The organism is Pseudomonas sp. EL_65y_Pfl2_R96, assembly GCF_963970905.1.
Taxonomy (GTDB): domain Bacteria; phylum Pseudomonadota; class Gammaproteobacteria; order Pseudomonadales; family Pseudomonadaceae; genus Aquipseudomonas.
The window spans coordinates 1-115,343 of record NZ_CAXAQH010000007.1; the positions used below are offsets into that span (position 1 = coordinate 1).

Here is a 115,343-nt window from a genome sequence, read left to right on the forward strand (position 1 = left end):
CCGCGACGATTGGGAGCAGACACTGGAGACCCTCGGGGCGCTCTATCGTCAAGGATGGGTACCAGACTGGAAAGCGTTTTATGCCGGTTGCGGTGGCCTGCAGGTCGAGCTGCCAGCGTATGCCTGGAGCAAAAAATACTTTAACTATCACCGTTCGGCACAGGTAGATGCCATAAGCGCAGTTCAAAAGAACCAAGGTACCGAACCATTTATCACTCAACCTGAGATCAGCGATCTGACGTATCAGGTTGATTGGATAGCCCAGGACAAAGCAGCGGCTGATTCATCAACCCGCCCTCGCAGCGCTCAGTCACATTGGGCAGTATTCTTGGATGACAACCCGCTGAGTGAAGCCGTGCTTGGCAAAATCAAAGAACTTGACCCTGCCCCTCTTCTGCTGAGCCGTGACAATCAGCGGCACAACGATGACTCCCACACGCTGTACGTCGATACCAGTGATCTGGTGCAGACTCGTGCCATGCTGAAAGATCGAATCTCCAAGGATGGCAGAGCCATCAGTGGCGTCATTTACTTATGGAATGAGGACCGCCCCCGTCAAGACTCCGAGCATGAGGTCATCGAGCAAACCAGCAAACTGACACAAGACGCATTGTTTGCCATGCAGCTAGTACTCCATCTGCAGCCTGTGTTAACAGATGGCTTCAATATGATCACACGGGGCGCCTTCTCGATAACTTCATCCATTGACACTGAGCCCAATACCACAGAACTGACGCAAGCTCCCCTCTCGGGCCTGATGAAAACGCTGAGTCATGAAGCCCCAGGACTGCATCCAAGGCTACTCGATCTGCCTTGGCATCAGGACGAGAGCACAGCAGACGTCCGCGCAGACGCCCGTAACTTACTAGACGAAATCATCTCTGATAGTTCAGGTGAGTTCCAGATCGCATTCAGAGAAAACAAACGTTATGTGCCGCGCTTGAACCACAAGGCGCTTGCCACAGGCACAACAATACAGATCGTGCCTGACGCCGCTTACCTGGTAACGGGCGGGCTTGGCGATATTGGCCTGAGGCTCTGCGAATGGTTGATTGCACAAGGGGCCAGGCATTTGGTCTTGGTGAATAGGTCCGGCGTCACGACAGCACACCAGCACTCGACCGTTTCACACTTGAGAAGCCTCGGCGCAACGCTGACACTTCACCGTGCCGATATCAGCTCTGATGAGGAAGTTGCCTGCATTATGGAAAATACCTTGCAGGGCGGGCTCCCACTAAAAGGGATCTTCCATTGCGCGGGCACATCAGGCGCCATGACAAAAATCAGTGATCTGCACTGGGCAGATCTCAAGCGTACGATGGAGCCCAAGGTCGATGCCACTTGGTCGCTCTACAAAGCATCGAAAGCGTTGCCTTTGGATTTCTTCGTCTCTTTCTCCTCCATCTCAGCCGTATGGGGCGCCGCGGGACTCGGCGCGTATGCTTCTGCAAATATGTTCCTTGAGGCGTTTTCCATCTTCACCCGCAACAGAGTGATACCGGCTACTGCGGTGAACTGGGGACCGTGGAGCCGGACAGGAATGGCCAACGCTCCGGGCCTGAGCGCATCCCTTGAAACCTCTGGGATCAAGCCTCTCGCCCCCGATACGTGCCTGAGCATGCTGAGCTCACTCTTGGCGTCAAAGCACCGGCCGATCACCGTGACCGACACATCCTGGTCACAGTTCAGGAAAGTCATCGATGTATTCGGCATTGGTCGGATGTTTGAGCACCTTCAACCTGATCTGGCGCCAACGGCAGTCTCAGTGGACGCCTCCAGCCCCCCCCGTATCCACCCTGCGGCGACCATAGCACCAGCGGATATTGAGCAATACCTCAAAGATGAGGTCGGAGAGCTGCTTGACCTGCCCAATCGCAACACAATAAATCGGCGTACAGGCTTTTTCGATCTAGGCATGGACTCCGTCCTCGCCGCAGAATTGCTGACGAGAATCAAGCGCGCTTTCAACATTGACTTGCCATCGACGGCCATTTTTGAAAACCCAACTATTCAAGCATTAACCGACCACATCGTTTCCTGCTTGCCAACACCCGCAAAACAGCCAGCTACCACGCTCACCGAGCCATGCGCCGTCAATACCAACCAAAGGGTGCAGCACTCGAGAACGGACATCGAGCAAATGTCAGAACAGGAGGCATTGGGCTTACTACAAGCAAGCCTGCGCAATTTGCGATAAATTTTTCAATCAATGCCCTCCCGGAGTGCTGTCATAAAAGCAGCACTCCAGGAGACGCTTAAGTTATTGACTATCCATAATGCGCATATATGGAACACGTACTGTTCAGCTGGGTGCTTCACGCCAGTCAGAAAACAAGGTGATGTATGGAACTCATGTTCAGGATTGGGCGCACTTTCCTTCTGCTATGGATAAGCCGGCTATTGACCATATTTGCTTCGGTCATGACTGAATTTACATTTGCAGTTTGGATTTCTCAAGAAACAGGATCCGTGTGGCAATACTCCACACTCATTGCATTGGCAATACTACCGGGGGTCATTATCACCCCTTGGGCAGGAAAGCTGATTGATCGATACAACCGTAGAGCACTGACACTCATTGCTGACCTGATATCGCTGCTGGCAATGTGCACCCTATTTATACTGCTCAATACAAGGAATTTACAGGTAGAAACCCTTTACGCTGTGAATGCTGTACTTTCTATTTGCCAGGTATTCCAACTCGTTCCCACGCACGCCTCAATCAGCACTATGGTACCCAGAGCGGCATGGGGAAGAGCAAACGGCTTGATGCAAATGGCCTTCGGTTTTTCACGCTTGGTCGCCCCCTGGCTTGCAGGTTTTTTACTAAGCCAAAATGGGATACATACTATATTGCTACTCGTTCTGAGCGCCGCGTCTGTTGGAGTCTGCTTGATGCTGACAATTAACATACCGCCTCTGGACAACCCCCCCTCCCACAAAGAAGAAACAAATCCCAACAAAGAGTTCACACATAAAAAAAAGCTTTTCTTTATAAGCGCAAATCCTGCGCTCCGCGCACTAATGACCTACTCATTGATCGAGAGTTTCGTGCTCGGCCTTGCAATAATGCTAGTAACACCGCTAACCCTTACACGTTACCCTGTAGACACCCTTGGCAGCGTGCTCTTTTTTTGTGCACTAGGGATGATTTCAGCGGCGACAATAATGATTGCCCTACCTCTTCCAAAGAAATTGCTACCCATGATAATACTGTCTGACCTCTTGATTACTACCGCCCTCGTAGTAGCAGGTCTATTTACGGAGATAACTACATTATATGCATGCGGCTTCTCGTTCATGTTCTTCTCGATAATAAGCGCCAATTGCAACCTGACCATATGGCAACGCAAAACTGAAGCTCAAATCCAGGGCTCAGTCTTCGCCACTCGCCAGGCACTCTTGGTGAGTTCAGCTGCTGTGGCTACATTTATAGGAGGATATGTAGCAGACACATTATTTGAACCGGCAATGCAGCCCGGCGGTTACCTGGCAAACTCCATAGGCACCTTGACAGGCGTCGGCAAAGGTCATGGATTGGGACTCATGCTCATTGTCGCCGGTCTGCTGTTTGCCATTTTCATCCTGGCATCTTATAGCAGAGCTGATTTCAGACGAATTGAAAACAACATTCCGGACACCCATTAGGCAGTTCTATCAGTAGATAGCATTTTTATTTTATGGCGATCCATCATCTGCACAAGAGCATTTAGTCGATCTTAAACAGCAAAACATCCAAGACATTAATAGACGTGGACATTCCGAAAATCATGACAACGACACGTTCAACAAGCGACAATTGGATCAAATACTCCAATAATGCCGAGGGAGATGTCGTACTCTTCTGTTTCCCATACTCAGGCGCCGGGGCACTAGCTTACAAAAGCTGGCGAGATAGCCTGCCTGACAATATAGGACTTGCCGCCATTCAACTACCTGGTAGAGAGACCCGCTTTTCAGAGCCTGCATACGAAGACCTTCAGGGGCTCATAAGTGACTTGGGGCATGCTATCACATCGCATTTGACTAAACCCTTTGCCTTTTTTGGCCACAGCTTTGGCTCCTTGATTGCCTTTGAGCTGGCGCTCTGGCTTAAGCGTAACAATCAGCCAACGCCGAACCAACTATTCCTCTCATCCTTTCGGGCTCCGCAACTGCCCGCCAATAAACCACACTCTCACGACCTTCCACGCCATGAGCTTATCGAAAAGCTCAAGTCTTATAATGGAACTGATGACTCAATATTAAAAAACAAAGAAATCATTGATCTTTTCCTTCCTGCCTTAAGAGCCGACCTGAAAATTTGCGAGCGCTATCAGTCGCCCTTGTCGCCCGCTGTCGAAGTCCCCATTACAATCTACTTTGGAGAAAAGGACGAGCTAGTCCGGTCAGAATCACTCAGCGACTGGAGGCTTTGCACCACGCACTCGATCGAGTTCAAAAATTTCGAGGGGGATCACTTCTACCTGAACACTGAGGAGCGCGCAAAACTGATCGATCACCTTACATCAAAGATCATAGGAAAATCTGACACAACCATGGACAAGATGTCTAGCAAGATTTAAACAAAACCAGTCAGTACCAGAACACCAATAAAATGTTAGCCTGGTAGCTGACTGGCAGTTGACTCTTGAACAATCAACAGGCGATCGGCAACCTAAAACATAAAACTTGAAACACATGCATTTCAAAGTACCGATTTAGACTGATCTCGTCCAGACCAACTTATCTCACCCGAGTTTTTGCAAACACATCCAACAACAATAAAATGGCTCCCCCTGTAATCGCAATATCTGCAAGATTGAAAACTCCAGTATGGACTGGCCCCAGATTCAGAATCAGATAATCGACCACATGCCCTTCTCGGAAAACCCTGTCAATTAGATTTGACGCCCCCCCTAGCGCAATAGCGTATATGGGGATTGCACTTTTTATCGAGGAAGTCCAACGTAAAAGCGCCCAACATATTGCCCAAGTCACAAAGACAAGAACACCGATAATAAAAACTGCCTGTTTTATCTGAGTGGGTAGTCTAGCCCCCAAACTCAGAAACGCGCCAGGATTCAAACTGAGTTCAAATGCCAACCCTAGCGATTCACCTCCAACTTTAAAATAACTGGCGTGTAGAGCAATAAGTGCCAGCACCTTCACCCATTGATCCAGTGCAATGAAAGCAAGACCTGCCACAACAGCAAATGCTCGCCCCCTTAAAATCCCTTGCTTCATGCCCTTAACTCCCTGCCTCAAAAATGGCTTGGCCCAAGAACGGAGACCGAGCCTCATCCCTATTTACAAAAAAATCGCACCAAAGTGCCTGATTACTCCACAAAATACCTTATCACAATCTCTCCATTTCTGGCCATCAAGACAAGCAACAATGACTCTCCGAGCAAGTTAGCACGCCCCCCCTAGAAGCTGCGCTGAAATAATCCTTTCCTGCCCCCTTTAGCAAGTAGTCAGATGAGCCTCTCCGATTTCGAACACACCGGTAAGCACAAGCAAACCCGCCATACTGTTAAATTTCAAGAGGGGGCATACCAAAAAAACCATCCCGCTCGCTCGCAACGTCCCTCACTTCCTACTAGATGATGCTGAGATCGGGAGCGTGAAATAGATGATACTTTTCGGCATTAGAACATGAAGGAAATTATTGTTGTCACGGGTTCACTGACACTTATGATTCCAGGCGAAATACTACCAACCTATCATGGGGCTTATGCTTAAAAACTACCTGACTGGCGATTCAGACCACTGTAAATATTTATCAATCCCACAGCATCTATATGCTTTTCCGGAGCAAGTCAGACTTTTTCTTATGGACCAGGATATTAAGGCAATGGAAAATATTCTGGTGCTCACTGAGCCCCCCAACAGTTATTGACGGGCAGTGTCTTTGATGGGGCGATCGCCGAAGTTAGGCAAGGCGACTTTTTGAATACTCGAAAAACTTGCGAGAGGGTACTTTGGCGCCCTTCATTCAAGCTGTAAAGGGACATTCGCTTCTATTGACCGGCCCGGTAGAGTGGAACAGCCACCGCTTTCCAACGGCAGCACTCAGCATGAGTGACAGGCTGTCAAAGTCACCAAGCGCGTATTTTTATCAGTGATGCGGGCACGCCGAATAGTCATTTCCGAGAGTTGCATGGTGAGGCCGCGAAACGCTCGTTGCCACGACGCTCAAAATCATCGACCGTTTTTCGCCCAGGAAAAGCGAAAGTGCCAGCACTTGACACCTTTCGTATTCACGAAAAGAGCGAGGCCTTTGTAGTCAGTGAGGGTGAAGTCCTTGGCACGAGGTTTGGCGTGTCGTACCGCGGTATCGGTGAGGACCATCGCACAATCTCCGTCTCATTTGGATGGAGGAGATTTGTACGGCTTCCAGAGAGGCAAGTCCCACGAAAAATTGATCTATCAAGCGCCTGATTAATGTACTAAAAAATGTACTAAAAAGTCGTGGCTGGTAGGGGGTTCAAGTGGAACTTACCGGAAACAAAAAAAGAGACCGAAGTCTCTTTTTTCAATTTCTACAGACTTCAATGGAAGCCAATAGAACAATAATTGGAGCGGGAAACGAGACTCGAACTCGCGACCCCGACCTTGGCAAGGTCGTGCTCTACCAACTGAGCTATTCCCGCGTCTTGGTGATGCGCATTCTATAGAATCCACATCCCCCGTCAACCCCTTGATTCAAAAAAGTTTATTTCTTTTCCACATCCGTCTTCAGATGTGGCCAGGCAGCCCGCAAGTATTGGACCATGGACCACAACGTCAGGCCAGCAGACACCATCAGCAAGGCGTACCCCATCAGGACCCAGAAGCTGAAGTCCGACGGATTAGCCAACAGGATAACCAGCGCCAGCATTTGCGCGGCGGTTTTCCATTTGCCCAGGTTCGATACCGCTACATGGGCGCGGGCGCCGAGTTCGGCCATCCACTCGCGCAGTGCCGAGACGACAATTTCGCGACCGATGATGACGGCGGCCGGCAGCGTGAGCCACAGGTTGCCATGCTCTTGCACCAGCAGAACCAGTGCAACGGCAACCATCAGCTTGTCCGCAACAGGGTCGAGGAAGGCCCCGAACGGTGTGCTTTGTTCCAGACGTCGGGCCAGATACCCATCCAGCCAGTCGGTCGCGGCGGCAAAGGCAAAGACCGAAGCCGACGCCAGATAGCTCCAGTGGTAAGGCAAGTAAAACAGCAAAATGAAGATCGGAATGAGCAGGACGCGTAGAACGGTAATCAGATTAGGGATATTCATCGGCACAACTGGCTACGAGGTGAGTTGGGCATTCTACTCGCTGTGCAGATTTGCATAAATCAACTCTGCGAGCTTTTTACTGATCCCGGGTGCTTTGGCGATCTCTTCGATGCTGGCACGAGACAGCTCCTGCAATCCACCAAAATGTTTCAACAAATCGCGTCGACGTGTCGGCCCGACGCCGGCAACGCCCTCAAGCGTCGAGGTGCGACGAGTTTTTCCGCGCCGTGCACGGTGCCCGGTGATGGCAAAACGGTGAGCTTCGTCGCGAATCTGCTGAATCAAATGCAGCGCGGGGGAATCACCGCGCAAGGTGAATTCGTGGGCAGCGTCGTTGAGGTACAGGGTTTCGAAACCGGCCTTGCGCGTAGCGCCTTTGGCAACGCCGAGCAGAATCAGGTCGGGCACGGCCAACTCGTTGAGCACGTCACGGGCCATGGACAGCTGACCTTTACCACCGTCGACCAGCAGGATATCCGGCAACTTGCCCTCGCCGTCCTTCAATTTGCTGAAGCGTCGGGTCAGGGCCTGGTGCATCGCCGCATAGTCATCGCCTGGCGTAACGCCCTCGATGTTGTAGCGGCGGTAGTCGGACTTGATCGGGCCTTCCGGACCGAACACCACGCAGGATGCGACCGTGGCTTCGCCACTGGAATGACTGATGTCGTAGCACTCCAGACGTTGCGGCGGCTCGTCCAGGCTCAGCACTTCGGCCAGGGCATCGAAACGTGCCGCGACGTGTTGCCGGTTAGCCAGACGTGCGCCCAGCGCTTGCTCGGCATTGGTGACCGCCAATTGCTGCCATCGCGCTCGCGTGCCACGCACGCGATGGCTGATGGTCAGTTCGCGACCGCGCAGCTCTTCGATGGCTGCGATCAGGGTCGGAAAGTCTTCGTGAACCACGTTGACGATCAGTTCGCTCGGCAAGTCGCGTTCGGGACTGCTGATGAAGTACTGGCCAAGAAACGCTGCCATGACTTCGGAAACGTCTTCTTCAATACCCACCTGCGGGAAGAAGTTCTTGCTCCCCAACACCCGGCCGCCGCGCACGCTGATCAAGTGCACGCAGGCGCCACCCGGGTTGACGAATGCCGCGATCACATCGACATCGCCCGTCCCGCCTTCCATGCTCTGCTGGTCCTGGACCCGGCGCAGCAACGAGATCTGGTCACGCAACTCGGCGGCGCGCTCGAACTCGAGGTTGACCGCCGCCTCCTCCATGGCTGCGGACAACTCGTCCGCCAGTGCATTGCTGCGACCTTCAAGAAACATCACCGAGTGGCGTACATCTTCGGCGTACACCTCAGGCTCCACCAGGCCGACACATGGCGCCTTGCAGCGTTTGATCTGGTATTGCAGGCAAGGCCGCGTGCGGTTCTTGTAATAGCTGTCTTCACACTGCCGAACAAAAAAAGCCTTCTGCAGCAGGCTCAGACTCTCGCGGATCGCACCTGCGCTGGGGTAAGGACCGAAATACTTGCCCTTGGCCTTTTTAGCCCCCCGATGGATGCTCAAGCGTGGGAACTGGCCATCCGAAAGAAAGACATAAGGGTAGGATTTGTCGTCACGCAACAGGATGTTGTACGGCGGGCGCCACTCCTTGATCAGCGTCTGCTCGAGCAACAAGGCTTCGGTTTCGTTGGCCGTGATGGTGGTTTCGACCTGGGCGATACGGCCTACCAGCGCAGCGGTCTTGGGGGCAAGACCGGTTTTGCGGAAGTAGCTCGCCAAACGCTTCTTGAGATTTTTGGCTTTGCCGACATAAAGCAGGCGGGCATCGCTGTCGAACATGCGATAGACACCCGGCCGTCCACTGACCGTCGACAGAAAAGCGCTTGGATCGAAGGTTTCAGTCATTTTCAGAGGCTGGCATCAACCATGCCGTGACGAACCGCCAACAGCGTCAACTCGACATCGCTGCTGATCGAAAGCTTTTCGAAAATACGGTAACGGTAGGTATTCACTGTTTTTGGCGACAGACACAACTTGTCGGAGATGATCTGCACCTTCTGACAGCCGACAATCATCAACGCAATCTGGATTTCCCGCTCCGACAAGGCGTCGAAAGGCGAATCGTTGGTTGGCTGGAACGACTTGATCGCCAGTTGCTGGGCAATCTGCGGGCTGATGTAGCGTTGCCCGGCAAACACCAGGCGAATGGCCTGGACCATTTCCGGCAATCCGGCGCCCTTGGTCAGATAACCTGCGGCACCTGCCTGGAGCAGCCGGGTAGGAAACGGATCTTCTTCGCACACGGTGACCGCGACGACTTTGATGTCCGGATGACTGCGCAATAATTTGCGCGTGGCTTCAAGACCGCCGATCCCGGGCATCTTGACGTCCATCAGCACCACATCGGGTTTCAACTCACGCGCTTTTAGCAGGGATTCCTCCCCTGACTCAGCCTGGCCGACTACTTGCAGGCCATCGATGTCAGCCAGCATTCGTGTAATGCCTGTACGAACGAGATCATGGTCATCGACTACTAGCACCCTAATCAAGCAGACACCTCGCGATTTGGTCTTATTGGGTTGCCGGACACCTTAGCAAAAAGCGACTGGCAGACCTAGCGGAAAGCAGCATATAAAAAGTGTCAATTCTTCTTGCGAGGCTTGCCACCTATGTGTTTCAGCGATGCAGTTCATTGATATCACGCTGCATTCTCAGGAAACACTCGTCTTTGCCGACCACCTTCAGGCCTTTTCTCTCGTAAAGCATTTTTGCCGGATTATTTTCAAAGACGGTCAGACGCAATGCCGGGCGTCGTTCCTTGCATGCCATGATGTATACATGATCGATCACCCAGGAACCGGCGCCCTGCCCCTGGTACGCTTCAAGTAAATGCAATTCGCGGATGTACAAGGCTCTGGCGTCGCGACTCAGGCTGACATAACCGATCAGCGTGTCATCACGCACAATCAGCCAGTTTTCGCGTCCCTCCCAGGCGACATCGAAAGCTTCGTCCAGCCACAACAGTTCATGTTGAATGTAGTAGCGAAGCATATTTCGACAAGTCAGGTTACGAGCGAAGTCCAGGTCCCGAGACGTTGCCGGACGCAATTCGAACCCCATTCAAGCCTCCGCGACAGCCACGACTTGCCCCTTCCAGCCATCAACATTGCGGCGAGCAACGACCATCAGGTTCCCCGTACCCGGCGCTGCCGCAATCAGCGCCCCGTCCGCAGCCCAGATTGCACTGCGCCCTGCCGACTCCCAGCCACCCGTTGCGCCGCCATGGTTGGCTATCAGTACCATCATCGAGTGGGTGCGGGCATAGCCTTGCAATAGTGCGGTATCAGGAGCGTAGCCGTTTTCTGTGATCAACACGCCCGCGGCATAAAGATCAGCGCCCTGCCGTGCCGCCGCTGCCGCGTGACTGGCGTGAGAAAAGTCGGCGCATACCGCCAGCGCGACGGTATCGGTGCCGATCGTCAATGTCGAACCGCCCGTTCCCGGGGCAAACGCCGCTTCCTCGCCCGGGTGCAAATGCTGCTTGCTGTAAATTCCGAGCGAACCATCGGCACCCAATACCAGAGCACCGATCAATACCGGCGAATCTTCCGACAGACGAATCGGCATTCCGACGACACTGGTCACACCGACTTCCCGTGCGAAATCGCGCAGCGGTTGCAGCACCCTGGCGTCTGGCGCGATGGCAAGCTCCTGCGCCAAACCACGCTCATAGCCGGTCAGCGACAGTTCCGGAAACACCAGCAATTGCACGCCCTGCTCCGCGGCAACCTGCATGAAGCGCTGATGCCAGACCATATTGGCGGCAAGATCACCGGCGATGGAGATCGACTGAGCGGCGGCAATGGTCAGTGTCGTCATGGTTTCGTCCTTGTGACGTTGTTGTGGTTGGGCGCAGCGCAAAGTGTGTCACAACGCCCGACGCACTCAAGCGATAGAAAAGCCCATGATCATCGATAGCATTTTCTGATTGAATCCGCGTACCGGCCTCTAGTAAGCTCGGTTCACTCATCGGAGACAGACCATGTTCAACGCCCTCTCACAGCTTCGTACCGCCAGCGCCCCGCGCTCGGTTGCGGCTGCCCGGGCGAATGACGTTTGTGCTTCGGTCAGCTCTTATTTTGGGTATTGGTTTAGCCACTGGCGCGCCTGATACCCACACGGCGCCCACTTTAAACGGGTCGCCACCAGAGAATTCTCAACCCCCGGTCGGCCTCCCGACCGGGGGTTTTGTTTTTTCAGCCCTGAACATTTTTAGCGTCACACCAGACATCCAGGAGTTTTGAACATGAATTACGCCACTTATTACCGTTACGACAGTTTTACCGCCTGGCGATTTACCAGCCTCCGCTCGGGACAGCCTGCCGCCTCCGATCGGTCACCCACAGGTGGCAAGCACACACACGCAGCCAATCCGGCCAATTGTCGAACACCCCAGTAGGGCCGAGCGTGCGGGACGAACCCGCCGCCAGCCCAGGAAGCCCGAATATGAACTCGTCCGTCTCTGCTCTGCCGCTGTCCACCTTGAGCCCTGCCAATGAAGCGCTGACCTTGCGTCTGCCCAGCTCATTGCAACTCAAACAGCAACTGCCACTCAGCAACGCCCTGACCCAACAAGTCGCCGCCCACCGTCAGGCAGTCCGCGCGATCCTCAACGGTGAGGATTCCCGTCTGCTGGTGATCGTTGGTCCCTGCTCGATTCACGATCCCCGCTCAGCCCTCGAATACGCCGCTAACCTGGCCCACCTGTCTGCACAAGTCAGCGATGAGATGCTGCTGGTGATGCGCGCCTACGTCGAAAAACCCCGCACCACGGTCGGCTGGAAAGGCCTGGCCTACGACCCGCATCTGGATGGCAGCGATGACATGGCGGGCGGTTTGACGCTGTCCCGCGAATTGATGCGCGAAATGCTCCAATTGGGTTTACCCGTTGCCACCGAGCTGCTGCAACCGATGGCCGCCGGCTACTTTGACGATCTGCTGAGCTGGGTCGCGATTGGCGCCCGTACCACCGAATCACAAATCCACCGGGAAATGGCCAGCGGCCTGTGCATGCCGGTAGGGTTCAAGAACGGCACCGATGGCGGTGTGGCTATCGCCAGCGATGCCATGCGCTCGGCCGCCCATCCGCATCGCCATTTCGGTGTCGATAGCCAGGGGCATCCTGCAATTATTCAGACGCCGGGCAACCCCGACACCCACCTGGTATTGCGTGGCGGCCATCACGGCCCGAACTACGACCGCGACAGCGTCGCCAAGGTGCACAGCGATTTGACCAGACTCAAGATCCCGGCGCGGATCATGGTCGACTGCAGCCACGCCAACAGCGGTAAAGATCCGCTGCGTCAGCCAGCCGTGTTCAACGACGTACTCGAACAACGCCTGCAAGGCGATCGCTCGCTGGTCGGCATGATGATTGAGAGCCATCTGTTCGAAGGCTGCCAGCCGTTGAACCTGTCGTTGCGTTACGGGGTGTCGGTAACGGACGGCTGCCTTGGCTGGAGCGGGACGGAACAGTTGTTGCTGCAGGCAGCCGAACAACTCCGTGTGCAGCGCCGCACTCAACAGCCGAAATGACCAATGACAGCCTTCCAGTTCTCAATAGAAAACTGGAAGGCTGTTGACGTTAAATCAGTTTACGACTGCACTCGCACTAACGTGACTTCGGACTGCTGGCTCACATCGTCGAGACGTTCGACTGAATAGGCTATTCGGACCGTCAAGTCCCGATGCTCGCGCCAGAACCTGTAGGGAACGACAAACACCAACGGTTGGCCGGCCATTTCCCTGAAAACCTCACGTTCATCGCGGTGACTGAAATGCTCGCCGTCACACTTCAGGTAGACCAGTTCGCCCTCTTCGGCCTGGACATTGTCGATCACGACGGTGACACCATCGATCGCATCTTGCAGCTCCAGCCAACCCTCATCGGCTTCCAGCACGGAGGGTGGCAAAAGCGGTCCTCGTTCCAGAGGGCCGATCAACAGCTTCGCAGGTTCAGAGAAACGTGATGTTTGCCCCTTCTGCTCGACGCAATAGCTGACCGTAACAACTGCCCCGAGATTGGGTGCAATACAGTCGGGAGGTATCCAGAACGACAGTTCGCCTTCTATTGCAAAGGATTCGACTGTCAATGCGTCATTGAAGCTCGCTTGTGGCGTACCCCCTGCCCAAGACAGCAAGACCCGATCTCCAGCCGCCATCCGGGCATACCGTCTGATCGTTATGCTCGCGCCCTCGGCGACCCTGCCCGGGTCGAGCGTGCCGCCCACTGCATCGTCCACAATCGCAGGCAGCAAATCTGGCCGTGCATCACCGACATACAGGTGTAAACGCTCGGACTCCACTGGCTCACAAAGGAGCGCACTGTAGAGCCTGTAGTAAACCTCGAGCGATCCTCCATCCAGTGCGGCAATGTGTTCACCCGATACGCGAAAGACCACCGCCCTGCCCACCTGAGTTTCGCTGACGAAACGCGACACGTCGTGCCAATACGCAACCCCCTCTGCATCAATACCTGACCAGAACATTTCCAGTTTGTCTCCGCAGGCCATATACGGGTAAGGCGCAACGGTGACGATGGCTTTACTTTCCGACGGATCGAGCACCGAGTTATCCGCCTGCTCCAGCTGTGGTGCCGCCATGCATTGCTCTACAACATTGAGGCTATCCGCTTCATAAAAAGTCATTCACACGCTCCAGTCCCTGGAATAAATGCCGCCTTGAAGGTCGGCATCGAACAAAGCCCATTGAAACCCACGGCGTTAATCCGCGATGCCGGACAATCGCGTCGGTTTGTACGGAAAAAAGACGTTTCATAAGTAGGTCATTACGAAGAAGCGTCCAGTCATCGCTAAAAAGATGTCCAGATATTCCGACCAAGACCTCATGTTCATCCGAACTTTCGCACCATTTCTATTCCGTTTTCATCAGGTTACAGCGGCTTTTTCATACATCACCGGGCGGCTGGTGTGCTTTAGAGTGCGCCCTTAAGCACACACCTGACCTACTGCGAAAAAGGAATGCACATGCTACGGAATGCAAACACTCACTATCCGATCCTGCTGGTCCACGGGCTCTTCGGCTTCGATCGCATTGGTAATCTGGAACTGTTCCATGACGTCAAACTGGCCCTGAGAAACGCTGGTGCAAGGGTTTTCATCCCGCACCTGTCGGCTACCCACAGCAATGAAACCCGCGGCGAACAACTGTTGGCGCAGATCGAGCGGGTACTGCAAGGAACCGGTGCAGAAAAAGTCAATCTGATCGGTCACAGCCAGGGCGCACTGGCTGCACGTTATGCGGGGGCGCTGGCGCCAGAGGCGGTCGCTTCAGTGACATCGGTCAGCGGGCCGAATCATGGCTCGGAACTGGCCGACTTCCTGCGCAAGGCACTGACCCCCGGACGCCTGCCAGAACATGTCGCCGGAGCGGTGGCTACTTTGTTCGCCGACTTCCTGTCGTTGCTCAGTGGCAACCGGCACCTGCCGCAGAACGCCATCGCCGCGCTCAATACAATGACTACCGAAGGCGTCGGCGCATTCAACGACAAATACCCTCAAGGGTTGCCGAAAACCTGGGGGGGCAAGGGTCGCGAACTGGTTAACGGCGTGCGCTACTATTCCTGGAGCGGCACCCTGCCGGGAAACATCCTCGACGAGGGGCTCAATGCACTCCATCCGCTGCACGGGTTCCTCCGGGCCTTTTCCCACTATTTCACCACCGAAGCCGAGCAGAATGACGGCATGGTCGGCCGGTTCAGCTCCCATCTGGGTAAAGTGATCCGTTCGGACTATCCACTCGACCATCTGGAGAGCCTCTGCCAGACAACCGGTCAGGTGCGCAAAGGTATCGACCCGATCGCCCTGTATGTGCAGCATGCCGAACGCTTGAGGAATGCCGGCCTTTAAGCCATGCCATAAAAGCCGGACGAAACTTTGAGAGAGAAATAGCCCACTGAATCCGGTAGGCTCCGCACTTTACTGAACATTGAATGGAGTATTTTCCCATGGCCAAAGCCACTGCCCGTCACATCCTGGTTGCCACCGAAGCCAAGTGCAACGAACTCAAGGCCCAAATCGAAGCCGGCGCCGATTTCGCCGAAATCGCCAAAGCCAACTCCACCTGCCCGTCCAGCCGCCAGGGCGGTGACCTGGGTTCGTTCGGCCCAGGCCAGATGGTCAAGGAATTCGACACCGTGGTCTTCAGCGCACCGATCAACGTGGTGCAAGGCCCGGTCAAGACCCAGTTCGGTTACCACCTGCTGGAAGTGACCAGCCGTCAGGACTGATCGACCCTTGAGTTTTCTACACAACGGCCCGCCTTTTGGTGGGCCGTTGTGTTTTCGTTACGTGATACGGCTGGCGAGGGACGCGCCGCTAGCGTACAAATTGTGCTTATCGATCATCCGGCTATAAGGCTGACAATGCGACTGGCTTTCCCCACTTGGTTGTTCACTGCCGCGGCCCTGTTGTTGGGCGCCGCCGGTGTGAATGCTGCACCGCAACAGGCGTTGACCGTATACGGTGAACCGGCGAAGTATCCCGCCGGCTTCAGCCATTTCGCCTACACCAACCCGCAAGCGCCGAAGGGTGGCACGATGCGTCGCTCAGCGCTGGAAATCGGTCATTTCGACCATGTCCTGCCGTACATCGACAAAGGCATTGGTGTCACGCAGATCGACGGCTGGATCTACTCGCCCCTGGCCCTGCGTTCGCTGGACGAACCCTACACCGTGTACGGCCTGGTGGCGCAACAGATGGAGCGTTCCGACGACGGTTTGTCTCTGCGTTTCTACCTGAACCCGAACGCCCGTTTCGCCGACGGCAAGCCCATCACGGCCGAAGACGTGCGCTACACCTTCAACTTGCTGATGACCCAGGGCAGCCTGCGTTATCGTACGCAATTCGCCGACGTCAAAGGCGTCGAAGTGGAGTCGCCGCGAACCATTCGCTTCGACTTCAAAAGCAATGAAAACCGCACCCTGCCCCTCGATATCGCCACCTTGCCGGTATTTCCCGAACACTGGTGGAAGACCCGCGACTTCGCCAATGGTGGCGGTTACGAACCGCCACTGGGCAGCGGGCCATACAGGGTGAGCAAGGTCGACTCCGGGCGCAGCATCACCTTCGAGCGTAACGCCGACTGGTGGGCCAGGGATTTACCGGTCAGCCGTGGCCTCTACAACTTCGATCATTTCAGCATCGAGTACTTCGGCGACACCGACGTCGCCCGTCAGGTACTACGTGGTGGTGCCTATGACTACAACCGCGAATTCTCCGCCACCGCCTACTCCATTGGTTACGAGAGCCCGGCCCTGAGCGACGGTCGCCTGCAAAAGGCCCACCTGGCCAAAGAGGCACCGCAATCGTCTCAGGGCTTTGTGTTCAACCTGCAAAACCCGATGTTTCAGGACCGCCGCGTGCGCCAGGCCCTGGCCATGCTCTGGGATTTCGAGTGGAGCAACCGGCAGATGATGCGCGACCTGTACATCCGCCAGCAGAGCTTCTTTTCCAACACCGACCTCGCCGCCCGACAACTGCCCGACGCGGGTGAACGGGCGATTCTCGAACCGCTGCGCGGGCAGATCCCCGACGAAGTCTTCACGCAGGTCTTCGAAGCACCGAAAACCGATGGCAGCGGCGTGATTCGCGATAAACAGTTGCAAGCCCTGGACCTGCTCGAACAGGCGGGCTGGAAACCCGATGGCGATCAACTGGTCAATGCCGAAGGTCAACCGCTGAGCTTCACCTTCCTGATCAGCCAGAACGGCATGGACCGATTGTTGCTGCCTTACAAACGCACCCTGAAACAAATCGGTATCGACCTGAACATTCGCCGCATCGACGCCTCCCAGTACGTCAACCGCCTGATGTCCCGGGACTACGACATGATCGTCACCGGCTACCCGGTCACCAACTCGCCGGGTAACGAGCTGTACAACTACTTTGGCTCGGCGGCGGCCAACGATCCGGGTTCCAACAACTACATGGCGCTGAAGAATCCGGCGGTCGATACGTTGATCAACGGCCTGGTTCGGGCCAACACCCAGGCCGACATGCTGCGCTACGCACATGCCCTGGACCGTGTTCTGCAATGGAACTTCTATTGGATTCCCAACTATTACCCGCCAGGCAGTTCGACCCTGTGGTGGAACCGCTTCGGCATTCCCGCTGTGCAAGCGAGCAATGACGAAGCCATCGAGAGTTGGTGGGAAGTCAGTTCCACACCCCTGACCAACGAACAGATGACCGCCGAACTCATCAAGCGCGGCAAACCCGGAGGGCCGCACTGATGTGGGCTTACATACTGCGGCGTTTGCTGCTGATCATTCCGACGCTGGTGATCATTCTTCTGGTCAATTTCGTCATTGTCCAGGCGGCGCCCGGTGGCCCGGTGGAACAGGCTATCGCGAAGCTGCAAGGCATCGGCGGCGCGGGGGTCGGCGGCGGTTCCAGCGAGACAATGCACGGCAGCTCACGGGCCAGCCGCGGGCTTGATCCGCAGCTGATCAAGGAGATCGAAAAGCAATACGGCTTCGACAAGCCGGCGCCGGAACGCCTGTGGCTGATGCTCAAGAGCTACGCCCATCTCGATTTCGGCAAGAGCTTTTTCCGCGGCGCCACGGTCACCGACCTGATCCTGGAAAAAATGCCGGTGACCATTTCCCTCGGGCTCTGGGCGACGTTGATCACTTATTTGGTGTCGATTCCGCTGGGCATCCGCAAGGCCGTGCACCACGGCAGTCATTTCGACATCTGGAGCAGCACCGCGATCATCATCGGTTACGCCATGCCGGCGTTCCTGTTCGCGATGTTCCTGATCGTGGTCTTCGCCGGCGGCACCTCGTTGAACTGGTTCCCGGTGCGCGGCCTGGTCTCGGACAACTTCGAGTCGCTGTCGACGGTGGGCAAAATCGCCGATTACTTCTGGCACCTGGTGTTGCCGGTGACGGCGCTGGTGATCGGCGGTTTCGCCACCCTGACCATCCTCACCAAAAACTCCTTCCTCAATGAAATCACTCGCCAGTACGTGGTCACTGCCCGCGCCAAGGGTTTGAGTGAACGCCGAGTGCTTTACGGCCATGTGTTTCGCAACGCGATGCTGCTGGTGGTGTCGGGAATTCCGCAGGCCTTCATCAGCGTGTTTTTCGCCGGCTCACTGCTGATCGAAGTGATTTTTTCCCTCGATGGCCTGGGCCGCATGAGTTACGAAGCCGCTGTATCACGGGACTATCCGGTGGTATTCGGCTCGCTGTTCATCTTCACCTTGTTCGGCCTGCTGATAAAAATCATCGGTGACCTCTGCTACACCCTGGTCGATCCGCGTATCGACTTCGCCGCGAGGAATGCCTGATGTTCAAGCTCTCGCCACTGGGCCGTCGCCGCTTCGAACGCTTCAAGAAAAACCGCCGGGGCTGGTGGTCGCTGTGGTTGTTTGTCGGCCTGTTCCTGCTGACCCTGGGCGGCGAGCTGATCGCCAACGACAAACCGCTGATGGTCAGCTACCAGGGCTCGTTGTACTTCCCGGCGCTCAAACGCCACACCGAGCAGGAGTTTGGCGGGCAACTGCCCTTTCAGGCCGACTACCGCAGCGATTACGTGCAGAAGCTGATCCACAAGGACGGCGGCTGGATGCTGTTTGCGCCGATCCCGTTCAGCGACGACACGCCCAACTACGACCTCAATCAACCGGCGCCGAGCCCGCCGTCGAAGGTCAACTGGCTGGGTACCGACGATCAGGCCCGGGACGTGCTGGCCCGGGTGATTTTCGGGGCGCGGGTGTCGATCCTGTTCGCGCTGGCTCTGACCTTTATCAGCGCGTTGATCGGCATCGCCGCCGGTGCCCTGCAAGGCTATTACGGCGGCTGGGTCGACCTGCTCGGTCAGCGCTTGCTGGAGGTCTGGTCCGGGTTGCCGGTGCTGTACCTGCTAATCATTCTGTCGGGCTTCGTCGAGCCGAATTTCTGGTGGCTGCTGGGGATCATGGCGCTGTTTTCCTGGCTGGCCCTGGTGGACGTGGTGCGTGCCGAGTTCCTGCGCGGGCGAAACCTCGAATACGTCAAGGCCGCCCGCGCGCTGGGCCTGACCGACCGCAAGGTGATCGTGCGGCACATTCTGCCCAATGCGATGAACGCCACCCTGAGTTATCTGCCGTTCATCCTGACCGGGGCGATTTCCACCCTCACCGCATTGGACTTCCTCGGCTTCGGCATGCCAGCCGGCAGCGCGTCCCTGGGCGAATTGATCGGTCAAGGCAAGCAGAACCTGCAAGCACCATGGCTGGGGCTGACGGCGTTTTTCACCCTGGCGTTGATTCTTTCTCTATTAGTGTTCATTGGCGAGGCGTTGCGTGATGCCTTTGACCCTCGTTCCTGAAGCGGACTGTTGATATGAGTGACAACCTGATCGAAATCCGCGACCTCAACGTAGCCTTCAGTGGCCAGACCGTGGTGCGCAACCTGTGCCTGGACATCCGCCCCGGCGAATGCCTGGCGTTGGTCGGTGAGTCGGGCTCCGGTAAATCAGTGACCGCCCACTCGATCCTGCAACTGCTGCCCGAAAATGGCACGCAAACCACCGGCAGCATTCGCTATCGCGGCCAGGAATTGATTGGCGCCGACACCAAGGCCTTGCGCGAGCTGCGCGGCAACCGGATCGCAATGATCTTCCAGGAGCCGATGACCTCCCTCAACCCGCTGCACAGTATCGAAAAGCAGATCGGCGAAACCCTGCTGTTGCACAGAGGGCTGGGGGGCAAAGCGGCGCAAGCGCGGATTCTCGAGTTGCTGCAACTGGTGGGCATCCAGAAGCCCGAAGAGCGGCTCAAGGCCTATCCCCATCAACTGTCCGGCGGCCAACGGCAACGGGTAATGATCGCCATGGCCCTGGCCTGCGAGCCGGAGCTGCTGATCGCCGACGAGCCGACCACCGCGCTGGATGTGACGGTGCAGCGCAAGATCCTGCTGCTGCTCAAATCCCTGCAACAGCGGCTCGGCATGTCACTGCTGCTGATCAGCCACGACCTCAATCTGGTGCGCAGCATCGCCCAGCGGGTGTGCGTGATGCACGCCGGGGAAATCGTCGAGCAGGCGCCCTGCGAGACACTGTTCACCGAGCCGAAACATCCTTACAGCTGTGTGCTGTTGAATGCCGAGCCAGAAGGTGAAGCCCTGCCCCGGGACGAGCGTGAGAAAGTGCTGGAAGTGGATAATCTGCGGGTGCAGTTCGCCATCGGTGGCGGACTGTTTCAGCGTAAAACTTACCTGCGCGCAGTAGATGGCATCAGCCTGAACGTTCAACGCGGCAAGACCCTGGGCATTGTCGGTGAATCCGGTTCGGGCAAATCCACCCTCGGCCAGGCGATCCTGCGTCTGCTCGACTCAGAGGGCAGCATTCGCTTTCAGGGTGAGGCCCTCGATGGCCTGACGCAAAAGCAACTTCGGCCATGGCGCAAGAAGATGCAGGTGGTGTTCCAGGACCCTTACGGCAGCCTCAGCCCGCGGATGTCCGTGGCGCAGATCATCAGTGAAGGCCTTGAGGTTCACAGCCAGTCCACCCCCGACGAATGCGAGGCCCAGGTGATCCGGGTGCTGGAAGAAGTCGGCCTCGACCCGCAAAGCCGTCATCGCTACCCGCACGAATTCTCCGGCGGCCAGCGCCAGCGCATCGCCATTGCCCGCGCGCTGGTGCTGAAACCGGCGCTGATCCTGCTCGACGAACCGACCTCGGCCCTCGACCGCACGGTGCAAAAACAAGTGGTCGCCCTGCTCCGCCAGCTTCAGGAGAAACATGGCCTGACCTACCTGTTCATCAGCCACGACCTGGCGGTGGTGCGCGCCCTGGCCCACGACATGATCGTGATCAAGGACGGCAAAGTGGTGGAAAGCGGCGCCAGCCACGACGTGTTCGACTCGCCGCAGCATCCGTATACCAAAGAGCTGTTGGCGGCGGCGCATCCGGGGTGGGCTTACTGAACGCCCTGCTCTTGAGGGTCAAAAACAAATACCTGACCGGGTGCCGCGTTCAATGTCACTCGCATGATCGGTATGTATCGTCCGGACACCTGAAAATAGTCCTTTTGGTCATATTGCGCGCCAGCCAATCCATTTCCACCGCCAAGCGCTTGAGTGGTGTAGATGAACGCTTCGATGGGCAGTTGTGATGGATTGTCCTGAGGCCAGGCAGCGACCATAAACTCGTTCCAGCCGTAATAATCACTGCGATTCAAACGCACGTCGATGCTGAGCTGGAATTGCTGTGGATCAAGGTCGAATGCACATGAGGAGTTCGGACGGGCAGCATACCGCGCAGTCCATGCCTGGACACTGGTAACCCCCAATTCACCGCACATTCCGCCGCGGACTCTACAAGCGTCCGCTGAACCACCGGTACCGCCATCAAATGGATAAGCACATCGCAAGCTCATGGGGTTGCCTACCGGTGCAGCCTGTTCACGGATGACGAATCCCTGGACCTTGTAAAGCCTGATGACACCGGCGTCGGCTCGCAGATAACTGAAAGAGGCACCGTTGCCGCGCACCGATCCAGGACTGGGATTCCACGAATGAAACGCCGTCGATTGGTCAGTCGTGCGGATCAGTACCCCATTGCAATAAAACGCTGCCCGACCATCCCGGCAGGTCGGTGACGTATCGGCATACCGTGCATTCAATCGGGCGGCTACTTGATAACCCACATACAATTGATCAGCCTGATTGAAACCAAAGAGGCTCTGTTGTGCATCATCGCGCTGCACCCGCAGGATCGGCAGCCACTCACCGGTTACCCGAAAATACGCCAGTTGATCCCTCTGTGCTCCACGCAGCGCACCTGCGGTGCCCAAGTCATAGAACAGCGCCTGCAATGGAGCTCGGGCCGGGGCCCCATCATCCCAATTCTTGACCGAGGCCTCGGAATTCGACGCTGCCGGCAATACATCAAGTTGCTTGCCCAGGCCGATCGCTGTGAACACATCGGTAAACACGAAACCGTTAGGTCGATTTGCAAGTACCGGGGCACGATCAACCCGCCAATAGTCAAACCGTTCAACGCCGGAGGAAACCGCTTCCGCGCTGAGTTTCCAGAATCCCACTGTCGGCGCATTCTGCGAGCGACGTGCCAACACGCCACTGCAATAATGAATCGCAGTGGCACCGACACATTCACTGACGGACAGCCGATAACGGGCATTGAGCAACTGCGCAACTTCAGGTCCTGTGACCGCCCAGACACCGTGGGTAAAGAACAGACTCAGAAAAAGCCCGGCAAACCACCTCATATATCCTTTCCCTCGTTCCATAAAGAACCCTCCTCCTGAAAGTACATTCCGATTGCGACGGCTGCTCACTACGTGCTCTGGTCCGATGGCTCGTAGAAAAATACATTCGCGCCGGGTGCGTTGAGCGCGACCCGGACGATCGGCACCGTCCGGATGGCGGCAGCCGATTCCTTGAAGATCAACCTCTGGTTGCCGGCGATCTGTAGCATTCCCACAGTGGCTCTTGCCCAAGAGAACGAAACACCATTACGCCCCACCGAGTTGGGGCTGGGGTTCCATGCATGAAACTGGGTCGAAGCGGCAGTGCCACGTATCAATACACCGTTGCAATGGAAGGCCGCACTGCCGTCGCGACAGGTGATGGCGGTATCGCGAAACCGTGCATTGAGGCGGGACGCCACCTGGTATCCGAAATACAACTGATCTTGTTGATTGAAACCAAATATCCGTTGCCCGGTATCACCCAGATCAAGACGCAGAGCGGGCTGCCACGTCCCCGTCGCCCGAAAGTAATCATGTTGCGGGCCAGTGACAGCCTGGGCAATTCCACCAAATTGCAGGTAAAGCAATAGCGTGCTGTGAATCAGCAAACGATAGACGTTCATGTAATCTCCCCCTGGCGCTACGCCATGAGCTTTTCTCAGCGAATGGAAATACCCAATACCTGATGCAACTCACTCAGGTCGGCCGAGGTGAAGTGGGGATCCAGCGGATCGTTTTCGCGTTTATCCAGATCGACGATCCAGGCGGTGTTGGCACCGTTGAGTTCACCGGTCCAGAACGGATAAGGCAACAGTTCGAAGTAATCGGTCAGCGAGCCTGCATTGGCACTGTAGATACTCATCAGTTGTCGCAGCTGGGCCAGTGTGGCCGGTTCCAACCCGGCTGCCGTGCAGGCGTTGCGCATGCCGGACCAATTGGCGGTAGCCGTCAGGAAGTGCAGTTGACCTATTCCGGTAACAGTCAGGTTGTAGCTCTTGGCTTGGCCGACACTATCGGTCGCGCGGAGGGTGCAGATGCCGTTACCCGTGGCAGTCACCTCCCCTTGTCGTTCAACGCTGGCAACCGTGGTATCGCTGCTGGTGTATTCATATGGTGCGACACCCCATGTGGCCTCTCGGGTGAAACGGGAGAACGCAGGCGAGGTGAGTGGCGGTTTACCGGTCACTACCACATAGTTGTAAGTCTGTAGATCCAGCGTGTGCTCACCTTCGAAACCGGTCTTGATCTCAAGCTGCAACTCCCGGGATGTGTGCAGTCGCTGGTTGCCAAACCAGACTTCATAACTCACCCGAATCACGCTCCCCAAGTGCTTGGCGAATTCATCAGAGAGAACACTGAACCACGGAGGTGTCTCACCCTGGTTCGCTCTGATTCTGATCTTGTCGATCAGCACCCTAGAGGCGCCGTCCGGGGTGAAGTAAAGATGCACCTCATCATTGAATTTCATCCCGATGTACGAGGCCAGACGGACAGCCGTTCTCTCTGGCAGCGACTGCGGATCCAGCGTTCCCTCGGGACTGGAACCGTCAACAGTCGGGGCAATCAGGGTTGTCATGACACCATTGATTTCTTCAAGCATTTTCGGATACCTCAAAGTCGGTCAGGCACTCGGCGCCCTCACGAGGCGACGAGTGACAAAGGAGTTGATTGGGGGGTTCTATTGAGACTCGGTGATCCCATCGGCCTGGGTACTGGCCATTTCCATACCCGTGGCTGTGCTGTCGATGTAGGAAACAAAGCCATTGAGACCGGTGGCGCCCCCGATGGCCGTTGCATGTCCCCAGGTGACTACACGGTTGTCGGAAGTCAGCGCAATGAACCCGTGCGAGTTGGTGTAAATGGCCACAACGTTCACCAATTGCGCGGCCACCGGTGCGGTATTGCCGCCCAATGTTGCGTTGCCCCACGCAAAGACACGACCATCGGCACACAGCACTGCAAAGGCATGGGCCGCCCCTACAACCTGAATCGCATTGGTCAGGCTGGCAATTTGGGCGGGGACGACCCCGGCCGGGGCGGCTCCCCACGCGGCGACGCGATTGTTTTCTGTGATACCGGCAAATGCCTGCCAGGTAGAAGCGACATCCACGAATCGCAACGCTGCGATACCCGGATAGCTGGTGAGATTGCCGCCATAAGCGTTATCTCCCCAGGCGACGACATTTTTTCCGCTGGTTAGCGCAACAAAAGCACGGGCGTTAGCGCAGCACAGTCGCTGGATGTCCGTACGATTGGCGATTGCCGCCGGAATACTGCCGCCATAAGCTGCGCCACCGAAGGCAAACAGACGCTTTGTCTGGGTAATGCCGGCAAACGCCTGGTAGGAACAGATGAGCTTCTCCACGTTATTGATGCCAGGGACCGGGTTAGCCACACCGCCCGCAGCAGCAGCGCCCCAGGCAGTGATACTGCCGTCCATCCGTTCTGCCGCGAACGCCAGGCCACCATTGAAAATACGCTTGATATTGCTCAGCCCCCCCGCTGGCAGCGTCCCACCGTTTGCGGCTCTGCCCCAGCATCGTACGTCACCGGTAGTGGTCAGCCCGGCAAAGGCGTAACTGTTGCTGGCGATCGTTTTGAACCCGTCAGGATTGATGGCACCCATATTGCCGCCACTGCCTGCTTCCCCCCACGGCAACGCGGCGCCTTCCCGGGTCAATGCCACGAAAGCACCACCGGAGCAAAAAACTGCGCGCAGATTCTCCTGAATCAAATACACCGGTGGAATGTTGCCGCCATATGAGGCGTTACCGAATCCGACAAGATCACGACCACCAACGGCCCCACTACCCGACCTCCGGGAATCGCGCAGCACGGCGACCGCTGCAGCGCCGCTGATGTTGGCGTCCACACCATTGCCACAGATGTTGACGGGATTGAGCGTCACCTGATCAGTCGAAGAACGCACCTGCAACGCCCGTTCGGAGTCCGTATCGATGAATCGAGTGCCCGCTATCCACGCGGTATCGCCGACATAGCGCCACTCTGCCAACATCGGCTGAAGCGTCTGTGCATTGAACGCCCACATCAGGCAAGGCAAACTTGAAGATCGATAGGTGTTGGAGTTATGGCGGGCTCCCATGACTTTCAAAGTTCCCGATCCGATCACCCGACGCACATCGAAGTTTTTGAACTCCGATGCTTCAATGGGGCCGCCGACTTTACGTTTGATGGTGTATCCCAACGTAAAACTGCCGCCGTTATTCTGCTCGATGAACGTCCGGGAAATCTTTCGGGTCAGTTCCTGACCTTCGTCACTCTTGAGTACGGTGTAAACAATCGGAGAACCACCACTGGGTGTGAGCGTGACCACATCCCCTTCTTTAAGCTGTGCGGTCACGCCAATTAACGCGCTTGCGCCATCAGCAAGAACATCATCAGGATTGATCTGATCCTGATTGGGCCCTTTCGCCTCGCTGATTGCCGGCAGAGGTAGAGCCGCCTCCTGTATGTTCAGGAGCAGCACTTCTGATTCCTGTACGCCCCCTGCTTCGCGCTCGACCTCATACCAAACCTGCACACCAACATTTTGATTTGCCTGCACATGCTTGTAGGGCACCTGATGCACGAAAGGTTTCCCGTCATCATTGAATGAAATGGGCTGTTCGTAGTAATAGTCCGTGTTCGCATCGTTGCCGGCAGCACCATCCCACCAAAGCTTTATAAAGTCGCCAAACTTCAAGTCTGCATCATTGATCCGGATAGAGGCTCCATTGACAATGGTATCGCTCGGTTTGACCACACCGTTCGCATCGGCCTCCAATACCTTCGGTTTGGGTAGAAGCGGCAGCTCGGCGTTGCCGATGCTCACGGTGGTAGTGGCACCAAAACGTTCCGTGCCCGAGCCGTCTGTGGGTTCAGCCGAGTAACCAATCGCCAACCTGTAGCCTTTGTGTTCGTTGAGGAAATCCTGAGCCAGGTAAAACGATACCGGGATGTCAATATCGCGGTCGTCGATATCAACCGAGTCTTCATAGCGTTGCGAGTCCACCGGGTTATCCGACTGATACCACAGATAGACGGTATGGCCCTTCATATCCCTGAACGGCAGGACCTGAACCTCAGCATCCGCGAAGGGAGGCAGCTGTTCGGGATCCAGCACCCCATCCACAGCATCCACCACGAAAACGGCCTCCAGATCGGGCTTGGGTTCGCCCACCCGCACGCTGTGACGCAATGATTCGACGGCCAGTGGATCGTCCTGACTGGAACCCACCTTGTAATACACGTCCAGCGGCCCGCCATCGATCTTGCCAATAAAACTCGCCTGCATTGGAAAGGTCATGTCGCGTGTGGCCTGAGAACTGCTGATGCGCCGCCCGCTGTCATACAGATGCACAACTCCGCCAGGGGCCGTACCAATGGCATAGAAGTGCAACCAGACCTGAGGTGCAATCGCCGCATGAGGGGAGACAATCCCGGTGGCCGCTTTAGTGGGGTCCACCACGACACCATTGATCGGCAGGATCTTTGGCGCTGGCAGATTCACTGCCGTCCCTTTGATCCATACAGTGGTTCGACTGGAGCGTCGAGTCTTGCCGCTGCTTCTCTTGGTCAGTTCATAGCGAAAGTAAATGTGTTCCCGAGCCAGTTGCTGAACCGTGGCACTGGGCAGGAAAAATCTCACCGTACTATCAATTTGCGTAACGGTTTTGGTCTCGGTGAACACCACAGACTCAACGCCGTCCTTGATCTGCGAGACCGACAGCTTGACGGTGTCCTGCAGTTCGAAGGTCACCGGCCGGGTGACAACGTCGACCTGGATGTCCTTGTTACCCAACGCTGCAAGATCATAAAACAACTCACCGGTGTCCGGGTCGACCTGCACCGCTTCCAGGATGACCGGACGCAATAGATCACCAATCACCTCGACATACACGGTAGTGCGCAGCGACCAGTCGCTGGCACGGTTATGCACCTCGTCAAGCGGACGCCAGATGAAAATCTGGTCACCGTTGCCGGCCTTCTGAATGACGTCCAACGGTACCTTTTCCTGGATTTCCTGACCGACCTGATCAAGCCCCACCGTGATGTGAAACTCGTACCCGCCCCAACTGCAGGTAATGACGTCGAATTGCCGCATGTTCGGATAAGGTCGAATAGCGAACCTCACCCCTTCTGCGGACTCCGCCAGTTCCTTGGTCACTCCGCCAGCCGGAACATTGAGTAACACAGGCGCCAGAAGCCGGTAGTGACCGGGGCGATCCGGCTGTGGATCCGTACCGCCGGGTAGCAGCGTTCTGATGAATACCTCCAGCGGTGGAGATGTTCCGTAGTTTTGGCTATTGCGAGTAATGACGTACCAGAAGGTCTGAAAACCCGCTACGAGCAAATGCCCTGGCAAGAACACGTGGGAGATTTCATTTTCCCGACCGGCCATCAGGTAGAACGACAACAAGGGCGTTGGATCGAGGCTGGAGAATATCTGGATGTTGTCACCCGATTTGGAGTCGGTGTAAGGGTCCACGTTCACCAACAAGCCATTGGCGTTGGAGGTGATCATGCTGCGGTTGACGCCAAACCGGTTTGGGTTGGGTGTACCGTCGGCATCGTGGATTTCCGGAATCTGGCCCGGAATGTAAATCGGCGCCAGCGCCAGAACTCCCGAGCTTTGTTCTGAAAGTAATTCCGGCAACAACTCTTCAGTGGTCATCTGCAGTCTCCTGTCTTTAAATGAGGCGCACAAGCGAGGAACAAACATCGCCGTTGGATGAACTCATTCGACACCTGGATCAGTGCGGGCACAACTGTCAGAAATAACAGGTCAGCGATTGCTTACGACGAACGGTCACACCCTATTGCGGCCTTCGCGAGCAGGCTCGCGATGAGGCCCGCACAGACACCACACTTTCTGGATAGGACACCCATGAACACCACCGAAAGCCTCAAGGACTACCAGCGCGTTCGCACCCTGGCGATCCGTTCGCTGTTCGAAATCATCGAGCAATCGAGCGAAGGCACGGTGATTGTCGACCGCGACGCGAACATCGTCTGGATGAACGAGCGTTATGCCCGGCGTTTCGGTCTCGAATCGGCCGCAGGGGCGATCGGCAGGGCCTGTGAAAGCGTGATCCCCGGCAGCCTGTTGCGTGAGGTGGTGCGCACCGGTCGGCCGATCCTGCTGGACATGCAGGACACCCCCAAGGAACCGCTGGTGGTGATGCGCCTGCCGATTCACGACGACGCCGGCGCGGTGATCGGCGCCATCGGTTTTGCCCTGTTCGACGAATTGCGCAGCCTTTCGCCAATGCTTAAGCGCTACCTGAGCATGCAGGAAGAACTGGCATCGACCCGTTCGTTGCTGCGTGCACGACAAACCAAGTACAACTTCGCCCATTTCATTGGCACCAGCGCCGCCAGCCTGGAAGTCAAACGCCGCGCCCGGCGCAGTGCCAGTGCCGAGTCACCGGTGTTGTTGCTCGGCGAAACCGGTACCGGCAAGGAGCTGCTGGCCCAGGCGATCCACGGTGCATCGCCTCGAGCCCACAAAGCCTTCGTCAGCATCAACAGCGCGGCGATTCCCGAATCGCTGCTGGAAGCCGAGTTCTTCGGCACAGCACCCGGCGCGTTCACCGGGGCCGATCGCAAGGGCCGCGCCGGCAAGTTGCAAATCGCCCAGGGCGGCACGCTGTTTCTCGACGAAATCGGCGACATGCCGCTGCCACTGCAAAGCAAGCTGCTGCGTGTGCTGCAGGAAAAGGAATTCGAGCCGGTGGGCTCCAACGAAGTGATTCAGAGCGATGTACGGGTGATCGCAGCCACCTCCACCGATCTGGAAGCAGCGATCAAACGTGGCGAGTTTCGCCCCGATTTGTATTACCGCCTCAACGTGCTGCCGATCCAGGTCCCGCCCCTGCGTGATCGCCTCGACGACCTGCCGGCACTCAGTGAAGCGATCCTCGAGGAGTTGCGCAGTCAGCATGAACTGAACCGCGAATCCCTGGATTTGTTGGGGCAACACGCCTGGCCGGGGAACATTCGGGAACTGCGCAACGTGCTGGAACGCGCGGCGTTGCTCAGTGATGATTTGATGCTGAACGCGACGGATATCCGTGCGGCGATTGGTAGCTTTACGCCGGTAGAGCGTGCAGCGCCTCTGCCCCTTGAGCCGATTGCCCATGAAACCTTCAGTGAAGCTCGCGAACGGTTTGATCGGCAGTTGATTGAATCCACCCTCGCGCAATGCGGCGGGAAGGTGATCGAAGCGGCGGCGCGGTTGGGGTTGGGGCGATCGACCTTGTACAAGAAAATGGTGGCGTTGGGGATTGCCGAGTCTCAATGAAGAGACATTGATCTCCTTTGGTAGATGGATTTTCAGGATCAAAAGATCAGCCTTCGGCAGCTCCTACGTTGGGTTTCCGCATTTCCCTGCAGGAGCTGCCGAAGGCTGCGATCTTTTAAGGCCCTCCGCCCGTCTCAAAACGGAGACAAACATTTTCCATAACGCTGATAGAAAACATAATCTCTATATATTTCAATAACTTATATAGATGGCACGAAACTCGCTAAAGCCCTCTCCCACAAAGCTTCACCCTACAAAAATAACAATCGAAGGAGACACACCATGAATGTGATCATTGCCTTGGCAGCCCTCACGCTGCTGATGGTGGCTGCTTACCGTGGCTACAGCGTTATCCTCTTTGCCCCGATCGCCGCCCTCGGCGCCGTCCTGCTCACCGACCCTTCCGCCGTTGCCCCAGTCTTCACCGGGGTGTTCATGGAAAAAATGGTCGGCTTCGTCAAACTGTATTTCCCGGTATTCCTGCTCGGTGCCGTGTTCGGCAAACTGATCGAGCTGTCGGGTTTCTCCCGCTCCATCGTCGCGGCGGCGATTCGCTTGCTCGGCACTCGCCAGGCGATGCTGGTGATCGTGCTGGTCTGCGCCCTGCTCACGTATGGTGGCGTGTCGCTGTTTGTGGTGGTGTTTGCGGTCTACCCGTTTGCCGCCGAGATGTTCCGCCAGAGCAATATCCCCAAGCGCCTGATCCCGGCGACCATCGCCCTCGGCGCATTCTCGTTCACCATGGATGCCCTGCCCGGCACGCCGCAGATCCAGAACATCATCCCCAGCACCTTCTTCAACACCACCGCCTGGGCGGCGCCGTGGCTGGGGGTGATCGGCACGATTTTCGTGTTTTGCGCCGGTATGCTGTTTTTGCAGAGCCAGCGCAACAAGGCCCAGCGCAAGGGTGAAGGTTATGGTTCGGCGCTGCGCAACGAGCCGGAAACCGCGCCGGACATCAAGCTGCCCAACCCATGGATCGCGCTGTCGCCGCTATTGATGGTGGGCCTGATGAACCTGCTATTCACCCGTTGGATTCCAGAGTGGTATGGCAAGACTCACAGCCTTTCGCTGCCGGGCATGGCAGCGCCGGTGACCACCGACATCGCCAAGCTGACAGCGATCTGGGCGGTCCAGGCGGCCTTGCTGGTGGGCATCGTCATGGTGCTGGTGTTCGCCTTCCAGACGATTCGCGGCAAGTTGGCCGAAGGCAGTAAAAGTGCGGTCAGCGGCGCATTACTGGCAGCGATGAACACAGCATCGGAATACGGTTTCGGTGCAGTGATCGCTTCGCTACCGGGTTTTCTGGTGCTGTCCGGCTGGCTCAAAAGCATTCCCAATCCGCTGGTCAACGAAGCGATTACCGTCACCCTGCTGGCCGGCATCACCGGTTCGGCGTCGGGCGGCATGAGCATCGCCCTGGCAGCGATGTCCGAGACGTTCATCAGCGCCGCCCACGCCGCCAATATTCCATTGGAAGTGCTGCACCGGGTCGCCGCGATGGCCAGTGGCGGCATGGACACCCTGCCGCACAACGGCGCGGTGATTACTTTGCTGGCGGTTACCGGTTTGACCCACCGCGAGGCCTACAAAGACATTTTCTGTATTACGCTGATCAAGACACTCGCTGTTTTTGTGGTGATCGGTACTTTCTACGCCACTGGCATTGTGTGAGGTATTCATGACGACTCTTTCGGGCAAGACCGCACTGGTCACCGGTTCCACCAGCGGCATTGGCCTGGGGATCGCCCTGAGCCTGGCCAAGGCCGGCGCCAACTTGATTCTCAACGGTTTCGGCGATGCCTCCAGGGTGATTGCCGAAGTGGAGCAATTCGGCGGCAAGGTCGGCCATCATCCAGCCGACGTCAGCGACGCGGCGCAGATCGCCGACATGATCGAGTACGCCGAGCGTGAGTTCGGCGGCGTGGATATCCTGGTCAACAACGCGGGCATCCAGCACGTGGCGTCGGTGGAAGATTTTCCGGTGGAGCGCTGGGACTCGATCATTGCGATCAACCTGTCGTCGGTGTTTCACAGCACCCGTTTGAGCTTGCCGGGCATGCGCACCAAGGGCTGGGGACGGATCATCAACATCGCTTCGGTGCATGGCCAGGTCGGTTCGGTGGGTAAGGCGGCGTACGTCGCGGCCAAGCATGGTGTGATCGGCCTGACCAAGGTGGTCGGTCTGGAAACCGCTACGACGAACGTCACTTGCAACGCCATCTGCCCGGGTTGGGTGCTGACGCCGCTGGTGCAGAAGCAGATCGATGATCGCGCCGCGACCGGGATCGAGCCGCAGCAGGCGCAACATGATTTGCTGGCCGAGAAGCAGCCGTCGCTGGAGTTCGTGACCCCGCCGCAGCTGGGTGAGTTGGTGCTGTTTTTATGCAGCGAAGCCGGTAGCCAAGTGCGGGGCGCTGCGTGGAATATTGATGGTGGGTGGTTGGCGCAGTAACCAGTCGCCAGCCTGCATGATCATTCCCACGCTCTGCGTGGGAATGCAGCCCGGGACGCTCCGCGTCCCAAAGCGGACGCGGAGCGTCCATTGAGGCATTCCCACGCAGAGCGTGGGAACGAGAGAGGCCAAGCCATGTCCGACATTCTCTGGCAACCCGGCACCGAGCGCATCGGCAAGACCCGCATGGAGGCCTTCCGGCGCTTCGTCAATCAGCGCCATACCCTTGAGATCGCCGGCTACCCTGCCTTGCACCAATGGAGCATCGATCAGAGGGCAGCTTTCTGGCAGGCGATCGTCGATTTCTTCGACATCCGTTTTCACGATCAGCCAGACGCGGTGCTGATAGAGGGCGCACAAATGCCCGGCGCCCAGTGGTTCCCCGGCGCCACGCTGAATTTCGCCGAGCACTTGCTGCGCCGTCGCGACGATGCCGTGGCAGTGGTGGCCATCGGCGAAAACGGCCAACGGGAACAACTGACCTGGGCCGAACTCGCGAGCCATGTCGCCGGTTTTCAAAACGGCCTGAAAGCCGCCGGTGTCGGCCTTGGCGACCGCGTGGCCGCGTGCATGCCGAACACCTGGCAAACCCTGGTGGCGATGCTTGGCACCACCAGTCTGGGCGCGATCTGGTCCTGTTCTTCACCCGACTTCGGTACCCACGGGGTGATCGACCGCTTCGGCCAGATCGAGCCGAAAGTGCTGATCACCTGCGCCGGGTACCGCTACACCGGCAAAGAGATCGACCAGACCACCAAGGTCAATGAAATCCTGGGACAACTGCCGTCCTTGCAGCAGTTGATCGTCGTGCCTTACGCACGACCCGAGGCGCGCATCGAGGACTTCCATAGCCAGGCCAACGTCACGCTGTGGGACGATTTTTACGACCCGGGCGGCGAGCCGCAATTCGTGTCCGTGCCCTTCGCTCATCCGCTGTACATCCTCTATTCCAGCGGCACCACCGGCGTGCCGAAGTGCATTGTTCACAGTACCGGTGGCGTACTGCTGCAACACGTCAAGGAACATGGCCTGCACACCGATCTCGGCGCCGGCGACCGTTTGTTCTACTACACCACCTGCGGCTGGATGATGTGGAACTGGCTGGTTTCGGCCCTCGCTGTCGGCAGCGCTGTGGTGCTGTACGACGGCTCGCCATTTCATCCTGGTCCGGAGCGCTTGATTGACCTGATCGACGACGAACGCATCAACGTCTTCGGCACCAGCCCCAAGTTCCTCACCGCGCTGGAAAGCAATGGCGTGAAGCCGTGCGAAAGTCATGACCTGAGCAGCCTGAAAACCGTGCTGTCCACCGGTTCCGCGCTGTCCCCGCAAAGCTTCGATTACGTCTACCGTGCGTTCAAGTCCGACCTGTGCCTGTCTTCGATGTCCGGCGGCACCGACATCGTTTCGTGCTTTGTGATCGGCAATCCGGTGCTGCCGGTACGCCGTGGCGAAATGCAGTGCAAAAGCCTGGGCATGGCGGTCGAAGTGTGGAACGACGCCGGGCAGCCAGTGATTGGGGAAAAAGGCGAACTGGTGTGCACCCGACATTTTCCGGCGATGCCCATCGGCTTATGGCATGACGCTGACGGGGAGAAGCTACGAAAATCCTATTTCAGCCTGTTCCCCGGCATCTGGGCCCAAGGCGACTACGCCGAGCAACTGCCTCACGGCGGCATGCTTATCCACGGCCGCTCCGACGCGGTGCTCAACCCCGGCGGCGTACGCATCGGCACGGCGGAAATCTACCGTCAGGTGGAGAAAGTCCCGCAGGTGCTGGACAGCGTGGCCATCGGTCAGCAATGGCAGGATGACGTGCGAGTGGTGCTGTTCGTGAAGTTGCGTGACGGTGTCGAGCTGGACGAAGCCCTGCAACAACAGATTCGTCAGGTTATCCGCGCCAACACCACACCACGGCATGTACCGGCGAAGATTGTCGCGGTGACGGACATTCCGCGGACCATCAGCGGCAAGGTGGTCGAGCTGGCGGTGAGGAATGTGGTGCATGGCCAGAAGGTGAAGAACACCGATGCACTGGCCAATCCCGAAGCGCTGGAGCAGTTTCGCGACCGCCCCGAATTGAACGATTGAAACGTAGACCCCCTGTGGGAGCGGGCTTGCTCGCGAAGACGATTTCACATTCAACATTGATGTTGGCTGATAGACCGCTTTCGCGAGCAAGCCCGCTCCCACATTTGATCGTCGTTGCCGGCATTAGTCCACCAAACCCCATTCACCCGGCGGTGTATGGGGCCCGGGCGTGGCCTCGGCGTGCATTTTCAGGCGCAGGCGCAAGTTGTTCACCGAGTCCGCATGTTTCAGCGCCTCTGCCTCATCGATCGCGCCCTCGGCAAACAGCGCGAACAGTGCCCCGTCAAACGTCTGCATCCCCGCCTCCGAAGACTTCTCCATGATCCCCTTGAGCTCGCCAAACTCGTTGCGCCGGATCAGGTCGCCGATAGTCGGCGTGCCCACCATCACTTCCACCGCTGCCCGGCGTTGCCCATCGCGGGTGCGCACCAAACGCTGGGAAACAAACGCCTTGAGGTTGTTACCCAGGTCGTTGAGCAACTGCCCACGGCGCTCTTCGGGAAAGAAATTGATCACCCGATCCAACGCCTGATTGGCGTTATGCGCATGCAAGGTGGAAATCACCAGATGACCGGTATCGGCAAACGCCAGCGCGTGCTCCATGGTTTCGCGGTCTCGGATCTCGCCGATCAGCACCACGTCCGGTGCCTGGCGCAGGGTATTTTTCAATGCAGCATGAAAACTGCGGGTATCGACGCCAACCTCACGCTGATTGACGATAGACTTCTTGTGCCGATGGATGAACTCGACCGGGTCTTCGATGGTGATGATATGGCCGCTGCTGTGGCGATTGCGGTAATCGATCAGCGCCGCCAGCGAGGTCGACTTACCCGAACCGGTCGAACCGACGAACAGTATCAGCCCCTGTTTGAGCATCACGGTTTCGAGCAGCACTGGCGGCAGCTTGAGGTCTTCAAAACGTGGAATGTCGAGTTTGATGTTGCGCGCCACAATCGACACATCATTGCGCTGCTTGAAGATACTGAGCCGGAAACGCCCGACCCCGGGCAGGGAAAGCGCCAGGTTCATTTCCAGGTCCCGATCGAACTCCAGGCGCTGTTCGGCGTCCATGATGGACGCGGCGATGGCCGCCACTTCTCCCGGCTTGAACGGTTGATCAGTCAGGGGTTTGAGCACACCGTCAAATTTCGCGCTGGGTGGCGCGCCCGTGGACAGGTAAAGATCGGAGCCATTGCGGCTGGCCAGAATTTGCAACAGCGCATCGATTTCCATGGCAAAAAACACCCGCGAAGCATTCAATTGAAAAAATGACCCAAAACGGGTCATCCAGCGTCTACCGCCCTGCAAGGATAGTAGACGCCGCCACACTGACTCACGCGCAGGACATGTTGATGAACGCACCACCAACCGCCAGCGATGCCCAGGCCCTGATTGCCCGACTGGACTGGACAAGCAACCCGCTGGGCGCCGCCGATCACTGGCCGCAGAGCCTGCGCACCGCCGTGGATATCGTTATTCATTCACCGATGCCGATGCTGTTGCTGTGGGGCCCGCAGCTCACCCAGATCTACAACGACGGCTTCGCCTTCCTCGCCGGCAGCAAACACCCTCACGCTTTCGGACAGCCGACACACCTGATCTGGCCTGAACTCAAAGACTTTACCGACCCGATTTACAGCGCCGTCCTACAGGGCCAGGTGCGAACCTACAGCGAACAGCGCTTTACCTTGCAGCGCGACGGGCGAGATTCCGACTTCTGGCTGGATTTGACCTACAGCCCCATTCGCAATGAAAACGCTGAGGTCGCCGGGATTCTGGTCACGGCCATCGAAACCAACGAACGCCGCCGCATCGCTCTGGAACTTGAGCAACGCTCCGCCGCCAGCCTCAAGGCCCAGCAGGAAACCGAGCAGCGCCTACAACTGGCGCTGGCCGCCACCGATGCCGTCGGTACCTGGGACTGGGACATCGGCGAAGACCGTTTCATCGCCGACGCCCATTTCGCCCAATTGCATGGCGTCGACGCAGGCCTGGCCAGCCAGTTGCCCATCAGCGATTACCTCCACGGCGTACACCCGCAAGACCGCGCGATGATTGCCCGCAGCATCAAGCACTGCATCACCCATGGCAGCGAATACGCCGAGGAATATCGCTTGCTGCAAGCCGACGGCCAGTTGCGCTGGGTGTTTGCCCGAGGCCGTTGCTACAAGGACCACCATGGCCGGCCGATCCGTTTCCTCGGCGCGGCGCTGGACCTGACCGAACGCAAACACATCGAACAGGCCTTGCGCCAGAGCCAGACCGAGCTGCAACTGATCATCAACGCCATGCCGATCCTGATCAGTTATGTGGACAGCGAGGAGCGCTTTCGCCTCAATAATGCCGCCTACCTGGAATGGTACGGCCTGACGCCCCAGGAGCTTTACGGCCGCACCGTCCGTGAAGTGCTGGGCGACGAAGCCTATGCCCTGCGCGCCGAATACATTGCCGAGGCGTTGAAAGGCAAGGCCTGCAGTTTCAGCATCAGCGCCGCGCACCGCGATGGCAGCACCCGCCAGGCCTTGATGAACTACCTGCCACGCCATGGCGCGGACGGCGCGGTGAATGGTTTCTACATCTTCGTGATCGACGAGACCGAGCGCAAACAGACTGAAGAAGCCCTGCGCAACCTCAACGAAACCCTTGAAGAACGTGTGAGCGCCCGCACCCGGCAACTGGCCGAAGCCAACCAGCGGCTGCAGAACGAGATGTTCGAGCGCGAGCGCGCCGAAGACGCCTTGCGGCATGCGCAGAAAATGGAAGCGGTCGGACAGCTCACCGGCGGCATCGCCCATGACTTCAACAACATGCTCACCGGGATCATCGGCAGTCTCGATTTGATGCAACGCTACATCGCCGACGGGCGTGCCGCCGAGGTCGGTCGCTTCACCGAGGCCGCGGTGTCCTCGGCCCACCGCGCCGCCGCCTTGACCCATCGCCTGCTGGCGTTCTCCCGGCGTCAGTCGCTGGATCGCAAGCCGCTGAATGCCAATCATCTGGTGCATTCTCTGGAAGACTTGCTCAGCCGGACCAAGGGCGATCACATCGAACTCAGACTGAAGCTGGCCGATGAGGTCTGGCCGGTCAGCACTGACGTCAGTCAACTGGAAAACGCCTTGCTCAACCTCGTCATCAATGCCCGGGATGCGATGCCCGACGGCGGCGAGTTGTTGATCGAAACCGCCAACGTTCACCTCGACGGCAGCGACATCACTCCCCTGGAACCAGTCAGGGCCGGGGATTACCTGATGATTGCCGTCAGCGACAATGGCGCCGGCATGACCCCGTCGGTATTGGCCAAGGCCTTCGACCCGTTCTTCACCACCAAACCTATCGGCCAGGGCACCGGCCTTGGACTGTCGATGATCTATGGTTTCGCCCAGCAGTCGGGCGGGCACGTCAGCCTGCACAGCCTGCCGGGCCAGGGCACCTGCGTTCGCCTGTATTTGCCACGGTTGCACGTCGCGGTGCCGGAACCCACGTTGGTGCCGGTCACCGGCGAAACACCGGCAGCGGTTGCCGGTGAAACCGTGGTGTTGGTGGAAGACGATCCGGCGGTGCGCATGCTGGTGCTCGACCTGCTCAATGAACTGGGTTATCACGCCCATGAAGCCGAAGACGCGAAGAGCGCCCTGCCCTTGCTGGAATCCGACCTGCGGGTCGATCTGCTGGTGACCGATGTCGGGCTGCCGGGCATGAACGGTCGGCAACTGGCGGAAATCGCTCGTCAGCACCGCCCGGACCTCAAGGTGCTGTTCATGACCGCTTATGCGGAGAAGGCCACCGAACGCCAGGGTTTTCTGGAGGAAGGCATGGACATGGTGGCCAAGCCCTTTTCCATTGACCTGTTGGCCAACAAGATTCGCACGATGATCGGCCAAGCCAGCTGAGTTAAGGCATAATCGCGCGCCCACGCTGGCACCAACATAGCCACCACCGTTGCAAGGTACTGCCAATGAAAGCCCAAGCCCGCCATATTCTGGTGAAAACCTCGGAAGAAGCCGAGCAGCTCAAACAACGCATCGCCAAGGGCGAAGCCTTCGATGTGCTGGCCAAGAAATACTCCACGTGCCCGTCCGGCAAACGCGGCGGGGATCTTGGCGAAGTGCGGCCCGGGCAGATGGTCGGGGCGATCGATGCGGTGATCTTCAAAAAACCGCTGCGGGTGGTGCATGGGCCGATCAAGAGCAAGTTCGGGTATCACCTGGTGCAGGTGTTTTACCGAGATTGAGGGGTTGGCTTCAGGGCCTCATCGCGGGCAAGCCCGCTCCCACAGGGTGCGGTGATGTGACTGCAATCGTGGGTAACTCACAAATCCCTGTGGGAGCGGGCTTGCCCGCGATCCGGTTGCGCAGCAAGCGGCCATCCACCGCTTATCTCGGGATCAACGCCCCCGGCACTTGAATCACCCGACTCGCCAACCGATGCCCGGCCTCGGCAGCCTCGACCGGGCTGCAGCCCTTGAGCCGACACGCCAGATACGCCGCGCTGAACGAATCCCCCGCCGCCGTGGTGTCCACCACCCGTTCGACCACCTGCGCCGGCACTTCGAACGACTCACCGTCACAGCGAATCAGACACGCCTCGGCACCGCGCTTGAGCACCACTTCGGGCGTGCCCATCTGTTCGTAAGCGGCAAACACTGCCGCGCAATCGGAAAAGTGGAACAGCGCTTGCTCGTCATCAACCGTCAGCAACGCCAGGTCGACATAAGGCAGAACGCTGCGATAAGCCGCCTGAGCCTCTTCAATCGACGCCCACAGGCGTGGTCGATAATTGTTGTCGAACACGATCCGCGCATCCCGCTGCCGGGCTTCGATCAGGGTTTCCAGAAGTTTTTCCCGCCCCTGCTCCCCGAGCACCGCCAGGGTAATGCCACTGAAATACAACACGTCGTAATCCGGTAGCGCTGCCAGGATCGGCGCGGCCGCCGGGGTGGTGAAGCAATCGCGCACAGCCGCTTCGTTGCGCCAGTAGAGAAAACGCCGCTCGCCGGCCGCGTCGGTCTGGATGCAATACAGGCCGGGCAAGCGACCGGGCAAACGCTGGACCATGCCCAGGCCAATGTTTTCGCTGGCCCAACTCTGGCACATCGCATCGCTGAAACTGTCATCGCCCAGGGCGGTGACGTAATCCACCGTGCCGCCATCGCCCAGCTCACGGGCCAGATAGACCGCGGTGTTCAGGGTATCGCCGCCGAAGCTTTGTTGCAGCGTGCCATCGGCGCGCTGCTGCAATTCGATCATGCACTCGCCAATCAGGGCGATGCGCGGGGAGTTGGGGCCGAGGGGGCTGATATTGTTCATGGTTGTGGGGGCTCTGGTATTGCGATGTTGTTTGGTAGGCCGTCATCGCGGGCAAGCCCGCTCCCACAGGGATTTGTGAATTGCCACAAATTGCAACCACACCAAAAAACCTGTGAGAGCGGGCTTGCCCGCGATGGCCGCACCTCGGTCTGGAAACCTTAAAAACAGGTTTCCATGGTTTCGATGACATTCAGTTGCTCATCCACCAGACACCCAATACGCCACTTGTCGAACGTCAGGCACGGGTGCGAAGTACCGAACGAAATGATATCGCCCACCCGTAACTCAATCCCCGGCGCCACGGTCATGAACGCGTGCTGGTCCATCACCGCCGTCACCTTGCAGGCACTCACATCATCGCCGGTTGCCGGCACCACACCAGCCTTGTAACGCAGCAACGGCACCGGCAAACCGGCGTCATAGGCGACATCGCGTTTGCCCAAGGCGATCACCGCAAAACCCGGTTCCGGCAACGACTGCACATGCGCCCAGACTTCCAGCGCCGGGCGCAACCCTTCGTGCAGGTCGCTGCGACGGTCGAGCACACAACATTGCGCTTCTTTGTAAATGCCATGGTCGTGGGCCACGTAACTGCCGGGGCGCAACACGCTGAGAAAACGCCCGCCGGCATTCTGCGCTTCGAACGACTCGGCGATCAGGTCGTACCAGGCCGAACCCGACGCCGTGATGATCGGCTTGGCAATGGCGAACGCGCCGCTGTCCTGCAACTGCACCGCCAGACGCACCAGGGAGGCGGCGAATTCGCGGATGCCACTCACCGCGTGATCGCCATGAATCACCCCTTCGTACCCCTCAATGCCGGTCAATGCCAGTGCCGGTTGAGCCGCGATCGCCTTGGCCAGCGCCAGCACTTCGGCTTCGGTGCGGCAACCGCAACGACCGCCGACCACGCCGTACTCGATCATCACGTTCAGGCGCACGCCGCGCGAAGCGAAATACGCGCCGAGGTCCGCGACGTTATCCGGGTGATCGACCATGCAATAGAAATCGAAGGTCGGATCGGCCAGCAGATCGGCGATCAGCGCCATGTTCGGCGTGCCGACCAACTGGTTTGCCATCAATACCCGGCGCACGCCATGGGCGTAAGCCGCGCGGGTTTGCGTGGCACTGGCCAGGGTGATGCCCCAGGCACCGGCGTCCAGTTGGCGACGAAACAGCGCCGGGGTCATGCTGGTTTTGCCGTGGGGCGCCAGTTCCGCGCCGCTGTTGCTGACGAAGTCCTGCATCCAGCGAATGTTGTGTTCCAGCGCGTCGCGGTGCAGCACCAGCGCCGGCAGGCTGACGTCCCGCACCAGATTGGCGCCGGTTTGGGCGTCGCCCTTCTCCACGGCGGCGGTATTGATGGCAGTAGACATGGTCGATCTCCTCACACACGCGGCCGCAGGCAGCCGCCGTTATTCGTTGATACGCCGGGCGAGACTGTTGGCGCTGTCGATCAACACCCGACGATAGTCGTTGTAATTGTTCTTCGCATCGGCCCGTGGGGCGACGATGCACAGGGTCGCGATGGCCACGCCGTTCGGGTCTTTGACCGGGGCGGCGAAGCAATGGGTAAAGGTGTCGGCGACGCTGTCGAAGGAAAAGAATCCGTCGATGGCGGCCTGGCGGATTTCCTCGAGAAACCGCTCCAGCGGCAGGCGTTCGCCGTCGGGCAGGATGAAGTCGTCGGGGTCGATCAAATCGACGACTTGCTGATCGCTCAGGTGCGCCAGCAGCAAGCGTCCGGAAGCGGTCCAGGGAATCGGCGCGTTTTCACCGATGTCCGAGGAAATACGGAAATGCCGCTCGCCCTCCTTCATCAATGCCACGGTGTATTTGCGCCCGTTGAGCAGGCACATCTGCGCGGTTTCGCGGGTCTGGCTGACGATTTCCTGCAAGGCATGATCCGCCTCGCGGGCCAGGTCGAAATGACGCAAGTGCGCCTGCCCGAGGAAGTACAGCTGACGACCGAGGTAAACGTGACCGTCCTTGCCCACGGGCTCGAGGATGCGCCGCTCCAATAAGGACGCGACCAGTTCATAGACCGTGGATTTCGGGCTGCCGATGCCGCTGGCGATTTCATTCGGGCGCAGGGGCTGGCCGATTTCCTTGAGGAAATCGAGGATGTCGAACGCCCGATCCAGACCGCGAGCCCGGCGCTTGATGGTGTCTTCGGTCATGTCTTCAGGTTCCCATTCAAAGTGCCGGGAGTTTACCCAGAGTGCGGTGGCGACCGTTAGGCCGCCTTCGCGGGCAAGCCCGCTCCAACAGGGTTCTATGTGCTGCCACAGATTGCAGGCACATCATCAATCCCTGTGGGAGCGTGGCTTGCCCGCGATGGGCGCGCCGCGGTTCAGGCCTTCTTCTTGTAGGCAATGCAATCAATCTCGACCTTGCAATCGACCATCATGTTCGCCTGTACACAGGCCCGGGCCGGGGCGTGTTCACTTTTGAAGTACTCGGAGAACACCTTGTTGAAACTCCAGAAATCCCGCGGATCTTCCAGCCACACGCCGGTACGGACAACATCTTCGAGCCCATAACCGGCTTCTTCCAGAATCGCAATCAGGTTTTTCATGGTCTGGTGAGTCTGCTCGACAATCCCGCCCACGATGATTTCGCCATCCACCGCCGGAACCTGGCCAGACACGTGCAACCAGCCATCAGCTTCGACGGCACGGGCGAAAGGACGGGGCTGGCCGCCACCGGCGGTGCTACCGGTGCCGTAACGAGTAATGCTCATGGGTGTTTCTCCTGATTAAAAAAGTGAATGCTTAAAAGCGGGTACTCTTGAGAAATTCTGCCAGTCGCGGCGACTGCGGGCGTTCGAACAATGCCTTGGGTGGCCCCTGCTCTTCGATCCGCCCCTGATTCATGAACACGATCTTGTCCGACACCTCGAAGGCAAAGCGCATTTCGTGGGTCACCAGCAACATGGTCATGCCGTCTTCGGCCAGGCCCTTGATCACGCTCAGCACTTCGCCCACCAGCTCCGGATCGAGGGCCGAGGTGACTTCATCGAACAGCATCAGGCTCGGGTTCATCGCAATCGCCCGGGCAATCGCCACGCGCTGTTGCTGGCCACCAGACAACTGACCGGGGTAATGATCGCGACGTTCCAGCAGCCCTACCCGCTCCAGCCATTTTTCCGCCAGCGCCACCGCCTCATCCTTGTGCAGCTTTTTGACCTTGAGCAACCCGAGGGTGACGTTCTGCAACGCAGTGAGGTGCGGGAACAGATTGAATTGCTGGAAGGCCATGCCGGTCATGGCCCGATGGCGGGCGATGACTTTTTCCGGGTGGCGCACGCGCTTGCCGTTGACCTCGTGATAACCGATGGATTCGCCGTCGAGCAGAATCTGCCCGCCCTGGAACTCTTCGAGCATGTTCACGCAACGCAGCAGCGTGGTCTTGCCCGAGCCGCTGGAGCCGATCAGCGTGACCACGTTGCCGCGCTGCATGGTCAGGTCGACGCCCTTGAGCACTTCGAGCTGGCCGTATTGTTTGTGCAGGCCGCGGATGTCCAGCAGCGCTTGATCCTGTGTCGAAACTTGAGCTTGTGTCATGGCAAGGCCACCCGCTTTTCAATGTGCCGGCCGAGTAATTCGATGGCGTAGTTGATGACGAAAAACAGCAATCCGGCGAACAGGTAAAACTCCAGGGTCATGAACGTCCGGGCGATGATCTGCTGGGTGCTGAGCAGCAGCTCGGCGACGCCGATCACCGACAACAAGGTCGACGCCTTGACGATCTCGGTGGACGAGTTGACCCAGGTCGGCAGAATCTGCCGCAGCGCCTGGGGCAACAACACGTAGCCCAGCGCCTGGTAAAACGTCAGGCCGATGGCCTTGCTCGCTTCCATCTGGCCTCTGGACAGCGCCTGCAATGCGCCGCGCACAATCTCCGCAACGTGGGAGCCGCAGAACAGTGTCAGCCCCAGGGTGCCGGCCCCGAATGCGCTGATTTGCCAGCCCAATGTCGGCGCCATGTAGAAGCAGGCCAACACCAATACAAACACTGGCGTGCCGCGAATGATGTCGACGTAAAACCGGAACGGCGCGCGCATCCAGAACGTGCCGTAGGTGAGCACTAAACCTGCAACGATGCCGACCAGCGTGCCCAACAAAATCGCCAGCGCCGAGCACTGCACACTGGTCAGAAAGCCCTGCCACAGGACTTCCCGCGCCACCCATAATTCATGTAGCCAACTGGGGGATTCGTACATGGGGGCCTCCTATCGGCGAATCGCCAGACGCTGCTCGAGGTAACGCAGCATCATGGCAATGAGGTAACAGGCCGCAACATAGAGCGCTGTGGTCACCAGCCAGGTTTCAATCACCCGGTAGCTCTCGACATTGATCTTGCGCGCGTAATAGGTCAGCTCCGGCACGGCAATCGCCGCCGCCAGCGAGGTGTCCTTGAACAGCGAAATGAAGTTGTTCGACAGGGCCGGCAGCACATTGCGCAGCATCACCGGCACGGTGATGTACGCCTTGACCTGCCACTCACCGAGCCCGATGGCCAGGCCGGCTTCACGTAGCCCCTTGGGAATGCTCAACAGACCACCGCGAAACACTTCGGTCAGGTACGCCCCGGCATACAGCGACAGGGTGATGATGAACGACGGAATCTTGTCCAGACGAATCCCCAGGCTCGGCAACGCGAAGTAGATCAACAGGATCAACACCAGAATCGGCGTATTACGGATCACCGTCACATACACCGACGCCAGCACCCGCAATGCGCGGTGCTTCGACAGCAAAGCAAACGCCATCAGCAGGCCGATCACGCAGCCGATGGCGATCGACACCAGCGCCAGTTCAAGCCCCAGACCGAGCCCCGCCAGCAAGGTGTCGAAATCGCGCCAGACGGCGGCAAAATTCAACTGATAGTTCATGGTCAGCAGTACCTTGAGCGGGGCGCGTTATCGGCGCCCCGCTCTCACGGGATCATTTGTATTCGACGGGGAAACCGATGGCTGGGGTCGGCAAATCGACACCGAACCACTGCTTGAACGACGCCGCATAAGTCGGGAACTCAACGCCCGTCATGCCTTCATGCAGGACGGTGTTGACGAAGTTCAGCCAGTCCTGATCGCCGCGTTTGACGGCGCACGCATAGGTTTGTGGGCTCCAGGCATAGGCCGGGCTGCGATAGCGACCAGGGTTCTGCACCATCAGGTATTTCACCGATGACTGATCGGTGGCCGCCGCGTCGGCACGGCCGGAGTTCACCGCCTGGTACATCAAGTCCACGCTGTCGTATTGATCGACCTTGGCCTTGGGCAGCGCCTGATGCACCAGTTCTTCGGCGTACACGTTCTGCAGCACCGCCACGATCACACCGTCACCGGCAGCTTTCAGGTCGTCGATTTCCTTGTATTTGCTGTTGGCCGGCAACAGCAGACCCACGCCTTCGCGGTAGTACGGCAGGGTGAACGCCACTTGCTGTGCGCGGCTGGCGGTCACAGTGATGAACTGGCAACTCATGTCGACCTTGTCGGTCAGCAGATTCGGAATCCGCGCATCGGACGACTGCACCACGAACTCGACCTTGCTCGGGTCGTTGAACAACCCTTTGGCTACCATCCGCGCGATATCAATATCAAACCCCTGCAACTTGCCATCCGCTCCCTGGAAGTGCCACGGCGCATTGGTACTGCCCGTGCCCACGATCAACTTCCCACGGGCCAGCACGCTGTCGAGCTTGCTGTCTGCCGCTTGGGCGACACCCACGGCAGCGGCCGAAGCCGCGAGAAAGAAAACACACGCTTTGAACAAGGAAGGTCGGCGATGCATGGCAAGCACTCCAGGGTCATGTTTATTCCGCTATACCGGAACAAGGTATGTAACAACGGAATAGACAGCAGAAAGTGTGCCACAGGTTGTGGGCGGAATGCCGGGGGGATTGGAATGTGTTTTGAATCAAATGGATGCGCATGAGCGCGAAAAAGGCGTTACGAAATGCACAGCTGAATGAACGCTACCGTTGGCTACAACGTACGGGTACTTGCACCACAGTTGAAGGCGTAGCGATTCAAAATAAGGCAAGAAGACCGGAACCCACCTGTATTTTCTGCCAGTAGACCCACTTGCTCGCCTCCTTTAACGTCAACAGGCCTTCGATTGTCTTTGAAAAGGAGATTTCAATGAGTTCGATGACCACCCACCCGACCATGGCCCCGGTCTACCGCAAGGTGCTCAAAACCTGGCGCCCGGTGATCCTGTATTTCGGCGATAAAAACTGTTACGCCTGCGAAATGGCCGAGCCGGTTTTCCGCACGATCGCCGAGCAATATAGGGATCATGCGCAAATCTATATGCTGAGTACGAGCGAGTCCCCTCGGCATCCGGATGTCACTGGAACACCCACTGTGCTGTTTTACAAGGAAGGGAAACTGCTGAAAAAGCTCAAGGGGATTGGAACCCGAGAAACCCTGGAAGAAGATTTCAAAAAGCACATCGGCAAGCTCAGGCCCAAACAGATTGCCCGCAAACCCCGTCATGACTTGCCGTGGCTGCAGAAAACCTTCAGCACTTTATGCACCGCGCCTCGGGCACAGGGGCTGTTGAATGCACGTTTCATGAGTAATGTTTGAGTCGTCAGGGCGATCGCCTTCGCGAGCAAGCCCGCTCCCACAGGTTGCGCATTAGCCCGCCAGACTGTTTATCGTCCGGAAAAACGCAGCCGCGACAACATCCGCAGATCGCCCTCTTGGTAGTAGTCATCGGTCCAGCTGTCATCCGGAGCCAACGGCCGGACCTGCTTGAGTTGCAGTTTCTTTGCAAAGTAGCGGAACCGGTAATGCTCGTAGAAGCGCAGCAGTTCCAGGCCGTAACGATCGGCCAGGTCGGTGTTGCCACGGATGATCAGGTAGTTCTCGTCATTGCCGTTGCTGGCCGCGGTGCTGAGGTTGTGGCTGCCGCTGATGATGGTCGGTGAGTCGCTGGTGAAGTCGACGACGATGGCTTTGGTGTGCACCAGCAGGTTGCCCTTCTGGCCTTTCATGTTTTCCTTGAGCCAGCCTTCCAGGCCGGTGTTGAGCAGCGCGGTGGCGGCGAATTCGGCGGTGCGGTCGGCATGGAAACCGGTGATGCTGCTGACCCTGTTTTGCAGGCCGTAACGCAAGATATCGTCGTGGGGCTGGCCGAGCAAAGCGTTGAGTATTTCGTCCGGCAGGGTGAATGCGGTGACAAACATCAGGTCTTTTTTGGCGCCGTTGATGATTTCGACGAACTCATGCAAATCGCCCTGGCCCGAGCGCGGGGAGAAGCCGGCGAACAGCGGCTGGTCCGGCTGCATCGGATTGCGTTCCGTGAGCCAGTCCCGTGTGGCGCCGACGTCTGTCGGCGTGGCCCAGACCTGCTCGAAGGTTTGCAGATAACTGGCGCCGATCCGGGCGTCGTCCAGCACATGCACGACGTTAGCCTGACGATAAACGCCGTTGGCGGTGAAATTGGTGCTGCCACACAGCACCGCTTCGGGCTGATGCTGCCCGGCTGCGTCGAGCCGGCTCAGGACCATGAACTTGTTGTGAAAGATGTTGTGAGTGACCCGCCCCCGCTTGTTCGCCGCCGGGATTTTTTCCAGGCTGGCTTCGTTCAGCACCGTGGTGTCTTCGCCGGGTTGGGCGTGGTACAGGACCCGCACCTTTACGCCGCGCTCGAAGGCGGCGTTCACTGCATCGACGATCACCTGCAACTGGTATTCATAAATCGCGATGTCCAACGCCCACTGGCCATCCTCGGCCCGTTCGATGAACCCTAGCAAGCGTGCGAGCAGGCCGTTCTCCAGCCATTGTCGCGGCGCGTCGGGCCAGGCTTCGATGGGCAGTTTCTTGTTGGCGCTGAGCTGCGCATCGAGGTCGGCGAACTTGCGCTGGAACGCCTGGCTGGCAGCCACCGCCCGGTTGAAAATCACGCTCTGATCGTTGGGCAGACCATTGTCCGTGGTGAGCGTCACTTCGAGAAATTCACCCAGCTGCGGCGCATCGGCGGTGCCGTAGGCCAGATGAACCCGATAATGGATCGTCACGCCCGGATTGACCGCGTAATCGGCCCAGCGAAATTTCTGCAACGGCGCGGTATCGCTGGGGGTGGCGTGAAATTGGGGGAACGTATGGTTCTTGCCGGGAAAGGTCAGGCTGTTGAACAGAAACAGCCAGGGTTTGCTGCCTTGCTGTTTTTCGATGGCGAACCCCAGCAGACCTTTGCGGCGGGGTTCGGCCAGGTCGATGGCCAACAGCACGCCGTTGGTGCCAGCATAGGCTTTGACGCGGAAATCGTCCTGATCATTGCGGGCTAGTACGCGCATGGGTCACTCCTGTGATGGGTTTGCTTACAGAGCATAGGGCAGCGATGCGGGGTCACCGTAATTATCCGATACCCGAGTGATGCCATCGCGAGCAGGCTCGCTCCCACATGGGATTTGTGAACACCGCAGATCAAATGTGGGAGCGAGCCTGCTCGCGATGGGGCCTGCACTGTCAGCATAAAACTCAACCTGAAATCAGCTCATCGATATGTCGATAATCAACCTGCAGCTGCGCTGCCAACACCTTTGCCCGGCCAAGATGAATCGGCCCCCGCTCGATGTCGATCAGCAACCCCGGGCAATCCAGCGCCGGTAACGCCGACCACTCCTTCAGCCGCCCATCCGTCACCAGCAACAACCGTTGCTGCTCTGCCGGGAAGCGCTTTTGCCGTGCCGCCAACCAGTGCCCCGCTTCTCCCAGTGCCGCCAGCATCGGCGTACCGCCGCCAGCCCCAAGCCCTTCGAGCCAGTGGCGTAAACCCGCAGAGGCTTTCAACCCTTGCACCTGCCACTTCGGCACATGACCGCTGGCGGTCAGCAAAGCCAGTCGCGCACGCTGTCGATAAGCGTCGTCGAACAGTTGCGCCAACAGGCCCTTGGCATCGCTCAACGCCTGATGACGCCGGGTCGAGGCCGAGGCATCGACGATCACCAGCCACAGTTCGTGGGGGGAGCGAGTACGCAGGTGAAACAGCACATCGTCGCGTTGACGCGGTCGACCATCGAGCAAGGTGCCGGGCCAATTGATCGCCCCACTACGGGCCGCGTGACGCTTGCCCTGCTTACCGTGATCCAGCCGTCCTGCGCGGGGTCTGGCATTCGCCCCCGCGTCCGATCGAGGGCGAATGCCTAGGGCTTTTTTGGCCAGCTCGGCACGTCACGTCGAGCGCCGACCGGCAGCGCCTGGGCGGGCATTTCACCCCACTGGCCCTGGCCTTCGTTCGGGCTCAAGGTTTGCGAAGAGGTCTGCTGCGGCGCTTGGGAATGTTGGGGCGCAGAGGTCGTATGCGCTCGACGGCGATGGCGCAAGGCGAATTCGGCGACCGCGTCGATATCTTCTTCGGCGATGGCGTTCGCGCCGCGCCATGCCGCATGAGCCCGAGCTGCACGCAGCCAGACCAGATCGGCCCGCAGACCATCAACGCCGGCAGCAAAGCAGCGCTCGGTGATCTGCGCCAGCGCGGCATCGTCGAGGGGAATGCTCGCCAGTACGGCACGCGCCTTCCGGCAACGCTCGCGCAGCGCCTGCTGCTGGCTTTCCCATTCGGCGCAGAACCCTTGCGGGTCGCTGTCGAAATCCAGTCGACGACGGATGATCTGGCCCCGCTCGGCGGGTGCAGTATGGCCGCTGAGGGCGACATTCAGACCAAAACGGTCGAGCAGTTGCGGACGCAGTTCGCCCTCTTCCGGGTTCATGGTGCCGATCAGTACAAACTTCGCCGAATGCCGATGGGAAATCCCGTCACGCTCGATCAGGTTGGTGCCGCTGGCGGCCACGTCGAGCAGCAAGTCCACGAGGTGATCGGGCAGCAGATTGACTTCATCGACATACAACACTCCGCCGTCGGCCTTGGCCAGTACGCCGGGGGAAAACTGTGCGCGTCCTTCGCTCAGGGCCGCGTCGAGGTCGAGAGTGCCCACCAGCCGTTCTTCGGTGGCGCCCAGGGGCAAAGTGACGAATTGACCGCTGGCCAACAGGTCCGCCAGGCCTCGGGCCAGGGTGGATTTGGCCATGCCGCGCGGGCCCTCGATCAACACGCCACCGATTTTCGGGTCGATGGCGGTCAGGTACAGCGCGAGTTTCAAGTCATCGGCGCCGACCACGGCGGAGAGCGGGAAATGGGGGGTGTCGGTCATGTTCAAAATCTCAGTCATGGTCGGTGATGATGATCGTTCCCACGCTCTGCGTGGGAATGCAGCCCGGGACGCTCTGCGTCCCAACAGCCGAACGCGGAGCGTCCGTAGAGGCATTCCCACGCAGAGCGTGGGAACGATCCCGCTAACTGTCTTCTTCTATATCCAGCAACAAATTCTCCAGCGCCTCGCGGTACTCACCCGGCTCCTGCCACATCCCCCGTTGCTGCGCTTCGAGCAGGCGCTCGGTCATGTCGCGCAAGGCGTGGGGATTGTGTTCGCGAACAAAGTCCCGGGTTGCCGGATCGAGCAAATAGGCATCCGCCAGCAACGCATACTGGTGATCGTCGATCAACTGCGTGGTGGCGTCGAACGCAAACAGGTTATCGACCGTCGCCGCCAGTTCGAACGCGCCTTTATAGCCATGACGCTTGACCCCGTCGATCCACTTCGGATTAGCCGCCCGGGAACGGATCACCCGGTTCAGCTCTTCCTTCAACGTGCGAATCTTCGGCAAGTCCGGCTGACTGTGGTCGCCGTGATAACTGGCCGCCGCTGCACCGCTGAGGCTTTCGACGGCCGCCAGCATGCCACCCTGGAACTGGTAATAATCGTTGGAATCGAGCAAGTCGTGCTCGCGGTTGTCCTGATTCTGCAACACTGCCTGCACCTGGCTCAGACGCTGGGAAAACTGTTCGCGGGCGGCGGTACCTTCATCGGAACCGCCGTAAGCGTAGCCGCCCCAGTTCAGGTAAACCTCGGCCAGGTCTTCACGGCGTTGCCACAGGCGACCGTCGACGGCGCCCTGCACACCCGCCCCGTAAGCGCCCGGTTTGGCTCCGAAGATGCGCCAGCCGGCCTGCCGCCGAGCCGCTTCCTCATCCAGACCGGACTCCAGCAGTGCTTCACGCTCGGCACGCACCTTGGCCGCCAACGGGTTGAGATCGTCCGGTTCATCCAGCGCGGCGACCGCTTGCACGGCGGCGTCGAACAGCCGGATCAAGTTGGCAAAGGCATCCCGGAAGAATCCAGAGACACGCAAGGTCACGTCCACGCGAGGCCGGTCCAGCAAACTCAACGGCAGAATTTCGAAGTCATCGACCCGCTGGCTACCGGTCGCCCACACTGGCCGCACGCCCATCAGCGCCATGGCCTGGGCAATGTCGTCGCCGCCGGTACGCATGGTTGCGGTACCCCAGACCGACAGGCCGAGCTGACGCAGGTGGTCGCCGTGGTCCTGCAAGTGTCGCTCAAGAATCAGGTTTGCGGATTGGAAGCCGATGCGCCACGCGGTAGTGGTCGGCAGGTTGCGCACGTCCACCGAATAGAAATTGCGCCCGGTGGGCAGCACGTCCAGCCGTCCGCGACTCGGCGCCCCGCTAGGCCCGGCCGGGACGAATCGACCGCTGAGGGCGTCGAGCAAACCGCGCATTTCGGCTGGGCCGCAGGCGTCAAGGCGCGGGGCGACGACTTCGAGCAGGTTGTCGATGATGGCGTTCACATCGGACCACCCCCCCTCCTGCGGGAGCGAGCCACTGTGGCGAGGGAGCTTGCTCCCGCTGGACTGCGCAGCAGTCCCATTTTTTGGGGCCGCTTCGCGACCCAACGGGAGCAAGCTCCCTCGCCACAGTGGCTCGTTCCCACAAGGTCCGGGCATGGCTTGAGGAGGGTTCAGTAGTTCGACCTCGGCATTTAAAGCCTGCTCGATCAACTGCACGGCGAACAGCTCCAGACGTTCGCGGGTATCCCCCGCCGTACGCCACAGCTCATCACTGACCGACAGCAATGCGTCCGGTCGAGGACCGTTCCAGGGCTCGGCCAAAACGCAGTCCAGCGGATCGAAACCTAGCGCAAACGCCTTGGCCAGCGCCCGCAGCAAGCTCGATTGCGCCCCACGGCCGTCGCCGCGAGGAATACGCAGCAAGGCCACCAAGGTATCAATGCGCAATCGCCCGGTCGGCGATTCGCCAAACACATGGAGGCCATCGCGAATCTGCGACTCCTTCAAATCACACAGGTACGTGTCCAGGCGCGGCAGCCAGATCGCCGCATCCGCATCGCTGTCGAGTTTCTCGTCCAGTTGCAGTTCGCGGTCGATGTGCGTGTCGCGCACCAGTTGCAGAATGTCGCGCTGCAACTCCCGGGCGCGGCGCGGATCGAGCAATTGCGCTTCGTAATATTCGTCGGCCAGCAATTCGAGATTGCGCAACGGGCCGTAGGTTTCGGCGCGGGTCAGCGGCGGCATCAGGTGATCGATGATCACAGCCTGCGTCCGCCGTTTGGCCTGCGCGCCCTCGCCCGGGTCGTTGACGATGAACGGATAGATGTTCGGCAGCGGCCCAAGCAATGCGTCCGGCCAGCAGTTTTCCGACAACCCGACACCCTTGCCCGGCAGCCATTCGAGGTTGCCGTGCTTGCCGACATGGATCACGCAGTGGGCGCCGTAGGTGTTGCGCAACCAGAAGTAGAACGCAAGATAACCGTGGGGCGGCACCAGGTCCGGGTCGTGATAGACGGCACTTGGATCGACCTGATAACCCCGGGCCGGTTGAATGCCGACGAAGGTCAGGCCGAAGCGCAGGCCGGCAATCATCATTCGCCCGCCACGGAACATCGGATCGCTTTCGGGCGAGCCCCAACGTTCCAGCACGGCCTGACGATTGGTTTCGGGCAGCGCGTTGAACATCAGAAAGTAATCATCCAGCGCCAGGCTTTGCTGACATGGACGTTGATCGATAGTGTCCAGGTCATTGCTGACGCCACCGAGCAATTGCTGGATCAGCGCGGTGCCGCTGTCCGGTAACTCGGCCGGTAGCGGATAACCTTCGGCGTGCAGGGCACGCAGGATATTCAGCGCGGCGGCCGGGGTGTCGAGCCCCACACCATTGCCGATACGCCCATCACGAGTCGGGTAATTGGCGAGGATCAGGGCGATGCGTTTTTCGCCGTTGGGCACTCGCGCCAGATCGATCCAGCGCCGCGCCAGTTCGGCGACAAAATCCATGCGCTCGGGTTGCGGCCGGTAACAGACCACATCCGACTGACTGCGCTCGCTGCGCCAAGCCAGGTCCTTGAAACTGATAGGTCGGCTGATGATCCGCCCGTCCAGCTCCGGCAGCGCAATGTGCATCGCCAGGTCACGGGGGCCGAGCCCCTGCTCGCTGGCGCGCCAACCCGGTTCGTTGTCCTGGGCGCAGATCGCCTGGATCACCGGAATGTTGCGGCGAAACGGCCGCAAGTGCGGCGCTTCAGGGCTGGACTGGGCGAAACCGGTGGTGTTGAGAATCACCCCCGCCTCGACCTCATCCAGCCAGTCCTCGACCACCGTCAGGCAGCCGGGTTCTTTCAAACTGGCCAGCGCAATCGGCAACGGGTTCAACCCCGCCGCCTGCAAACGCTGGCAGAAAATATCGATGAAGCCGGTATTCGCCGCCTGCAAGTGCGAGCGGTAGAACAGCACCGCCGCCACCGGCTGATCAGCCTGCCAGTCGGCTTGCCAATCCTTCAGTTCAGCAGGGCTTTTTTGCCGGTGGTAGATCGCGGTGCGCGGCAGGGTTTGTGGCTCGGCCCAAGCGTAATCGCGACCCAGCCAGCGATTGGCCAGACAGCGGAAAAAATCCAGGGCATTGCTCATGCCGCCCTGGCGCAAAAACTGCCAGAGCCGGTCGCGGTCTTCGGAGATCACGGTGCTCAGGTCGCTGAGTTCCGGGTCCGGGCGATCGTCCCCCGGCACCAGAATCAGCTGCACGCCGCGCTGGGACAGCGCCACCAAGCGCTCCACGCCATAACGCCAATAGGCGATGCCACCGTGCAGCGAAATCAGAATGACCTTGGCGTGACGCAACACTTCATCGACGTAGAGATCGACCGAAGCGTGATTCTGCACCTGCATCGGGTTGGCCAGGCGCAGGCTCGGGTAATCGTCGGGCAACTGCTGCGCCGCTTCGGCGAGCAACGCCAGGCTGGAATCGCCGCTGCACAGGATCACCAGCTCGGCGGGAGTTTGTCCAAGGTCGGCAATGTTGTCATCCGACACGAAGCCGCCGGGCTGGGTCCTGAGCAGGTGCATGGGTTAAACGCTAAGCGCGGCGCGCAATTGCGCTTCGAGCGCAGCGGCATCCAGCGCCTGACCGATCAACACCAGACGGGTCGCGCGCGCTTCCTCGGCGCCCCACTGACGATCGAAGTGCTTGTCGAAACGCGTGCCCACGCCCTGAATCAGCAGGCGCATCGGTTTGTTCGGCACCGCCGCGAAACCTTTGACCCGCAGGATGCCGTGCTGGACCACCAGTTGGGTCAGCGCATCCATCAGCAAGCTTTCGTCGGCTTGTGGCAGCTCGATCGAGATGGAGTCGAACGCGTCATGGTCGTGATCGTCTTCGCCTTCATGGTGATGATCGTGATGGCTGTGGCGGCTGTCGATGTGCTCTTCGGAACCGGCACCGAGGCCGATCAGCACGTCCAGTGGCAGACGACCGCTGCTGGCTTCGATGACTTTTACCGCTGGCGGCAGCTCTTCGGCGACTTCCAGGCGCACGCGGGCCAGGTCTTCAGGGCTGATCAGGTCGGCCTTGTTGAGGATCACCAGGTCGGCGCTGGCCAGTTGGTCGGCGAACAGCTCGTGCAACGGCGATTCGTGGTCCAGGTTCGGGTCGAGTTTGCGCATGGCATCCACTTGATCCGGGAATGCAGCGAAGGTGCCAGCGGCGACGGCCGGGCTGTCGACCACGGTGATCACCGCGTCAACCGTGCAAGCGCTGCGGATTTCCGGCCACTGGAAGGCTTGAACCAGAGGCTTTGGCAGTGCCAGGCCGGAGGTCTCGATCAGGATGTGGTCGAGGTCGCCGCGACGAGCGACCAGTTCGCGCATCACCGGGAAGAATTCTTCCTGAACGGTGCAGCACAGGCAGCCGTTGGCCAGTTCGTAGACTCGACCGTTGGCTTCTTCTTCGGTGCAGCCGATCGAGCACTGCTTGAGGATTTCACCGTCGATGCCCAGCTCGCCGAACTCGTTGACGATCACCGCGATACGGCGGCCCTGAGCGTTGTCGAGCATGTGGCGCAGCAAGGTGGTTTTGCCCGAACCGAGGAAGCCGGTAACGATGGTGACAGGGAGTTTGGCCAGTGTTTTCATCGGATGCCCTTTGGCAAGGTGGCGGGCATACGGGACGACGACCGGCAACGCGGGGGCGCGTGCCTGAAGAGTTCGCCACCGGATCACCCCGCCCGGTTGAAAGTGAGAATCTGTGTCGAGGCAGGTCTCCTGGCTGACGGTGTGCCGGTCTTTCGACTGGCGATTCCTGCGCCTTCCCGCGCGACCAGTGGAAGGTGCGTGCAGTGGCCTGGCAGAAACACAACCGTTCACAGTTGCGGGGGCAGCCGCGGCATCGACCGCGTTCCCTTCTTAGCTTCGGCAGACGCCGAAGAACCTCGAAAGCGCAAGGCTACGCATCGTGTGGGGGCGGGTCAATGTCCGCGCAGAGATCTGTGGCGGCTGTGATGACGCCTTCGCGAGCAAGCCCCCTGCCAATTGACGCCCAACCCCCGCCCATGCTCTCCTACACGCCTTGTTACGGGTGCCCTTCACAGGGTGAAACGGGAAACCGGTGAATCATGTGCTTTACTCTAAAGCCATGTCAGTCCGGTGCTGCCCCCGCAACGGTAAGCGAGTGAAGCGTCAGATCCACTGTGCCTGTCATAGGGCATGGGAAGGTGATGCTTGCAGGTTCAGGCGAAAGCCAGCGCCCCTCGCGAGCCCGGAGACCGGCCCGCAACATAAAGTGACTCTTACGTTCACTGAATAACAAACCCGCGGTGGGCGGGCGCTGTTCGAAATCTCTGCGTGCCCCCGGCGTGCGGAGGTTTTCATGCGCTCTATTCACCCGCTGACAGACCAGAGGGAAGCGCCATGTCGATCATCAGCAGCACCGGCCACACAACCGCAAGCACCACCACAACCCTGAGCCAACGCCTGACCGCCGCCTTTTGTGCGTCGATCCTTGGCGCTAGCCTTGTGTATTTCGCCGGTTTCTCGCACATCGAAGCGGTGCACAACGCCGCGCACGATACCCGTCACAGCTCTGCCTTTCCGTGCCATTGAGACCTGCTGAGATGATCAAGCGTATTGCGCAAACCGCAGGGTTCACCGGGTTGCTGGCCGCCCTGCTATTGACCCTGCTGCAAAGCTTCTGGGTCGCACCGCTGATTTTGCAGGCCGAGACCTACGAAAAATCCGAGCCGGCCGCTGTTGAAGTCCACGAGCACGCCGCCGGTGCTGTCGCCGCTCACACCCACGATGCCGAAGCCTGGGAGCCTGAAGACGGCTGGCAGCGCGTGCTGTCCACGACGGGCGGTAACCTGGTGGTTGCAGTCGGGTTCGCCCTGATGCTCGCCGGTCTCTACACCTTGCGCGCACCAACCAAGACCTCTCAGGGCCTGCTCTGGGGTCTGGCCGGTTACGCGACCTTCGTGCTGGCGCCAACACTCGGCCTGCCACCTGAGCTGCCGGGCACTGCCGCGGCGGATCTGGCGCAACGGCAGATCTGGTGGATCGGCACTGCCGCGTCCACGGCGGTCGGCATCGCGCTGATCGTGTTCAGCCGCCACTGGTTGATGAAAGTCCTCGGCGTGGCGATTCTGGCCGTGCCTCATGTGATCGGTGCGCCGCAACCGGAAGTCCATTCGATGCTGGCGCCGGAAGCCCTGGAAGCGCAATTCAAGATCGCTTCGCAGCTGACCAACGTGGCGTTCTGGCTGGCCCTGGGCCTGATCAGCGCCTGGTTGTTCCGCCGTAAAAGCGATGGCCATTACTGCGCATGACTGACGTCAGCACAGCGCCGACCCTGGTGGTCGGCCTGGGCTGCCAGCGCGGCTGCCCCGTCAGCACGCTGCGGGCGCTGCTTGATCAGGCGTTACAGGCCCATCAAATCGAACTCCGTGAGATCAAGGCCCTGGCCAGCATCGACCTGAAGCGCGAAGAACCTGGCCTGATCGCACTGGCCGAACAGCTGGCATTGCCGTTGATGTATTTCAGCAGCGAACAATTGGCCGGTTATGAACCGCAACTCAGCCACCACTCGGACATCGCGTTCGAACGCACCGGCTGTTACGGCGTAGCGGAAAGTGCCGCGCTGGCATTGGCCGAACAATTGGCTCAGGCGCCTGCAAAGTTACTGATTCCACGACAAAAATACGCCCAGGCCACCCTGGCATTGGCCAGCGCCGCGTAAAATCCCCGATAATCCCCGCCTTCGATCATGAGCAATCTTCATCTGAAGCCTGCCCAAGCCCTTTTTCTGACAGGAAACGACGATGACCGTCTACTTCATTGGCGCAGGCCCCGGCGACCCGGAACTGATCACCGTCAAAGGCCAGCGGCTGATTCGTAGCTGCCCGGTCATCATCTATGCAGGCTCCCTGGTGCCCGCCGCCGTGCTGGAGGGCCATCGGGCCGAACAGGTGGTCAACAGCGCCGAATTGCACCTGGAACAGATCATCGAGCTGATCAAGACCGCCCATGCCAACGGCCAGGACGTGGCCCGGGTGCATTCCGGCGACCCGAGCCTGTACGGCGCGATTGGCGAGCAGATCCGCTACCTGCGGGAACTCGACATCCCTTTCGAAATCATTCCCGGCGTCACCGCCACCGCGGCTTGCGCGGCCCTTTTAGGCGCCGAACTGACCTTGCCGGACGTATCACAGAGCGTGATTCTGACCCGCTACGCCGACAAAACCGCGATGCCTGCCGGTGAAGAACTCGGTAGCCTGGCGCAGCACGGGGCGACCATGGCGATCCACTTGGGGGTCAATCATCTGGAGAAGATCCTTGCCGAACTGCTGCCACACTACGGCGCTGATTGCCCGATCGCCGTGATCCACCGGGCGACCTGGCCGGATCAGGATTGGGTGGTGGGGACGCTTGAGGATATTGCCGAGAAGGTTCAAGCCAAGGGATTTCGCCGAACAGCGCTGATTCTGGTGGGTCGGGTGTTGGGCAGCGATCACTTCAGTGAGTCGTCGCTGTATCGCGCGGGGCATGCGCATTTGTACAGGCCCTGAAGCACTTGTGGCGAGGGAGCTTGCTCCCGCTGGACCGCGCAGCGGTCCCAAAATCAGCCAACGCATTCATCACGGGAAAATGCATCGGCTGGATTGCGACTGCTTCGCAGTCGAGCGGGACGGTGCGGCGATCCGACAAGCTCCCTCGCCACAGGATATCGATCATCCATAAAAAAACGGTGCTCACGGGCACCGTTTTTTATGTTGCAGCGAACACCTTAGTAATAGGCGTTTTCTTTCTGCGTGTGGTCAGTCACGTCACGAACACCCTTGAGCTCGGGAATGCGTTCGAGCAAGGTGCGCTCGATGCCTTCACGCAGGGTGACGTCTGCCTGGCCGCAGCCCTGGCAACCGCCGCCGAACTTCAGCACGGCAATGCCGTCTTCGACCACATCGATCAGGCTGACCTGACCGCCGTGGCTGGCCAGCCCCGGGTTGATCTCGGTTTGCAGGTAGTAGTTGATGCGCTCGTTGACCGGGCTGTCGGCGTTGACCATCGGTACTTTGGCGTTTGGCGCCTTGATGGTCAGCTGGCCGCCCATGCGGTCGGTGGCGTAGTCGACTACCGCATCGTCCAGAAACGCTTCGCTGAACGAGTCGATGTAAGCGGTGAAGCTTTTGAGCCCCAGCGCCGTATCTTCAGGTTTTTCTTCGCCCGGCTTGCAATAGGCAATGCAGGTTTCGGCGTACTGGGTGCCAGGCTGGGTGATAAAAACGCGGATGCCGATACCCGGGGTGTTCTGCTTGGAGAGCAGATCGGCCAGGTAATCATGGGCGGCGTCGGTAATGGTAATAGCGGTCATGGAAACTCCTCGCAGGCTTGGACGCAGTTTACGCCAATCATCGCGCCGCACAAAGTCCTAGTATTTTTGTCGGGAAAGCACAACTGATCCAATGTGGGAGCAGGCATTTCAGAGATTCTCGTAGCGGTTCATGTCCAGCACACCCTCTTCCACTGGGTCGGTGTCGCGGATGTAGCGGCTCAGATCATGGAAATACTGCCAGAACTGCGGATGGCTGCGGCGAATGCCCCAGCGTTCGACGATTTTTTCGAAGCTGGCGGCGTCTTTGGCGTTTTCCATCTCGTCGACAAATGCGGGCACTTGCCCTGCCGGGATGTTGAACATGAAGTTCGGGTAACTGCTGAGTACACCCGGATAAATGGTCAACGTGTCGAGCCCCGGCTGATAGCGCAGCGATTCACCAAGCAGGAACGCCACGTTGCTGTGGGCCCGGTTGCGCAACAGGCTGTAGGCCTCGCGCTTGCCGCTTGGGGTCTCGATGCGCAACATCGTGGCTTCCGGCAACTGATCGATGACTTTCAGCCCCGCCGCCGGACGCGAAGTCAGGCGGCTCAGGGCCTGTTCGGCGTTCTGCAACGCCAGATCGATGTTCGGCCGCGAGCAATAAGCGCCGTCGCAGCGGTTGATCGGGTCGGGTTTGGCGTTGAGGTCGCCGTAACGGGACAGCAACTGCAAGGCGAAGTCGCGTTTCGGGTCCGCCTCGTCCAGCGTCAGCGCCGTTGGTTTGTCATTATCGATGTACTCATAATCCAGCCACATCTTGAACTTGCCGCCGTTCTGATACCAATCGTCGAGGTAGCCGTCCCGTGAGTCGGCCGGCATCAGACGCAGGAAATTTTGCTCGGCACCGTTGCGGATCAGGTCGAAATACAACCGGGTCTGGGCCTGATGGGACACGTTGCCGAACACATCGAAGTTGACCGCCAACTGGTAATACGTGCGTTCCAGCAACGGGTAATCGAACAGCCAAATGGTTTGCGGGACGTCACCGATCAGGCCTTTGTTCACCGAGGCGCTGTCAAAATGCCGGAAGATGCTCAGCAGCGCGTTGTCATTGCCGGCCCACAGGGTCGACCAGCTCGGTGCCGGCAGGTCGGCGTAGCTGTCGCGGCGCAAGGCTTCGTACTCGTTGCGTTTATTGCGGTAGTCGTGCCACAGGCTCAGGACACTGCCGACGTCATCGTTCTGCCCCGGCATCGCCAGCAACGGTGTGGCTTGGCCACGATATTTCGGGTCGGTGATGTAAAGGTCATGCTCCGGGGCCTGGAACAGCGCCCAGAAGTTGTCGCGAATCACGTCGGTGGCGATCTGGCCGCGGCAGACAGGGCCACGAATAAAGGTGCGCACGAAGTATTCGGCGTTATCGAGCATGAACTGGTAACGCGCCTGAGCCGGGATGCCCTCAAAGGTCGTGAACGGATTGGCCCGTCGCTCCGGCCCATAACCCGGCAGTGCGTTGACCTGCCAATTGCCGCTGTAAAACAGGCTTTTGATCCGCGCCATCTTCGCCGCGCTCAGCGGATAGGTGATGTGGGTCTTGTGCACGATCACGCCTTGCACCGGCCACAAACGGTAGTAGACCTGAGTGCCCGGATCGTCATTCGGGCGGCGAGTGTTAATCAGATCGATCGGCTGCCCCGTCGGCGTGCGCGAACGTACCCACTGAAAGAAGTGCCCCGGCTCGCCGTCCTTGAAATAGATGTGCGCCAGGAACCAGTGCTCGAACAACCAGCGCCCGACCAGGCTCTCCCGGGCGCCCGGCGCATTGAGCAGGTTTTCCCACTGCACCACCTGCAAGGCCTCCTTGGCGCTGGGCACCAGGCCCTGCTCATCGATTGGTGCACCGGAGGCCAGCCAGCGTTGCAGCGTCTGGTATTGCTGATCGGTCAGGCCGGTGACCGCCAGCGGCATGCCCTCTTTCGGATGGGAGCCGGCGTAGCCGCCGAACTCCACCGGCATGGCGCACATGTTTTCCCGGTTCAGGCCCAGGACGATGTCTTCGGGCAATTTGGCGTTGGGTTGCAACGGGGTTTTGTGGCCCAGTTCGAGCATGCGCGCCATCAGCGCCGCCTGGCTGCCCTGGGCGTCGAGCACCGAATAGAAGCCCTTTTGCTGCCAGGCACGTTTGCCGAAGGCGTCATAAAACAGCCGGGTCGGCGCGGCGGCCTGGCTGCGTTCGCCATCATAGACGAGTGCCTTCGTTGCACCTCGGGCCGCCCCTTCACCACTGCCCAGATTGAGCTGACAGGCGGAGTCGTAGCAGGCATGGCAGGCCACGCACTTTTCGGTGAAGATCGGTTGAATGTCGCGGACGTAGGAAATATCCGGACCTTGCGCAGCGGCGCCCCCGCTTAAAAGCAGCATCAATAGGCTGATGACGACGCGATACGACATATCCCTGGTCCTGATCGTGAGAAAACGCCGCGATTCTACCGGTCTGGCCTGCGCACCAACATGAACGATATTCATGCAAAATCGGCACATGCTCTAAAAGCGCACAGGTTTGTTATTATCCCGGCCCTTCGTCATGGCCTTACCGAGTAGTCCAAATGTCCGATCGCAGCGTTCGCCTTCAAGCTCTCAAGCACGCCCTCAAAGAGCGCATCCTGATTCTCGATGGCGGCATGGGGACGATGATCCAGAGCTACAAGCTCGAGGAGCAGGATTACCGTGGCAAACGCTTCGCCGACTGGCCGAGCGATGTCAAAGGCAACAACGACCTGCTGGTGCTGACGCGTCCGGACGTGATCGGTGCCATTGAAAAAGCCTACCTGGATGCCGGCGCCGACATTCTGGAAACCAACACCTTCAACGCCACCCAAGTGTCCCAGGCCGACTACGGCATGCAGGGCCTGGCGTACGAACTCAACGTAGAAGGCGCACGCCTGGCGCGCAAGGTGGCGGACGCCAAGACTCTGGAAACCCCGGACCGACCACGCTTCGTCGCCGGCGTGCTCGGTCCTACAAGTCGCACCTGCTCGCTGTCGCCTGACGTGAACAACCCCGGCTACCGCAACGTGACCTTCGATGAACTGGTGGAAAACTACACCGAGGCCACCAAAGGCCTGATCGAAGGCGGTGCCGACCTGATCCTGATCGAAACCATTTTCGACACCCTCAACGCCAAAGCGGCGATCTTCGCCGTACAAGGGGTTTACGAAGAGCTGGGCGTCGAATTGCCGATCATGATTTCCGGCACCATCACCGACGCCTCGGGTCGCACCCTCTCCGGCCAGACCACTGAAGCGTTCTGGAACTCCGTAGCCCACGCCAAACCGATCTCGGTCGGCCTGAACTGCGCCCTTGGCGCCAGCGAACTGCGTCCGTACCTGGAAGAGCTGTCGAACAAGGCCAGCACCCACGTGTCGGCGCACCCGAACGCCGGCCTGCCGAACGAATTCGGCGAGTACGACGAACTGCCATCGGAAACCGCCAAGGTCATCGAAGAATTCGCCCAAAGCGGCTTCCTGAACATCGTCGGCGGCTGCTGCGGCACCACACCGGGCCACATCGAAGCCATCGCCAAAGCAGTTGCCGGTTATGCGCCGCGCGAGATTCCCGACATTCCCAAGGCCTGCCGCCTGTCGGGCCTGGAACCGTTCACCATCGATCGCAGCTCGCTGTTCGTCAACGTCGGCGAACGGACCAACATCACCGGTTCCGCCAAATTCGCCCGGCTGATCCGTGAAGACAACTACACCGAAGCCCTGGAAGTCGCCCTGCAACAGGTCGAAGCCGGCGCCCAGGTGATTGATATCAACATGGACGAAGGGATGCTCGATTCGAAGAAGGCCATGGTGACCTTCCTCAATCTGATTGCCGGCGAACCGGACATCTCCCGCGTGCCGATCATGATCGACTCCTCCAAGTGGGAAGTGATCGAAGCCGGCCTCAAGTGCATCCAGGGCAAAGGCATCGTCAACTCGATCAGCATGAAAGAAGGCGTCGAGCAGTTCATTCATCACGCCAAACTGTGCAAACGCTACGGCGCCGCCGTGGTGGTGATGGCCTTTGACGAAGCCGGCCAGGCCGACACCGAAGCGCGCAAGAAAGAAATCTGCAAGCGCTCCTACGACATTCTGGTCAACGACGTCGGCTTCCCGCCGGAAGACATCATCTTCGACCCGAACATCTTCGCCGTGGCCACCGGCATCGAAGAACACAACAACTATGCTGTGGACTTCATCAACGCCTGCGCCTACATCCGCGACGAACTGCCGTACGCCCTGACCTCCGGCGGCGTGTCCAACGTGTCGTTCTCGTTCCGTGGCAACAACCCGGTGCGCGAAGCGATTCACTCGGTGTTCCTGCTGTATGCGATCCGCAACGGCCTGACCATGGGCATCGTCAACGCCGGCCAACTGGAGATCTACGACCAGATCCCGGTGGAACTGCGCGACGCCGTCGAAGACGTGATCCTCAACCGCACCCCGGACGGCACCGACGCCCTCCTCGCCATCGCCGACAAGTACAAGGGCGACGGCAGCGTCAAGGAAGCCGAGACCGAAGAGTGGCGCAACTGGGACGTCAACAAACGTCTGGAACATGCGCTGGTCAAGGGCATCACCACCCACATCGTGGAAGACACCGAAGAATCGCGCCTGTCGTTCTCGCGGCCGATCGAAGTCATCGAAGGCCCGTTGATGGCCGGGATGAACATCGTCGGCGACCTGTTCGGCGCCGGCAAAATGTTCCTGCCGCAAGTGGTGAAGTCCGCCCGTGTGATGAAGCAGGCCGTGGCCCACTTGATTCCGTTCATCGAACTGGAAAAAGGCGACAAGCCGGAAGCCAAGGGCAAAATCCTCATGGCCACGGTCAAGGGTGACGTGCACGACATCGGCAAGAACATCGTCGGCGTGGTGCTGGGCTGTAACGGCTATGACATCGTCGATCTCGGTGTGATGGTGCCGGCGGAGAAAATCCTGCAAGTCGCCAAAGAACAGAAATGCGACATCATCGGCTTGTCCGGTTTGATCACGCCTTCGCTGGACGAGATGGTTCACGTGGCCCGCGAAATGCAGCGTCAGGACTTCTATCTGCCGCTGATGATCGGTGGCGCGACCACCTCCAAGGCGCACACGGCGGTGAAGATCGAGCCCAAGTACAGCAACGACGCGGTGATCTACGTCACCGACGCCTCCCGCGCCGTGGGCGTGGCGACCCAGTTGCTGTCCAAGGAACTGAAGGCCGGTTTTGTCGAGAAGACCCGCCTGGAATACATTGACGTCCGTGAGCGTACCGCCAACCGCAGCGCCCGTACCGAACGCCTGAGCTACCCGGTGGCCATCGCCAAGAAGCCGCAGTTCGACTGGGGCAGCTACGAGCCGGTCAAACCGACGTTCACTGGCGCCAAGGTGCTGGACAACATTGATCTGAAAGTGCTGGCCGAATACATCGACTGGACGCCGTTCTTCATTTCCTGGGATCTGGCCGGCAAATTCCCGCGCATCCTGCAGGATGAAGTGGTCGGTGAAGCCGCCACCGCGCTCTACGCCGACGCCCAGGAAATGCTCGCCAAGCTGATCGACGAAAAACTCATCAGTGCCCGTGCGGTGTTCGGTTTCTGGCCGGCTAATCAGGTGCGCGACGATGACATCGAAGTCTACGGCGATGACGGCAAGCCATTGGCCAAGCTGCATCACTTGCGCCAGCAGATCATCAAGACCGACGGCAAACCGAACTTCTCCCTGGCCGACTTCGTCGCGCCGAAGGACAGCGGCGTGACCGACTACGTGGGTGGCTTCATCACCACCGCCGGGATCGGTGCCGAAGAAGTGGCCAAGGCCTATCAGGACGCGGGCGACGACTACAACTCGATCATGGTCAAGGCCCTGGCCGACCGTCTGGCCGAGGCGTGTGCGGAGTGGCTGCACCAACAGGTGCGTAAAGACTACTGGGGCTATGCCAAGGATGAGACGCTCGACAACGAGGCGCTGATCAAAGAGCAATACACCGGCATCCGCCCTGCCCCAGGCTACCCGGCCTGCCCGGATCACACCGAGAAAGCCACGCTGTTCAAGCTGCTGGACCCGGAAGCGGAAGAACTCAAGGCCGGCCGCAGCGGTGTGTTCCTCACCGAGCATTACGCCATGTTCCCGGCGGCGGCGGTCAGCGGCTGGTATTTCGCGCACCCGCAGGCGCAGTATTTTGCCGTGGGCAAGATCGACAAGGATCAGGTGCAGAGTTACACCTCACGCAAAGGTCAGGAGTTGAGCGTGACCGAGCATTGGCTGGCGCCTAACCTGGGCTATGACAACTGATACGGCGAGTTTGAAAGCCTGAACGAAGAACGGCCCCTGGAGTGATCCAGGGGCCGTTTTCTTTGATCAATCCGCTTACAGGCCGATGTCGGCGCGTTCGCGTTCGGTCAGTTGAATCGCCAAACCCAGCGACTCGACGTTATTGGTTTTACTCAACGCCGCTATTTCCGTCAGATAGTCCTCACTGAAGTCCGGATATCGCGTTTCGAGCGCCTCGGCAGCCTCTGCCTGGCGCTTGTCCAGTGCAGCATATTCATCCGGGTACTTGCGCTTCAGGTAATCGGTCCAGTATTCGCGCTGCACGATATCATCCATGAATTCACGGGTGTTTTCGGCATTGATGACGGCCGTGTAAGCAGCATCGATGTCATGGGCCGTCACACCTGATTCCCCCCGATACAGCATCGAGTCCGGTTGCGCCGGCAGTTCCAGCCGCTCGGTCAGCCCGATACGGTAGGCCAGGCGCACTTCGGCCGGATCCTTCTTTGGCGGGCGTTCGGCATGGGCCTTGGCAATTTCCTCGACTTTTCCAAGGCGGAACAGATTTCTGGAGAGTTTGAAAAGCTCCCTTCCCTCCTGATCAGCTACAACAGATTGCAAGGCATTGAATACGAACACCTTGACCTCCAGATCGCTGAACCGAAGAATTCGGCCATCCCCGCAGGTGTAGCCGCGCTCTGAACGGAGGAACAGGTCCTTGCGCAAATCGGTGTTGCTTCGAGCCGCATCGAGTACTTGCCAGACTCGACGGGTGAGATCAGCACGGTCACTCATGAAATCCCTGGTGTGCCTGAGTTGCGAGAGCAGATGAAAGAAATCTTGCCCGCCCTCTTCATCCTTCAGGCTATCCCACGTGGCTTCCTTGTCGGCGGTCGATTCCCCGGCGCCTTCCATCCAGCGCTCTTTCTGCTCATCCTCGGGTTCGTCCTCGCCCTCTTCACCGGAAGAATGATCGTTGCCATCCCACTCATCCTGCTCATAGTCCTCGATCATCTGGTCGATCTCGTTCAGGTTATAACCCAGACTATTGCCGGACCGGCGTGCATACTCCTGCAAATACCGGAGTTCATCCGCCGACAGTACGTTATCGGTGAGATTGGTACCTCTCATCAGTTCGTCATGACCGGTTGTGGCCTCTGCCGGTAGCTCCCTCAACTGGTTGTAGCTCAAATTCAGTGTTCTCAGTGCGGGCAGTTCCAGCACACCTTCCGGCCACGCACTCAAGTCGTTGTCATTCAAGTCCAGGGTATCGAGCCGCGTGAGCCCACTGACATCGATCGTCTGCAGGCGGTTTTCGCTCAAGTCCAGCCAGCGCAGGCCGGTCATACGGGTGATCTGGCGTTGCAGTGGCTCGCTGCTGGTGAAGTTGTTATGGGCCGCTTCCAGGCGCTCCAGTCGCGCAAGTCCGGTAATGGCGCTCGGCATGCTATCCAGGCCATTGCGATTGAGCATCAGGGTGTGCACCTGACCAAAAGCGCTGAAAAAAGGGTCGAGCCCTTGTCCCCCTGAACTGACCCCCGTCAGGTTCAGCGTTCCGACGTGGCTGAAATCGCCGGACAAAGCGGGCAGCCCCCCCAGGGGAATATCACTCAAGTCGAGCAGGCTGCCGCGGTTTTCCTCCGAGACCGCCAGTGCGCCTCGCAACCGCTGACGCCACACAGCCAAAATCCGGTCGGCGGCGCGACGGCGATAGGTCGACGACACCCGATAATTTCCTTCGCGATAGGTGCGGATGTTGATCCAGTCATTGAGCTGCTGCCTCAAGGTTTCGAGCTGCAGACGCCATTGCGTGATTTGGCTGTCGATCTCCAGAAACGGCAAGCCCTTTGTCCGCAAAAGCTCGATGACCTGTTCGGCGGTTTGTTCGGTCAGGGCCGGGTCCAGCCGTTGCAGGCGGGCCACCAGGGAAAACGCCGGATCGTTTCGGTTCAGGTCCGTCGCCAAAGGCCCAAGAAGATCGCGATTGATCGAATCCTGGGTTTCCTCACCGGAAAAATACTCCGGCTCACCACCCGTGCCCCCCTCCAGCAGCACATCCGGCGGAATACCAAGCGTGTTACCACTGCGCCGGGCAAAAGCCTGCACCTGGGTAAACGCTTCGGTGGTCAATTTGCAACCGCGAAGGTTGGTGTTGAACAGCAGACTGTCGTGCCCGCTCCACGCCTCGCTCGGCACGGCACTGATTGCGCTGTAACCCAGTTCCAGGCGCTTGAGCCCTGGCAGGTTCAATATCCCAACCGGCCAGTCACGAACGGCGGTGTGGCCCAGGTCCAGGGTTTCCAGACTGCTCAGCCCCGAGACATCCAGCGTGCGTACCGGGTTGTATTGCAGGTTCAAGTGTTGGAGTTTTTCCAGCGCGTTCAAGCATTGCTGAACAGGTGGCGTCACAAGGATCTGGTTACGCGAAGCATTCAACGTGGTGAGGTCCGACAAACCTTCCAGAGCTGACGGAAACCCGGCCAGGGCGTTATTGCTGAGATCCAGCTCGCGCAGACCGGAAAAACGCCTCAGAAAATCATCGAGCTCATCGAGTGGCGCCCTGACGCCCCCCATGCGCAAGGTCGATACATGAGCGAAGGCATTTTCCGGAAGTACGGGCAAGCCACCCAGGGCGACACCCGACAGGTCAAGAGTCGAGGCCGACTCGCTGGAGTTCAACCTCCAGGAAGGCCCGGGCACCGATGCCTGGGGCTCGTACTGCGCTCGCAAGCCGTTACGCCAGTTGGATTTGAGCTTTTGCGCCGTCGAAAATAGAGCCTGCGAGTCAACCTGACGCTGATCGACACTGAGTGTGCGGGATTGCCAGGTAACGAGTACCTGGTCCAGCTCACGCTCTTGCCGACGCAACTGCCCGACACGATTGAGCATCGCATCATTGGAGTCTCCAATCCGGCGGAACTGCTCGGCGGCGTTGGTAACCGGATGCGACAGTACACGGCTTACAGCTCCACGGCAGTAGCTGTCGACCATCCTGTCGACGTCAACCAGATGCCCGGGGTTATCCTTGAGCCAGGCGTAGGTCGCCATGAAGGATTCGTGGGTGAGCGTCGACCAATCCATCGTCAAGCCTCGCCACAGACGCTCATGCCCCTGAAGCAATTCGGTGGGCAGTGAATGAAGATAACTGCCTTGCAGGTTCAGTTGCTCCAGATGCTCAAGACCCAGTACGCCGACAGGCCACTCGATCAATTGCGCCCCGGACAGGTTCAGCCCACGCAGCCTGGTCAGCCGGGAAACATCGATGCTGTTGAGATAACCCGAACCCAATAGATTCAACCGTTCAAGCTGCGGCATTGCGTTCAAGCGCGCCTGAAATTCGACCGGGTATCGCAGGCGGTAGCCTTGTACCGTCAGCTCGGTGAGTGATTGCAAATCCGCTAGCGCGTCGGGTAAACCATCGAGTTCGCTTAGTCGTACCGTGAGCTTCTTCACCTCGGAGAAGCGCTGCAGTAGCGTCGCAGCCTGGTGGCCGGTGAAGTCCTGCCCGCCGATCAGCAACTCGCTGACTTGCGAAAACCCGTCCGGCAACGGCGGCAGTTCTGCCAGGTTTTGCAGATCCAGCCGTTGGTACGCATCTCCTGTTCCAAGGAGTGACCGCTGCCAGCAATCGACGATTCGGTCTGCGACCTGTCGCCGCCCGACCGGCCTCAAGGGCGTCGCATCCGCAGGTTGAGTGTCTTGTGCAACCCATCCATCCAGGGAACTGCGCAGAGCTTCAAGTTCCCGAGCCTTGGTGTTCAGCAGATGAAGCGTCTGTTGCTCGGTCTTGCCCTCCATCAGGCATCGATAAACAAAGAGCTCGGCCTCCAGCTCCTGCGCTCCGGGAAAAATATCCTGCACCCGCGCGATGAGCGAAGAGGCCACCTTGCTCCCTGCTCCACGCCCGCTCAGGAGATAGCCCATTCGGCCGTCCGCTAACCGCATCGGTGGTTTGAACCAGGGTTTGATCGGACGCTGCCCAAGGGCGAGCGCCATGTCGCTACGATGATCGAAGGCGTATTGCCGCAACATGTTTTCCAGATCGGCACTCTGTCCGACATGGGGCAATTTCAGGGATTGGCGTGCACTGTCCGGCAAGGCATGCATGATCGAGGCATAAAAATTGCGACCATGACGGGGAACACTGTTGAGGGTCTCCCCTCGCTCGTTGAAGGCCTGGTAACCGCTAGACTGTTTGACCAGAGATTTACGAAAGGGAGCGTCTTCACTGCCGATGCTGTCGAACAACTGACCGCTCAGCCCGCCATCGCGTACCTCCAGCCTCACATCAGTCGGCCAGCCCGGCAACTTCTCCAGTGCGTGCAGCGCCAGCCTGTCGCTATCGGCTGCCGCCATGCTGTCCAGGTGCAGGCCGGCCAGGGCGCGGTTCAGCCGGCTTTGCTGTACGTACCAGCGGGCTTCTTCGGCCAGCCGCAAGGGCACCCGTTGACTGTCGCGCATTCTGGCGCGCTCCAGATCGCTGGCATTGGCCAGCAATTCGGTGGCGGCCTCTGTCGACAGCCCCGAATGGTGTCGTTTGAACAGTTGCACCAAAGGCTCGTCCGACGTCTCGCTCCCATAGAGATTGTCGAACAGCGCCGTTTTTTTGCTCAGTGCCAGCTCCCCGAGCCGTTCCCTGAGCACAGCCCCCCGCAACGAGGGAACCCGAGCGCCCTGTTCGCCGAGCAGGCCGGTGATCTCCTGCTCATTGAGCCCCGCCAGTATCCGCTCGGGAAACCCCGCCCCCGTCACTTCGCCGCGGCTGAGTTCGATCGTATCCGCCGCTGGACCGTCCTGGACACCGTACCGGGTCGAAGGCCCCAGCTCTGGTGTCCCGTCGAAAACCTCCAGAGCGCGACCGGGCGGCCAGCCCGGCAACTCGCTGACAAAAGGCAGAAGATGGGTGTAATCATCGTTAATGGGCTGATCACTGCGCACTTGCCGGATCAGATCGTTCACCTGCCGATCGACCTTGAACTGACGCAAGGCATCACGAAGCAACGGCGGGGTTGGCAGATTGTCGACGTGCATCTTGCGTAATACATCGTCGTCGATACCGCTGACATCGGCGATGCGTTCAAGCTCCTGATCGGTGAAGCTTTCGGTTTCCTGGCCCATGCGCCGTAACAGGGTCCTGCGATCCCATTCCAGGGGACGTTCCAGGCTGTGGCGCCAGGCACCGCGACCATTGTGTTGCATCAGCGGCTGATAAGCGTCCGGGTTGGACGGATGCTTGATACGCCATTGCTGCGCCTCACTGTCGAAGGTCTTTTCATAGACGTGACCTTCCAGCTTGATGCAGATCTTGCCGCCGATCTCATATTGTCCCAACGCATTGGAGCTGGCCTGGGGATCGAGGGTCAGCGTGCTTCGGTAAGGTGTAAGGTCCGGCTTCCACAACCGCGCTTCACCATTGGGCAATTTGACCGGCACCAACCCGTCGACCCAGCGAGAAACCTGAATGGTCGGTGCCTTGTTCGCCACCGCTCCCGCTACACCCAGCGCAGCCATGAAGGCAACATTCATGGCCACAGATTCGAGATGCGACCAAGCCTCATCACTATCACCGTCCTCCCAGGCCTCAATGCCCTCAAAGACCTCGACGGACAATTGCACAGCGGCGACGGCCATCATCACTTCCCCAAGCCCGGGTACGAAAAAAGCCGCGACGTTGAGAAAGTCCAGGCCCAACTCGGCGTAATGCTTGAGTCGCGCCCAGAATGCTTCGTTGTCCACATCCTCGGTGGGCACTGCCAGCAGGCGTGCATTGGCTTTCAATCGCTGCAGATGCCGGGCGTGGAGTTCGCCGAACAGCTCGCTACCGAAGAAAGTTTCCTTGAGCCGCAGATTGGCCTCGTCATCATAGATCTGCTCATAACGGCCTCGGCGACCGGCGTCGGCGTTCCATTTGTAGGTAAACAGCCCCTCCTTGACCCTGCCGATAAAACGAGCCGACTCATCGTGCTTCACCCATCCCGTGAGAAGACGCTGGTATTGCGCCGAGCGCACGTTGAGCCGCAAGTCCTGCTCGAACGCCTTGAACGAGGCGTACTCCTTGATGGGGTACAACGGTGCACCCGGGATGTAGACGATGATCCGCTCTTCATTTGCACTCAGCTTTTTTTTCAGCAGCGGTATCGGATTGAGCGGTAACAAGGAGGTCCAGGGCTCGCCTCTTTCAAGCAGTTGCCGGGTCCCTCGAGCGGCTGTGCCGATGATGACAATCTCGCTCAACGACGAGCCGAGCATTTCCAGTTGACTGTAGACGATCGGCCGCCCATTGAACGTCGGCCTGGGCTGGTCATTCAGTATTGCCAGCAAGGTTTCATAGCCCGCCTGGGTGATTTCGTCCTTGATGCGTGCGATATGCACACGCATTTCCATTGCAGCCTTCTGTGCCGCGATCATTTGCTCGCGCACCCGGGCCTTGCTGGCTGCAGAATCGAATGTCGCGTCGAGGTGATCCTGATACTGCTTGCCCAGATCAAGGTCGCGACACAGGGTCGAGAACGCGGCGGGCGTTATGGCGAGTTTCTCGGTGTACCGGTGACGCGCCGCTCGCGAGCCGTCCCTCTTGGTCTCCCCGTAGTACTCGGTGCGCAAAGCCCCGAGTGGCGCGATCGCACTTGTTTCGCCGAGGGCCACCTCGTCGAATGCCATGCCTGCTTCGAAGTTGCCCAGCGCTGCCTGCAACAACGATTGCTTGATGGGCGGTTGGCGATAGCGCAAGTGATACAGCTGGGTGTTTTTCAGATCCAGCTCGGCCGCGAACGTCTTTCGCAGCGCATCTTTGAGCAATGGTTCGCAAAAATCGGTGATCCCTTTCAGGTCCTTGAGGGTCCTGGCCAGGGCGTCATTGGCGGCGCGGCTGCGCGCCTGGCTATCGCGCAAGCGCTGGCGCAGCTCGGGCGTCGCGCGTGCAAACCAGCCAGGGTTGGCGTGAGCGGGTAACTGGCCGGGTACCCTGCTACGACCGAGCGCCTTGAGGTTGGCGGCGGTCGCATGGTTGATCCAGGCGGGCAGCCGGTCTTTGATCAGTTCGGTGTGCAAGCCGCTGTCTGCGGATGAGTCCATTCCAGACACGATGATTCTCCTGATGTCAGTGTTGAAACATCAGGAGATCACGACCGCGCACTCGCTCTGCGGTACATAATTATTTGATAAACATTGCCCGGACGACGAATTCACTCCCTGCAAGCGTGGCATTGACTATCCTCATCACACCACTATCAAACCGCAGTCAGAGGCTTTTATGGACGATCCGAACAACAAGCCGCCCACCTTCTGGCAGATGCTGCACAGTGTCATGGCGGCGGCTTTCGGGGTACAGAGCGGCAAGAACCGGGCGCGCGACTTCACCCACGGTAAACCGAGTCACTTCGTGATTCTGGGGATTCTGTTCACGGCGGTGTTCGCCCTGACGCTGTTCGGCATCGTCAAACTGGTGCTGCACCTGGCAAGGATCTGAGCCTGCTTCCAGGCCAATCAGTGCATCAGGATTTGCAAGCTGAACGGGTAGCGATACGACGTCGGTCGCCCCTTGGCCGAGAGTTTCTGGAAATCCACGCCATAATCCTGAGTAGCACTCAACGCCAGTAACCGCTTGGCTTGTGCCCGATCGATCAGTTGCAACAACGGAATCTGCCGGTCGCGCCCGCCATACTGACTGATGTCCACACCCTGATCGTAGTCATGCAGTTGCACCAGGGCCCACCCCCCCAGAGTGAAGTGCCCGCCCAACAGCACACTCAAACGCCCATCCAACAGCGCCTGTAACGCGGTCGGTGAATTGTTGATAGCGCTGAACAGTACATCCTTGCCGGGTTGGCCGCCCGTTTCGGCGTAGGCCTGCATGGCGCCAAAGGCCATTTCATCGTTGGCCGACCAGACCAGCGACGTTTGCGGATAACGCTTGAACAATAACCTGGCCTGTTCGTAAGCTCGTTCACGGGTCCAGCCACCATAGACCAACTGGCGCAACCGCACTTCAGGGTGTTCGGCCAATGCCCGCATCATGCCCTGCTCACGCTGTTGCGCGGCGGGCGTGATCTTCAGGCCGGAAAAGGCCACGAGATCAATGACCTCGCCGGGTGCGACCGGGCGATGCAGACGAATCAACTCCTTGAGCATCAGGTAGCCGCCCTCTTCATTGTTGGGCACCAGGCTGCCCAACCAATCGGGATACTTGTCCGGCTGGGCACCGAGCAGGCGCATCTGGTCTGCGGTCAGGGCGTTGTTGACCAAAAACAGCTTCACGCCACTGCCTTGAGCCAGACGCAGGATTTCGGGCGCGACATACAGTTCGTTGACGAACACCAGATAGTCCGGCCGGTTCGGCCCTTGCAGGGCTTCACGGGCCTGCTTGAGCGTGGTTTCAGCGTTTCGCTCGGAATACCGGATGTGCAAATCCATGCCAAGGTTCTTGGCCGCGGCCTGCATGAACTGCGAGTAACTGACCCAGAACACCTCTTGGGTGGTCCCAGGATTGAGGAACAATACGGACGCCGCCTGGGCGCACGGTCCCAGGACCGTACCAAGCGCCAGCACTACACCACAGAAAAACTTCAACATTTAATCGTCCGAGCCCCCGAAAATTCGCCGCGCATTATAGCCAGCGAAGTCCCTTGAAACGGCGCTTATTCCGGCATTTATCCGACGATTGTCGGCGCCGGGCCCGGACGAGGTCGTTTATTGATGGCTGACCCAGAACACTGCTGTACCCACGACCAGGATGATCAGGAACAAAATCGCCCAGGCATCGACCGTGCTATCGCTTTTCCTTGCTTTGGTTGGGTTGCTCATTGCATCGCCTCTTGTCGGTTTTATCGGTGACTGCATAAAGACTCGAGCACAGTTAAGACGATGATTGCCCGCACCACAAATGAGGGCTTTACCACGACGATTCTCATTAGTCGTTTTGGTTCTTTGCATATACTCAAACATCACTTTTGCGCATAACTGCAAACTGGTATCTTGCGTCGGCTCCGTTGGGAGTGCGCGGCCGTGCGCGCAGAATTGCCGAGGCAGAATCGGATTACAGCAAGCGATCACGCAGCTGCATCCGACCAGCCCAAGCCTGAGAACAGGACTTATATGTACGTATACGACGAGTACGATCAGCGGATCATCGAGGACCGCGTCAAGCAGTTCCGTGATCAGACCCGACGCTATCTGGCAGGCGAGCTGAGCGAAGAAGAATTCCGCCCCCTGCGCCTGCAAAATGGCCTTTACATCCAGCGCTTTGCCCCGATGCTGCGGGTGGCGGTGCCTTATGGCCAACTCACGTCGCGCCAGACGCGAATGATGGCCAAAATTGCCCGCGACTATGACAAGGGCTACGCCCACATCAGTACCCGGCAGAACGTACAGTTCAACTGGCCGGCCCTGGAAGACATCCCGGACATCCTGGCGGAGCTGGCGACCGTGCAGATGCACGCGATCCAGACCAGCGGCAACTGCCTGCGCAACGTCACCACCGACCAGTTCGCCGGTGTCGCGGCCGACGAGTTGATCGACCCGCGTCCATGGTGCGAAATCGTCCGTCAGTGGACCACCTTCCACCCGGAATTCGCCTACCTGCCGCGTAAATTCAAAATCGCCATCAACGGTTCGACGTCCGACCGTGCGGCCATCGAAGTCCATGACATCGGCCTTGAGCCGGTGCACAACGCTGCGGGCGAGCTGGGTTTCCGTGTGCTGGTCGGTGGCGGTCTGGGCCGTACACCGGTGGTGGGCGCGTTCATCAACGAGTTCCTGCCGTGGCAGGACCTGTTGAGCTACCTCGACGCCATTCTGCGGGTCTACAACCGCTACGGCCGTCGCGACAACAAGTACAAGGCGCGGATCAAGATTCTGGTCAAGGCCCTGACACCTGAAGTGTTCGCGCAAAAAGTCGACGCGGAAATGGAACACCTTCGCGGTGGCCAGACCACGCTGACCGACGCCGAAGTGCATCGCGTGGCCAAACACTTTGTCGATCCGGACTACAAGGCTCTGGAAAACCAGACAGCCGAACTGGCCGAGCTCGACAAACAGCACCCGGGTTTCGCCCGCTGGCGCATCCGCAACACCCTGGCCCACAAGAAGCCGGGTTATGTGGCAGTCACCCTGTCCCTGAAACCGACCGGCGTTGCGCCGGGCGACATCACCGACAAGCAGCTCGATGCCGTTGCCGACCTCGCCGACCGTTACAGCTTCGGTCAGTTGCGCACCTCCCACGAGCAGAACATCATTCTGGCCGATGTCGAGCAGAGCCAGTTGTTCGCCATGTGGGGCGAGTTGCGCGAGCAAGGTTTCGCCACGCCGAACATCGGCTTGCTGACCGACATCATCTGCTGCCCGGGCGGCGACTTCTGTTCCCTGGCCAACGCCAAGTCGATCCCGATCGCCGAATCCATCCAGCGCCGTTTCGACGATCTGGACTACCTGTTCGACATCGGCGAGCTGGACCTGAACATCTCCGGTTGCATGAACGCCTGTGGTCACCACCACGTCGGCCACATCGGCATTCTCGGCGTGGACAAGAAAGGCGAAGAGTTCTACCAGGTGTCCCTGGGTGGCAGCGCCAGTCGCGATGCGAGCCTGGGCAAGATCCTCGGCCCGTCCTTCGCCCAGGAAGCCATGCCTGACGTGATCGAGAAGCTGATCGACGTGTACATCGAACAACGTACCGAAGACGAGCGCTTCATCGACACCTATCAGCGTATCGGCATCGACCTCTTCAAGGAGCGCGTCTATGCAGCGAATAATTAAGAACAACGAAGTCGTCGACGAAACCTGGCACTTGCTGCCGAAAGATTTCAACATCGACGAGATCAGCAACTGCGACGACCTGATCGTCCCGCTGCAACTGTGGCGCGAACACAGCCGCATGCTCAAGGCCCGCGATGGCGGCCTGGGTGTGTGGCTGGATGCCGACGAAGAAGCTGAAGAAATCGGTGACGACGTGGCGAACTTCCAGATCATCGCCCTGAACTTCCCGGCCTTCACCGACGGCCGCAACTACTCCAACGCCCGCCTGCTGCGTGACCGTTATGGTTTCAAAGGCGAACTGCGGGCGATTGGCGATGTGCTTCGCGACCAGCTGTTCTACATGCATCGCTGCGGTTTCGACGCCTTTGCCTTGCGCGCCGATAAAGACCCGTACGAAGCCCTGGAAAGTCTCCAGGACTTCTCGGTGACCTATCAGGCCGCCACCGATGAACCGCTGCCGCTGTTCCGTCGCCGTTGACCGTGATGCCTTGAGCCCGCATTGTCGGGCTCAAGGCTTGACGCTACCGGGGTCAATCCACCTCCATTGGAAACGGCCGCCCCATCGCCACCCAGTCCCCATATAGCCTCGCTCGGTTTTCCAGTGACATGAAAATCGCCATTGGATTGTCTGCATCGTCTTCGGCCAGTTCGACGTCACGACTCAAGCGGGTCCATAACTCATCCGAAGCGTCTGCCTCACTCAACAGTCGCCAGGCGCGTGCCTGAATTTCCTCGTAGTTGACCAGGAAATCCGGCGTAAGGCTTACGCCATCCATGACTCGCAAGAAACGTGTGCCAGAGGGTTTGGCGGCCAGACGCTGCCAGATCGCCAGTCGCGCGTCCCGCTGCTGTTCTTCGATGTCCCGCAGCCAGGCTTCGGGCTCGCCGTAGTCGGCATGCGGTTCGCTCAACCACAGGTTGATACCGGTTCGCTCACGGTGGTCTATCAACCGCCACAGTGTGTCTTCATCCGTCAACGGGTTGCCGCCCATTTGTACCCGCCCTCGAGCAATGGCTTGATTGATGACGGCCTGGGGTATTCGGGCTATGCGGTTGTCGCGCAGGTCGAGCGAAGTCAGGTACGGCTGATCCATGATCCCGATCGGGCACGTGGTAATGCCGCTGTTTCTCAGGTTCAGCCGACGCAAATCAGTCATTCCCAGGACCAACGGCGGGACATCAAGCGGGTTGTCACTCAGATCCAGGTCTTGTAGCCGGATCATGCCACTCAATTGCGAAGCGGCGCGGTCAGTGAAGGTCAGGTCACAGAAACGTAAATTCAGTGAGGTCAGGTCGTGCAATCGTGCCATCGACGGTGGTAACGCCCTGATTAGCTGATCTTCAGCGTTGAGGACCTGAAACGCACTCAGGTCGACCCCTTCCAGATTGAGCATCCGCAGGTTTGGAAAGCTCTCGAGAAAGTCATTCAGGCTCTCACGTTCGGTCACCTGAATACGTCGCATCGACAACTCGATCACTTCGTTGAACCTGACGTTGAGCGCAGGCAAGCGATGGTAGTCCTCGAATGCCAAGTCCATTCTGTACCCCACCAGTTGCCCATTGGCGTAAACCCGATTGCCCTGGAGCGCGCGCTTTTGCCATATAGACACCAACTCGACGGCAAGTTCGGTTCTGGTGTCGTGCTCAGTCGCCATCACCGCTTGCACCTGTTCGGCGTTATGGATCGCAATCTGCCGGGCGTTCATTCCCTGCGCCGCCTCATCGTCGGCGGTCAGAACAGGGATATCCATGTCGTCGATGTCTTGGGCAACCTGGTCGATCCAGGCGCTCAGGTCGGCGTTCAGTTGCTGCAATTGCTGTTTCAGACCATCAATGTGCGCCTGTGCACCGGCGCCCACCCGCTGCAAAAGCTCATCGGCCTCGGCATTGCTGAAATCCGGATAGATGCCCTGAAGCTGTAGCCGCATCATCTGCTGCGTCAGCGCTTCGGCCTGGGCTGTCGTCGGGAAACCGCCGCCGCGCAACCCTTGCGTTTCGAAGGGCAAACCGGTGTCCATCCTGCCCAGCCCGGTCATCAGTTCGGAACGGGACAACGCCCGCTCGCCGATGTAACCCTTCAAGGCGCCAACCGGGTCCACTGCGGGCAACAGCAAAGCAGCGCGCTCCGAATCGGACAGAACGCCGAGTACCGCCTCATGGAAATCCGTACGTTTTGCAACGTTGACCACCTCGTAGCGCTGACTGGCGGTTTTGATCAGGCGTCGCACATCGGTGGATTCGAGTGGGCCGCAACGATCCAGCACCCGCCCATTGAGAGATGCATCGAGCACGTCGATACGCAGCCCCTTCGGCCAACCGGGCAGGTTTGGCAGTGAATGCAACGCCAGCGTGTCCGACTCGGGATTTCTCATCGAGCGCAGATAAAGCCCCTCATAGGCACGATTCAAGCGCACATGCTGCTGGTACTGTCGGGCTTTGCTGTCGAGGCGACTGAACAGTCTCTTTGCCTCCACCATGTCAGGCGATGACTGGAGGTCCACGCCATAACGGTCGAGCATTTGCTCCACGGCGCTTTTTGGCAGGTCGGGATATTGCCGTTGAAACAGGCCGACCCAGTCATTATCCGACTGCTGCAAGGCCTGGTAGCGGCTGTTGAACAGCGCTGTGCGTTCGCCATCGGCGAGGTGTTCAAGATCCTGGTCGATCCGAAAGCGGCTGATGGTGTCGCCGAGCAACGGCGTGGGCGGACGCCCCGTGTGCATCACCCGCAGCATGTCGTTGTCGACCGCACTGATTTTGCCGATCTGTGCCAGCGTTTCGTCACTGAAGCCAGCTACCGACGAACCGATTCCCCGAAGCAACTCCCGGCGACTCATCGCTTCGGCGGGCAATGGCGCCGGAGGTGCGTTTACAGGCAGATCGGGAACAGATTTGCCAACCGGTTCCTGACCTGCATCGATGGGCTCACGCCCTCTCTCGAGCGGATTCGCGGCCTCGGCACCTTCGACCCCATGCGCCGCGCCTGCTGCTGCCAATGGCAGCGCATTAAGCAAACCGAACACTGTGCGAGTCACCCCCTCCGAGCGTTGTGTCGACGTCTCGCCGTTGACCGCCTGGTCCAGGCCATAACCGGCATCGATCAGCCCAGCCAGTGCCAGCAGCCCCTCGCCCCCCGGAACAAACAACGCCAACGGACCGAAACGATTGACCCATTGCACGATCGGTTCGACGACTGCACTCAAGTTGTCCCGGTTGACCTGCGCGTCGTCACGAATGCTGTCAACGCTGGCCTGAGCCGCGCGCTTCATGGTCAGCACCAATTGGGCGAAAGGATCGATGAGTGAGGAAGGCTGCTCGAAACCAACGTATTGAGCAGGGTCCCAGTAGCCATCGTCGTTAAACAGGCCGGCCGTTTTAGTCAGCCGGTGTTTATTCGGGTAGACCACCATGCCTTCCAGCGCCGTCAACACGCCGGCGTGGAAGGTGCCATCCTCGCGATCCGCCTCGGCAAAGTGACTCGCCAGCGCCCGCTTCGTGTCATCGCCCTTGCCCTGCGCCACGATCCAGCGCTGCAAATGTGCAGCATCGATGAACTCATGCAACGGCGATGAATTGCCGGGGATGTATAACAAAATCCTCGAGCCGGAGCGTTCGCGCCAGGTCCAGATGTCCGTCGCCGTATAGCGATAAAGCTCAAGGCGCCCGACCATGATCGAGGAAGGCATCCGGGTCGGTGCCTGCAACTGCTTGAGGGTCAGCGTGCCCCAGGCTTGATGCGATGGCAGTCCCGCCGCCTGCAGGGCCAGCTCCAGGCCTTGCTGGCTAAGGCTGTTTTCATGGCGTTGCAACCAGGCACTCATGACAAATGCGGCTTTGACCGAAGTCCTCAGCGGGTAGGACTTGGCGGCCATGATCGCCTCATCCGAGGGCCATGCTCGCTCAAGATAGGCCTGGTACAAATCCTTGAGCTCCAGCGTCCAGACCCATTGCTTGAAGTCGGCGGGTTTCAGGGGAATTTGCGTGAGTGGCCCATAGGTTTGCGGAACGGTCTGGCGATAGACCCCTTCATAGGTCTGGTGGTTGCCGCTGCCGTGATTAGCGAACTCGTCGACATGCTCGACGATACGCACGGACGGACCGATGTCGGGTGGGGTGTACAAGCCAAAGGCGGTTTCGCCGAAGCGTCCGTCCCCCACCGTTTGGTAATCGCCGAGCAGCGCCTGCAGCAATGTCCGGGAATTGGCCACCTGGCCTTGATGGATGCCGTTCTGTGCAGGATGTCCTTTGTAGTTGTAGTCGAGGGTAACCAACAAAGCCGTGTGCGGATCGATGTCCCGTCCCCATTTGTCCTTGAACAGATCCACGCCAAACTGGCCCGGTGTTTGCGGCCGCGCAGTGTCTACGACAGCGCGCAGTTCGTCGCGCATTCCCGGAGCCGGGACCGGTTCCGGGAGGTTCATCTGGTTAAGCGTTGAGTCACTCATGGTGCAGTCCATTGCAGTCAGTCGAGGACGTCTACAGTAAACCGGCATGGATGGGTAGGAAGCCGGAAAGGTCCCCGAAACCGCGAGGAAAATTCTCCGATGAAGACAGAAAAGAACCGCCCAAAACGACGAAACCAGGCAGTCCATGTGGGAGCGGGCTTGCTCTCGAAAGCAATGGCCCAGTCAACATTGAAGTCGTCTGACACACCGCCTTCGCGAGCAAGCCCGCTCCCACAGGTTTCGCACCTTGATTGACTGGCATTAGGTAAAGCCCGGTTTCGTCGGTTTTTTACCAGAAGCGTTGTTGGGTCAAGCGGCTCCACCAGCTCAGTAAAATGCGATCGATCGAACCGCTGGCCGCGATGCCGATGCGTTCTTGCAGGCTTTTACGTTCGGCGTAATGCAGATGATAGAGCTCAGACTGTTTGGCTCGTTCGGCAAGGTATTCGTCGCTGGTCTTGAGCTCGTCCACCAGCTGCTTGTCGAGTGCCGAAACACCGAGCCAGATTTCACCGGTGGCCACTTCGTCGATGGCCAGTTGCGGGCGATAGCGGGAAACGAAGTTCTTGAACAACTGATGAGTGATGTCCAGCTCTTCCTGGAACTTCTCGCGGCCCTTCTCGGTGTTTTCGCCAAACACCGTCAGGGTGCGCTTGTACTCGCCGGCCGTCAGTACTTCGAAGTCGATGTCGTGTTTTTTCAGCAGGCGATTGACGTTCGGCAACTGTGCCACCACGCCGATCGAGCCGAGGATCGCGAACGGTGCGCTGATAATCTTCTCGCCGATGCACGCCATCATGTAGCCGCCGCTGGCCGCGACCTTGTCGATGCACACGGTCAACGGCACACCGGCTTCACGGATCCGCGCCAGTTGCGAGGATGCCAGGCCATAGCTGTGAACCATGCCGCCGCCACTTTCCAGGCGCAACACCACTTCGTCCTTTGGCGTGGCGAGGGTCAGCAGCGCGGTGATTTCGTGGCGCAGGTTTTCAGTGGCCGACGCCTTGATGTCGCCGTCGAAATCCAGCACGAACACCCGCGGCTTGGCCTCGGGTTTCTTCTTTTGCTTTTTCTCGGTTTTCGCCTGGGACTTGCGCAGGGCCTTGAGCTGATCCTTGTCGAGCAAGGTTTGCTCCAGGCGCTCGCGTAGCCCTTTGTAGAAATCATTGAGTTTGCTGACTTGCAACTGGCCGGTCGACTTGCGCCGGCCTTTGCTGCGCAACGCCGCAAAACTGGCCAGGACCACCAGAATGGCGATTACCAGGGTCACGGTCTTGGCCAGAAAAATGGCGTACTCGGACAAAAGCTCCACAGGGACTCCTTCAAGACGATGCGCGGCATAAACACGCGCGGGATACCTCCAGCATACCCATGCACCGGCCCGACGACCAGCCGTGAAACCTCTGGCAACAGGCCTGTAACGGGCATTTCAAACAAGCGTATGTTTTTTCATTGACAGCTCACCGTCATCCTCATAACCTCGCCAAACCTTCAACGTACCGGGATGACGCGGACGTGGGCAGCATCTACTTGATTCGACATGGCCAGGCCTCCTTTGGTGCAGACGACTATGACGTTCTGTCGCCGACCGGTATTCGTCAGGCAGAAGTCCTCGGCCAGCACCTGGCCGAACTCGGTGTCCGCTTCGATCGCTGCCTGTCGGGCGACCTGCGCCGCCAGCAACATACCGCCTGCAGCGCGCTGGAACAGCTCACCGCCGTCGGTTTGCCGGTGCCGACGCTGGAAATCGATTCCGCGTTCAACGAATTCGACGCCGACGCGGTGATCCGTGCCCTGCTGCCGGCCATGCTGGAAGACGAGCCCGAAGCGCTGGATGTCCTGCGCAACGCCGCGCAAAACCGTGCCGAGTTCCAGCGCATCTTCGCCCTGATCATCGAGCGCTGGCTCGCCGGCACCTATGACACACCGGGCCTGGAAAGCTGGCTGGGCTTCGTCGAACGTGTGCAGGCCGGCCTGCAACGGCTGCTCGAACACGCCGACAACACCCAGAAAATTGCCGTGTTCACCTCCGGCGGCACCATCACCGCCCTGCTCCACCTCATTACGCAAATGCCTGCCAGGCAGGCCTTTGAACTGAACTGGCAAATCGTCAACACCTCGCTCAACCTGCTCAAGTTTCGTGGTCGCGAGGTGGCCCTGGCTTCCTTCAACAGTCATACGCACCTGCAACTGCTGAAGGCCCCGGAACTCATCACGTTTCGCTGAGTCCGGACTATTGTGACCCTGGCTGTAATCACCCAGCTCTAATTACCCAAGAAAGGATCGAACCATGACCTCCGTAGCTGATGCCGTACAAGCAATGAAAGCCAAGTTCAACCCAGCCGCTGCTGCCGGTCTGGACCTGGTATTCGGTTTCCGCATCGACGACACCAAGAACTTCTCGTTGATCGTCAAAGACGGCACCTGCGAGCTGCAAGAAGGCGAGAACCCGGACGCCCAGGTCACTCTGGTGATGGACGGCGAAACCCTGGAAGGCATCGTCAGCGGCGAAACCGACGGCATGCAAGCGTTCATGGGCGGCAAACTGCGCGCTGAAGGCGACATGATGCTGGCCATGAAACTGTCCGAGCTGTTCCCGGCGTAAGACGACGGCTCCCGCTCTCGGGAGCCTCTCTGGCTGCATGCGAATCCCGCCCATATGGCGGGATTCGTCGTTTCAGGGCTCAGCGAGTGCCGGCGTCATCCATTTCTTCGAAGACTTTGATATGTGCTTCCTGCTCTGGGTCTACGCTGTTGACCTCGGTCACTTCACCGTCATAGGTGAGGTTGCCTTCATCTCCGTCGAGCTGAACGCCGATGACAAACTTGCGATAGCTCACCTGCAGATAAAGATTGTAAAGATCCGCCGGCTTATCCGGGGCACTGAAGAAGCTGTAGTTGTAACGCACACGCCGGGTCAGCACCGGCCATGTATTCCAGACAGGCTGAGTATCCACTTCAGGTCGAACATCCTCCAGCGCCTCAATGGCCGCCTGGATCAGAAATTCATTGTCCTTGGCGGTGAAAACAAATGGCTTGCTGCGAGTCATGATGTACGGATTCAACTTGCCGTCGAGTTCCTGGGGCACATACATGCCATTACGAAACCACTTCGTGGCATCGAACGTTGGCTCACTACCCCCCGTAGCGCGAGTTGTCATCATCACGGTATCGGGGATGCTGTTGCCCTGACTGGCGTACAGATAAGTCCCGACCAGGCCGGTGGCTATCAGCGCTGCGATCAAAATACCTTTCGGGTTACTGACTTTAAGAGATGTCACTGAGCAGTTGTCCTTGTCCTTCGGATCGAGCGGCAGCGTATGCCATCGTCTACGTCCGTGTTTGAGCCGGGCGGGGAATCTAACCGATCTGTCAGGCACTTAAAACAGGCCGCCAGCGGATTTGCGGTCTATATTCCTTGCTGGCCGCATGCGTCAGACATCGGCTGTTCAACCCCTGCTTCTTTTGTGAAGAACTGAGCGGAGAACACTGCCATGAGTCCACCTGACGAGCACAACGACTTCAGTCGCCGCCGTGTACTGCAAGGTCTTTCGGCAGGCGCCATCGGTGCCTGGATCAGTCCGCTAACCGCAGGGAGCAAAACCATGCCCGACACCCCCGCCGACCTGATTCTGTACAACGGACGCCTGCACACCGTCGACCGCAAGAAACCCCAGGCCAGTGCCGTCGCGATCAAGGATGGGCGCTTCGTGGTGGTCGGCAGCGATGCCCAGGCCATGGCCCTGCAAGGCCCCGGCACGCAAATCATTGACCTGCATGGGCGCACGGTGATTCCCGGCCTCAACGACTCGCACCTGCACCTGATTCGTGGCGGCCTGAACTACAACCTCGAACTGCGCTGGGAAGGCGTGCCTTCCCTGGCCGATGCCTTGCGCATGCTCAAGGATCAGGCCGATCGCACACCCACCCCGCAATGGGTGCGGGTGGTCGGTGGCTGGAACGAGTTCCAGTTTGCCGAGAAGCGCTTGCCGACGATTGAAGAATTGAACAAGGCCGCGCCAGACACCCCGGTGTTCGTCCTGCACCTCTACGACCGCGCCCTGCTCAATCGCGCGGCGCTGAAAGTCGTCGGTTATACCCGCGACACGCCGAACCCGCCGGGTGGCGAGATCCAGCGCGATGCCAACGGCGATCCGACCGGCATGCTGATCGCCCGGCCCAACGCGATGATCCTCTACTCGACCCTGGCCAAGGGGCCGAAGCTGCCACTGGAATATCAGGTCAACTCGACCCGCCAGTTCATGCGCGAGCTCAATCGACTGGGCGTCACCAGCGCCATCGATGCCGGCGGCGGTTATCAGAATTACCCCGACGATTATCAAGTCATCCAGCAACTGGCCAAAGACCAACAGCTCACGGTGCGCATTGCCTACAACCTGTTCACCCAGAAACCCAAGGAAGAACTGAGCGATTTCAAAAACTGGACCAACACCTCCCATTACGGCCAGGGCGATGACTTCCTGCGGCACAACGGTGCCGGGGAAATGCTGGTGTTCTCGGCAGCGGATTTCGAAGACTTCCTCGAGCCACGCCCCGAGCTGCCGCAAACCATGGAGCAGGAGCTGGAGCCGGTGGTGCGGCATCTGGTGGAGCAGCGCTGGCCCTTCCGCCTGCACGCGACCTACAACGAATCCATCAGCCGCATGCTCGACGTGTTCGAGAAGGTCAATCGGGATATTCCGTTCGACGGTTTGCCATGGTTCTTCGATCACGCCGAAACCATCACTCCCCGGAACATCGAACGGGTCAAGGCCCTGGGCGGCGGCATCGCCATTCAGGACCGCATGGCGTTCCAGGGCGAATACTTCGTCGACCGTTACGGCGCGAAGGCGGCCGAAGCGACACCACCCATCGCGCGCATGCTCGCCGAGGGTGTGCCGGTGGGCGCCGGTACTGACGCCACGCGCGTCTCCAGCTACAACCCCTGGACGTCGCTGTACTGGCTGGTCAGCGGCCGTACCGTCGGCGGGCTGGCGCTCTACCCGCAAGGCTTGAGCCGCGATACGGCGCTGGAACTCTTCACCCACGGCAGCGCCTGGTTTTCTTCCGAACAAGGCAAGAAAGGCCAGATCAAGGTCGGGCAACTGGCGGACCTGATTGCGCTGTCGGCGGACTACTTTCACATCGAAGATGAAGCCATCAAGTGGATCGAGTCGGTGCTGACCATTGTCGACGGCAAGATTGTCTATGGTAGCGTCGAGTTCGAAAAACTGGGGCCACCGCCAATCCCGGTGGTGCCTGAGTGGTCGCCGGTGGTGAATGTACCGGGGCACTGGAAACCCCTGGCGCCACTGACCGCGCAAGCGCACCAGTGCGTGGGCGCTTGCGCGGTGCATGCCCACCGCCATGAGCGGGCGCGGTTGTCGTCAGCGCCGGTCAGTGACTTTCAAGGGTTCTGGGGAGCGTTTGGCTGTTCCTGTTTCGCGTTCTGAACGAAATATCGCCAAACACCATCCATCCAATGTGTGTGCAGCCTTCGCGAGCAAGCCCGTTCCCACATTAAACATGCGTTGTCCCTTCTGTCCCGAAGCACTCACTGACACAAGCTTGATCTCGATCACTTGTTCGCCACCGCACACTCTCTACTATCGCGCTTCCATCGAAGGCCACGGACGGCTCATTGGGAGCCTGCGGCCTATTATTCTCAAGGAAGAGTCAATCATGCGGTCATTGAAGATCATTCTGCTGGCATCGGCGTTCAACGGTCTGACCCAGCGGGCCTGGCTGGACTTGCGTCAGGCCGGTCACTCGCCCAGCGTGGTGCTGTTCACCGATGCAGACGCGGTGTGCGAGCAGATCGAACACTCCGGTGCCGACCTGGTGATCTGCCCATTTCTCAAGGATCGGGTCCCGCAGCGACTGTGGAGCAACCTCCAGCGTCCCGTGGTGATCATTCATCCAGGCATCATCGGCGACCGTGGCGCCAGTGCGCTGGACTGGGCGATCAGCCGTGAACTCAGCCGCTGGGGCGTGACCGCGTTGCAAGCGGTGGAGGAAATGGACGCCGGACCGGTCTGGGCCACCTGTGAATTCAACCTGCCCCAAGACCTGCGCAAATCCGAGTTGTACAACGGGCGCGTCAGTGACGCGGCGATCGCCTGTATCCGCGAAGTCGTGGAGAAATTCATCGACGGATTCGCTCCGGTGCCCCTGGATTACAGCCAGCGCCATGTGATTGGCCGCTTGCAGCCGAACATGAAGCAAGCCGATCGGATCTTCAGCTGGCACGACAGCTCACGTTTCATCAAACGCTGCATCGACGCCGCCGACGGCCAGCCCGGCGTATTGGCGAGCCTGACCGGCGGTCAGTACTACCTGTATGACGCTCATCTGGATTCGCGCAGCGGCATGCCGGGGGAGATTCTCGCGGTGCACGACGATGCGGTGCTGGTGGCGACCGGTGATCACAGCCTGTGGATCGGTTCGCTGCGATGCAAACCCCGGCCCGGCGAAGAAACCTTCAAACGTCCGGCCCGGCATGTACTCGCCGAACAGCTTGCGCAGGTGCCGACCCTTGATTGGTCGATCGCCTCTGAGCCCTTCAACAACGAAAGCTATCAACCGATCCGCTATCGTGAATCAGGCCATGTCGGCGAGCTGACCTTCGAGTTTTACAACGGAGCCATGAGCACCGAACAATGCCAGCGACTGGTGGAGGCCCTGCGCTGGGCCAAGTCCCGGGACACCCAAGTGCTACTGATCAAGGGTGGACGCGGCAGTTTCTCCAACGGCGTGCACCTCAACGTGATCCAGGCCGCAGCGGTTCCGGGGCTGGAAGCCTGGGCCAACATTCAGGCGATCGACGACGTCTGCCAGGAACTGCTCAGCGCCCGGCAATTGGTGGTCAGCGGCCTGACCGGCAATGCCGGGGCCGGCGGCGTGATGCTGGCGCTGACTGCCGATATCGTCTTCGCCCGGTCCGACATCGTGCTCAACCCCCATTACAAATCCATGGGCCTGTACGGTTCCGAATACTGGACCTACAGCCTGCCCCGCGCCGTTGGCCGGGTGATGGCGGAAAAGCTCACCGAAGACTGTCTGCCGATCAGCGCCACCCAGGCCTTGCAACTGGGCATGGTCCAGGAAATCGGCCCGCGCTGCCCGGACGAGTTTGGTCTGTGGTTATTGCAACGGGCCAACGGTGCGTTGAGTGATCCGGCGTACCGGGCGGTGCGTGAGCGCAAAAGCCGACTCGATACTCAACTGATGCAGCACTGCCGCAATGCCGAGCTGGAAGAAATGCATCAGGACATGGTGCAAAACCGCAAACAGTTCGCCGAGAAGTGCCGTAGCTTTGTGTTCAAGCGCAAGGCGTGTGGCACGCCACAGCGGTTGGTAGCCGATTGGGCGATTGTTCGGGATGTTGAATTGGCCGATTGATTTGCGGTGCCTGACAGGGCCTCTTCGCGAGCAAGCCCGCTCCTACATGGGTTGGGTGGTGGGTAAAGATATTTTTCACGCCACAGGTCGAATGTGGGAACGGGCTTGCTCGCGAAGAACGATAACGCGGTATCGGAAGACAAATGCTGCTCTTACAATGCCCGCACCTCCCACATCGGCCTGCCCATGGACATCGACCTCGCCCGCACCTTTCTGGAAATCGTCCGCCACGGCAGCCTGGCCGCGGCGGCCGAAAAGCTGCACGTCACCCAGACCGCGATCACCGCCCGCGTGCAGAAACTCGAAAGCCAGTTGGGCTGCACACTATTCGTGCGCAACCGCGCCGGTGCGCGCCTGACACCGAACGGTGAGGCCTTTGTGGTTTACGCCAATCAACTGGTGCAAACCTGGGAAGCGGCACGCCGGGACTTGCCACTGCCCGAGGGCTACCGCGACGTGCTGCACATCGGTGGCGAGGTCAGTCTGTGCAACCCGTTGATGCTCAGTTGGGCGGGCGAGCTGCGCGAGAAGATTCCCAGCCACGCCTTGCGCATGGAAATCCGCGACGGCGAAAACCTCCTGCGTCAACTGGAGCTGGGGGTGCTGGATGCGGCGCTGGTCTATCAGCCCGAGTACTGGCCAGGCCTGCAAGTCGAGCAGGTGCTGGAAGAAAAGCTCATCCTGGTACGCCTGACCGGACGGCCCGACCCTTACGTGTATATCGACTGGGGCCCGGACTTCCGTCGCCAGCACGATGCCGCCCTGCCGGAAAAAGCCAAGGCAGCCCTGAGCTTCAACCTCGGACCGCTGGCCTTGCAATACATCCTGGAAAACGGCGGCAGCGGTTATTTCCGCACTCGAGTGGTCCAGAGTTACCTGGAAAGCGGCGTGCTGGAGCCAGTGCCAAAAGCCCCGGAGTTCAGCTACCCGACCTATCTGGTTTACTCCAGGGACCGCGACTCGGCGACCCTGCAGCGAGCGTTCGACTTGCTGCGTGAAGTGATCAAGACGGACGATGACTGGTCCCAGCGCTGGAACCCGCTGACCTGACACCATACGGGCGCCTTGCACTGGAGCATGGCGCTTGAGTCCTCAAGGTTCGGCGCGCCTGCGCGGCGGGATCGGCTAATCTGCTGGTTATAACAATAATCACAGGTGAACCCAGTGAGGCAGACCACCGAAGCGTTCCGCGCGCTACCGTGCCGACATTCATCCGCTCTACAACCCTTGGTTGCACGGCGCCTTTGTGTTGCTGTTCGGGGTGCTGGCCATCGGCGGGTTCTGGAGCACGGTGCATCCGGTGCAACCGCTGGAATGGCTGGCGGTGCCGCTGACCCTGTTGTTTTTCAACTTCGGCGTGTACGTCGTGTGACTTACGAGTGTGAGGTTGAGGGCGACGGCACGCGGTTTGTCCGCACCCTGGAATACCACTTCAGCGGCTTGGGGATGCGCATAACCAATCGTCTGTTGCTCAAGCGGCGCATCGAGCGCGAATCGGCGGAGTCGATGCTGGCGTTACGCGAGATGGCACAAAAACATCTGGCCCCGGCAGGAGTCAGTGCATGAAACGCCCTCTCAAGTTTCGGCACTTGTTGCTGCTGATCATCGTGATTAGCGCCTTGCTGCTGTTATTGCCAACCAAGGTTCAGCCGGTCGCCTGGACTCCGCCACTGGCGCCCTCCCTCGCCGATGGCATCTACGCCGACAATCAGCGACTCAAAGGCGTGGAACGTGTCGGTGCCGCTGACATCGACGGCCCGGAGGCGTTGCTGCTGGAGAAAGACGTCCTCATCACCGGCCTGCATGACGGCCGATTGATTCGCACCAGCCTGGATGGCAAAACCACCCAGGTGCTGACTGATACCGGTGGCAGGCCATTAGGCCTTGCGCGGCATCCCAATGGTTTGCTGGTGATCGCTGACGGCATCAAGGGTTTGCTGTCGCTCGATGCTCAAGGCCGGTTGATTCCATTGACCACCACAGCCAACGGTGTGCCCTTCGGTTTTACCAACGACGTGGCCATCGACAAGCCCGGGCATTACGCCTATTTCAGCGATGCTTCGAGCCGTTGGGGTTACGGCAAGGATGGCGAGGCGATCATCGAGCACGGCGGCGACGGCCGTTTGCTGCGTTATGACTTCCAGACCGGCAAGACGACGGTCCTGCTGGAGAAACTGGAATTCGCCAACGGTGTGACCCTGGGGCCTGACGATGCGTTTGTGCTGGTCAACGAAACCGGCGCCTATCGCATCAGCCGCTATTGGCTGACCGGGCCGAAAGCCGGAACCCACGATCTGTTCATCGACAATTTGCCGGGGCTGCCGGACAACCTGGCATTCAATGGCCGCGACCGTTTCTGGGTGGCGCTGTATGCACCGCGCAATGCACTGCTTGACACCTTGGCGCCCTACCCTCTGCTGCGCAAGATGATCGTGCGGGCAATGACAGTTCTGCCGATACCGGTGGAGAAACGCGCCTTCGCCCTGGGCCTGAACCTCGACGGCAAAGTGATAGCCAATCTGCAGGACGCCAGCAGCGGAAATTATTCACCCATTACCACGGTACGCGAGTATGGGGACTGGTTGTATCTAGGGTCGCTGAAAGCGCGGCACATGGCGCGGTTGCCGTTGAGTACGGCATTGAAATTGAAATAGGCATGCGATCTTTTGATCTTGAATCAACGCGGATCCATCTCACCCTCGCGTACCGCATTGTCTGTCTTTTCGCGCACTCGCTGCGGGTCGATGTCAGTGACGTCGTCCTGCTCCAGAGGCCTTATATCTTCATTATCCGGCAGTTCATCGATGCCCGGCTCTTCCTCCGGGTTGACGGTAGTGCGTCCCGGACTCAGGGGTTCAGGATGGGTCGGGATCGGGTCGTAGCCGCCCTGTTCTTCGCTGGGGCACTTTTCTTCATGGGGAAAGGCTGAATGGGGCATGGGGCACCTCGCGTGGAGCCGTAACGTCGGACTCTGATCGTTCGAGGTGCCGGTATTGATCCCCGTTCCAATTTTTCAGTCACCGGTCGTCGGTGGCTCGACATGGCACATCAGGACGATGAGTGAAGTTGTTGGACGATCTTGTCTTTCACCTGCAAGCGCTTCTCTTTGAGTTTCTTCAGTGCCTCATCGCTGGGCGCATCTGATTGTGCGGACTCGGCCTTCAACACCTCCGCGTCTGCCTGCGAATACTTGTTGATCAGTGAATCCAGTAACGGATCCTTGGTGCGTTTTTGCTGGATCTCTTCCTTTGAAAGTTTCAGATCCTGATACAGATCATGAGTCACCGGCATGGAACACCTCCGTTGGTTAATCGGTAGCAAGCGCGATCGGCTGCGCTCACCAGCTATCAGAATGGCCTTGCTTACCGTGTTCTGTCGACCGCCTATCAGACCAGCGGTGTCCGTTCGTCGCCCTGTCGCAAAAGCGATAAAACCTTTGCCCGAGCGCCAATCTCCATTGAGTGACGATCATCCGGATCGCCCATCCAAACCTGTGCGGAGAATGACCAATGGACGGATTCAACGTGCGTCACCTCACCCTTGCCGTAGCCTTGAGCACCGGCATGGGCACAGCTTTTGCCGCCACCTGCTCCCACATGAATTGCACAGTCAATGCAAATCCGGAATCAACCATTCAGCACGCTGCGGATCTTGCTCAATAGCGCTTCAGGGCCATAAGGTTTGCTCAGCAAATAAGTGTCGGGGCTGAGTTGGTGATTGCGCGAAATAATGTCCCGGGTGTGGCCGGAGGTAAACAGCACCGCCACCGGAGGATCCTGCACCTTGGCCCAGGCGGCCAGATCCGAACTTTTGATCAAGCCGGGCATGACCACATCGGTGAAGATCAGGTCCACCGTCACGCCATCGAGCAACATCTGCATCGCCAGATCACCGTTAGCCGCGGTCAGGACCTGATAGCCCTCTTCACGCAACAAATCCACCGCCGAGCCGCGCACCGCTTCGTTGTCCTCGACCACCAGAATGGTTTCGTGCCCGCCCCGGTGCTGCGGATCATGGCGCGTTGTTTCATCGAGCAACGGACGCAAGCTGCGAGGAAAATACAGCTGCACCCGAGTGCCTTGTCCGACGCCGCTGGAAATCTCGATGTGCCCGCCACTCTGTTTGACGAAACCGAACACCATACTCAACCCCAGGCCAGTGCCCTGACCATCGGCCTTGGTGGTAAAAAAAGGTTCAAAGGCCTGTGCGAGCACTTGAGGCGACATGCCAACGCCCGTGTCAGCCACCGCAACGCAAACATAGTCGCCGGCGGCGATGCCCTTGCCTGCGCAAAACTTGCGGTCGAGGGCAATGTTCTCGGCGCTCAGGGCAATGGTCCCCTCGCCACTCATGGCGTCTCGCGCGTTGATCGCAAGGTTGAGAATGGCGTTTTCCAGTTGATTGCCGTCGACATAGATATGCCAGGGATTCGGTGAAAGGGTCACATTGATCTGAATGGTCTCCCCCAGCGCCCGCTGCAACAATTCCCCCAGCCCTTCAAAAATCTGCCGTGGATCGCAGACGGCTGGCGACAGGGGCTGACGACGGGCAAAAGCGAGCAGCTGTGAAGACAGTTTGGCACCGCGCTCGACCGCGGCAATCGAGGCACTGACCCGCCGTTGCACGTTGGCGTTGTCCGGCTCGTGACGCGCCAGCAAGTGCAGGTTACCGGCGATCACCTGTAACAGGTTGTTGAAGTCATGGGCCACGCCGCCAGTGAGACCGCCGATGGCTTCAAGTTTTTGCGACTGACGCAACTGCTCTTCGGCCGCCAGTCGCGCTTCGACTTCGTCGGCGACTCGCTGCTCCAGGTTGCGGGTGAACTTGAGCAACGATTCTTCGGCGATCTTGCGCTCGTGGATGTCGATCAACACCCCCGGAAAGCGGAGTGCTTCACCTTGCTCGTTGAATTCGCAACACCCACTGGCGAGCACCCACAGGTAACTGCCGTCGGGACGCAGAACCCGATATTCGGCGTTATAGGGGATGCCGGTTTCCACTGACTGATTGATCCGCTCCTGAACCCAACTGCGGTCGTCGGGATGAATCTGCATTTCGGCGATGAGGGGTGGCAGGTTGGCCAGGTCCTGATCAGGCGGGTAGGAAAATGTGCGGGCGAAGCGTTCGTCGCCAGACAATACATCGGCCTTGATGTCCCAGACGAACGAGCCGAGCAAAGCCCCGGCATTGAGGGCCAGGCGAACCTTTTCGTTGTCGGCGCGGTAAGCGTTTTCGGCTTCTTGACGCCGGCGTTCGGAAATCACATGGTCAGTGGTGTCGACCACCATCGCCATGACCCCGGCAGGGTGCCCGTCATCATTGGCGACGGGACTGTAATAAAGATCCATCCAGACGTCTTCGGGGACACCGTCACGCAACAGCACCAAGGCTTTGTTGTGATAGGACAAGGTCCCGCCCGCAAGGCAGATATCCACCACATGCCGATTGAATTCGGCGACCTCTGGCCAACCCAATTCCACCGGGGAACCCAGCAGGTAAGGATGGCGCCCACCGGCAAACCTCGAGTAGGCATCGTTATAGATCATGTAACCGGGTCGGCCCCACAGCATCACCATCGGCAGCGGTGAGGCGAGCAATAACTGCACCGCGCTGCACAGGCTCCCGGGCCAGGTCTCGATGGGCCCCAGCTCAGTCAGGCTCCAGTCGAACGCGCGAATGCGTCCGGCCATTTCGCCGCTCCAGCCAGTACATCCGTGACTATTGTCTAGAAACTGCATCGACTGGCCTATGTCCTGTGAATGACATGTCTTCAGGCAGTGCAACGGCGTGAGGAGACGGTGCGTGCCCGTTTGTTTCGAGCACCGCCAACGCCAATGGTTTCATAGAGGTATAGCTGATTCTCGCGTGGCCTCTAAGTGGCCCGTACAACAAGCCCGCCAGATGCCCTGCCGATAGCAGTCGCGTACTGGTACGCCGGCAATCGGGTGACCGACACTGCTTCGGCAGCGCCTACGCGCATATTCGGTCAATAGCGCAGGTTCAGCGGAAATCCCGGCTGCGCACATGGATGCCATCAAGCAATGAACTCAGATCGCTCAAGCGCCCGGCAATCAGGTGCCGCACCTCGCCTTCCTTTTCCCAGCGCCCATCGACCTTGAGCAATTGCGAGCCGACCAGTATCTGCCGTTGCCGTTCAGCCAAGTCGCGCCAGACCACCACGTTGACGTTGCCAAACTCGTCTTCAAGGGTCACGAAGGTCACGCCGCTGGCGGTCCCCGGACGCTGCCGACCGGTGACCAGCCCGGCGACGCTGACAGGACGCCCATGCTCGACCGCCAGCATTTCCCTGGAACTGCGACAGCGCCGGGCCTTGAGTTCACCCCGCAGCAACGCCAGCGGATGCGGACCGAGGGTGGTGCCGACGCTGGCGTAATCGGCTTGCAGGTCCTCGCCCACGGTGGGTTTGGGCAGAGACACCGCCGGCTCTTCCTGACTCGGCAAACCGGCAAACAAACCGAGTTGTTTCTGTACCCCTGCCACTTCCCAGCGCGCCCGATGCCGGTCACCGGCCAGCCCGCGCAGTGCACCGGCATCGGCCAGTTGCTCCTGGGCCCGGGCATCGAGTCGTGCCCGTTCGCCAAGGTCGGCGATGTCGGCAAACGCCCCTTTCGACCGTGCGACCTCAATACGCCGGGCATCGTCCTCGCGAAAGCCCTTGATCATCCGCAACCCCATGCGAATGGCCGGCTGCGCGCCGGTGATCGGTTCCAGGCTGCAATCCCAGTCGCTGGCCCGCACGTCCACCGGGCGAATCTGCAAATGATGGCGGCGAGCGTCCTGGAGAATCTGGTCGGGGCTGTAGAAACCCATGGGCCAGCTATTGATCAACGCACAGGCGAAGGCCGCCGGCTCGTGGCATTTCAACCAGCAACTGGCGTAGGTCAACAAGGCGAAACTGGCGGCGTGGGATTCGGGAAAACCGTAATCGCCGAAGCCTTTGATCTGCTCGAAGATCTGCGCGGCGAACTCAGCCGTGTAGCCGTTTTTTTTCATTCCGTCGGCCAGACGCTCCTTGTGCGGTTCCAGTCCGCCATGGCGTTTCCACGCGGCCATGGAGCGGCGTAATTGATCGGCCTCGCCGGGGCTGTAGTCGGCGGCAACAATCGCAATCTGCATCACCTGTTCCTGGAACAGCGGCACGCCCAACGTACGTTTCAGCACCGCTTCAAGTTCTTTCGACGGGTATTTCACCTCTTCCTCGCCCTTACGCCGTCGCAGATAGGGATGCACCATCCCGCCCTGAATCGGCCCCGGACGAACGATCGCCACCTCGATCACCAGATCGTAGAAGTTCTTGGGCTTGAGCCTCGGCAGCATCGACATCTGTGCCCGGGACTCGATCTGGAACACCCCGATGGTGTCCGCATGGCCAATCATCTCGTAGGTTTGCGGGTCTTCGGCCGGCACCGTCGCCAGGCTCAGGTCACGGCCACGGTGCCGACGCAGCAGATCGAAACAACGGCGAATCGCGCTGAGCATGCCCAGCGCCAGAATATCGACCTTGAGCAACCCGACCGCATCCAGATCGTCCTTGTCCCACTGGATGATGGTGCGCTCGGCCATGGCGGCGTTTTCCACCGGCACCAGGCTGTCCAGAGGCTGCTCGGAAATCACGAAACCGCCAGGGTGCTGGGACAGGTGCCGGGGGAAACCGATCAACTGCCCCGTCAGGCTCAGCACCCGGCGCAACACCGGAGTATCGGGATCGAAACCACCTTCACGCAAGCGCTCGACGGGCGGTGCCTGATCACTCCAGTGGCCGCAACAATCGGCCAGGGCGTTGACCTGATCCGACGGCAAACCCAGTGCCTTGGCCACGTCGCGCACTGCGCCGGCACCATGGTAAGTGCTGACCACCGCCGTCAGCGCCGCACGGGCCCGGCCATAACGCTGAAACACGTACTGCAGGACCTCTTCGCGGCGCTCGTGCTCGAAATCCACGTCGATGTCCGGCGGTTCGTTGCGCTCTTTGGAGAGAAAACGCTCGAACAGCAGCGTGCTCCGCTCCGGATCGATCTCCGTGATCCCCAACACGTAGCACACCGCCGAGTTGGCGGCAGAACCTCGCCCCTGACAAAGAATGCGTTGCTTGCGGGCGAAATTCACAATGTCGTGAACCGTCAGGAAGTAGCTTTCGTACCCCAGCTCGGCAATCAGCTCCAGTTCCTTGTCGATCTGCGCCAGCACCTCGGCCTTGGGGCTTTTTTCCCAGCGCCACCGAATACCCTTTTCTGCCAAAACCCGCAGCCAGGACGTGGCCGTATGACCGTCGGGCACCAGCTCCCGGGGATATTGATAACGCAACTGACCGAGGTCGAAGGTGCAGCGCCGGGCGATGATCAGCGTCTCGTCAAGCAGTGCCTGGGGATGGAGATCGCGCAAGGCGTCGAGGCTGCGCAAATGCCGTTCGCCATTGGGGTGCAGACGCAACCCGGCCTCGGCCACCGGTACGTGATGACGGATCGCGGTCATGGTGTCCTGCAGGGCGCGCCGGCCACGGGCGTGCATGTGCACATCGCCGCTGGCCACCGCCGGGATTCGCAGTTCCCGCGCCAGGGTCAGCAGCGCCGCCAGTCGCCGGGTGTCGTCCTGCCCGCGATGTAACTGAACACTCAGCCACAGGCGCTCGGCGAAGGTCTGTTTCAGCCAGTGGCCCTGCGCAAAGTCATCGACTGTATCTGGCGCCCACAACACCAACAGCCCCGGCAACGGCTCGCCGAAATCCTCCCGCAGCACCTGATACTGGCCTTTCTGCGTGCGGCGTCTGGCGCGGGTAATCAGTCGGCACAGGGTTTGGTAACCCTCGAGGTTTTCCACCAGCAGCACCAGTTTCGGGCCATCTTCGATGCGCATTTCGCTGCCGATGATCAGCGGCAACTCCACGGCCTTGGCCGCCTGCCAGGCGCGGACGATACCCGCCAAGGTGCATTCGTCGGTGATTGCCAAGGCTTGATAGCCCTGTTTTTTCGCCCGCTGAAAAAGCTCAAGCGCACTGGAAGCTCCGCGCTGGAAACTGAAGTTCGACAGGCAGTGCAGTTCGGCATAGTCGACACTCATGCGAACCAGCCTTGCAGCCACAACGGACCGTTTTCACCCACCGCCCGATAGGCCCAGCCCTGCTGACCGGTACGGGTTTCGATCAGGTAGTAATCGCGGCGTACGTCGTCGCCGTCCCACCAGCCCGACTCAATGCGCTCCGGCCCCATGAGGATGCGCGTCGAGCCTTCGTGTATCGCCTGCGGTTCAATCAGCAACCAGCCCGGACGTTGCACGGCCGGCAGTACCCCACAGCCCTGGCTGTCGACAGTGGCCTGCCACGCGCACTCCGGCCGGTGATCGGCCTGGAACCGCAAGCCCTGCACCGCGTCATCCCCCAGCCGTGCGCGCAAGCGTTCGCGCAGTTGCTCCCAGGGCAAGGATTGCTGCGGACGATCGTCGAACAGCTCCTGGCACTGAGGGACGAAGGCCGGTAGATCTTCGGCCCGCAGACGAAAACCGCGCACCGGGGCCTCGACCTGAACCTGCTCCAGCCTTCCTCTGGCCAGTTCGAACAGCATCGCCGGATCGCGCTCGGCGCTGAGCAGGCCGACCTTGATCAGCGTGTCCGGCAACCCGGCGTGTTCAAGGTGCAGGTCAAAACGCTGCACACCGCTGTCTCGACCACAGAGGAACGCCGACAGATCGCCGGTCAGCCTGCGCAATGGAAACAGCAACGCCTGATGAGACTGCACATCGAAGTTGAGCTCGATGCGTACATCGAACCGGTCCGGCGGCAGATAAAACGCCAGCGCCAGCCGCCGTTCACCGAACAGGCTGTCCAGATGCTTGAGCACCTGCGCCTCGAAACGCCGGGCCAGACTATGCCGGGGCAGCGCCTGCACCTGACTCAACGTGCGCAGCCCCATGCGCGACAATGCCGTGGCAACGCCTGGCTCCAGAGCGACCCGGTCGACGGGCAACTGCCCGAGGTGGTGCTGCAAGGCTTCATCGTCCGGCACCACCAGACCGTCATAAACGTTGGCCAGCACTCGCGCCGCCACCGGGTTGGGCGCAGCGACAATCCGGTGACGAAACCCCAGCTCAGCGAGCTCGGCGCGCAACCGTGCCTCGAACTGCGGCCAGGGCCCGAACAAACCCAGGCTGGATTCGATTTCAAACACCACGGCTCGCGGGTAATGCACGCTGACCTGGGAACTGAACCGATAGGCCCAGGCGGCCAGGAACTGCTGCCAGTGTTCGATCTCGGCGGCATCGTATTCGGCGGTGACGAACCCTTTGCTCAAGGCCTGGGCGGCGGTCATCGACTGACCGGGCCGCAAACCCAGCGCCCGCGCCGAACCGTTGACCGCTTGCAACACCCGACGCTGGGCCGGGCCGGTCAGCAGCGCCAACGGCTCATCGGGGTCGGGGCGCTGACGCAGTACCGCGTCCAGCGCCAATTGTGGGAAGAGAATGCAAACCCAGCGCATGGCAACCTCAATGCCCCACAGCAAAGGCAATCGGCGCCGAACGGGCCAACCCGCCCCGGCACTTGAGCACCCGCAACTGAGCAGGTTTGGCGTCAATGGCAATGCGCAAGGCCGCTGGCGACGGGTTGATGGCCTCACTGAGCGGGCGATAGGCGAACGCCAGGGTCTGCCCGGTTTCCGCCGCCACCTGCAAACGTCGTAACGCCCGATCGTCGGCCTTGTGCGGCCAGCACAGCACCGCCCCGCAACTGCCCGAACGCAGGCATTGTTCCGCCGCCCATAGCGCATCGCGCTCACTGGCCTGGATGATCGACAGCTGGCGCAGATCGACCCCGGCGTTCTGCCAGGCCTGGGGATACGGCACGTAAGGCGGCGCCACCAGCACGATGCGCTCACCTGCCGCCGACAGCCGCGCCAGCGCCGGCCACACCAGTTGCAACTCACCCACGCCCTGCCCGGCCAGGAGGATTTCGCTCAGCGCCGCTTCCGGCCAGCCACCGCTCGGCAATGCCGCATCCAGCGCGGCATGCCCCGTGGGTTGCGGGCTGACGGCCGGTGGCGCAGGTCGGCCCTTCCAGACCTGGCCACCATTGAACAGCGTATCCAGCGCAACGACGGCGCCCATCACCCTTGCCTCACCAGACCGCAGAACACGCCTTCGATGGCCAGGTCCTGATCGGCTCGAACAATGATCGGCTGGTAAGCCGGATTGCGTGGTAACAGGCGAACAGAATCGCCAACCCGCTCGAAACGCTTGATGGTGACTTCACCGTCGAGCCGCGCCACGACGATCTGGCCGTTGAGCGCCTCGGGGTTGCGCCGCACGCCCACCAGGTCGCCGTCGAGAATGCCGTCCTCGATCATCGAGTCGCCCTGAACCCGCAGCATGTAATCCGGTACCCGCGAGAAGATCGACGGATCGAGCAGCAAACGGCTGTGGACCTCGGCATCGGCACCAATTGGCGCACCAGCCGCCACGCGGCCGAGCACCGGAACATCCAGCAGCTCGGGCCGCGGCGGCTGGTTCAATAAGCGGATACCGCGCGCCTGATGCGGGTTGACCTCGATGAAACCGGCTTCGGTCAGCGCCAGCACGTGCTTGCGCGCCACGCTACGGGAGGCGAAACCAAAGGCCTCGCTGATTTCAGCGAGGCTCGGGGGCTGACCATGTTCGGCGATTCGATCGCGGATGAAGGTCAGGATAGCGGTACGGCGGGGAGTTAAAGTCGTCATGGAGTACATTTGTACTCTTTTGAGTTTTACCTGACAAGGACCGTCAGTCAGCGCAGGAGCTGCCGAAGGCTGTGATCTTTGCTGTTGAGAGAAGGGAAAGCACGCCCCCAAGATCAAAAGATCGCAGGCTGCGCCAGCTCCTACACGGTTATGCGCCCCCACCAGCAAGAGCTACCGAAGGCTGCGATCTTTTCTTTCAGCCGCGCTTGAGGATCTGGTCCATCACCCAATCGGTTTTCAACGCCTGTTCGGCCACCGCCGGGTGTTGCGCTTCGCCACGGATGTGGGCGTTCATGCCCAACACGTGGTGCCACTGGACGTGTTCGTGATGCTCGATGTACAGACTGAGGTGTTCATCGGCTTCAAGCTGCACCGGGTGTTCGTCGAACACCGAAAAGCTGATCCGGCCTTGGCTGCCGATCACCTCCACCCGATCCTCGCGACGGTCCGCCACGAAATTCCAGCAGCCCATGCCCAACGCCCCGGATGCAAAACGCCAACTGGCGCTGACGGCGTCTTCGGCGGCGTAGAGGCCAGACTGGTGCGCGGTGAAACCAGCGACCTCGACGATATCGCCCAACAGGTACTGGAACAGGTCGAAGCCATGGCTGGCGAGGTCGGCGAAGTAACCGCCACCGGCAATCGCCGGGTTGGTGCGCCAGTTGTCTGTGCCGCCAAGATCACTCGGTGAAGGCGCTTTGGTCAGCGTCCAGGTCAGGTGCCGAACGTCGCCGATCCGCCCCTGGGCAAGCCATTGCCGCACTTGCTGGAAGCGCGGCGACGAACGTCGGTAATAGGCAACGAACAGGTGCAGTCCCGCATCGGCAAAGGCCTCTTGCATCTCACGGCTTTGCCCGGCATTCAGCGACATTGGTTTTTCGACGCAGCAATGTTTGCCGGCGGCCGCCACTTGCAGGCTGTAGGCGTAATGGCTGTCGGGTGGGGTGGCGATGTACACCGCGTCCACCTCGGGATCATTGATCAGCGCTCTAGCGTCGGTGTAGACCCGGGCAATGCCGTGGCGCGCGGCGTAATCGGTCACCGCCTCCAGACGCCGCCCCATCACAGCCACCAGCGCCGAGCCGGGCACCTTGTAGAAGGCCGGTCCACTCTTGCGCTCGGCCACACTGCCACACCCAATCATGCCCCAGCGCACCACGTTCATAGTCACTCCCGCAGGTTTAGCCGATGCGCAGTGCGCGCAGGTCGAGGCGACCGTCCTTGAGCGGTGGGCACCAGTAGTAGCCGCCAGTGATCGGTCGGCTGATGCGATACAAACCGTCGGTGATGCCATCTTCCAGACCGCTCATGCGCCGCAGTTGGGCTTCGAACGCATCGAGGGAAAAACCGAAGGCCAGGAACATCAGGCCGGCGCGATCGCCTTCGATCCACGGCATCGAGCGACGGACCACGAAGGCTTCAGGTGCGAAGCTTTCCTGGGCGGTACGTTTGACGTGGGCGGAGATCGGCGCGTCGTCGAGTTCTTCGTTGTCGCTCAGGCGCCGCCCCATGATGTTGTCCTGCTCATGGGACGCCATCGCGTGAAAGCCCTTCAGGTCATGCTGCCACTGCTGGATCGCGGCGAAGCTGCCACCGACCAGCCCCTCAGCGCCCTCACCCAGCAACGCAGCCGCTACAGCGGCTTCGTCGTGAGGGTTTTCGGTGCCATCTTCATAACCGGTCAGGTCATGGCCATTCATGTGGCGGAAGGTTTCGTTCATCTGCACCAGGCGCAGGGCCGGTGCCAATGCGGCTTCGATCGCGTGGCTGCGGTTGAGCAATTCGCCACGGTCAACACCGTGCAGCCAGCACCAGAGCGCGTGTTGGGTCGACGGGTTGTCGACGCCGACACCGACCAGCGCAGGAAAGGCGCGCAACCCGTCGATCTGCGCGTGCAGCGCCTTGACCAGGGATTCACCGAAACCGACCACCGCCGATTTTCCGTCCACCAGGCGCATCAGGTTATCCAGCGCAGCCGGCAGTGCCTCGGCGGATTCAAGTGCGAAGAACATATGACGAGCTTGAGGCGGAACGGGGGTGGCGAGAATGCCCGGCTGGTAATAACTCATATGAACTCCTTTAGAAAGAGCGTGAAGTTTAACCGGGGGATCGTTACTTGTGTGTTTTCAGGGCAAAAGATCGCCGCCGAACGCAGCCTCGCGGGCTCGGCAGCTGCTACGGGGAGTTTCATTACAAAACGCGCGCAGGCTCCAGCGCTTGAAAGCCCGGCGAAAGCAGCACACATTGCTGTAACCATGTGATGAGTCGATGAGTCATGACAAGCGAGGCCAAGGTCTGCTAAAACGATTCATCAGTGCATCACCCAATCCACACGGGGTAGCGACATGACCACAGCACCGATCCTTGGCAACCTGTTTCCCACCGCCGACAGCATCCCGGAAAAATACCGCCTCAACGGCCAGACCGAACAGCGCGAATACCTGGTCGATGGCGAACTGAGAACCTGGTCCGGGTCCCTCGCCCAGGTCCGCAGCCCGGTGTACCTGAGTGGCGCGAATGGCGATGAACAAGTGATCCTCGGCAGCACGCCGCTGCTCGATGCCGACACTGCACTGACCGCTCTGGACGCGGCCGTCCGCGCCTACGACCGCGGCCAGGGCCTGTGGCCAACCATGCGCGTGGCCGAGCGCATCCAGCATGTCGAAACCTTCCTCGGGCGCATGCGTCAGCAGCGCGAGGCAGTGGTCAAGTTGCTGATGTGGGAGATCGGCAAGAACCTCAAGGACTCGGAAAAAGAGTTCGACCGCACCTGCGACTACATCGTCGACACCATCAACGCCCTCAAGGAACTCGACCGCCGCTCCAGCCGTTTCGAACTGGAACAAGACACCCTCGGCCAGATCCGCCGCGTTCCGCTGGGTGTGGCATTGTGCATGGGGCCTTACAACTACCCGCTGAACGAAACCTTCACCACGCTGATTCCGGCGCTGATCATGGGCAACACCGTGGTGTTCAAGCCGGCCAAACTTGGCGTGCTGTTGATTCGCCCGCTGCTGGAAGCCTTTCGCGACAGCTTCCCGGCCGGGGTAATCAACGTCATTTACGGCAGCGGCCGCGAGACTGTCAGCGCGCTGATGGCCAGTGGCAAGATCGATATCTTTGCGTTTATCGGCACCAACAAGGCCGCCAGCGACCTGAAAAAACTCCATCCAAGACCTCACCGCTTGCGCGCGGCGCTGGGCCTGGATGCGAAGAACCCCGGCATCGTCCTGCCAGAGGTGGATCTGGACAACGCGGTCAGCGAAGCCGTCACCGGCTCCCTGTCGTTCAACGGTCAGCGCTGCACCGCACTGAAAATCCTCTTCGTCCACGAAGACGTGGTCGAAGCGTTCATCGAGAAATTCAACGCCAAACTCGCCTCCCTGAAACCTGGCATGCCATGGGACAGCGGCGTGGCGCTGACGCCGCTACCGGAGTCGAGCAAAGTCGATTATCTGCATTCGCTGGTAGCGGACGCGGTCAGCAAAGGCGCAGCCGTGATCAACCCCAATGGCGGTGAAGCCCGCGCATCGTTCTTCTACCCGGCCGTGTTGTACCCGGTGACGCCGCAGATGCGCGTCTACCAGGAAGAACAGTTCGGCCCGGTCGTGCCGATCGTGCCTTACCGTCATCTGGACACCGTGATCGATTACGTCCTGGAATCCGACTTCGGCCAGCAACTGAGCATCTTCGGCACCAACCCGGTTGCAGTTGGCAGGCTGGTGGACACCTTCGCCAACCAGGTCGGCCGCATTAACCTCAACGCCCAGTGCCAGCGCGGTCCGGACACCTACCCGTTCAACGGTCGCAAGAACTCCGCCGAGGGCACGTTATCGGTGCACGATGCGCTGCGAGTATTTTCGATCCGGACCCTGGTGGCGACCAAGTTCCAGGAAAGCAGTAAAGAGCTCATCAGCGAGATCATCAGCGGACGAAACTCGAGCTTCCTGACCACCGACTATATCTTCTGAGGACACCGAGCCTGAGCATCATCAGAGGCCTTCGACTGCCACCGCTGTTGCGCCGAATACTGCGTCCGTTGCTGGACCCGTACCGGCGCTACCGCCACGCCAAACTGATCCATGCGGTGCGGGTTTCGTTGGGCTTGCTGGCGACGATCCTGCTGACCACCGGCATCCACCTGCCCCACGGTGAATGGGCGTCGGTGACCATGCTGGTGGTGATCGGTGGCTTGCAACACCACGGCAATATCGGCAAAAAAGCCGCCGAGCGAGCCATCGGCACCTTGATCGGGGCCGGTGTCGGCTTGTTGCTGGTGGCACAACAGGCCTGGCTCGGGATGCCGTGGCTGACCTATTTCGCGATGTCGGTGGTGTGCGGATTCTTCTCGTACCACGCCATCGGCAAGGGTGGTTACACGGCGCTGTTGTCGGCGATCACCGTGTTTATCGTCGCGGGGCACGGTGACAACCCGGTCACCGATGGCTTGTGGCGCGGGGTGGATATTCTGATCGGCATCGCCTTGGCGCTGGCCTTCTCCTTCGCCCTGCCGCTGTACGCGGTGTACTCCTGGCGCTACAACCTGGCCGATGCGTTGCGCGACTGCGCGGCCATCTACGGCCGCATCATCAACGGCGAGTCCGTCAACGCTGACGAACACCTGAAGCTCATGAATCGCTTGAATACGGTCATGGTGCAACTGCGCTCACTGATGCCCTCGGTGTCCAAGGAAGTGCGGGTTTCCATGACCGAACTCGATGCGATTCAGCGCAATTTGCGGATGTGCATCAGCATCCTGGAAATCCTCGGCAATAGCCGGCCGAATGCCGATGACACCGAGGCAATGGCCCATCTGCAATCGGCATTGAAAGCCGAGCACCGACAGATCCGGGTGCAACTGATCGGTATGGCTCGGGCATTGAAATCGGGCGCTTCGCAACGGCTCAGCCGGCCAGCCGAACCGCCATCGGACTCAACGCTCGATGCGCCGGTCTACAGTCCGCTGGATGGCTACCGATTGCTGACCCGACAATTGACCGCGAACATCGGCGAGATGCGCCAGCGCCTGGCGAAGACCGCACCGCGCTGGAACATCTGAGAGGCCGTTTATTGTGTAGCCACCCGCCGAAGCTTCAGGCTCCAACCCTGTTGCATCCCGGCAGCGGCCAACAGAATCGCGGCGACACCGATCCATTGCAGCGGTTCCAGGCGATGACCGAAGGCGAACCAGTCAACGAAAATCGCCGCAATCGGGTAGATGAACGACAGTGCGCCGGTCAGGGCGGTCGGCAGCTTTTGAATCGCGCCGTAGAGCAACACATACATCAAACCGGTATGCACGATGCCCAGAGTCACCAGGCTGGCCCAGGCACTGGGTGCTTGCGGCATCGCCGAAAAATGCGCAAAGGGCGCGAGCAACAACACACCGGTGCAGACCTGGATCAAGGCAATCAGATGGGGCGGCGTGCCGGTCAGGCGTTTGATGATCAACGCGGCAATCGCGTAAAGCAAGGCCGCCCCCAGCGCCAGAGCAATCCCCATCAGGTAATCGTTGCCGCCCTCGCCTTGCTCACCATGGGCGCTGACAATCGCCAGCATCCCGAGAAACGAAATGCCCAGCCAGAACAGTTTCTGCAGGGTGATTTTCTCCCCCAAAAACAGCGCGGCCAGCCCCACCAGCATGAACGGCTGGACGTTATAAACCGCCGTGCCGATGGCAATCGAGGCGCGAGAGTAGGACGCGAACAACAGCACCCAGTTACCGACAATCGCTACACCGCTCAGTACCGCCAGCAAGAAGGTGGTGGACGTCAAAATGCCAGGGCGCAGAAAGCCGAACGCCGCGCAGATCAGCAACAAAGTGCCGGCACCGAACACGCAGCGCCAGAACACCACGTCCAGCACCGGTTGCCCGGACACCAGCACGAACCAGCCAATGGTCCCGGATATCAGCATGGCGGCGGTCATCTCGAATGACCCGCGACGTAGTGTTTTGTCCATCATCAACCTCCTGTGTTTGAGCCCAAAGTATGCCAATCCACGGGGGGGCTTCTCCAGTGCAAAAAGCAGGCTAAACTCGGTTTCTGCCTTTTTTATCAAGGCTTATTCAACCGATTGCCTAACAGGGGTTTCGCCATGACCGATGACATCGACCAAGTGCTGATCAGCGCATTGATGGAAGACTCACGCCGCTCACTCAAGGCCCTGGCACAGATCAGCGGCCTGTCCTCGCCCAGCGTCGCCGAGCGCCTGCGCCGCCTCGAAGAACGCGGTGTACTCAAGGGCTATACCGTTGAGGTCGACCCCAAATCCTTCGGCTATCAACTCCAGGCAATCGTCCGCATCCGCCCGTTGCCGGGCCAGTTGCAGGAAGTGGAGCGACAGATTCAGGCCATCCCTGAATTCACCGAGTGCGACAAAGTCACCGGCGATGACTGCTTCATCGCCCGCCTGCATGTACGCTCGATGGAACAACTGGACACCCTCCTCGACCGCCTCAACAGCCACGCCGAAACCAACACTGCGATCGTCAAGAAGACCCCGGTCAAGCGCCGGCTGCCACCGATGGCGTGAGTGCTGTTTGGTTCGCAAAAGCGTAGATTGATCCTTTCCGACGAAGGATTGGCGGTATGAAAACTCAGGCCATGCTACTGGCAGCGGTGATGCTTGCAGGTTGCGGTACGTTCCAGACGGTGGTGCGCAGTGACGAAGCGGCGGTGAAGAGTCTCAAGGAACAGAAAACCTACTGCGGTGCGATTCCACGGATCTATAGCGGCGTGACTTACGACTTTTGCAGCTTGCATGCGCCTCCAGGCCCGGGCATCAATGAGTACCAATACAACAACGGCACGCCCTTTGTGCTGATCGACGTAGTCATTTCCGGCGCACTCGACACCATGCTGCTGCCCTACACTATTTATCGGCAGCAGGCTGACGGCAGCATTGTCATTACCGAATAACCTTGGGTCGCCCCGATTTTCGGGCAATAAAAAACCCGCCAAAGCGGGTTTTTTACTCAAGGCTGGCGATCAATCATCGCGGCTCATGATGCCGAACAGTTGCAACAAGCTGACGAACAGGTTGTAGATCGATACATACAGGCTGATGGTCGCCATGATGTAGTTGCGCTCGCCGCCGTGAATGATGGCGCTGGTCTGGAACAGAATGCACACCGAGGAGAACAGCACGAAACCTGCGCTGATCGCCAATTGCAGACCGCTGATCTGGAAGAAGAAGCTCGCCAGTGTCGCACCCAGCAGCACGAAGAAACCGGCCGTGATGAAACCACCGAGGAAGCTCATGTCCTTACGGGTGATCAGCACATAAGCCGACAGGCCGCCGAACACCAGCGCGGTCATCGCGAAGGCCGAACTGACCACTTCCGCACCGCCCTGCATGCCCAGGTAACGATTGAGGATCGGGCCGAGCAGGAAACCCATGAAACCGGTCAGCGCGAACGCAGAAACCAGGCCCCACGCCGAGTCACGGAGTTTGTTGGTGAGGAAGAAAAGGCCGTAGAAGCCGATCAGTACCACGAAGACGTTCGGGTAGCCGACACGCATCTGCTGCGCGACAAACGCCATCACGCCGCTGAATGCGAGGGTGAGTGCGAGTAAGCCGTAAGTGTTGCGCAGGACGCGGCTAACCTCTAGCTGCTCAGCCTGCACGCTGTTATTAACTGCGTAATCCTGTTCGCGCATGGCGACACTCCTGTTGGTTTGAAACGTTCAGTCGCAAAGATCATAACAGACGCTCTGTAACAAGCCATGCAGAGAGTTTGACAGTGTGTTTCATTCAGGTATTATGGCGCCCGCAACGCAAACGGAGGTGTGGCCGAGTGGTTTAAGGCAACGGTCTTGAAAACCGTCGACTGTAACAGGTCCATGAGTTCGAATCCCATCGCCTCCGCCATCTTATGTACGACAAAGCCCTGATTATTCAGGGCTTTGTCGTTTCTGGAGTGTGCGATTTCTGTTGCACCATTTCTATATCGTTTCCGCATCTTTTGAGCTATTTCCGCAACCCTCCCGTTCCGTACCGACCTCTCCTACCTGGATCAAGAAACTCGACTCGCACGCAAAATGGGTATTCGGTCAGGATCGATAATCAGCTTCCGGCCAACAGCTGTGAATCAGGAGCGGCAGCTAACGGGCCAGAAGCGGACACTGGGTATGGATTGCAGATCTCGTACAGACACTACTCAAGGGGCTATGCAGACCTGTTCGAACCACGCGGCAAAGGTTGGCGATAGCTGTCATGCCGGTCCACTTCCGTCCAAAAGCTTTGGGATGCGCTGTTAACGAGGTTCGCCGCTGCCTGCTACCACATCAGCACATTCAAATTGCATCGGATTTCACCCCCTGCACCACGGGAAACCCGCGCAACTTGGCCGACCACGTCACCATCAGCGTGGCCACCAACAGCACCAGTAGTGCAGGAGGGAATGCTTCTACGCCGAGTCGGTCGAGTAGCAGACCTCCCACAATGCCCCCGCCAGCAATTGCGATGTTCCAAGCAGTCACGAGCATGGATTGTGCGACATCTGACGCATCGCCAGCAGTTCGGACCAATGCCGTTTGAAACAACGTTGCGGCACCGCCAAAGGCTAATCCCCACGCGCCAATCGCTACGAAAACGGCAACGGGTTCAGTGGCTGCTATACCCAGCACCATCGCTGAAATGCCAAACAATGCGGTACTCGCCAGGGTCAGCGCACGCAGGTACTGGTCGATTAACAGCCCAACAATCCAGATTCCCAGCAGCGATGTGATTCCGAAGACCAGCAGTACTACATCCGTCTGCGCCCCCAGGCCGGCCACTTGCAGAAACGGAGCGATGTAGGTGTAGAGAATGTTGTGCGCAAGGACGAACGCCAGTACCACGAAGAGCACGGGGCGAATGCCCCACAGTGTGAATACGTAGCGCAGCGACAGACGTTTTTGTTCAGCCTTTCCGGCGAAGTCCGGCACGTTGAAGCGCACCCATGCCATCAGCAGCACGGCCAGCAGGCTCATGATGCCGAAGCACATGCGCCATCCCAGGACGTTGCCCAGAAAGGTTCCGGCCGGGATGCCCAACGAGAGCGCCAGGGGTGTGCCCACCATCGCAATCGCGATGGCGCGGCCTTTGCGGTGTTCGGGTACTAAGCGCGCGGCATAGCCGGCCAATAACGCCCACAGTAGCCCCGCCGCAACGCCGGCCAGAAAGCGCGCCGCGATCGTCAACGTGAAGCTGGTCGAAAACGTCGTGACCGTGTTGGCAATGGCAAAGCCGGCGATGGCAGCGAGTAGCAAGGGACGGCGACGAAATCCTTGTGTGGCCGCCGTTAACGGCATGGCGGCCATTAGCGATCCAATGGCATAGGCGGTGACGGTTTGCCCGACCCACGCCTCGGAGACGGCCAGCCCCTGTGCCATCTGCGGCAGCAGACCAGCCGGCAGTGCTTCGGTAAGGATGGTGATGAAGGCGGCCATTGCCAGCGCCAACAAGGGTGCATAAGGCATGCGATCCTGCACTTCCGAGTTCATTGGCCTAGCTCCGCGACGCCGTATACCGCGTCCCGCAGGTCGGTTACGAACCGTCCCGACATGCCCTCGTACAACGTGTTGGTGAAGGCGACGACACTCAGCTTCTGCTGTCGATCCACACACCACGAATGGCCATAGGCGCCACCCCAACGCCAGGTGCCTGGCGACTCGGGGGTGACCGCCAAGGCCGGATCGCGCAGTATCGAGAACCCCAGACCAAAGCCGAACCCCGGTGCAGCGGGTAATTCCCGGCCGCCGGTTTGATCGAGTGCCATCTCCTCGACGAGTGCCGTGGACAGCAGCTCACCGCCGCCGCGACGCAATGTTTCAAGGAGGCGCAGGAAGTCCTCGGCTGTTCCGGCCATACCGGCACCACCCGACGCAAACGCCTGCGGGTTGAAGATGCGGGCGGGGCTGAACGGGATGCCGATCGCCCCCTCGAACGGAGAAACGATTTCGCCTTCGGCCAGCGCATGGGGCTCGGGAGTCGCACTGACGTAGGCGGTAGGCACGCGCGATGGGTCCAGCGCGGCAAAGCCGGTATCGGTCATGCGCAGCGGATCAGTCACGAGCTGGCGCACCGCATCAGCCAGTTGCTCGCCCTGCACCCGCTGAATCACAGCACCTAGTACATCGGTTGCCACCGAATAGCCCCAGGCCGTGCCGGGCTCGTACAGCAGCGGCACGCTGGCGATGCGGCTCAGGTTCTCGGTGAGGCTGACGGTGGACGCATCCATACCATCCGAGACACCGGCCTGTGCATAGGGGCCATGCGCATCGGCTTCGAAAAAGCGATAGCCAAGCCCCGCCGTGTGACTAAGCAAATGCCGCACCGTGATGCGGGCAGCACGTCCATCAGCCAACTGTGGCCGAAACTCGGGCAACCACCGCTCAACGCTGTCATCCAGACCGAGACGGCCTTGCGCTACCAACACCAGGGCCGCCGTCGAGACAATAGGTTTGCTGACCGATGCCAAGCGAAACACCGCCTCTACGCTCATCGGCAACCGCTTCTCGCGGTCGGCCCAGCCGGCCGCCTGGCGATGGACCAACTCGCCATCGCGGGCCACCAATACTACCGCGCCAACCAGTCGCTGCTGCTCCAGCGCTTGCTGGACCGTTGCTTCAATGCGCGCGGACAATTGACGGGAAAGCGTGCCCGTGGATAAAGCGATTTCGGGGAGGGTCATGCGCAGTTCCTTCTGAGAGTGGAGAGCCCCGCCACGATAGAAAGTCTAGGATTAAAGAAAAACTGGGGTAGAGTTCCATTTTATGCGGAGCAGAACATCCGCAATGGAGGGCAGCATGGACAGCTTGAATGGCTTTGTGGTGTTTGTGCAGGTCGCTGAAAATCGCAGTTTCGTTGCGGCCGGCCGAATGCTGGGGGTGTCGGCGTCGGCCATCGGCAAGAGCGTGGCGCGGCTGGAAGAGAAGCTCGGTGTTCGCCTGTTTCACCGCAGCACGCGCAGCGTCACGCCGACTGCCGAAGGCATGCTGTTTCTGGAGCGCAGCCGTCGGATTCTGGCAGAAATCGAGGCGGCTCAACTGGAACTGTCGCAAGCCAGCGTCGCTCCACGTGGACGCTTGAGGGTCAGCCTGCCCTTGGTCAGTTCGCTGGTACATCCGGTGCTCGGCGACTTTATGCGTGAGTACCCGGCCATTGAATTGGACCTAGACTTCAGCGACCGCCTGGTCGATGTGATCGAGGAAGGTTTCGACGTCGTGGTCAGAACCGGCGCGCCTACGGATTCGCGTTTATCGGCCCGTAAGCTCGGTTCATTCCGTTCGTTGCTGGTCGCCTCGCCGGACTACCTGGCAGCGCGTGGTACGCCAAAAGTACCAACCGATCTGCTGCTGCACAGCTGCTTGCACTACCGTTTCCCCAATAGCGGCAAGCTGGAAACCTGGGCCTTGCGTCGTACTGCTGAGGAGCCCGAGTTATCCTTGCCCATTTCGATGATCTGCAACACCATCGAAACCCGTTTATGCTTTGCCTTGCGGGGACTGGGCATCGCCTATCTGCCGGAGTTCTCCGTGAGGCAGGCGCTCACCGAGGGGCAGCTGTGGACCGTTTTGCCAGAGCACACAGAGCGCAATGGCGAGTTTCATTTACTCTGGCCTTCCAGTAAACACCCTTCTCCTAAGGTGCGGGTATTCGTCGACTTCCTCTGCGCCCGGGTTTTTCCGGGGAGAAAGGGGACGGATTTATTTTCACTAATCTAAACGTCCGCTATTGGCCGATTTATGCCTGCTGCCACCGGCAGCTATGGGTCCAGGCTGTGTGAAAACGCGCTAAACACCTCGAAAACTGAGAGTCGCGAGGGTTGCCTATGGAATCAGCGGGCGGAAGCGCGAATTAGTTTAGTCAGTGACATAGAAGTTCGTAATGCCGTTTGGGCCGCGTCAGCGGCCCAAACGGCTACTCACGGACGATCAAGTAGCTGGGTTCACACCCTGATCGCCTCAAGCAGTCCTGCGATGCCGAAGATACTCATCATTCGTTTGAGGTTGTAGGCGAGCACATGAAGGCTCATCTCGGTGCTCACCCTCGGCAGGGTTTTGGTCAGGAAGTGGGTACTTCCCATCCAGAACTTGAGCGTTCCAAAAGGATGTTCAACGGTCTGTCGACGAACCCTCATCATCGCTGGATCATGTTCTAGCCGAACTTGCATCGCATCGACTACAGCCTCATGTTCCCAGCGTTTCACACGGCGCTCCTTACCCGTCGTACATTGCTTTTGCATTGAGCAGGACTGGCAGCCCGAGAAGTAGTAACAATGCAATAACATGCCGTCTTCCATCGACGAATGCCGCCTAGTTAGTAACTGCCCCGCAGGGCATCGATACTCGTCCGACGCCGCAAGATAGATGAAGTCCTGCTTACCAAATCGGCCTTCGGCTTTGCTGCCAGATGTGAGGGGTTTCGGTACGAAGGTAGTGATGCCAGCTTGCTCGCACGCAAGGATTTCCAGACCTTTGTAATAGCCTCGGTCGGCAACCACCGTTAGCGACTCCGCGCCGATCTCTTCACGCGCTTGGTTCGCCATATTGCTGAGCTGCGCCCGGTCATTACCAACGTTGGTCACCTCATGGGCAATGATCAGATGGTGCTTGTCGTCGACGGCTGTTTGTACGTTATAGCCAACCGTTCCGGTGCCTCGGCCGCTTGTGGCCATTGAACGTGCATCTGGATCGGTAAGCGAAATTTGCTGGTCTGGACTGTCGTGAAGCTGCGCCTCGATTTCTTTGAGTTTCTGCATCTGCTTTTTCAGTGTTTCTATCTTTTCCTTAAGCCGCTCTGCTTTGGCCTCAGCCAGTTCGGGCGTTGCCCGATCCGCCGAATCCATTGCTGCCAGATATCGATCGATGCTCTGCTCAATCTGCTGCATGCGTGCCTTCACTTTGCCCTGCGTGAAGTTACGGTCGCGGTTGTTCACGGCTTTGAATTTGCTGCCGTCGATGGCGATGATTGATTGTGAGAAGAGATTGAGGTTGCGGCAAAGTACTACGAATTGTCGGCAGACGCTGCGAATGGCTTTGCCATTGTCTTTGCGAAAGTCGGCAATGGTTTTGAAGTCCGGAGCCAAACGCCCCGTTAACCACATCAACTCGACGTTGCGCTCGGCCTCACGCTCAAGCCGGCGGCTGGACTGAATCCGATTGAGGTAGCCGTAGATATAGATCTTCAGCAACACCGCTGGGTGGTAGGCCGGACGACCCGTTGCGGCAGGATCGACGCCCTCAAAACCAAGTGTGCCCAGGTCGAGTTCATCGACGAAAACATCGACCACGCGCACTGGATTTTCTTCGGCTACGTAATCGTCCAGACACTCCGGCAGCAAGGTGACTTGCGTCCGAGCCTCACCTTCAATAAATCGCTTCATGATCGCCCCCGCTACGATCTCGACGATCAGAAGATTAGACAATTGCAGGTGTTTTCACACAGCCTGGGTCGGTTAGCGACCACCACGCACCGTGACTGATCCACCCTTGTCCTCCCTCAACGTGGAGGACAAACCATGAAGATCATTGCTACATATAGTCATCAGCCTTGGAACAAGGGAAAGCTAGTCGGACAGAAAGCCCCGCTCCGAGTCAGAGATATCTGGGCCATTCGGGTAAGACTCCAGCTCGCGGAGAAAACACGGGATCTGGCTCTCTTCAACTTGGCCATCGACAGCAAGCTGCGTGCCTGTGACTTCACCAAGCTGCGAGTCCGAGACATAGCCCATGGGGAACATGTGTCGTCACGGGCCATCGTGATGCAGCAGAAAACCCAGCACCCAGTGCAACTTGAAATCACAGAGCAAACCCGAACAGTTCAGGAGGCTTGGATGCATCAGGCCCGCCTCCGCAGCGAGGACTTCTTGTTTCCGACCCGGTTGCACGGCTCAGCCCATCTATCCACCAGGCAATACGCTCGAATAGTCAAAGCGTGGGTGACAACCATTGGTCTTGACCCAACCATGTACGGTACTCACACGCTCCGGCGAACCAAGTCATCGCTGATCTATCGCAGGACGAAGAACCTGAGAGCTGTGCAACTCCTGCTTGGTCATACGAAGCTTGAAAGCACTGTCAGATACCTGGGTATCGAGGTCGATGATGCCCTAGAAATGGCTGAACAGACGGAGGTGTAATTCCTCTGCGATGGTCGCAACTAAACTGTCGCCAATAGCTGCCAGTGAGGTGAACCGGACTGACTAACCGAATTGTAAGCGCTCCATAAACCCCACCTGCACATGAAGCGCCGATTCAAGGATGCTGAGCTCCCATTTCTCGCTCGGATCGACCGATCCGCCGAACGGTCTGTTAGTCGTTACGTGTCTGTTCAAGCCGCTTATCAAGCTCGCTTGGCGGCAAGTTCGGCGTCGAGTGAAGCGTCAGCCAGACGGCCCGCAGAATGTTGATCGCGGCCATGTTCAGGTGTTGTTCGGCGGCGTGCAGGGCCAGTTCGGCTGCCAGGCGCTTGTCGGCAGCACTGAGGTGCGCCGTTTTGTGGGTCATGTCCGCATCGACGTTGGCCAACAGCCCCTGGAGTTCCTGCACCGCCTGATCCGATGCCTGACGCATGTCCGCCAGCAGGCGGCTGGCTTCGGCAGGCGTCATGGCCAAGGCGCGGACGCTGCGAAAAGTCAGGCGTGCGGGCAAGGTGGCCAAACTGAAACCCGTCGAAATTAACTTGCCAATCATGCGAACAACTCCTGTAAACGAGTGCTTCAGCAGCGTATCAGAGTAAATCGCAAAAAAATGTCTGCTCATCGCTTGCCAGAATCAACTCTCCGCCTTTTTGGCATCAAGCGTCTGATCGTCGTCAGAACCCTCGAACGATGCGCCCATAGGCACTTTGGAGTCGGATTCAGGCAGCCTTGGCAAAGGTGTTGCACCTAGCCGATGTCCAATTTCTTCAATCGAGTCAGGCCTTGTTTGATATGACCGGCGTTTTCACCCATGGTCCACAGTGCACCACGGACATTTCCGCCCATTTCCTGTGCCCCTTGCTCCTCAATCAGCAGGGTCAACTCCATAATGGCCGCCTCTAAGGCCTGCTGATTTTCGAACAGCCTTTCCAGTACATCCGACAGTGAATAATCGCTTGGCATGGTGTCGATTCCTTTCGAGAAAGCAGCGACAGTGCCCCCAATTGGAACCTGCAATAGGTTGATTGGAGTATGGTCAATTGATGAAGCTGTCACCGGCTACTTTCGACCCAAAGCTGTACTTCACTAAAGGCAGTTAACGGCCAAAAGCGGACGGTAGATAATAAAAAACAACTCGCCAAAAATATCGGTTAAAAAAGGCTAATTTCGGCCGGAGCCAGTATGTCGCTAACTGCAGCGATCTACTGTAGGTCGGACTATACGCTTGAGAAAAATTACCAAGTGGACTCTTAGCTCTGCCTAAAAGCCGATTTTTATGCCCTATTATTCTTGCGCAAATTGGTGACAATGCTTACGTTAGCAAACATTGTCACTGCTTAATTACGATACTTTTGTTACTTCAAGAATTCCATTCTGTCGGCGAACATGGAGCCCCTCTCTTGAAGCATTTCTTTCGAAATAGAAATATATCGCGTGCCATGCTGAAGAATTTGGGTTTCTGTTAACAAAATCGGTTAGGGCGCTATACGCGGCAGGCCCTTCTTTGACAATAATCCTCTCTACAATGCCGTGCATCGGCAAACTTTTACCTTTGTTTAGAATTAACCAAAGCGTGTTTAATTCAATATCTATCTGATCCGCCATAATGCTTTGAGCAAACCAGCTATTCCAGTCTTCAATTTTAATTTGGTCATGAAGCTTCAGGTATTCATTAATGGATGTGACAAGCTGCTTGTTTGCCCAGTCCATACCGGATTTCGCACAAATCAAGAGCAGCTTTCTTCTTTCCAAGCTTTGACTGTCAACTGTTTCTATAAGACTTTCAGCTTTCGACAAAACTGTCGCGTCAATCTCTCGTGGTGTTTTACGGTTTTTAAATGGTCCGCCCAGGTTAATGTTTTTAATTTTGCCGTCTGGAATATACATCATCGAATTATGTAGTTGTTCGATAATGCCAACCATTTCAGAGCTTTGCAATGTCCGGGAAAAGACAGCTTCCAAACCGCCTTTCACTATTGCATC

88 protein-coding genes, 2 tRNA genes, 2 pseudogenes and 2 riboswitches (1 of these 94 running past the window's edge) are annotated in these 115,343 nt (G+C 59.1%); of the genes and pseudogenes, 41 read left to right on the plus strand and 51 right to left on the minus strand.

Annotation, left to right across the window (positions count from 1 at the left end; genetic code table 11):
* The 3 genes from AACY49_RS09790 to AACY49_RS09800 all read left to right on the plus strand — a co-directional run.
* On the plus strand, positions 1-2,197 hold a 2,197-nt coding region (locus AACY49_RS09790), incomplete at its 5' end, for a beta-ketoacyl reductase (protein WP_339523311.1).
* Between the two features lie 146 nt (positions 2,198-2,343).
* Positions 2,344-3,648: an MFS transporter gene (locus AACY49_RS09795; protein WP_339523313.1), complete on the plus strand. Its 1,305-nt coding sequence runs from the start codon at positions 2,344-2,346 to the stop codon at positions 3,646-3,648.
* A gap of 104 nt (positions 3,649-3,752) precedes the next feature.
* Positions 3,753-4,565, plus strand: coding sequence for a thioesterase II family protein (locus AACY49_RS09800; RefSeq protein ID WP_339523315.1), 813 nt, complete (start codon positions 3,753-3,755; stop codon positions 4,563-4,565).
* A gap of 160 nt (positions 4,566-4,725) precedes the next feature.
* On the opposite strand, the gene AACY49_RS09805 is transcribed toward AACY49_RS09800, so the two are convergent.
* From AACY49_RS09805 to AACY49_RS09840, 8 genes are all read right to left on the minus strand, one after another.
* Entirely contained in the window at positions 4,726-5,226 is a 501-nt protein-coding gene (locus tag AACY49_RS09805) for a signal peptidase II (protein ID WP_339523317.1), read from the minus strand.
* Between the two features lie 957 nt (positions 5,227-6,183).
* A complete protein-coding gene (locus AACY49_RS09810; protein ID WP_445262637.1) occupies positions 6,184-6,333 on the minus strand; it encodes an Arm DNA-binding domain-containing protein in 150 nt (49 codons plus the stop codon).
* 226 nt (positions 6,334-6,559) lie between these two features.
* Positions 6,560-6,635 (minus strand) — tRNA-Gly (locus tag AACY49_RS09815).
* A gap of 62 nt (positions 6,636-6,697) precedes the next feature.
* Positions 6,698-7,258 carry a CDP-diacylglycerol--glycerol-3-phosphate 3-phosphatidyltransferase gene (gene pgsA, locus AACY49_RS09820; RefSeq protein ID WP_007933765.1) on the minus strand — a complete coding sequence of 187 codons (561 nt, stop codon included), beginning with the start codon at positions 7,256-7,258 and terminating at the stop codon, positions 6,698-6,700.
* Between the two features lie 33 nt (positions 7,259-7,291).
* Positions 7,292-9,115 carry an excinuclease ABC subunit UvrC gene (uvrC, locus tag AACY49_RS09825; RefSeq protein ID WP_007933764.1) on the minus strand — a complete coding sequence of 608 codons (1,824 nt, stop codon included), beginning with the start codon at positions 9,113-9,115 and terminating at the stop codon, positions 7,292-7,294.
* Positions 9,116-9,117: 2 nt separating this feature from the next.
* Positions 9,118-9,759, minus strand: a complete 642-nt coding sequence (gacA, locus tag AACY49_RS09830; RefSeq protein ID WP_008015884.1) for a response regulator transcription factor GacA — start codon at positions 9,757-9,759, stop codon at positions 9,118-9,120.
* Between the two features lie 127 nt (positions 9,760-9,886).
* Positions 9,887-10,330: a GNAT family N-acetyltransferase gene (locus AACY49_RS09835; protein ID WP_339523321.1), complete on the minus strand. Its 444-nt coding sequence runs from the start codon at positions 10,328-10,330 to the stop codon at positions 9,887-9,889.
* Positions 10,331-11,089, minus strand: coding sequence for a carbon-nitrogen hydrolase family protein (locus AACY49_RS09840; protein WP_339523323.1), 759 nt, complete (start codon positions 11,087-11,089; stop codon positions 10,331-10,333). It lies immediately after the preceding gene.
* A gap of 627 nt (positions 11,090-11,716) precedes the next feature.
* On the opposite strand from AACY49_RS09840, the gene AACY49_RS09845 reads away from it, so the two are divergent.
* Complete coding sequence (locus AACY49_RS09845) at positions 11,717-12,805, plus strand: 3-deoxy-7-phosphoheptulonate synthase (protein ID WP_339523325.1); 1,089 nt, start codon at positions 11,717-11,719, stop codon at positions 12,803-12,805.
* Between the two features lie 59 nt (positions 12,806-12,864).
* Here the strand turns inward: AACY49_RS09845 and AACY49_RS09850 are convergent, their stop codons facing one another.
* Complete coding sequence (locus tag AACY49_RS09850) at positions 12,865-13,917, minus strand: hypothetical protein (RefSeq protein ID WP_339523327.1); 1,053 nt, start codon at positions 13,915-13,917, stop codon at positions 12,865-12,867.
* Positions 13,918-14,256: 339 nt separating this feature from the next.
* Here AACY49_RS09850 and AACY49_RS09855 point away from each other — a divergent pair, with 339 nt between their 5' ends.
* The 6 genes from AACY49_RS09855 to AACY49_RS09880 all read left to right on the plus strand — a co-directional run bounded on the left by AACY49_RS09855 (position 14,257) and on the right by AACY49_RS09880 (position 21,203).
* On the plus strand, positions 14,257-15,138 hold the full coding sequence (locus AACY49_RS09855; protein WP_258700280.1) for an esterase/lipase family protein: 882 nt from the start codon (positions 14,257-14,259) through the stop codon (positions 15,136-15,138).
* Positions 15,139-15,236: 98 nt separating this feature from the next.
* On the plus strand, positions 15,237-15,518 hold the full coding sequence (locus AACY49_RS09860) for a peptidylprolyl isomerase (protein WP_258700279.1): 282 nt from the start codon (positions 15,237-15,239) through the stop codon (positions 15,516-15,518).
* Positions 15,519-15,653: 135 nt separating this feature from the next.
* Positions 15,654-17,522 (plus strand): extracellular solute-binding protein, encoded by a 1,869-nt coding sequence (locus AACY49_RS09865; RefSeq protein ID WP_339523332.1) that lies wholly within the window; start codon positions 15,654-15,656, stop codon positions 17,520-17,522.
* Positions 17,522-18,583, plus strand: coding sequence for a microcin C ABC transporter permease YejB (locus tag AACY49_RS09870; protein ID WP_320394149.1), 1,062 nt, complete (start codon positions 17,522-17,524; stop codon positions 18,581-18,583). The genes AACY49_RS09865 and AACY49_RS09870 overlap by 1 nt, the downstream gene beginning before the upstream one ends.
* Complete coding sequence (locus tag AACY49_RS09875; RefSeq protein ID WP_258700276.1) at positions 18,583-19,605, plus strand: ABC transporter permease; 1,023 nt, start codon at positions 18,583-18,585, stop codon at positions 19,603-19,605. The genes AACY49_RS09870 and AACY49_RS09875 overlap by 1 nt, the downstream gene beginning before the upstream one ends.
* Positions 19,606-19,619: 14 nt before the next feature.
* Positions 19,620-21,203 carry an ABC transporter ATP-binding protein gene (locus tag AACY49_RS09880; protein ID WP_320394148.1) on the plus strand — a complete coding sequence of 528 codons (1,584 nt, stop codon included), beginning with the start codon at positions 19,620-19,622 and terminating at the stop codon, positions 21,201-21,203.
* On the opposite strand, the gene AACY49_RS09885 is transcribed toward AACY49_RS09880, so the two are convergent.
* The 4 genes from AACY49_RS09885 to AACY49_RS09900 form a co-directional block, all read right to left on the minus strand.
* Positions 21,197-22,528 carry a hypothetical protein gene (locus AACY49_RS09885; protein ID WP_339523337.1) on the minus strand — a complete coding sequence of 444 codons (1,332 nt, stop codon included), beginning with the start codon at positions 22,526-22,528 and terminating at the stop codon, positions 21,197-21,199. The two genes, AACY49_RS09880 and AACY49_RS09885, sit on opposite strands and share 7 nt — an antisense overlap.
* A 47-nt stretch (positions 22,529-22,575) precedes the next feature.
* Positions 22,576-23,112 carry a hypothetical protein gene (locus AACY49_RS09890; protein ID WP_339523339.1) on the minus strand — a complete coding sequence of 179 codons (537 nt, stop codon included), beginning with the start codon at positions 23,110-23,112 and terminating at the stop codon, positions 22,576-22,578.
* A gap of 35 nt (positions 23,113-23,147) precedes the next feature.
* The gene (locus AACY49_RS09895; RefSeq protein WP_339523341.1) at positions 23,148-24,089 is read right to left on the minus strand and encodes a hypothetical protein; all 942 of its coding nucleotides are present in this window, start codon (positions 24,087-24,089) and stop codon (positions 23,148-23,150) included.
* Between the two features lie 78 nt (positions 24,090-24,167).
* Positions 24,168-28,163, minus strand: coding sequence for an RCC1 domain-containing protein (locus AACY49_RS09900; protein ID WP_339523343.1), 3,996 nt, complete (start codon positions 28,161-28,163; stop codon positions 24,168-24,170).
* A gap of 213 nt (positions 28,164-28,376) precedes the next feature.
* On the opposite strand from AACY49_RS09900, the gene AACY49_RS09905 reads away from it, so the two are divergent.
* The 4 genes from AACY49_RS09905 (at position 28,377) to AACY49_RS09920 (ending at position 34,338) form a co-directional block, all read left to right on the plus strand.
* Positions 28,377-29,792, plus strand: coding sequence for a sigma-54 interaction domain-containing protein (locus AACY49_RS09905; protein ID WP_339523345.1), 1,416 nt, complete (start codon positions 28,377-28,379; stop codon positions 29,790-29,792).
* A 282-nt stretch (positions 29,793-30,074) separates the two neighbouring features.
* Positions 30,075-31,466 (plus strand): GntP family permease, encoded by a 1,392-nt coding sequence (locus AACY49_RS09910; protein WP_339523347.1) that lies wholly within the window; start codon positions 30,075-30,077, stop codon positions 31,464-31,466.
* A 7-nt stretch (positions 31,467-31,473) separates the two neighbouring features.
* Positions 31,474-32,247, plus strand: coding sequence for a 3-hydroxybutyrate dehydrogenase (gene hbdH / locus AACY49_RS09915; protein ID WP_095055191.1), 774 nt, complete (start codon positions 31,474-31,476; stop codon positions 32,245-32,247).
* A 135-nt stretch (positions 32,248-32,382) separates the two neighbouring features.
* A complete protein-coding gene (locus tag AACY49_RS09920; RefSeq protein ID WP_339523353.1) occupies positions 32,383-34,338 on the plus strand; it encodes an acetoacetate--CoA ligase in 1,956 nt (651 codons plus the stop codon).
* A gap of 123 nt (positions 34,339-34,461) precedes the next feature.
* On the opposite strand, the gene AACY49_RS09925 is transcribed toward AACY49_RS09920, so the two are convergent.
* Positions 34,462-35,571: a PilT/PilU family type 4a pilus ATPase gene (locus AACY49_RS09925; RefSeq protein WP_320394139.1), complete on the minus strand. Its 1,110-nt coding sequence runs from the start codon at positions 35,569-35,571 to the stop codon at positions 34,462-34,464.
* Between the two features lie 119 nt (positions 35,572-35,690).
* Here AACY49_RS09925 and AACY49_RS09930 point away from each other — a divergent pair, with 119 nt between their 5' ends.
* Both AACY49_RS09930 and AACY49_RS09935 read left to right on the plus strand, forming a co-directional pair.
* Positions 35,691-38,228: a PAS domain-containing hybrid sensor histidine kinase/response regulator gene (locus tag AACY49_RS09930; protein ID WP_339523356.1), complete on the plus strand. Its 2,538-nt coding sequence runs from the start codon at positions 35,691-35,693 to the stop codon at positions 38,226-38,228.
* Between the two features lie 65 nt (positions 38,229-38,293).
* Positions 38,294-38,569, plus strand: a complete 276-nt coding sequence (locus tag AACY49_RS09935; protein WP_007933743.1) for a peptidylprolyl isomerase — start codon at positions 38,294-38,296, stop codon at positions 38,567-38,569.
* A 142-nt stretch (positions 38,570-38,711) separates the two neighbouring features.
* Here the strand turns inward: AACY49_RS09935 and AACY49_RS09940 are convergent, their stop codons facing one another.
* The 8 genes from AACY49_RS09940 to AACY49_RS09975 form a co-directional block, all read right to left on the minus strand.
* Positions 38,712-39,644 (minus strand): sugar kinase, encoded by a 933-nt coding sequence (locus AACY49_RS09940; protein ID WP_339523359.1) that lies wholly within the window; start codon positions 39,642-39,644, stop codon positions 38,712-38,714.
* A 158-nt stretch (positions 39,645-39,802) separates the two neighbouring features.
* Positions 39,803-41,020 carry an amino acid deaminase gene (locus AACY49_RS09945; RefSeq protein WP_339523361.1) on the minus strand — a complete coding sequence of 406 codons (1,218 nt, stop codon included), beginning with the start codon at positions 41,018-41,020 and terminating at the stop codon, positions 39,803-39,805.
* Between the two features lie 39 nt (positions 41,021-41,059).
* On the minus strand, positions 41,060-41,824 hold the full coding sequence (locus tag AACY49_RS09950; RefSeq protein WP_339523363.1) for an IclR family transcriptional regulator: 765 nt from the start codon (positions 41,822-41,824) through the stop codon (positions 41,060-41,062).
* A 173-nt stretch (positions 41,825-41,997) separates the two neighbouring features.
* Positions 41,998-42,387, minus strand: coding sequence for a RidA family protein (locus tag AACY49_RS09955; RefSeq protein ID WP_018927658.1), 390 nt, complete (start codon positions 42,385-42,387; stop codon positions 41,998-42,000).
* Between the two features lie 31 nt (positions 42,388-42,418).
* The gene (locus AACY49_RS09960) at positions 42,419-43,210 is read right to left on the minus strand and encodes an amino acid ABC transporter ATP-binding protein (RefSeq protein ID WP_258700262.1); all 792 of its coding nucleotides are present in this window, start codon (positions 43,208-43,210) and stop codon (positions 42,419-42,421) included.
* Entirely contained in the window at positions 43,207-43,869 is a 663-nt protein-coding gene (locus tag AACY49_RS09965) for an amino acid ABC transporter permease (RefSeq protein ID WP_258700261.1), read from the minus strand. Before AACY49_RS09965 ends, AACY49_RS09960 begins: the two co-directional genes overlap by 4 nt.
* 9 nt (positions 43,870-43,878) lie before the next feature.
* Entirely contained in the window at positions 43,879-44,541 is a 663-nt protein-coding gene (locus AACY49_RS09970; RefSeq protein WP_105341167.1) for an amino acid ABC transporter permease, read from the minus strand.
* Positions 44,542-44,593: 52 nt separating this feature from the next.
* Entirely contained in the window at positions 44,594-45,442 is an 849-nt protein-coding gene (locus tag AACY49_RS09975) for a transporter substrate-binding domain-containing protein (RefSeq protein ID WP_258700260.1), read from the minus strand.
* A 350-nt stretch (positions 45,443-45,792) separates the two neighbouring features.
* On the opposite strand from AACY49_RS09975, the gene AACY49_RS09980 reads away from it, so the two are divergent.
* The gene (locus AACY49_RS09980; RefSeq protein WP_339523372.1) at positions 45,793-46,242 is read left to right on the plus strand and encodes a thioredoxin family protein; all 450 of its coding nucleotides are present in this window, start codon (positions 45,793-45,795) and stop codon (positions 46,240-46,242) included.
* Positions 46,243-46,310: 68 nt separating this feature from the next.
* Here AACY49_RS09980 and AACY49_RS09985 read toward each other — a convergent pair whose 3' ends face one another.
* The 5 genes from AACY49_RS09985 to cobW form a co-directional block, all read right to left on the minus strand.
* Positions 46,311-47,957 carry a phospholipase D-like domain-containing protein gene (locus AACY49_RS09985; protein ID WP_339523374.1) on the minus strand — a complete coding sequence of 549 codons (1,647 nt, stop codon included), beginning with the start codon at positions 47,955-47,957 and terminating at the stop codon, positions 46,311-46,313.
* A 184-nt stretch (positions 47,958-48,141) separates the two neighbouring features.
* Positions 48,142-48,687 carry a vWA domain-containing protein gene (locus AACY49_RS09990; RefSeq protein ID WP_258700258.1) on the minus strand — a complete coding sequence of 182 codons (546 nt, stop codon included), beginning with the start codon at positions 48,685-48,687 and terminating at the stop codon, positions 48,142-48,144.
* Between the two features lie 119 nt (positions 48,688-48,806).
* Complete coding sequence (locus AACY49_RS09995) at positions 48,807-49,814, minus strand: ATP-binding protein (protein ID WP_320394130.1); 1,008 nt, start codon at positions 49,812-49,814, stop codon at positions 48,807-48,809.
* A gap of 142 nt (positions 49,815-49,956) precedes the next feature.
* Entirely contained in the window at positions 49,957-53,880 is a 3,924-nt protein-coding gene (gene cobN, locus AACY49_RS10000; protein WP_339523376.1) for a cobaltochelatase subunit CobN, read from the minus strand.
* A gap of 3 nt (positions 53,881-53,883) precedes the next feature.
* Positions 53,884-54,945, minus strand: a complete 1,062-nt coding sequence (gene cobW / locus AACY49_RS10005; protein ID WP_339523378.1) for a cobalamin biosynthesis protein CobW — start codon at positions 54,943-54,945, stop codon at positions 53,884-53,886.
* A 102-nt stretch (positions 54,946-55,047) separates the two neighbouring features.
* Positions 55,048-55,259, minus strand: a riboswitch (cobalamin riboswitch).
* A gap of 109 nt (positions 55,260-55,368) precedes the next feature.
* A riboswitch (cobalamin riboswitch) is annotated at positions 55,369-55,597 on the plus strand.
* Positions 55,598-55,719: 122 nt separating this feature from the next.
* On the opposite strand from cobW, the gene AACY49_RS10010 reads away from it, so the two are divergent.
* The 4 genes from AACY49_RS10010 to cobM all read left to right on the plus strand — a co-directional run bounded on the left by AACY49_RS10010 (position 55,720) and on the right by cobM (position 57,869).
* The gene (locus AACY49_RS10010) at positions 55,720-55,911 is read left to right on the plus strand and encodes a CbtB-domain containing protein (protein ID WP_258700254.1); all 192 of its coding nucleotides are present in this window, start codon (positions 55,720-55,722) and stop codon (positions 55,909-55,911) included.
* An 11-nt stretch (positions 55,912-55,922) separates the two neighbouring features.
* Positions 55,923-56,630, plus strand: a complete 708-nt coding sequence (locus AACY49_RS10015; protein WP_339523380.1) for a CbtA family protein — start codon at positions 55,923-55,925, stop codon at positions 56,628-56,630.
* Positions 56,627-57,040 (plus strand): cobalamin biosynthesis protein, encoded by a 414-nt coding sequence (locus AACY49_RS10020; protein WP_258700252.1) that lies wholly within the window; start codon positions 56,627-56,629, stop codon positions 57,038-57,040. Before AACY49_RS10015 ends, AACY49_RS10020 begins: the two co-directional genes overlap by 4 nt.
* An 82-nt stretch (positions 57,041-57,122) precedes the next feature.
* The gene (cobM, locus tag AACY49_RS10025; RefSeq protein ID WP_258700251.1) at positions 57,123-57,869 is read left to right on the plus strand and encodes a precorrin-4 C(11)-methyltransferase; all 747 of its coding nucleotides are present in this window, start codon (positions 57,123-57,125) and stop codon (positions 57,867-57,869) included.
* 218 nt (positions 57,870-58,087) lie between these two features.
* On the opposite strand, the gene nfuA is transcribed toward cobM, so the two are convergent.
* Together nfuA and AACY49_RS10035 are read right to left on the minus strand one after the other, a co-directional pair.
* Positions 58,088-58,672, minus strand: coding sequence for a Fe-S biogenesis protein NfuA (nfuA, locus tag AACY49_RS10030; RefSeq protein ID WP_007898222.1), 585 nt, complete (start codon positions 58,670-58,672; stop codon positions 58,088-58,090).
* 108 nt (positions 58,673-58,780) lie between these two features.
* Entirely contained in the window at positions 58,781-61,066 is a 2,286-nt protein-coding gene (locus tag AACY49_RS10035; RefSeq protein WP_339523388.1) for a fatty acid cis/trans isomerase, read from the minus strand.
* Positions 61,067-61,221: 155 nt separating this feature from the next.
* Here AACY49_RS10035 and metH point away from each other — a divergent pair, with 155 nt between their 5' ends.
* Entirely contained in the window at positions 61,222-64,932 is a 3,711-nt protein-coding gene (metH, locus tag AACY49_RS10040) for a methionine synthase (RefSeq protein ID WP_339523390.1), read from the plus strand.
* A gap of 75 nt (positions 64,933-65,007) precedes the next feature.
* Here the strand turns inward: metH and AACY49_RS10045 are convergent, their stop codons facing one another.
* Positions 65,008-71,985 carry an NEL-type E3 ubiquitin ligase domain-containing protein gene (locus tag AACY49_RS10045; protein WP_339523618.1) on the minus strand — a complete coding sequence of 2,326 codons (6,978 nt, stop codon included), beginning with the start codon at positions 71,983-71,985 and terminating at the stop codon, positions 65,008-65,010.
* 178 nt (positions 71,986-72,163) lie between these two features.
* On the opposite strand from AACY49_RS10045, the gene AACY49_RS10050 reads away from it, so the two are divergent.
* Entirely contained in the window at positions 72,164-72,379 is a 216-nt protein-coding gene (locus AACY49_RS10050) for a DUF2970 domain-containing protein (RefSeq protein WP_339523392.1), read from the plus strand.
* A 17-nt stretch (positions 72,380-72,396) separates the two neighbouring features.
* Here AACY49_RS10050 and AACY49_RS10055 read toward each other — a convergent pair whose 3' ends face one another.
* The gene (locus AACY49_RS10055; protein ID WP_339523394.1) at positions 72,397-73,482 is read right to left on the minus strand and encodes an ABC transporter substrate-binding protein; all 1,086 of its coding nucleotides are present in this window, start codon (positions 73,480-73,482) and stop codon (positions 72,397-72,399) included.
* Between the two features lie 522 nt (positions 73,483-74,004).
* Between AACY49_RS10055 and AACY49_RS10060 the strand changes: the two genes are divergently transcribed.
* Both AACY49_RS10060 and AACY49_RS10065 read left to right on the plus strand, forming a co-directional pair.
* Positions 74,005-75,663, plus strand: a complete 1,659-nt coding sequence (locus AACY49_RS10060) for a nitrite/sulfite reductase (protein WP_258700246.1) — start codon at positions 74,005-74,007, stop codon at positions 75,661-75,663.
* The gene (locus tag AACY49_RS10065) at positions 75,647-76,141 is read left to right on the plus strand and encodes a DUF934 domain-containing protein (protein ID WP_258700245.1); all 495 of its coding nucleotides are present in this window, start codon (positions 75,647-75,649) and stop codon (positions 76,139-76,141) included. The genes AACY49_RS10060 and AACY49_RS10065 overlap by 17 nt, the downstream gene beginning before the upstream one ends.
* Positions 76,142-76,193: 52 nt before the next feature.
* Here the strand turns inward: AACY49_RS10065 and AACY49_RS10070 are convergent, their stop codons facing one another.
* Positions 76,194-80,108, minus strand: a complete 3,915-nt coding sequence (locus tag AACY49_RS10070; RefSeq protein ID WP_339523396.1) for a leucine-rich repeat domain-containing protein — start codon at positions 80,106-80,108, stop codon at positions 76,194-76,196.
* A 289-nt stretch (positions 80,109-80,397) separates the two neighbouring features.
* The gene (sohB, locus tag AACY49_RS10075; protein WP_339523398.1) at positions 80,398-81,420 is read right to left on the minus strand and encodes a protease SohB; all 1,023 of its coding nucleotides are present in this window, start codon (positions 81,418-81,420) and stop codon (positions 80,398-80,400) included.
* A gap of 203 nt (positions 81,421-81,623) precedes the next feature.
* Between sohB and AACY49_RS10080 the strand changes: the two genes are divergently transcribed.
* Entirely contained in the window at positions 81,624-82,334 is a 711-nt protein-coding gene (locus AACY49_RS10080) for a histidine phosphatase family protein (protein WP_339523400.1), read from the plus strand.
* A 64-nt stretch (positions 82,335-82,398) separates the two neighbouring features.
* The gene (locus AACY49_RS10085) at positions 82,399-82,713 is read left to right on the plus strand and encodes an SCP2 sterol-binding domain-containing protein (protein ID WP_258700241.1); all 315 of its coding nucleotides are present in this window, start codon (positions 82,399-82,401) and stop codon (positions 82,711-82,713) included.
* 79 nt (positions 82,714-82,792) lie between these two features.
* On the opposite strand, the gene AACY49_RS10090 is transcribed toward AACY49_RS10085, so the two are convergent.
* Entirely contained in the window at positions 82,793-83,389 is a 597-nt protein-coding gene (locus AACY49_RS10090) for a hypothetical protein (protein WP_339523403.1), read from the minus strand.
* Positions 83,390-83,713: 324 nt separating this feature from the next.
* Here AACY49_RS10090 and AACY49_RS10095 point away from each other — a divergent pair, with 324 nt between their 5' ends.
* The 6 genes and pseudogenes from AACY49_RS10095 to AACY49_RS10115 all read left to right on the plus strand — a co-directional run bounded on the left by AACY49_RS10095 (position 83,714) and on the right by AACY49_RS10115 (position 90,163).
* Positions 83,714-85,561, plus strand: a complete 1,848-nt coding sequence (locus tag AACY49_RS10095; protein ID WP_339523620.1) for an amidohydrolase — start codon at positions 83,714-83,716, stop codon at positions 85,559-85,561.
* 229 nt (positions 85,562-85,790) lie between these two features.
* Positions 85,791-87,509, plus strand: a complete 1,719-nt coding sequence (locus AACY49_RS10100) for a hydrogenase maturation protein (RefSeq protein WP_339523405.1) — start codon at positions 85,791-85,793, stop codon at positions 87,507-87,509.
* Positions 87,510-87,695: 186 nt separating this feature from the next.
* The gene (locus AACY49_RS10105) at positions 87,696-88,559 is read left to right on the plus strand and encodes a LysR family transcriptional regulator (protein ID WP_258700713.1); all 864 of its coding nucleotides are present in this window, start codon (positions 87,696-87,698) and stop codon (positions 88,557-88,559) included.
* Between the two features lie 114 nt (positions 88,560-88,673).
* Positions 88,674-88,878 (plus strand): annotated as a pseudogene (locus tag AACY49_RS31795) (SRPBCC family protein); the annotation flags it as partial.
* Positions 88,878-89,075, plus strand: a complete 198-nt coding sequence (locus AACY49_RS31800) for an SRPBCC family protein (RefSeq protein ID WP_408980609.1) — start codon at positions 88,878-88,880, stop codon at positions 89,073-89,075. The pseudogene AACY49_RS31795 and the gene AACY49_RS31800, both read left to right, overlap by 1 nt.
* Positions 89,072-90,163 carry an SMP-30/gluconolactonase/LRE family protein gene (locus tag AACY49_RS10115; RefSeq protein WP_339523407.1) on the plus strand — a complete coding sequence of 364 codons (1,092 nt, stop codon included), beginning with the start codon at positions 89,072-89,074 and terminating at the stop codon, positions 90,161-90,163. The genes AACY49_RS31800 and AACY49_RS10115 overlap by 4 nt, the downstream gene beginning before the upstream one ends.
* Before the next feature lie 23 nt (positions 90,164-90,186).
* Here the strand turns inward: AACY49_RS10115 and AACY49_RS10120 are convergent, their stop codons facing one another.
* Both AACY49_RS10120 and AACY49_RS10125 read right to left on the minus strand, forming a co-directional pair.
* Positions 90,187-90,447 (minus strand): hypothetical protein, encoded by a 261-nt coding sequence (locus AACY49_RS10120; RefSeq protein ID WP_339523409.1) that lies wholly within the window; start codon positions 90,445-90,447, stop codon positions 90,187-90,189.
* 110 nt (positions 90,448-90,557) lie between these two features.
* Positions 90,558-90,800: a DUF465 domain-containing protein gene (locus AACY49_RS10125; RefSeq protein WP_258700236.1), complete on the minus strand. Its 243-nt coding sequence runs from the start codon at positions 90,798-90,800 to the stop codon at positions 90,558-90,560.
* Between the two features lie 218 nt (positions 90,801-91,018).
* Here AACY49_RS10125 and AACY49_RS10130 point away from each other — a divergent pair.
* A pseudogene (locus AACY49_RS10130) lies at positions 91,019-91,096 on the plus strand (DUF4142 domain-containing protein); the annotation flags it as partial.
* 39 nt (positions 91,097-91,135) lie between these two features.
* On the opposite strand, the gene AACY49_RS10135 reads toward AACY49_RS10130, so the two are convergent.
* From AACY49_RS10135 to AACY49_RS10165, 7 genes are all read right to left on the minus strand, one after another.
* Entirely contained in the window at positions 91,136-93,247 is a 2,112-nt protein-coding gene (locus AACY49_RS10135) for a hybrid sensor histidine kinase/response regulator (protein WP_339523411.1), read from the minus strand.
* 262 nt (positions 93,248-93,509) lie between these two features.
* Positions 93,510-96,587 carry an error-prone DNA polymerase gene (locus AACY49_RS10140; RefSeq protein ID WP_339523414.1) on the minus strand — a complete coding sequence of 1,026 codons (3,078 nt, stop codon included), beginning with the start codon at positions 96,585-96,587 and terminating at the stop codon, positions 93,510-93,512.
* Entirely contained in the window at positions 96,584-97,999 is a 1,416-nt protein-coding gene (locus AACY49_RS10145) for a Y-family DNA polymerase (protein ID WP_258700233.1), read from the minus strand. The genes AACY49_RS10140 and AACY49_RS10145 overlap by 4 nt, the downstream gene beginning before the upstream one ends.
* Positions 98,000-98,006: 7 nt before the next feature.
* Positions 98,007-98,624: a translesion DNA synthesis-associated protein ImuA gene (imuA, locus tag AACY49_RS10150; RefSeq protein WP_258700232.1), complete on the minus strand. Its 618-nt coding sequence runs from the start codon at positions 98,622-98,624 to the stop codon at positions 98,007-98,009.
* The gene (lexA, locus tag AACY49_RS10155) at positions 98,624-99,241 is read right to left on the minus strand and encodes a transcriptional repressor LexA (protein ID WP_258700231.1); all 618 of its coding nucleotides are present in this window, start codon (positions 99,239-99,241) and stop codon (positions 98,624-98,626) included. The genes imuA and lexA overlap by 1 nt, the downstream gene beginning before the upstream one ends.
* 187 nt (positions 99,242-99,428) lie before the next feature.
* Positions 99,429-100,397: a Gfo/Idh/MocA family protein gene (locus AACY49_RS10160; protein ID WP_339523417.1), complete on the minus strand. Its 969-nt coding sequence runs from the start codon at positions 100,395-100,397 to the stop codon at positions 99,429-99,431.
* A 16-nt stretch (positions 100,398-100,413) separates the two neighbouring features.
* Positions 100,414-101,301, minus strand: coding sequence for a Dyp-type peroxidase (locus AACY49_RS10165; protein ID WP_258700229.1), 888 nt, complete (start codon positions 101,299-101,301; stop codon positions 100,414-100,416).
* 276 nt (positions 101,302-101,577) lie between these two features.
* Between AACY49_RS10165 and AACY49_RS10170 the strand changes: the two genes are divergently transcribed.
* Together AACY49_RS10170 and AACY49_RS10175 are read left to right on the plus strand one after the other, a co-directional pair.
* The gene (locus AACY49_RS10170) at positions 101,578-103,203 is read left to right on the plus strand and encodes an NADP-dependent glyceraldehyde-3-phosphate dehydrogenase (protein ID WP_258700228.1); all 1,626 of its coding nucleotides are present in this window, start codon (positions 101,578-101,580) and stop codon (positions 103,201-103,203) included.
* A gap of 44 nt (positions 103,204-103,247) precedes the next feature.
* Positions 103,248-104,291, plus strand: coding sequence for an FUSC family protein (locus AACY49_RS10175; RefSeq protein WP_339523624.1), 1,044 nt, complete (start codon positions 103,248-103,250; stop codon positions 104,289-104,291).
* 8 nt (positions 104,292-104,299) lie between these two features.
* Here the strand turns inward: AACY49_RS10175 and AACY49_RS10180 are convergent, their stop codons facing one another.
* Complete coding sequence (locus tag AACY49_RS10180; protein WP_339523421.1) at positions 104,300-105,193, minus strand: DMT family transporter; 894 nt, start codon at positions 105,191-105,193, stop codon at positions 104,300-104,302.
* A 135-nt stretch (positions 105,194-105,328) separates the two neighbouring features.
* On the opposite strand from AACY49_RS10180, the gene AACY49_RS10185 reads away from it, so the two are divergent.
* A complete protein-coding gene (locus AACY49_RS10185; protein WP_258700226.1) occupies positions 105,329-105,766 on the plus strand; it encodes an Lrp/AsnC family transcriptional regulator in 438 nt (145 codons plus the stop codon).
* A 56-nt stretch (positions 105,767-105,822) separates the two neighbouring features.
* Positions 105,823-106,152 carry a YceK/YidQ family lipoprotein gene (locus AACY49_RS10190; protein WP_258700225.1) on the plus strand — a complete coding sequence of 110 codons (330 nt, stop codon included), beginning with the start codon at positions 105,823-105,825 and terminating at the stop codon, positions 106,150-106,152.
* A gap of 69 nt (positions 106,153-106,221) precedes the next feature.
* On the opposite strand, the gene AACY49_RS10195 is transcribed toward AACY49_RS10190, so the two are convergent.
* Complete coding sequence (locus tag AACY49_RS10195; protein ID WP_258700224.1) at positions 106,222-106,893, minus strand: Bax inhibitor-1/YccA family protein; 672 nt, start codon at positions 106,891-106,893, stop codon at positions 106,222-106,224.
* Positions 106,894-107,016: 123 nt separating this feature from the next.
* Between AACY49_RS10195 and AACY49_RS10200 the strand changes: the two genes are divergently transcribed.
* Positions 107,017-107,104 (plus strand) — tRNA-Ser (locus AACY49_RS10200).
* Positions 107,105-107,529: 425 nt separating this feature from the next.
* On the opposite strand, the gene AACY49_RS10205 is transcribed toward AACY49_RS10200, so the two are convergent.
* The gene (locus AACY49_RS10205) at positions 107,530-108,720 is read right to left on the minus strand and encodes an MFS transporter (protein ID WP_150633846.1); all 1,191 of its coding nucleotides are present in this window, start codon (positions 108,718-108,720) and stop codon (positions 107,530-107,532) included.
* Positions 108,717-109,910 (minus strand): serine hydrolase domain-containing protein, encoded by a 1,194-nt coding sequence (locus tag AACY49_RS10210; protein WP_258700223.1) that lies wholly within the window; start codon positions 109,908-109,910, stop codon positions 108,717-108,719. Before AACY49_RS10210 ends, AACY49_RS10205 begins: the two co-directional genes overlap by 4 nt.
* A 115-nt stretch (positions 109,911-110,025) precedes the next feature.
* Between AACY49_RS10210 and AACY49_RS10215 the strand changes: the two genes are divergently transcribed.
* Positions 110,026-110,943: a LysR family transcriptional regulator gene (locus tag AACY49_RS10215; RefSeq protein ID WP_258700222.1), complete on the plus strand. Its 918-nt coding sequence runs from the start codon at positions 110,026-110,028 to the stop codon at positions 110,941-110,943.
* Between the two features lie 224 nt (positions 110,944-111,167).
* Here the strand turns inward: AACY49_RS10215 and AACY49_RS10220 are convergent, their stop codons facing one another.
* On the minus strand, positions 111,168-112,604 hold the full coding sequence (locus AACY49_RS10220; RefSeq protein WP_339523430.1) for an IS1182 family transposase: 1,437 nt from the start codon (positions 112,602-112,604) through the stop codon (positions 111,168-111,170).
* A 135-nt stretch (positions 112,605-112,739) separates the two neighbouring features.
* Here AACY49_RS10220 and AACY49_RS10225 point away from each other — a divergent pair, with 135 nt between their 5' ends.
* A complete protein-coding gene (locus AACY49_RS10225) occupies positions 112,740-113,360 on the plus strand; it encodes a tyrosine-type recombinase/integrase (protein WP_258700221.1) in 621 nt (206 codons plus the stop codon).
* Between the two features lie 172 nt (positions 113,361-113,532).
* On the opposite strand, the gene AACY49_RS10230 is transcribed toward AACY49_RS10225, so the two are convergent.
* The 3 genes from AACY49_RS10230 to AACY49_RS10240 form a co-directional block, all read right to left on the minus strand.
* Complete coding sequence (locus AACY49_RS10230) at positions 113,533-113,913, minus strand: hypothetical protein (protein ID WP_009043509.1); 381 nt, start codon at positions 113,911-113,913, stop codon at positions 113,533-113,535.
* Between the two features lie 194 nt (positions 113,914-114,107).
* The gene (locus AACY49_RS10235; protein ID WP_258700220.1) at positions 114,108-114,323 is read right to left on the minus strand and encodes a hypothetical protein; all 216 of its coding nucleotides are present in this window, start codon (positions 114,321-114,323) and stop codon (positions 114,108-114,110) included.
* Between the two features lie 378 nt (positions 114,324-114,701).
* Positions 114,702-115,343: the 3' end of an NACHT domain-containing protein gene (locus tag AACY49_RS10240; protein WP_339523435.1), read on the minus strand. It continues 2,877 nt past the right edge of the window; the window shows 642 of its 3,519 coding nt (coding positions 2,878-3,519); the start codon falls outside the window, past its right edge; its stop codon occupies positions 114,702-114,704.

Excerpts from the sequence above, each read along its gene's own strand:
- AACY49_RS10060 (WP_258700246.1), top strand. The coding sequence starts at position 74,005 with ATGTACGTATACGACGAGTACGATCAGCGGATCATCGAGGACCGCGTC.
- AACY49_RS09935 (WP_007933743.1), top strand. The coding sequence starts at position 38,294 with ATGAAAGCCCAAGCCCGCCATATTCTGGTGAAAACCTCGGAAGAAGCC.
- AACY49_RS10135 (WP_339523411.1), bottom strand. The coding sequence starts at position 93,247 with ATGCAGTTTCTAGACAATAGTCACGGATGTACTGGCTGGAGCGGCGAA.
- cobM (WP_258700251.1), top strand. The coding sequence starts at position 57,123 with ATGACCGTCTACTTCATTGGCGCAGGCCCCGGCGACCCGGAACTGATC.
- AACY49_RS10195 (WP_258700224.1), bottom strand. The coding sequence starts at position 106,893 with ATGCGCGAACAGGATTACGCAGTTAATAACAGCGTGCAGGCTGAGCAG.
- lexA (WP_258700231.1), bottom strand. The coding sequence starts at position 99,241 with ATGTACTCCATGACGACTTTAACTCCCCGCCGTACCGCTATCCTGACC.
- AACY49_RS10070 (WP_339523396.1), bottom strand. The coding sequence starts at position 80,108 with ATGAGTGACTCAACGCTTAACCAGATGAACCTCCCGGAACCGGTCCCG.
- AACY49_RS09950 (WP_339523363.1), bottom strand. The coding sequence starts at position 41,824 with ATGACCGAAGACACCATCAAGCGCCGGGCTCGCGGTCTGGATCGGGCG.
- metH (WP_339523390.1), top strand. The coding sequence starts at position 61,222 with ATGTCCGATCGCAGCGTTCGCCTTCAAGCTCTCAAGCACGCCCTCAAA.
- AACY49_RS09890 (WP_339523339.1), bottom strand. The coding sequence starts at position 23,112 with ATGAACGTCTATCGTTTGCTGATTCACAGCACGCTATTGCTTTACCTG.
- AACY49_RS10035 (WP_339523388.1), bottom strand. The coding sequence starts at position 61,066 with ATGTCGTATCGCGTCGTCATCAGCCTATTGATGCTGCTTTTAAGCGGG.
- AACY49_RS10215 (WP_258700222.1), top strand. The coding sequence starts at position 110,026 with ATGGACAGCTTGAATGGCTTTGTGGTGTTTGTGCAGGTCGCTGAAAAT.
- AACY49_RS10120 (WP_339523409.1), bottom strand. The coding sequence starts at position 90,447 with ATGCCCCATTCAGCCTTTCCCCATGAAGAAAAGTGCCCCAGCGAAGAA.
- AACY49_RS09880 (WP_320394148.1), top strand. The coding sequence starts at position 19,620 with ATGAGTGACAACCTGATCGAAATCCGCGACCTCAACGTAGCCTTCAGT.
- AACY49_RS09955 (WP_018927658.1), bottom strand. The coding sequence starts at position 42,387 with ATGAGCATTACTCGTTACGGCACCGGTAGCACCGCCGGTGGCGGCCAG.
- AACY49_RS10085 (WP_258700241.1), top strand. The coding sequence starts at position 82,399 with ATGACCTCCGTAGCTGATGCCGTACAAGCAATGAAAGCCAAGTTCAAC.
- cobN (WP_339523376.1), bottom strand. The coding sequence starts at position 53,880 with ATGCACCTGCTCAGGACCCAGCCCGGCGGCTTCGTGTCGGATGACAAC.
- AACY49_RS09910 (WP_339523347.1), top strand. The coding sequence starts at position 30,075 with ATGAATGTGATCATTGCCTTGGCAGCCCTCACGCTGCTGATGGTGGCT.
- AACY49_RS10230 (WP_009043509.1), bottom strand. The coding sequence starts at position 113,913 with ATGATTGGCAAGTTAATTTCGACGGGTTTCAGTTTGGCCACCTTGCCC.
- AACY49_RS09920 (WP_339523353.1), top strand. The coding sequence starts at position 32,383 with ATGTCCGACATTCTCTGGCAACCCGGCACCGAGCGCATCGGCAAGACC.
- AACY49_RS10055 (WP_339523394.1), bottom strand. The coding sequence starts at position 73,482 with ATGTTGAAGTTTTTCTGTGGTGTAGTGCTGGCGCTTGGTACGGTCCTG.
- AACY49_RS10095 (WP_339523620.1), top strand. The coding sequence starts at position 83,714 with ATGCCCGACACCCCCGCCGACCTGATTCTGTACAACGGACGCCTGCAC.
- AACY49_RS09855 (WP_258700280.1), top strand. The coding sequence starts at position 14,257 with ATGCTACGGAATGCAAACACTCACTATCCGATCCTGCTGGTCCACGGG.
- AACY49_RS09965 (WP_258700261.1), bottom strand. The coding sequence starts at position 43,869 with ATGTACGAATCCCCCAGTTGGCTACATGAATTATGGGTGGCGCGGGAA.
- hbdH (WP_095055191.1), top strand. The coding sequence starts at position 31,474 with ATGACGACTCTTTCGGGCAAGACCGCACTGGTCACCGGTTCCACCAGC.
- AACY49_RS10010 (WP_258700254.1), top strand. The coding sequence starts at position 55,720 with ATGTCGATCATCAGCAGCACCGGCCACACAACCGCAAGCACCACCACA.
- AACY49_RS09870 (WP_320394149.1), top strand. The coding sequence starts at position 17,522 with ATGTGGGCTTACATACTGCGGCGTTTGCTGCTGATCATTCCGACGCTG.
- AACY49_RS09835 (WP_339523321.1), bottom strand. The coding sequence starts at position 10,330 with ATGGGGTTCGAATTGCGTCCGGCAACGTCTCGGGACCTGGACTTCGCT.
- AACY49_RS09960 (WP_258700262.1), bottom strand. The coding sequence starts at position 43,210 with ATGACACAAGCTCAAGTTTCGACACAGGATCAAGCGCTGCTGGACATC.
- AACY49_RS10105 (WP_258700713.1), top strand. The coding sequence starts at position 87,696 with ATGGACATCGACCTCGCCCGCACCTTTCTGGAAATCGTCCGCCACGGC.
- AACY49_RS09895 (WP_339523341.1), bottom strand. The coding sequence starts at position 24,089 with ATGCTTGAAGAAATCAATGGTGTCATGACAACCCTGATTGCCCCGACT.
- AACY49_RS09850 (WP_339523327.1), bottom strand. The coding sequence starts at position 13,917 with ATGACTTTTTATGAAGCGGATAGCCTCAATGTTGTAGAGCAATGCATG.
- AACY49_RS09805 (WP_339523317.1), bottom strand. The coding sequence starts at position 5,226 with ATGAAGCAAGGGATTTTAAGGGGGCGAGCATTTGCTGTTGTGGCAGGT.
- AACY49_RS10205 (WP_150633846.1), bottom strand. The coding sequence starts at position 108,720 with ATGAACTCGGAAGTGCAGGATCGCATGCCTTATGCACCCTTGTTGGCG.
- AACY49_RS09970 (WP_105341167.1), bottom strand. The coding sequence starts at position 44,541 with ATGAACTATCAGTTGAATTTTGCCGCCGTCTGGCGCGATTTCGACACC.
- AACY49_RS10115 (WP_339523407.1), top strand. The coding sequence starts at position 89,072 with ATGAAACGCCCTCTCAAGTTTCGGCACTTGTTGCTGCTGATCATCGTG.
- AACY49_RS10180 (WP_339523421.1), bottom strand. The coding sequence starts at position 105,193 with ATGGACAAAACACTACGTCGCGGGTCATTCGAGATGACCGCCGCCATG.
- AACY49_RS10125 (WP_258700236.1), bottom strand. The coding sequence starts at position 90,800 with ATGCCGGTGACTCATGATCTGTATCAGGATCTGAAACTTTCAAAGGAA.
- AACY49_RS09885 (WP_339523337.1), bottom strand. The coding sequence starts at position 22,528 with ATGGAACGAGGGAAAGGATATATGAGGTGGTTTGCCGGGCTTTTTCTG.
- AACY49_RS09810 (WP_445262637.1), bottom strand. The coding sequence starts at position 6,333 with ATGGTCCTCACCGATACCGCGGTACGACACGCCAAACCTCGTGCCAAG.
- AACY49_RS09995 (WP_320394130.1), bottom strand. The coding sequence starts at position 49,814 with ATGACCGACACCCCCCATTTCCCGCTCTCCGCCGTGGTCGGCGCCGAT.
- AACY49_RS10015 (WP_339523380.1), top strand. The coding sequence starts at position 55,923 with ATGATCAAGCGTATTGCGCAAACCGCAGGGTTCACCGGGTTGCTGGCC.
- uvrC (WP_007933764.1), bottom strand. The coding sequence starts at position 9,115 with ATGACTGAAACCTTCGATCCAAGCGCTTTTCTGTCGACGGTCAGTGGA.
- AACY49_RS10050 (WP_339523392.1), top strand. The coding sequence starts at position 72,164 with ATGGACGATCCGAACAACAAGCCGCCCACCTTCTGGCAGATGCTGCAC.
- AACY49_RS10145 (WP_258700233.1), bottom strand. The coding sequence starts at position 97,999 with ATGCGCTGGGTTTGCATTCTCTTCCCACAATTGGCGCTGGACGCGGTA.
- AACY49_RS10065 (WP_258700245.1), top strand. The coding sequence starts at position 75,647 with ATGCAGCGAATAATTAAGAACAACGAAGTCGTCGACGAAACCTGGCAC.
- AACY49_RS10170 (WP_258700228.1), top strand. The coding sequence starts at position 101,578 with ATGACCACAGCACCGATCCTTGGCAACCTGTTTCCCACCGCCGACAGC.
- AACY49_RS09795 (WP_339523313.1), top strand. The coding sequence starts at position 2,344 with ATGGAACTCATGTTCAGGATTGGGCGCACTTTCCTTCTGCTATGGATA.
- AACY49_RS09875 (WP_258700276.1), top strand. The coding sequence starts at position 18,583 with ATGTTCAAGCTCTCGCCACTGGGCCGTCGCCGCTTCGAACGCTTCAAG.
- AACY49_RS09840 (WP_339523323.1), bottom strand. The coding sequence starts at position 11,089 with ATGACGACACTGACCATTGCCGCCGCTCAGTCGATCTCCATCGCCGGT.
- AACY49_RS10100 (WP_339523405.1), top strand. The coding sequence starts at position 85,791 with ATGCGGTCATTGAAGATCATTCTGCTGGCATCGGCGTTCAACGGTCTG.
- AACY49_RS10140 (WP_339523414.1), bottom strand. The coding sequence starts at position 96,587 with ATGAGTGTCGACTATGCCGAACTGCACTGCCTGTCGAACTTCAGTTTC.
- imuA (WP_258700232.1), bottom strand. The coding sequence starts at position 98,624 with ATGGGCGCCGTCGTTGCGCTGGATACGCTGTTCAATGGTGGCCAGGTC.
- AACY49_RS10235 (WP_258700220.1), bottom strand. The coding sequence starts at position 114,323 with ATGCCAAGCGATTATTCACTGTCGGATGTACTGGAAAGGCTGTTCGAA.
- AACY49_RS10225 (WP_258700221.1), top strand. The coding sequence starts at position 112,740 with ATGAAGATCATTGCTACATATAGTCATCAGCCTTGGAACAAGGGAAAG.
- AACY49_RS09845 (WP_339523325.1), top strand. The coding sequence starts at position 11,717 with ATGAACTCGTCCGTCTCTGCTCTGCCGCTGTCCACCTTGAGCCCTGCC.
- AACY49_RS09980 (WP_339523372.1), top strand. The coding sequence starts at position 45,793 with ATGAGTTCGATGACCACCCACCCGACCATGGCCCCGGTCTACCGCAAG.
- AACY49_RS09865 (WP_339523332.1), top strand. The coding sequence starts at position 15,654 with ATGCGACTGGCTTTCCCCACTTGGTTGTTCACTGCCGCGGCCCTGTTG.
- AACY49_RS10190 (WP_258700225.1), top strand. The coding sequence starts at position 105,823 with ATGAAAACTCAGGCCATGCTACTGGCAGCGGTGATGCTTGCAGGTTGC.
- AACY49_RS10185 (WP_258700226.1), top strand. The coding sequence starts at position 105,329 with ATGACCGATGACATCGACCAAGTGCTGATCAGCGCATTGATGGAAGAC.
- AACY49_RS09860 (WP_258700279.1), top strand. The coding sequence starts at position 15,237 with ATGGCCAAAGCCACTGCCCGTCACATCCTGGTTGCCACCGAAGCCAAG.
- AACY49_RS09905 (WP_339523345.1), top strand. The coding sequence starts at position 28,377 with ATGAACACCACCGAAAGCCTCAAGGACTACCAGCGCGTTCGCACCCTG.
- AACY49_RS09940 (WP_339523359.1), bottom strand. The coding sequence starts at position 39,644 with ATGAACAATATCAGCCCCCTCGGCCCCAACTCCCCGCGCATCGCCCTG.
- pgsA (WP_007933765.1), bottom strand. The coding sequence starts at position 7,258 with ATGAATATCCCTAATCTGATTACCGTTCTACGCGTCCTGCTCATTCCG.
- AACY49_RS09930 (WP_339523356.1), top strand. The coding sequence starts at position 35,691 with ATGAACGCACCACCAACCGCCAGCGATGCCCAGGCCCTGATTGCCCGA.
- AACY49_RS10210 (WP_258700223.1), bottom strand. The coding sequence starts at position 109,910 with ATGACCCTCCCCGAAATCGCTTTATCCACGGGCACGCTTTCCCGTCAA.
- AACY49_RS10020 (WP_258700252.1), top strand. The coding sequence starts at position 56,627 with ATGACTGACGTCAGCACAGCGCCGACCCTGGTGGTCGGCCTGGGCTGC.
- AACY49_RS09900 (WP_339523343.1), bottom strand. The coding sequence starts at position 28,163 with ATGACCACTGAAGAGTTGTTGCCGGAATTACTTTCAGAACAAAGCTCG.
- AACY49_RS09925 (WP_320394139.1), bottom strand. The coding sequence starts at position 35,571 with ATGGAAATCGATGCGCTGTTGCAAATTCTGGCCAGCCGCAATGGCTCC.
- AACY49_RS10160 (WP_339523417.1), bottom strand. The coding sequence starts at position 100,397 with ATGAACGTGGTGCGCTGGGGCATGATTGGGTGTGGCAGTGTGGCCGAG.
- AACY49_RS10220 (WP_339523430.1), bottom strand. The coding sequence starts at position 112,604 with ATGAAGCGATTTATTGAAGGTGAGGCTCGGACGCAAGTCACCTTGCTG.
- nfuA (WP_007898222.1), bottom strand. The coding sequence starts at position 58,672 with ATGACCGCTATTACCATTACCGACGCCGCCCATGATTACCTGGCCGAT.
- AACY49_RS09945 (WP_339523361.1), bottom strand. The coding sequence starts at position 41,020 with ATGTCTACTGCCATCAATACCGCCGCCGTGGAGAAGGGCGACGCCCAA.
- AACY49_RS09985 (WP_339523374.1), bottom strand. The coding sequence starts at position 47,957 with ATGCGCGTACTAGCCCGCAATGATCAGGACGATTTCCGCGTCAAAGCC.
- AACY49_RS09975 (WP_258700260.1), bottom strand. The coding sequence starts at position 45,442 with ATGCATCGCCGACCTTCCTTGTTCAAAGCGTGTGTTTTCTTTCTCGCG.
- AACY49_RS10165 (WP_258700229.1), bottom strand. The coding sequence starts at position 101,301 with ATGAGTTATTACCAGCCGGGCATTCTCGCCACCCCCGTTCCGCCTCAA.
- cobW (WP_339523378.1), bottom strand. The coding sequence starts at position 54,945 with ATGAAAACACTGGCCAAACTCCCTGTCACCATCGTTACCGGCTTCCTC.
- AACY49_RS10045 (WP_339523618.1), bottom strand. The coding sequence starts at position 71,985 with ATGGACTCATCCGCAGACAGCGGCTTGCACACCGAACTGATCAAAGAC.